General features: G+C 72.6%; 99 protein-coding genes, 7 tRNA genes and 1 pseudogene (1 of these 107 cut by a window edge). 55 read left to right on the top strand and 52 right to left on the bottom strand.

From position 1 onward, the window contains the following. Positions 1–1200, bottom strand: the 5' portion of a protein-coding gene (locus BN3788_RS01055; protein ID WP_066581953.1) for a bifunctional folylpolyglutamate synthase/dihydrofolate synthase. Its footprint begins 183 nt before the window's first position; 1200 of the gene's 1383 nt are visible here — the first part of the coding sequence; the start codon lies at positions 1198–1200; the stop codon falls past the left edge of the window. Continuing rightward, on the bottom strand, positions 1197–4433 hold the full coding sequence (gene ileS, locus BN3788_RS01050) for an isoleucine--tRNA ligase (RefSeq protein WP_066581950.1): 3237 nt from the start codon (positions 4431–4433) through the stop codon (positions 1197–1199). The genes BN3788_RS01055 and ileS overlap by 4 nt, the downstream gene beginning before the upstream one ends. A gap of 326 nt (positions 4434–4759) precedes the next feature. On the opposite strand from ileS, the gene BN3788_RS01045 reads away from it, so the two are divergent. Next, a complete protein-coding gene (locus tag BN3788_RS01045) occupies positions 4760–5398 on the top strand; it encodes a hypothetical protein (protein WP_066581948.1) in 639 nt (212 codons plus the stop codon). Here the strand turns inward: BN3788_RS01045 and BN3788_RS01040 are convergent. Both BN3788_RS01040 and BN3788_RS01035 read right to left on the bottom strand, forming a co-directional pair. Next, positions 5337–7226 carry a glycoside hydrolase family 9 protein gene (locus BN3788_RS01040; RefSeq protein WP_199824721.1) on the bottom strand — a complete coding sequence of 630 codons (1890 nt, stop codon included), beginning with the start codon at positions 7224–7226 and terminating at the stop codon, positions 5337–5339. The two genes, BN3788_RS01045 and BN3788_RS01040, sit on opposite strands and share 62 nt — an antisense overlap. Next, positions 7172–7687 (bottom strand): phosphoribosyltransferase, encoded by a 516-nt coding sequence (locus BN3788_RS01035; protein ID WP_066581944.1) that lies wholly within the window; start codon positions 7685–7687, stop codon positions 7172–7174. The genes BN3788_RS01040 and BN3788_RS01035 overlap by 55 nt, the downstream gene beginning before the upstream one ends. 106 nt (positions 7688–7793) lie before the next feature. Between BN3788_RS01035 and BN3788_RS01030 the strand changes: the two genes are divergently transcribed. Further along, a complete protein-coding gene (locus BN3788_RS01030) occupies positions 7794–8489 on the top strand; it encodes an HAD hydrolase-like protein (protein ID WP_066581941.1) in 696 nt (231 codons plus the stop codon). Positions 8490–8526: 37 nt separating this feature from the next. Here the strand turns inward: BN3788_RS01030 and BN3788_RS01025 are convergent, their stop codons facing one another. The 11 genes from BN3788_RS01025 to BN3788_RS00975 form a co-directional block, all read right to left on the bottom strand. Beyond that, a complete protein-coding gene (locus BN3788_RS01025; protein ID WP_066581939.1) occupies positions 8527–10314 on the bottom strand; it encodes an ABC transporter ATP-binding protein in 1788 nt (595 codons plus the stop codon). After that, entirely contained in the window at positions 10311–12158 is a 1848-nt protein-coding gene (locus tag BN3788_RS01020) for an ABC transporter ATP-binding protein (RefSeq protein WP_066581937.1), read from the bottom strand. The genes BN3788_RS01025 and BN3788_RS01020 overlap by 4 nt, the downstream gene beginning before the upstream one ends. Before the next feature lie 63 nt (positions 12159–12221). Continuing rightward, positions 12222–12983, bottom strand: coding sequence for an SDR family oxidoreductase (locus tag BN3788_RS01015; protein WP_066581935.1), 762 nt, complete (start codon positions 12981–12983; stop codon positions 12222–12224). Positions 12984–13058: 75 nt separating this feature from the next. Then, a complete protein-coding gene (locus BN3788_RS01010) occupies positions 13059–14450 on the bottom strand; it encodes an aspartate aminotransferase family protein (protein WP_082812469.1) in 1392 nt (463 codons plus the stop codon). 106 nt (positions 14451–14556) lie between these two features. Next, positions 14557–15705, bottom strand: a complete 1149-nt coding sequence (locus BN3788_RS01005; RefSeq protein WP_066581934.1) for an ABC transporter substrate-binding protein — start codon at positions 15703–15705, stop codon at positions 14557–14559. Positions 15706–15810: 105 nt separating this feature from the next. Then, positions 15811–16578, bottom strand: coding sequence for an ABC transporter permease (locus tag BN3788_RS01000; protein ID WP_066581932.1), 768 nt, complete (start codon positions 16576–16578; stop codon positions 15811–15813). Beyond that, complete coding sequence (locus BN3788_RS00995) at positions 16575–17381, bottom strand: ABC transporter ATP-binding protein (protein ID WP_066581931.1); 807 nt, start codon at positions 17379–17381, stop codon at positions 16575–16577. The genes BN3788_RS01000 and BN3788_RS00995 overlap by 4 nt, the downstream gene beginning before the upstream one ends. After that, on the bottom strand, positions 17378–18346 hold the full coding sequence (locus BN3788_RS00990) for an ABC transporter permease (protein WP_082812468.1): 969 nt from the start codon (positions 18344–18346) through the stop codon (positions 17378–17380). The genes BN3788_RS00995 and BN3788_RS00990 overlap by 4 nt, the downstream gene beginning before the upstream one ends. Continuing rightward, on the bottom strand, positions 18343–19374 hold the full coding sequence (locus tag BN3788_RS00985; RefSeq protein WP_066581926.1) for a TIGR03842 family LLM class F420-dependent oxidoreductase: 1032 nt from the start codon (positions 19372–19374) through the stop codon (positions 18343–18345). Before BN3788_RS00985 ends, BN3788_RS00990 begins: the two co-directional genes overlap by 4 nt. Positions 19375–19428: 54 nt before the next feature. Further along, positions 19429–20844, bottom strand: coding sequence for a dihydropyrimidinase (gene hydA, locus BN3788_RS00980; protein ID WP_066581925.1), 1416 nt, complete (start codon positions 20842–20844; stop codon positions 19429–19431). A gap of 31 nt (positions 20845–20875) precedes the next feature. Beyond that, positions 20876–21724, bottom strand: a complete 849-nt coding sequence (locus BN3788_RS00975; RefSeq protein ID WP_066581923.1) for a nitrilase-related carbon-nitrogen hydrolase — start codon at positions 21722–21724, stop codon at positions 20876–20878. A 355-nt stretch (positions 21725–22079) separates the two neighbouring features. Between BN3788_RS00975 and BN3788_RS00970 the strand changes: the two genes are divergently transcribed. From BN3788_RS00970 to BN3788_RS00955, 4 genes are all read left to right on the top strand, one after another. Beyond that, entirely contained in the window at positions 22080–23108 is a 1029-nt protein-coding gene (locus BN3788_RS00970; protein ID WP_066581920.1) for a putative F420-0 ABC transporter substrate-binding protein, read from the top strand. Between the two features lie 5 nt (positions 23109–23113). After that, on the top strand, positions 23114–24274 hold the full coding sequence (locus tag BN3788_RS00965; RefSeq protein ID WP_082812467.1) for a putative F420-0 ABC transporter permease subunit: 1161 nt from the start codon (positions 23114–23116) through the stop codon (positions 24272–24274). After that, positions 24271–25044 (top strand): putative F420-0 ABC transporter ATP-binding protein, encoded by a 774-nt coding sequence (locus tag BN3788_RS00960; RefSeq protein WP_066581916.1) that lies wholly within the window; start codon positions 24271–24273, stop codon positions 25042–25044. Before BN3788_RS00965 ends, BN3788_RS00960 begins: the two co-directional genes overlap by 4 nt. Before the next feature lie 101 nt (positions 25045–25145). Then, positions 25146–25577 (top strand): hypothetical protein, encoded by a 432-nt coding sequence (locus tag BN3788_RS00955; protein ID WP_147525026.1) that lies wholly within the window; start codon positions 25146–25148, stop codon positions 25575–25577. A gap of 32 nt (positions 25578–25609) precedes the next feature. Here the strand turns inward: BN3788_RS00955 and BN3788_RS00950 are convergent, their stop codons facing one another. After that, positions 25610–26392 (bottom strand): coenzyme F420-0:L-glutamate ligase, encoded by a 783-nt coding sequence (locus BN3788_RS00950; RefSeq protein ID WP_066581912.1) that lies wholly within the window; start codon positions 26390–26392, stop codon positions 25610–25612. Then, positions 26389–27390 carry a TIGR03557 family F420-dependent LLM class oxidoreductase gene (locus BN3788_RS00945; RefSeq protein WP_066582193.1) on the bottom strand — a complete coding sequence of 334 codons (1002 nt, stop codon included), beginning with the start codon at positions 27388–27390 and terminating at the stop codon, positions 26389–26391. The genes BN3788_RS00950 and BN3788_RS00945 overlap by 4 nt, the downstream gene beginning before the upstream one ends. 277 nt (positions 27391–27667) lie before the next feature. Here BN3788_RS00945 and BN3788_RS00940 point away from each other — a divergent pair, with 277 nt between their 5' ends. The 7 genes from BN3788_RS00940 (at position 27668) to BN3788_RS00910 (ending at position 36361) form a co-directional block, all read left to right on the top strand. Then, positions 27668–28324 carry a DUF3105 domain-containing protein gene (locus tag BN3788_RS00940; RefSeq protein WP_066581910.1) on the top strand — a complete coding sequence of 219 codons (657 nt, stop codon included), beginning with the start codon at positions 27668–27670 and terminating at the stop codon, positions 28322–28324. Further along, positions 28321–29064 carry a DUF305 domain-containing protein gene (locus tag BN3788_RS00935; protein WP_066581908.1) on the top strand — a complete coding sequence of 248 codons (744 nt, stop codon included), beginning with the start codon at positions 28321–28323 and terminating at the stop codon, positions 29062–29064. Before BN3788_RS00940 ends, BN3788_RS00935 begins: the two co-directional genes overlap by 4 nt. 62 nt (positions 29065–29126) lie before the next feature. Then, positions 29127–31829 (top strand): valine--tRNA ligase, encoded by a 2703-nt coding sequence (valS, locus tag BN3788_RS00930; RefSeq protein WP_066581906.1) that lies wholly within the window; start codon positions 29127–29129, stop codon positions 31827–31829. Positions 31830–32003: 174 nt separating this feature from the next. Beyond that, positions 32004–32798 carry an ABC transporter substrate-binding protein gene (locus tag BN3788_RS00925; protein ID WP_082812466.1) on the top strand — a complete coding sequence of 265 codons (795 nt, stop codon included), beginning with the start codon at positions 32004–32006 and terminating at the stop codon, positions 32796–32798. A 1-nt stretch (position 32799) separates the two neighbouring features. Next, positions 32800–33636: an amino acid ABC transporter permease gene (locus BN3788_RS00920; RefSeq protein WP_187138345.1), complete on the top strand. Its 837-nt coding sequence runs from the start codon at positions 32800–32802 to the stop codon at positions 33634–33636. Beyond that, the gene (locus BN3788_RS00915; RefSeq protein ID WP_082812465.1) at positions 33633–34454 is read left to right on the top strand and encodes an amino acid ABC transporter ATP-binding protein; all 822 of its coding nucleotides are present in this window, start codon (positions 33633–33635) and stop codon (positions 34452–34454) included. Before BN3788_RS00920 ends, BN3788_RS00915 begins: the two co-directional genes overlap by 4 nt. Positions 34455–34507: 53 nt before the next feature. Further along, positions 34508–36361 (top strand): AMP-dependent synthetase/ligase, encoded by a 1854-nt coding sequence (locus tag BN3788_RS00910; RefSeq protein WP_066581901.1) that lies wholly within the window; start codon positions 34508–34510, stop codon positions 36359–36361. Between the two features lie 71 nt (positions 36362–36432). On the opposite strand, the gene BN3788_RS00905 is transcribed toward BN3788_RS00910, so the two are convergent. The 7 genes from BN3788_RS00905 to BN3788_RS00875 form a co-directional block, all read right to left on the bottom strand. Continuing rightward, positions 36433–37629, bottom strand: a complete 1197-nt coding sequence (locus BN3788_RS00905; RefSeq protein ID WP_066581900.1) for a baeRF2 domain-containing protein — start codon at positions 37627–37629, stop codon at positions 36433–36435. A 112-nt stretch (positions 37630–37741) separates the two neighbouring features. Further along, positions 37742–38059: a chorismate mutase gene (locus BN3788_RS00900; protein ID WP_066581894.1), complete on the bottom strand. Its 318-nt coding sequence runs from the start codon at positions 38057–38059 to the stop codon at positions 37742–37744. A gap of 46 nt (positions 38060–38105) precedes the next feature. Next, on the bottom strand, positions 38106–39392 hold the full coding sequence (gene clpX / locus BN3788_RS00895) for an ATP-dependent Clp protease ATP-binding subunit ClpX (protein WP_066581893.1): 1287 nt from the start codon (positions 39390–39392) through the stop codon (positions 38106–38108). Between the two features lie 191 nt (positions 39393–39583). After that, positions 39584–40285 (bottom strand): ATP-dependent Clp protease proteolytic subunit, encoded by a 702-nt coding sequence (locus BN3788_RS00890; protein ID WP_066581890.1) that lies wholly within the window; start codon positions 40283–40285, stop codon positions 39584–39586. 43 nt (positions 40286–40328) lie between these two features. Then, complete coding sequence (locus tag BN3788_RS00885) at positions 40329–40952, bottom strand: ATP-dependent Clp protease proteolytic subunit (RefSeq protein ID WP_066581887.1); 624 nt, start codon at positions 40950–40952, stop codon at positions 40329–40331. A gap of 202 nt (positions 40953–41154) precedes the next feature. Next, positions 41155–42555 carry a trigger factor gene (gene tig, locus BN3788_RS00880; protein WP_066581885.1) on the bottom strand — a complete coding sequence of 467 codons (1401 nt, stop codon included), beginning with the start codon at positions 42553–42555 and terminating at the stop codon, positions 41155–41157. A 233-nt stretch (positions 42556–42788) separates the two neighbouring features. Next, positions 42789–42865, bottom strand: a tRNA-Pro gene (locus tag BN3788_RS00875). Between the two features lie 124 nt (positions 42866–42989). Between BN3788_RS00875 and BN3788_RS00870 the strand changes: the two genes are divergently transcribed. From BN3788_RS00870 to BN3788_RS00770, 21 genes are all read left to right on the top strand, one after another. Beyond that, positions 42990–43063, top strand: a tRNA-Gly gene (locus tag BN3788_RS00870). 71 nt (positions 43064–43134) lie between these two features. Beyond that, positions 43135–43827: a TetR/AcrR family transcriptional regulator gene (locus BN3788_RS00865; RefSeq protein WP_234346412.1), complete on the top strand. Its 693-nt coding sequence runs from the start codon at positions 43135–43137 to the stop codon at positions 43825–43827. Positions 43828–43836: 9 nt separating this feature from the next. Further along, a complete protein-coding gene (locus BN3788_RS00860; protein ID WP_066581883.1) occupies positions 43837–46350 on the top strand; it encodes an MMPL family transporter in 2514 nt (837 codons plus the stop codon). Between the two features lie 148 nt (positions 46351–46498). After that, positions 46499–47743: an amidohydrolase gene (locus tag BN3788_RS00855; protein ID WP_108723747.1), complete on the top strand. Its 1245-nt coding sequence runs from the start codon at positions 46499–46501 to the stop codon at positions 47741–47743. A gap of 103 nt (positions 47744–47846) precedes the next feature. Then, entirely contained in the window at positions 47847–49067 is a 1221-nt protein-coding gene (fdhA, locus tag BN3788_RS00850) for a formaldehyde dehydrogenase, glutathione-independent (protein ID WP_066581880.1), read from the top strand. 282 nt (positions 49068–49349) lie between these two features. Further along, the gene (locus BN3788_RS19170) at positions 49350–49880 is read left to right on the top strand and encodes a hypothetical protein (RefSeq protein WP_147525025.1); all 531 of its coding nucleotides are present in this window, start codon (positions 49350–49352) and stop codon (positions 49878–49880) included. A 1407-nt stretch (positions 49881–51287) separates the two neighbouring features. Next, complete coding sequence (locus tag BN3788_RS18430; RefSeq protein WP_082812464.1) at positions 51288–52052, top strand: RHS repeat-associated core domain-containing protein; 765 nt, start codon at positions 51288–51290, stop codon at positions 52050–52052. A gap of 1525 nt (positions 52053–53577) precedes the next feature. Beyond that, the gene (locus BN3788_RS00835) at positions 53578–54210 is read left to right on the top strand and encodes an SGNH/GDSL hydrolase family protein (protein WP_066581874.1); all 633 of its coding nucleotides are present in this window, start codon (positions 53578–53580) and stop codon (positions 54208–54210) included. Positions 54211–54496: 286 nt separating this feature from the next. Continuing rightward, on the top strand, positions 54497–54916 hold the full coding sequence (locus tag BN3788_RS00830) for a hypothetical protein (RefSeq protein WP_147525024.1): 420 nt from the start codon (positions 54497–54499) through the stop codon (positions 54914–54916). 286 nt (positions 54917–55202) lie between these two features. After that, complete coding sequence (locus BN3788_RS18865) at positions 55203–55376, top strand: hypothetical protein (protein WP_234346410.1); 174 nt, start codon at positions 55203–55205, stop codon at positions 55374–55376. Positions 55377–55729: 353 nt separating this feature from the next. Continuing rightward, positions 55730–56665: a cysteine synthase A gene (cysK, locus tag BN3788_RS00820; protein WP_066581869.1), complete on the top strand. Its 936-nt coding sequence runs from the start codon at positions 55730–55732 to the stop codon at positions 56663–56665. A gap of 13 nt (positions 56666–56678) precedes the next feature. Continuing rightward, positions 56679–57257 carry a serine O-acetyltransferase EpsC gene (gene epsC, locus BN3788_RS00815; RefSeq protein WP_066582189.1) on the top strand — a complete coding sequence of 193 codons (579 nt, stop codon included), beginning with the start codon at positions 56679–56681 and terminating at the stop codon, positions 57255–57257. A gap of 58 nt (positions 57258–57315) precedes the next feature. Further along, on the top strand, positions 57316–57669 hold the full coding sequence (locus BN3788_RS00810; RefSeq protein ID WP_066581867.1) for a GntR family transcriptional regulator: 354 nt from the start codon (positions 57316–57318) through the stop codon (positions 57667–57669). Then, positions 57666–58676, top strand: a complete 1011-nt coding sequence (locus BN3788_RS00805; protein WP_147525023.1) for a DUF1648 domain-containing protein — start codon at positions 57666–57668, stop codon at positions 58674–58676. Before BN3788_RS00810 ends, BN3788_RS00805 begins: the two co-directional genes overlap by 4 nt. Before the next feature lie 79 nt (positions 58677–58755). After that, positions 58756–59784: an LLM class F420-dependent oxidoreductase gene (locus tag BN3788_RS00800; RefSeq protein ID WP_066581863.1), complete on the top strand. Its 1029-nt coding sequence runs from the start codon at positions 58756–58758 to the stop codon at positions 59782–59784. A gap of 424 nt (positions 59785–60208) precedes the next feature. Next, positions 60209–61036: an ABC transporter ATP-binding protein gene (locus BN3788_RS00795; protein ID WP_066581862.1), complete on the top strand. Its 828-nt coding sequence runs from the start codon at positions 60209–60211 to the stop codon at positions 61034–61036. Positions 61037–61084: 48 nt separating this feature from the next. Further along, a complete protein-coding gene (locus BN3788_RS00790) occupies positions 61085–62137 on the top strand; it encodes an aliphatic sulfonate ABC transporter substrate-binding protein (RefSeq protein WP_066581857.1) in 1053 nt (350 codons plus the stop codon). Positions 62138–62236: 99 nt separating this feature from the next. Then, a complete protein-coding gene (locus tag BN3788_RS00785) occupies positions 62237–63157 on the top strand; it encodes an ABC transporter permease (protein ID WP_082812463.1) in 921 nt (306 codons plus the stop codon). After that, positions 63154–65238 (top strand): acetate--CoA ligase, encoded by a 2085-nt coding sequence (acs, locus tag BN3788_RS00780; RefSeq protein ID WP_234346409.1) that lies wholly within the window; start codon positions 63154–63156, stop codon positions 65236–65238. Before BN3788_RS00785 ends, acs begins: the two co-directional genes overlap by 4 nt. Positions 65239–65260: 22 nt before the next feature. Further along, positions 65261–66643, top strand: coding sequence for an O-acetylhomoserine aminocarboxypropyltransferase/cysteine synthase family protein (locus BN3788_RS00775; RefSeq protein ID WP_066581854.1), 1383 nt, complete (start codon positions 65261–65263; stop codon positions 66641–66643). Continuing rightward, entirely contained in the window at positions 66640–67128 is a 489-nt protein-coding gene (locus BN3788_RS00770; protein WP_066581851.1) for a CoA-binding protein, read from the top strand. Before BN3788_RS00775 ends, BN3788_RS00770 begins: the two co-directional genes overlap by 4 nt. Before the next feature lie 12 nt (positions 67129–67140). Here the strand turns inward: BN3788_RS00770 and BN3788_RS00765 are convergent, their stop codons facing one another. Continuing rightward, positions 67141–67476 carry an MGMT family protein gene (locus tag BN3788_RS00765; RefSeq protein ID WP_066581849.1) on the bottom strand — a complete coding sequence of 112 codons (336 nt, stop codon included), beginning with the start codon at positions 67474–67476 and terminating at the stop codon, positions 67141–67143. Between the two features lie 63 nt (positions 67477–67539). After that, positions 67540–68637 carry a PP2C family protein-serine/threonine phosphatase gene (locus tag BN3788_RS00760; RefSeq protein WP_066581848.1) on the bottom strand — a complete coding sequence of 366 codons (1098 nt, stop codon included), beginning with the start codon at positions 68635–68637 and terminating at the stop codon, positions 67540–67542. Positions 68638–68728: 91 nt separating this feature from the next. On the opposite strand from BN3788_RS00760, the gene BN3788_RS00755 reads away from it, so the two are divergent. Beyond that, positions 68729–70003 (top strand): GNAT family N-acetyltransferase, encoded by a 1275-nt coding sequence (locus BN3788_RS00755; protein ID WP_066581846.1) that lies wholly within the window; start codon positions 68729–68731, stop codon positions 70001–70003. 106 nt (positions 70004–70109) lie between these two features. On the opposite strand, the gene BN3788_RS00750 is transcribed toward BN3788_RS00755, so the two are convergent. Continuing rightward, positions 70110–70568 (bottom strand): ribose-5-phosphate isomerase, encoded by a 459-nt coding sequence (locus tag BN3788_RS00750; RefSeq protein ID WP_066581844.1) that lies wholly within the window; start codon positions 70566–70568, stop codon positions 70110–70112. A gap of 42 nt (positions 70569–70610) precedes the next feature. Between BN3788_RS00750 and BN3788_RS00745 the strand changes: the two genes are divergently transcribed. Continuing rightward, positions 70611–72602, top strand: a complete 1992-nt coding sequence (locus tag BN3788_RS00745) for a M13 family metallopeptidase (protein WP_066581842.1) — start codon at positions 70611–70613, stop codon at positions 72600–72602. A 72-nt stretch (positions 72603–72674) separates the two neighbouring features. Here BN3788_RS00745 and BN3788_RS00740 read toward each other — a convergent pair whose 3' ends face one another. The 3 genes from BN3788_RS00740 to BN3788_RS00730 form a co-directional block, all read right to left on the bottom strand. Then, positions 72675–73205, bottom strand: coding sequence for a hypothetical protein (locus tag BN3788_RS00740; RefSeq protein ID WP_066581837.1), 531 nt, complete (start codon positions 73203–73205; stop codon positions 72675–72677). 113 nt (positions 73206–73318) lie between these two features. Beyond that, on the bottom strand, positions 73319–73990 hold the full coding sequence (locus BN3788_RS00735; protein WP_452094362.1) for a mycothiol-dependent nitroreductase Rv2466c family protein: 672 nt from the start codon (positions 73988–73990) through the stop codon (positions 73319–73321). A 78-nt stretch (positions 73991–74068) separates the two neighbouring features. Next, positions 74069–74938 carry an AraC family transcriptional regulator gene (locus BN3788_RS00730; RefSeq protein ID WP_066581825.1) on the bottom strand — a complete coding sequence of 290 codons (870 nt, stop codon included), beginning with the start codon at positions 74936–74938 and terminating at the stop codon, positions 74069–74071. Positions 74939–75303: 365 nt separating this feature from the next. Here BN3788_RS00730 and BN3788_RS19165 point away from each other — a divergent pair, with 365 nt between their 5' ends. Next, the gene (locus BN3788_RS19165; protein WP_066581824.1) at positions 75304–76998 is read left to right on the top strand and encodes a hypothetical protein; all 1695 of its coding nucleotides are present in this window, start codon (positions 75304–75306) and stop codon (positions 76996–76998) included. An 18-nt stretch (positions 76999–77016) separates the two neighbouring features. Here BN3788_RS19165 and BN3788_RS00720 read toward each other — a convergent pair whose 3' ends face one another. The 6 genes from BN3788_RS00720 to BN3788_RS00695 are packed head-to-tail and all read right to left on the bottom strand — an operon-like array spanning position 77017 to position 82271. Beyond that, positions 77017–77838, bottom strand: a complete 822-nt coding sequence (locus BN3788_RS00720; RefSeq protein WP_147525022.1) for a hypothetical protein — start codon at positions 77836–77838, stop codon at positions 77017–77019. After that, complete coding sequence (locus tag BN3788_RS00715) at positions 77835–78872, bottom strand: vWA domain-containing protein (protein WP_066581821.1); 1038 nt, start codon at positions 78870–78872, stop codon at positions 77835–77837. The genes BN3788_RS00720 and BN3788_RS00715 overlap by 4 nt, the downstream gene beginning before the upstream one ends. Continuing rightward, the gene (locus BN3788_RS00710; protein ID WP_159066839.1) at positions 78869–79915 is read right to left on the bottom strand and encodes a VWA domain-containing protein; all 1047 of its coding nucleotides are present in this window, start codon (positions 79913–79915) and stop codon (positions 78869–78871) included. The genes BN3788_RS00715 and BN3788_RS00710 overlap by 4 nt, the downstream gene beginning before the upstream one ends. After that, positions 79912–80379, bottom strand: coding sequence for a hypothetical protein (locus BN3788_RS00705; protein ID WP_066581818.1), 468 nt, complete (start codon positions 80377–80379; stop codon positions 79912–79914). Before BN3788_RS00705 ends, BN3788_RS00710 begins: the two co-directional genes overlap by 4 nt. Continuing rightward, positions 80369–81250 (bottom strand): DUF58 domain-containing protein, encoded by an 882-nt coding sequence (locus BN3788_RS00700; protein ID WP_066581813.1) that lies wholly within the window; start codon positions 81248–81250, stop codon positions 80369–80371. The genes BN3788_RS00705 and BN3788_RS00700 overlap by 11 nt, the downstream gene beginning before the upstream one ends. Positions 81251–81257: 7 nt before the next feature. Next, positions 81258–82271, bottom strand: coding sequence for an AAA family ATPase (locus BN3788_RS00695; RefSeq protein WP_066581810.1), 1014 nt, complete (start codon positions 82269–82271; stop codon positions 81258–81260). A gap of 170 nt (positions 82272–82441) precedes the next feature. Between BN3788_RS00695 and pepN the strand changes: the two genes are divergently transcribed. Further along, positions 82442–85063, top strand: coding sequence for an aminopeptidase N (gene pepN / locus BN3788_RS00690; protein ID WP_066581802.1), 2622 nt, complete (start codon positions 82442–82444; stop codon positions 85061–85063). A gap of 70 nt (positions 85064–85133) precedes the next feature. On the opposite strand, the gene malQ is transcribed toward pepN, so the two are convergent. After that, positions 85134–87290 (bottom strand): 4-alpha-glucanotransferase, encoded by a 2157-nt coding sequence (malQ, locus tag BN3788_RS00685; protein WP_066581799.1) that lies wholly within the window; start codon positions 87288–87290, stop codon positions 85134–85136. Between the two features lie 180 nt (positions 87291–87470). Here malQ and BN3788_RS00680 point away from each other — a divergent pair, with 180 nt between their 5' ends. Both BN3788_RS00680 and BN3788_RS00675 read left to right on the top strand, forming a co-directional pair. Then, complete coding sequence (locus BN3788_RS00680) at positions 87471–89738, top strand: prolyl oligopeptidase family serine peptidase (RefSeq protein ID WP_066581797.1); 2268 nt, start codon at positions 87471–87473, stop codon at positions 89736–89738. Further along, the gene (locus tag BN3788_RS00675) at positions 89735–90856 is read left to right on the top strand and encodes a mechanosensitive ion channel family protein (protein WP_066581796.1); all 1122 of its coding nucleotides are present in this window, start codon (positions 89735–89737) and stop codon (positions 90854–90856) included. Before BN3788_RS00680 ends, BN3788_RS00675 begins: the two co-directional genes overlap by 4 nt. Here BN3788_RS00675 and BN3788_RS00670 read toward each other — a convergent pair. Continuing rightward, positions 90853–91083, bottom strand: coding sequence for a glucose PTS transporter subunit EIIB (locus BN3788_RS00670; protein ID WP_066581794.1), 231 nt, complete (start codon positions 91081–91083; stop codon positions 90853–90855). The two genes, BN3788_RS00675 and BN3788_RS00670, sit on opposite strands and share 4 nt — an antisense overlap. A gap of 125 nt (positions 91084–91208) precedes the next feature. Here BN3788_RS00670 and ptsP point away from each other — a divergent pair, with 125 nt between their 5' ends. The 4 genes from ptsP to BN3788_RS00650 all read left to right on the top strand — a co-directional run bounded on the left by ptsP (position 91209) and on the right by BN3788_RS00650 (position 95939). Beyond that, entirely contained in the window at positions 91209–92900 is a 1692-nt protein-coding gene (gene ptsP / locus BN3788_RS00665; protein ID WP_066581792.1) for a phosphoenolpyruvate--protein phosphotransferase, read from the top strand. Positions 92901–92968: 68 nt separating this feature from the next. After that, positions 92969–93382 carry a globin gene (locus BN3788_RS00660; protein ID WP_234346408.1) on the top strand — a complete coding sequence of 138 codons (414 nt, stop codon included), beginning with the start codon at positions 92969–92971 and terminating at the stop codon, positions 93380–93382. A 75-nt stretch (positions 93383–93457) separates the two neighbouring features. Beyond that, positions 93458–94297, top strand: a complete 840-nt coding sequence (locus BN3788_RS00655; RefSeq protein ID WP_066581789.1) for an acyl-CoA thioesterase — start codon at positions 93458–93460, stop codon at positions 94295–94297. Positions 94298–94355: 58 nt separating this feature from the next. Further along, positions 94356–95939: an SDR family oxidoreductase gene (locus BN3788_RS00650; protein ID WP_082812461.1), complete on the top strand. Its 1584-nt coding sequence runs from the start codon at positions 94356–94358 to the stop codon at positions 95937–95939. A 2-nt stretch (positions 95940–95941) separates the two neighbouring features. Here BN3788_RS00650 and BN3788_RS00645 read toward each other — a convergent pair whose 3' ends face one another. From BN3788_RS00645 to BN3788_RS00625, 5 genes are all read right to left on the bottom strand, one after another. Then, positions 95942–96430 (bottom strand): acyl-CoA thioesterase, encoded by a 489-nt coding sequence (locus BN3788_RS00645; protein ID WP_066581787.1) that lies wholly within the window; start codon positions 96428–96430, stop codon positions 95942–95944. A 7-nt stretch (positions 96431–96437) separates the two neighbouring features. Then, complete coding sequence (ettA, locus tag BN3788_RS00640; protein WP_066581785.1) at positions 96438–98120, bottom strand: energy-dependent translational throttle protein EttA; 1683 nt, start codon at positions 98118–98120, stop codon at positions 96438–96440. Positions 98121–98231: 111 nt separating this feature from the next. Beyond that, positions 98232–98753 carry a single-stranded DNA-binding protein gene (locus BN3788_RS00635; protein ID WP_066581782.1) on the bottom strand — a complete coding sequence of 174 codons (522 nt, stop codon included), beginning with the start codon at positions 98751–98753 and terminating at the stop codon, positions 98232–98234. 132 nt (positions 98754–98885) lie between these two features. Beyond that, on the bottom strand, positions 98886–100400 hold the full coding sequence (locus tag BN3788_RS00630; RefSeq protein ID WP_066581779.1) for a GTPase: 1515 nt from the start codon (positions 100398–100400) through the stop codon (positions 98886–98888). Continuing rightward, a complete protein-coding gene (locus BN3788_RS00625) occupies positions 100397–102085 on the bottom strand; it encodes a GTPase (protein ID WP_066581777.1) in 1689 nt (562 codons plus the stop codon). The genes BN3788_RS00630 and BN3788_RS00625 overlap by 4 nt, the downstream gene beginning before the upstream one ends. Positions 102086–102199: 114 nt before the next feature. Between BN3788_RS00625 and BN3788_RS00620 the strand changes: the two genes are divergently transcribed. Next, positions 102200–102272: transfer RNA gene (locus BN3788_RS00620), tRNA-Arg, on the top strand. A gap of 9 nt (positions 102273–102281) precedes the next feature. On the opposite strand, the gene BN3788_RS00615 is transcribed toward BN3788_RS00620, so the two are convergent. Then, on the bottom strand, positions 102282–103043 hold the full coding sequence (locus BN3788_RS00615; protein ID WP_066581775.1) for a phosphatase PAP2 family protein: 762 nt from the start codon (positions 103041–103043) through the stop codon (positions 102282–102284). Between the two features lie 197 nt (positions 103044–103240). On the opposite strand from BN3788_RS00615, the gene BN3788_RS00610 reads away from it, so the two are divergent. The 5 genes from BN3788_RS00610 to BN3788_RS00590 all read left to right on the top strand — a co-directional run bounded on the left by BN3788_RS00610 (position 103241) and on the right by BN3788_RS00590 (position 105397). Next, positions 103241–103441: a hypothetical protein gene (locus BN3788_RS00610; protein WP_066581774.1), complete on the top strand. Its 201-nt coding sequence runs from the start codon at positions 103241–103243 to the stop codon at positions 103439–103441. 123 nt (positions 103442–103564) lie between these two features. Then, entirely contained in the window at positions 103565–103852 is a 288-nt protein-coding gene (locus tag BN3788_RS19160; RefSeq protein WP_066581769.1) for a hypothetical protein, read from the top strand. Between the two features lie 25 nt (positions 103853–103877). Next, complete coding sequence (orn, locus tag BN3788_RS00600; protein ID WP_261797895.1) at positions 103878–104528, top strand: oligoribonuclease; 651 nt, start codon at positions 103878–103880, stop codon at positions 104526–104528. Positions 104529–104620: 92 nt separating this feature from the next. Further along, a tRNA-His gene (locus BN3788_RS00595) sits at positions 104621–104696 on the top strand. 113 nt (positions 104697–104809) lie between these two features. Next, a complete protein-coding gene (locus tag BN3788_RS00590) occupies positions 104810–105397 on the top strand; it encodes a CueP family metal-binding protein (RefSeq protein WP_066581767.1) in 588 nt (195 codons plus the stop codon). Positions 105398–105425: 28 nt separating this feature from the next. Here the strand turns inward: BN3788_RS00590 and BN3788_RS00585 are convergent, their stop codons facing one another. Both BN3788_RS00585 and BN3788_RS00580 read right to left on the bottom strand, forming a co-directional pair. Continuing rightward, positions 105426–106343: an ATP-grasp domain-containing protein gene (locus tag BN3788_RS00585; RefSeq protein ID WP_066581765.1), complete on the bottom strand. Its 918-nt coding sequence runs from the start codon at positions 106341–106343 to the stop codon at positions 105426–105428. A gap of 37 nt (positions 106344–106380) precedes the next feature. After that, positions 106381–107376: an ABC transporter ATP-binding protein gene (locus BN3788_RS00580; RefSeq protein ID WP_066581763.1), complete on the bottom strand. Its 996-nt coding sequence runs from the start codon at positions 107374–107376 to the stop codon at positions 106381–106383. Between the two features lie 68 nt (positions 107377–107444). On the opposite strand from BN3788_RS00580, the gene BN3788_RS00575 reads away from it, so the two are divergent. From BN3788_RS00575 to BN3788_RS00565, 3 genes are all read left to right on the top strand, one after another. Further along, on the top strand, positions 107445–108128 hold the full coding sequence (locus BN3788_RS00575) for an ABC transporter permease (RefSeq protein ID WP_066581761.1): 684 nt from the start codon (positions 107445–107447) through the stop codon (positions 108126–108128). A 10-nt stretch (positions 108129–108138) separates the two neighbouring features. Continuing rightward, positions 108139–108843, top strand: a complete 705-nt coding sequence (locus BN3788_RS00570; RefSeq protein ID WP_066581758.1) for an ABC transporter permease — start codon at positions 108139–108141, stop codon at positions 108841–108843. A gap of 101 nt (positions 108844–108944) precedes the next feature. Next, positions 108945–109940, top strand: coding sequence for a glycine betaine ABC transporter substrate-binding protein (locus BN3788_RS00565; RefSeq protein WP_066581756.1), 996 nt, complete (start codon positions 108945–108947; stop codon positions 109938–109940). A 36-nt stretch (positions 109941–109976) separates the two neighbouring features. Here the strand turns inward: BN3788_RS00565 and BN3788_RS00560 are convergent, their stop codons facing one another. The 5 genes from BN3788_RS00560 to BN3788_RS00540 form a co-directional block, all read right to left on the bottom strand. Continuing rightward, positions 109977–111470 carry a dihydrolipoyl dehydrogenase family protein gene (locus BN3788_RS00560; protein WP_066581755.1) on the bottom strand — a complete coding sequence of 498 codons (1494 nt, stop codon included), beginning with the start codon at positions 111468–111470 and terminating at the stop codon, positions 109977–109979. A gap of 150 nt (positions 111471–111620) precedes the next feature. Continuing rightward, positions 111621–111693, bottom strand: a tRNA-Lys gene (locus BN3788_RS00555). 156 nt (positions 111694–111849) lie between these two features. Continuing rightward, positions 111850–111925, bottom strand: a tRNA-Lys gene (locus BN3788_RS00550). An 80-nt stretch (positions 111926–112005) separates the two neighbouring features. Next, positions 112006–112269: a hypothetical protein gene (locus BN3788_RS00545; protein WP_066581754.1), complete on the bottom strand. Its 264-nt coding sequence runs from the start codon at positions 112267–112269 to the stop codon at positions 112006–112008. A 123-nt stretch (positions 112270–112392) separates the two neighbouring features. Then, complete coding sequence (locus tag BN3788_RS00540; protein ID WP_066581751.1) at positions 112393–112689, bottom strand: GroES family chaperonin; 297 nt, start codon at positions 112687–112689, stop codon at positions 112393–112395. 157 nt (positions 112690–112846) lie between these two features. Between BN3788_RS00540 and bcp the strand changes: the two genes are divergently transcribed. Then, positions 112847–113314 (top strand): thioredoxin-dependent thiol peroxidase, encoded by a 468-nt coding sequence (gene bcp / locus BN3788_RS00535; RefSeq protein ID WP_066581749.1) that lies wholly within the window; start codon positions 112847–112849, stop codon positions 113312–113314. 58 nt (positions 113315–113372) lie between these two features. After that, positions 113373–113458: transfer RNA gene (locus BN3788_RS00530), tRNA-Leu, on the top strand. Positions 113459–113485: 27 nt separating this feature from the next. On the opposite strand, the pseudogene BN3788_RS00525 reads toward BN3788_RS00530, so the two are convergent. Next, positions 113486–114838, bottom strand: a pseudogene (locus tag BN3788_RS00525) (hypothetical protein); the annotation flags it as partial.

Here is a 114838-nt window from a genome sequence, read left to right as displayed (position 1 = left end):
GTCCGCCACGTCGAGGGCCCGATCAGTGGACGCCCGGGTGACCACGACCTCGGCGAGCAGCGGCTCGAGCGCGGCGAGGATGTTCTCGGGGTCCTTGTCGGCCATGACGCCCACCACGCCCACCAGGCTGGTGAAGTCGAACGCCTCCTCGACCGCGCCCGCGAGGGCCTCGGCGCCGGCGGGGTTGTGCGCCCCGTCGACCAGGATCGTCGGGCTCGTGCGCACCACCTCGAGGCGCCCGGGCGAGGTCACCGATCCGAACGCGGCCTCGACCACGCTCGCGTCCAGCGCGGCCCCGCCCGTGACCAGGGCCTCGACCGCGACGAGAGCCAGCAACGCGTTATGCGCCTGGTACGCGCCGTACACCGGCAGGAAGACCTCGGTGTAGACGCCGCCCAGCCCGCGCAGGGAGAGCACCTGCCCGCCCACGGCGACCTGCCGGTCCACGACGTCGATGTCGACGCCGTCGCGGATCACGCGGGCGCCGTGCTCCGCCGCCGCCGCGAGCACGACTCCCTCGACGTCCTCATGCTGCGGGGCCAGGACCACCGTGGCGCCGTCCTTGATGATCCCGGACTTCTCGCCGGCGATCTCCACGAGGGTGCTGCCGAGGTAGCGCTCGTGGTCGATGGCCACCGGCGTCAGGATCGCGACATCGCCGTCGACGACGTTCGTGGCGTCCCAGCGCCCGCCGAGCCCGACCTCGATCACCGCGACGTCCACCGGGGTGTCCGCGAACGCGGCGAACGCCATCACGGTGAACACCTCGAAGAAGCTCAGCCGGGGCTGGCCCTCGGCGAGCGACGCCGTGTCGACCATCTGCACGTACGGCGCGACGTCCTGCCACACCTCGACGAAACGCTCGTCGGAGATCGGCTCGCCGTCGATCGCGATGCGCTCGGTGACCCGAGTCAGGTGCGGGCTGGTGAACCGGCCCGTGCGCAGCCCGAGCTCGCGCAGCAGCGACTCGACCATGCGCGCCGTGGACGTCTTGCCGTTGGTGCCGGTGACGTGCACCGTGCGGAACGAGCGCTGCGGCTCGCCCAACAGGTCGCACACCGCGCGCACCCGGTCGAGCGTCGGGTCGATGTCGTGCTCCGGCGCCCGCTCGAGGATCGCGGCGTACACCTCGTCGGCCGCCGTGCGCGCCGCGTCCTGGGTCTCCCGGCGCCGGTGCTCGGCGCCGCCCGGGGCGCTCATGCCCGCTCCACGCGGACGGCGAGCTGCCCGTCGGGGGCCAGCTCGATCGCCAGCTCGGCGGCCAGCGTCTCCGTCGCGACGAACTCCTGATGCGTACGCACGCCATCCACCTCGTCCTCCGGGACCACCAGCGTGAGCCGGATCCGGTCCGTCACCTGCAGGCCGGCGGCCTTGCGGGCATCCTGCACGGCGCGCACCACGTCACGCGCGTACCCCTCGGCCCTCAGCTCCTCGTCGAGGGCCAGGTCGAGCACCACGAACCCGCCGCCCGGCAGCACCGCGGCCGCCAGGTCGCCGTCGCCCGCCTCGACGACAGTTGTCGTCTCGTACTCGCCCTCCTGCAGCGGCACGTCCCCGCCCGGCGTGTGCACCACCACGGCGCCCGAGGCGTCGGTGGACCAGTCGCCGGCCTTCGCCGCGCGGATCGCGTCCTGCACCCCGCGGCCGAGGCGCGGGCCGGCGGCGCGCGCGTTGACGGCCACCTGCGTGCGGACGCCGACGGCGCCGGCCGCGGCGGCCTCGAGGGACTGCAGCTCGCCGCCCTTGACGTTGAGCTCGGCCGCGATCAGGTCGGTGAAGTCCCCCACCTGGGCCGGCTCGGGCAGCACGACGCGCAGCGAGCGCAGCGGCTGGCGGACCCGCAGGTTGTGCGCCTTGCGCGGCCCGGGGGTCGCCGAGACGATCTCGCGGCCCCGGTCGACCGCCGCCACGAGCGCGTCGTCGGCCGCCAGCGCGAGGTCGTCCGCGGAGCCGGCGCCCAGGCGCGGCCAGTCGGTGAGGTGCGCGCTGCGCCCGCCGGTGAGCCCGCGCCACACCTCCTCGCTGAGCAGCGGCGCGAGGGGCGCCATGACACGGGTCAGCGTCTCCAGGGCGGTCCACAGCGTGTTGAACGCCGCGGCGTCCTCCTGCCAGAACCTGTCACGCGAGGTCCGCACGTACCAGTTGGTCAGCACGTCGAGGTGCTCGCGCACGGTCTCGCAGGCGCCCGGCACGTCGAACGCGTCGAGCTGGGCGCTGACGCGCTCCACGAGCGTGCGCGTGCGGGCCAGCAGGTATCGGTCCATCGTCGCCAGCGAGCCGTCGGCGTAGTCCGCCGCCGTGACGCGGCGCGCGGTGAGCCCGGCGCCCTCGTTCGCGGCGCCGGCGTACAGCGTGAAGAAGTACCAGGTGCTCCACAGCGGCAGCATCACCTGGCGGACGTTCTCCCGGATGCCCTCCTCGGTGACGACCAGGTTGCCGCCGCGCAGGATGGGGCTGGCCATGAGGAACCAGCGCATCGCGTCCGAGCCGTCACGGTCGAAGACCTCGGCCACGTCCGGGTAGTTGCGCAGCGACTTGCTCATCTTGCGGCCGTCCGAGCCCAGCACGATGCCGTGCGAGACGGACGTGTGGAACGCGGGCCTGTCGAACAGCGCGGTCGCGAGCACGTGCAGCGTGTAGAACCAGCCGCGGGTCTGGCCGATGTACTCGGTGATGAAGTCGCCCGGGTAGTGGTGCTCGAACCAGTCGGCGTTCTCGAACGGGTAGTGCACCTGCGCGAACGGCATCGAGCCCGAGTCGAACCACACGTCGAGCACGTCGGGGATGCGGCGCATCGTGGAGCGGCCCGTGGGGTCGTCCGGGTTGGGGCGCGTCAGCTCGTCGATGAACGGCCGGTGCAGGTCGGTGACCTCGACGCCGAAGTCCGCCTCGAGCTCGGCGAGGGAGCCGTAGACGTCGATGCGGGGGTAGGCCGGGTCGTCGCTCACCCACACGGGGATGGGCGTGCCCCAGTAGCGGTTGCGGGAGATCGACCAGTCGCGGGCGCCCGCGAGCCACTTGCCGAACTGCCCGTCCTTGATGTGATCCGGCACCCAGGTGATCTTCTCGTTGAGCTCGACCATGCGGTCCCGGAACTCCGTGACCCGCACGAACCAGCTCGACACGGCCTTGTAGATCAACGGGTTGCGGCACCGCCAGCAGTGCGGGTACGAGTGCTGGTACGTCTCGTGGCGCACGACCGCCGGGCGCAGCTCGCCGGGGACGGCCGCGAGGGCGCCCTCGCCGGACTTGAGGTCGGCGATGACGTGCGGGTTGGCGTCGAAGACCTGCTGCCCGGCGTAGTCGGGCACCGCCGAGGTGAAGCGGCCCTTGGCGTCCACGGGCACGACGGGGACGATGCCCGCGGCGTCGCACACCGCCATGTCGTCCTCGCCGAACGCGGGCGCCAGGTGCACCAGGCCGGTGCCGTCCTCGGTGGTGACGAAGTCGGCGAGCAGCACGCGGTGCGCGTTCAGCTCCCCGGCGAAGTACGGGAAAGGCGGCGCGTAGGAGCGCCCGGCCAGCTCGGCTCCGGCCATGCGCGCCACGACGTTCGGCTCCTCGCCGAGCTCACGGGCGTAGGCGGCGAGGCGCGAGGCGGCCAGCACCACACGCTCCCCCGCGAGCGGGCCCTCGGCGGGCTCGACCACGACGTACTCGATCTCGGGCCCGACGGCGATGGCCAGGTTGCTGGGCAGGGTCCAGGGGGTCGTCGTCCAGATCAGCGCGAGCTCGCCGGACTCCAAGCGCACGCCAACCGTGAGCGCGGGGTCCTGGCGCGACTGGTACACGTCGTCGTCCATGCGCAGCTCGTGGTTGGACAGCGGCGTCTCGTCGCGCCAGCAGTACGGCAGGACGCGGTAGCCCTCGTAGGCCAGGCCCTTGTCGTAGAGCTGCTTGAACGCCCAAATGACCGACTCCATGTAGGTCAGGTCGAGCGTCTTGTAGTCGTTGTCGAAGTCCACCCAGCGCGCCTGGCGGGTGACGTACTCCTGCCACTCGCGGGTGTACTTCAGCACCGAGGTGCGGCACGCGTCGTTGAACTGCGCGATGCCCATCTCCTCGATCTGGGACTTGTCGGTGATGCCGAGGATGCGCTCGGCCTCGAGCTCGGCCGGCAGGCCGTGCGTGTCCCAGCCGAAGCGGCGCTCGACGCGGCGCCCGCGCTGCGTCTGGTAGCGCCCGACGACGTCCTTGGCGTAGCCCGTGAGCAGGTGGCCGTAGTGCGGCAGGCCGTTGGCGAACGGGGGGCCGTCGTAGAAGACGAACTCGTTGGCCCCGTGCTCCCCTGCCGGACGCTGCTCGATCGACGCGCGGAAGGTGTCGTCGGCGGCCCAGTAGGCCAGCACGTCCTTCTCAAGCGCGGGCAGGTCGGGGGACGCGGGGATCCCCGGGCCGTCGCCGTCGGTCGGTCGGTGCAGGGGGTACGCCATGTCGGTGCGGGCTCCTGGTCGTCGTCGTGGTCGCTGCGAGGACGACAGGCCGCCCCTGAGAGCTGCGGCCCACCGCGGTACCACCCCGCTTGCCGGCCGACGTGCGCGCACGTGGCCGACCACTCGATGTCCAGGCGATGACGGGCCCACCCGTCCGGGTCTACTGGGCGGCGCCCGCGAGGGCGCCAGCCGTTCTTCCGGAGGCTCACCGGTGATAGCCGGGTCGTAGCCGTTGGCGTCAGTCTAGACACTGCGCCGCGCTGGCCGGGCGCCACCCTTTCGGGGGATCCCGGGTGCGGGGCCTCAGGCATCGCTAATGTCGCCTGGTGGCCATCGTCGACCTCCTCGGCTGGGCCGGGTCCGCACTCCTCGTGTACTCGGTGCTCCAGTCCCGCATGCTGCGCCTGCGGGTGCTGAACCTCGCCGCGTCGCTGGCCCTGGTGGTGTTCAACGCCCTGATCGGGGTGTGGCCCATGGTGGCCATGAACATCGCGTTGTGCCTGATCAACGCCTGGTTCATCGTGACGCTGCTCCGCGCTCGACGCACGGGCCGCGCGTTCGCGTGGGCGCCGGTGCGCCCGGAGGACCCGGTGCTCGCGCACTTCCTCGCGCGACACGGCGCCGACATCGCCCGGTTCTGCCCTGCCGTGCTGCCCGGCCCCCCGGGCGCGTTGCACGCGCTGGTGCTGCACGACGACGTCACCGCGGGGCTGGTCGTCGCCGTGCCCGCTGGGCCGGACGGGTGGCGTCTGAGTGTCGACTACGTGACCCCCGAGTACCGCGACTACACCGCCGGCGACTTCCTCTACTCCCCCGACGGGCCGTTCGCGGCTGCCGGCGCCCGCCGGGTCGTGGCCGGCCCGGAGCTCGACGGGCTGCAGCCGTACCTGGGCCGTGCGGGGTTCACCCGTGGGTCGGACGGCGCGTGGGAGCGGCTGCTGGAGCCGGCTGCCGCCGAGGTGTGAGCACCCCCGACAGCAGCGCGGACACCTGGGCCAGCGGCGCGTTCCAGTTGATGGTCAGCTCGTTGACCCCGTACGCGCCGATGTCGTCGACGTAGCACTGCTGGGCGGGGAGACCGGCCACGAGGGCGGCGGAGACCGGGTCGGGGGTCGCGGAGTTCGGGCCGCCGCTCAGCGAGCCGGGCGGCGGGCACGGCAGCGACGGGTCCGCCTGATGCGCGTACCAGCGGCTGTGCTGGTGGTGGGCCGAGCGCGCGCCGTGCCCCGTCACGTAGGAGATGCCGAGGGCGTTGCGGCCCAGCACGTAGTCCATGCCCTGGGCCAGCCCGTCGCGGTGCCGGGCCTCGCCGGTCAGCGCCCAGGCGGCGCCTAGCACCGTGAGCTGGTTGAGCAGCAACCCGTTCGAGCCCCAGTCGTACCGGCCGTCCGGCGGCGCGTAGGGGTGCCCGAACGGCTGCGCGGCCTGCACGGCGAGGATCGCGTCGGCGGCGTCCACCACCGACGCCCGCACGGCGTCCGCGTCGGCCTGCGGCAGCCAGCTCGGCACGAGGGCCAGGTGCAGCCGGGCGAGGCCGCCCACGCGCTGCCAGTCGATGTCGGCGAACACGTCCACCGGCCCGCCCACGTGGCAGCCGTTGGCGCGCAGCGCGTCGAGCTGCTGCTCGTCGCCGGTTGCCAGGTACAGCTCGACAGCCGCCCAGTACCACTCGTCCTCGAGGTCGGTGTCGTCATACGGGCCGCTGCCGCCGTTGGCCAGCACGTTCGTGTTCGGCGCCAGCAGGTCCGGGTGGCGTAGCGCCGCGGCGTGCGCTGAGCGGGCCGCGGCGAGCAGCCGCGTGGCGAACTCCGGGTCCTCGGCGGCGAAGACGCGCGCGCCCTGGGCGGCGGCCGCCGCGAGGTTGAGGGCCGCGGCCGTCGAGGGGCGGTGCAGGTGGCGGGGCTGCGGGTCCTCATGCGGGAGGGTGGGGATCGGCGTCCACCGCTCGTCCGCGACCTTGTGATGGGCCAGGCCCGCGTACCGCTGCCCTGCGGGAACCTGCATGCGCAGCAGCCACTCGAGCTCCCAGCGCGCCTCGTCCCGCAGCGCGCGCTCCAGGCCGGGTGGCAGCTCGACGGCCGCGCCCACCCACTCGCAGGCGCCCATGAGCTGCGCTGCGGCGATGCCGCCGTTGACCACGTACTTGCCCTGGTCCCCCGCGTCGTACCACCCGCCGCTCACGTCGAGCACGTGATCGTCGGTCCACCCGTCGTACAGGTCGACGCCGTCGGCCGTCACCGCGTGGCCCGCCGGGAGGCACGGCACGCGCGTGTCGCCGCCATACGGCGAGCCGGCGACGTGCCCGGCCGGGCGCGCGTACTGCTCGCCGACGACCTCGGGGCCGATCTCCACCCCGCTGCGCTGCAGGTGGAAGAACCGCACGGCGTCGCGGGCCAGGCCCACGTACAGGTCGCCGCGGATGGCGAACGGGTCGCTCGTGGCGCCGTCCGCGCGGATCGTGAGGCCGTCCGCCTCGACGTCCACCGGGCCCATGTCGATTGTGTGGACGTCCAACCCCGCCGACGCGTCGTGGCCGCGCGGGGACGTCATGCCCCGCGCGAGCACCGCGCCATCACGCTCGAGGGTCCACGGCAGCGGCTCCCGGGCGTCGGTGACGAGGGTGGCGTGCGCCGGGACGCCCGGCAGGCAGCCGAGCTGGTTGACCCGTATCCGAGGTCCGCGCCCGTCCGCGCCCGTCAGCGTCGCCCCCGCCGTGTCGCCCGGGGACGGGGCGGCCATCAACCGGCCCGCCGGGTGACGGGCTCCTGCGCCGACCACGGGAACGTGATCCATCGGTCCGTCCGCCGCCACACGAAGTCGGGGTCGACCACCGAATGCGACTTCGCGTACAGCACGGCCGTGCGGACCTCGTCGCAGTGCTGCGACACGAGGCGCTGCACCAACGCGAGCGTCTCCCCGGTGTCCGCCACGTCGTCGACCACCAGCGCCCGCAGGCCGTGCATCGCGGCGGTGTCCAGCAGGGGCGGCAGCACCGTCGGCTCGAGCAGGCGCTCGTCGACGCCGGTGTAGAACTCGACGTTGAGCGCGCCGCACACCTTGGTGCCCAGCGCGTACGAGATCGCCCCCGCCGGGAGCAGCCCGCCACGGGCCACCGCCACCACCACGTCGACGTCGAAGCCCGAGTCGACGACCTGCTGCGCGAGCTCGCGGCTCGCCTCGCCGAAGAGGTCCCAGGTCAGCACCTCACGATCCTCGGGGAGAGCCTGACCAGGTGCCGCTTCGGTGATCGCCATTCCCGCAGGGTAGACGGGCTGCCTTGGCGCGCCGCCATGCCGAAGGTCCCGACGCACGGGCTCGGCCCGTGGCATTGGGCTGCGCCGCTCGGGAGACAATCACTAGGTGACTGACGTTCCCTCGCCCCTGGTACTGCTGGACCTCGACGGCACGCTGACCGACTCCGCCCCCGGCATCGTCTCCTCCGTCGCGCACGCCTACCGCGCCCTCGGGCTGCCGGTCCCGGACCCCGCGACGCTGCGGTCGTTCGTCGGCCCGCCCATCACCGTGTCGTTCCTCGCGCACGGCATCGCGCCGGACCGGCTCACCGAGGCCGTGGCCGCGTACCGCGCCGCGTTCACCGCCGAGGGGATGTTCGACAACTCGCTCTACCCCGGGATCCTGGAGGCCATCGCGCGGCTCCGGGCCGCTGGCTGCACGCTCGCCGTGGCCACCTCGAAGCCCGAGGTGTACGCCCGGCCCATTTGCGAGCGGTTCGGCATCACCCCGCTCGTCGACGGCGTCTACGGGGCGCCGCTGGACGACGTGCCCTCCACCAAGGCGACGGTCATCGCCCACGCGCTCGCCGAGCTCGGCCCCGATCGTGTGCCCGGCCCGGCACGGACGGTGATGGTCGGCGACCGCGAGCATGACGTCCTGGGCGCCGCCGAGCACGGCATCGACTGCCTGGGCGTGACGTGGGGCTACGCGCAGCCCGGGGAGCTCCTGGGCGCGGGGGCCGTGGACCTGGTGGACGACGTCGCCTCGCTGGCGCAGGCGGTGCTCGCGCGGGTGCACGCGTCGGAGACCCGCCCCGTCTGAGCCTCCGCAGTCCGGCTGCGTCCCCGCCGGTCCAGGCTCAGCGCAGCGAGCGCCGCCACTCGGCGTGCAGCTCCGCGAACCGGCCGCCCGCGGCGATCAGGGCGGAAGGGCTGCCGTCCTCCACGACGCGGCCGCCGTCCACCACGAGCACCCGGTCCGCGCCCATCACCGTGGACAGCCGGTGCGCGATGACCACCGAGGTGCGCCCGGCCAGCAGGGTGCCGAGCCCACGCTGCACGAGCTGCTCGCCGGGCACGTCCAGCGAGCTCGTCGCCTCGTCCAGCACGAGCAGCGCCGGGTCGGCGAGGAACGCGCGGGCGAAGGACACGAGCTGGCGCTGCCCGGCCGACAGGCGCACGCCCCGCTTGTCCACCTCGGTGTCGTAGCCCTGCGGCATCTGCTCGACGAGCGGGTGCAGCCCCACGGACTGGGCCGCCGCCTCGATCTCGGCGCGCGTCGCGTCCGGCCGCCCCAGGGCGATGTTCGCGGCGATCGATCCGGAGAACAGGTACGCCTCCTGGGTCACCATGACCAGCGCGCGGCGCAGGTCCTGGGGGGCGATGTCGCGCACGTCCACGTCGTCGATCAGCACCGCGCCCGAGCGCACGTCGTAGAACCGCGCGAGCAGTTTGGCCACCGTCGACTTGCCGGCGCCCGTCTCCCCCACGAGCGCCACGCTCTGGCCCGCTGGCACGTGCAGGTCCAGGCGCGGCAGCACGCTGGGCCCGTCCCCGTAGCCGAACTCCACGCCGGCGAGCCGCACGTCGCCGCGCGGGCTCGGCAGCCGGATCGGGCGGGCGGGCTCCGGGACGCTCGGCTCCTCGGCGAGCAGCTCGGCGAGCTTCTCCAGCGCGGCGGTGGCCGACTGGAACGAGTTGTAGAACATCCCGATCTGGGTCAGCGGCGAGAAGAACCGCTTGGCGTACAGCACCGCGGCGGCGAGCACCCCCACCTCGAGCCCGCCGTCGAGCACCCGCAGGCCGCCGACCAGCAGCACTGCGGCGACGGTGACGTTGCCGATGAGCGTGAGGCCCGAGTCGAAGAGCCCGTTGAGCCGGATGCCCTCGGCGCTGGCGCCGCGGTACTCCTCGGACAGCCGCCCGTACTCGGCGGCCACCGGGCGCTCGCGCCGGAACGCCTGCACCGCGCGGATCCCGGTCATCGTCTCCACGAAGCGCACGATGAGCCGGGCGGCGGCGGTGCGCTGCTTGCGGTACTGCGCCTGCGAGCGGGCCTGGAACCAGCGGGTGAGCAGCACGCCGGGGACCACGGCGATGAGCAGCACCACGCCGCTGGGCCAGTCGAGCAGGAGCAGCGACGCGGCGGTCAGCACCATCGCGAGCGCGCTCGAGGCGAGGGTGGTGATCCCGCCGTCGAGCAGCTCGCGCACCGCGTCCAGGTCGGAGGTCTGGCGGGAGATGATCCGCCCGGACGTATAGCGCTCGTGGAACTCCAGGCTCAGCAGCTGGGTGTGCCGGAACACGCGGCGGCGCAGGTCCAGCAGGATCGCCTGGCTCACCCGCGCCGCCGCGCGCACCACCGCGGCGGTGAGGGCGCCTCCGAGCACGGCTGCCACGAGGTAGCCGCCGGCGGCGAGCAGCAGCGGCACGGGGTCGCCGTCGCGCATCGCGGGCAGCCCACGGTCGATGGCCACGGCCACGAGCGCGGGGCCCGCCACCGGGGCGACCTGGGCGGCGACGACCAGCGCGACCGTGCCCCAGGCCGGGCCCGCCACGGGACGCAGCAGCGAGCGGAGCAGCCGCAGCGACAGGCGCCGGACGTGGGCGTGATCGACGTCGGCGCCCTCCAGCAGCGCGGCGCTCATCGCTCGGCCCCCGGCCGCGAGCGCCCCGCGCCCCCGACGGGCTCGTCCAGGTCGAGCAGCCCGCTCAGCGAGTCCTGCGGTGGGACCTCGCGGGGATCCGGCCCCAGCGCCGTGAGCACGTACCGGTAGTGCGCATGCCGCGCCAAGAGGTCGGAGTGCCTGCCGACACCGGTGATGCGGCCGTCCTCGAGCACCGCGACCCGGTCCGCGAGCGCCACGGTGGACGGCCGGTGGGCGACGACCAGCGTGGTGGTGCCGGTGAGGGTCGCGCGCAGGCGGGCCGTGACGGCGGCCTCGGTGGCCACGTCGAGCGCGGAGAGCGGGTCGTCGAGCACCAGCACCCGGGGGCGCGCGGCGATGGCGCGGGCCAGGGCGATCCGCTGCCGCTGCCCGCCGGACAGGCTCAACCCCTCCTCGCCGATCACGGTGTCCAGCCCGTGCGGCAGCGCGTCCACGAAGCCCGCGGAGGCCACGTCGAGCGACTCGCGGACGAGGGCCTCGGCGGCCTCCGGGCTGATCGCGTCGTCGTCCACGCCGAGCAGCACGTTCTCGCGCACCGACGCGGAGAAGAGGATCGGGTCCTCGAAGGCGACGGCCACCGCGCGGCGCAGTTCGGCGCGCTCCACGTCGCGCACGTCCACGCCGTCGAGGAGCACGGCGCCGCCGGTGACGTCGTACAACCGCGGCACGAGCTGGGCGAGGGCGGACTTGCCGCTGCCGGTGAGGCCCACCAGCGCCAGCGTCTCCCCCGGCTCGACCTCGAGGTCCACTCCGTCCAGCACGTCGCGGGACTGCGGCGGCGCCCCCGGGTGCCGGAACCGCACGTCGGCGAGCACCACGCGGCTGCCCCGGGCGGCGGGCTCCGGCAGGGCGCGCGGGGCGGCGGGGTCGCCCACGGCGTTCGGGGTGTCGACGACCTCGATGTACCGGTCCAGGGCGGCGCGCGCGTCGAGCGTCATCGCCAGCAGCTGGCCGAGCCGCTCGACGGGTCCGTTGACCACTGCCGCCGTCGCGAAGAACGCGCCGAGCGCGCCGACGCTCCCCGCGTCCTCGGCGGCCAGCCACACGCCGAGCCCGAGCGACACCGCCAGCACGGCCTCCGGCAGCGCGCCCAGCGCGAAGCTCACCCGGGACAGGGTGCGGGCCTTGTGGATCTCGGTGGACCGCAGATCCTCGGCCTGCCGAGCGAAGTCCTCCAGGGCGTCGCCGCCCCGGCCGAAGGCCTTGAGCACGCGGATGCCGTGCACCGACTCCTCGACGGTGGTGGCCAGGTCCCCGGCCTGGTCGCGGGCCTGCCGGGCGACGGCCTTGTAGTCCTCGCGGAAGCGGAACCCGAGCCACACGACCGGCGCCGCGCCGACCAGGTACACCAGCCCGAGCTGCCAGGCGGTCGCGAGCATCAGCCCGACGCCCACCACCGCCGTCGTCGCGCTGACCACGAGCATGACCAGCCCGAACGCGAGCCACCGCCGCACCATGCCCAGGTCGGACATGGCGCGTGAGAGGAGCTGCCCGCCGGGCCAGCGGTCGTGGAAGGCCACCGGCAGCTCCAGCAGCCGCCCGAACAAGTCGGTGCGCATCTCCCGCTCGACGGTGGTGCCCGGCGTGAGGATGAACGCGCGGCGGCACCACACCAGCAGGGCCTCCAGCACGCCGAGCGCGAGCACCAGCCCCGCGGCCTGCACGACGGCGCCCGGGGAGCCCTCCGTCAGCAGCGGGCCGTTCACGACCTCGCGCAGCACCTGCGGCACGGCCAACGCCAGCAGGCTCGCGCCGAGCGACGCGACGCCGCCCGCGGCGATCCGCGGCAACGCCGGCCGCGCCCACCGGAGCAGGCGGGCCATCGCCCGCGTCGTGGAGAGCCGTTCGATGGGCACTCTGGGCAGCCTACGGACGCAGGGCCGCCCTCACACCCCGGTGCGGGCGGTCTTCGTGTTGCTCGCCTGCGCGCGCGGGCGCACCACCAGCAGGTCGATGTTCACATGCGGCGGGCGGCTGAGCGCCCACGCGATCGTGTCCGCGACGTCGGCGGCGACCAGCGGCTGATAGCCCTCGTACACGGCGGCGGCCCGCTCCGCGTCGCCGTCGAAGCGCACCAGCGAGAAGTCGGTGGCCACAGCGCCGGGGGCGATCTCGATGACCCGCAGCGGCTCCCCCGCGAGCTCCCAGCGCAGCGTCGTGGCGAGCATCCGCTCGGCGTGCTTGGCGCCGGTGTAGCCCGCGCCACCCTCATAGGGACCGTGCGCGGCGGTGGACGTCAGCACCAGCACGTCGCCCTCGCCGCTCGCGCGCAGAGCGGGCAGCAGGGCCTGCGTGACGCGCAGCGTGCCGAGCACGTTGAGCTCGTACATGCGGCGCCACTGGTCGATGTCGGCGCGCTCCACGGGGTCCAGGCCGAAGGCGCCCCCCGCGTTGTTCACCAGCGCGTCGAGCCCCCCGGTGGCCTGGACGTGCGCGGCCAGCCGGGCGACGTCCTCGTCGACGGTGACATCCGCGACGAACGCCTGGGCGCCGGTCTCCTCGGCGAGCTCGTCGAGCAGCTCGGCGCGGCGGGCAGTGGCCAGCACGTCCCAGCCGTCGGCGCGCAGACGGCGCACCGTGGCGGCGCCGATGCCGGAGGACGCCCCCGTGACGACGACGCGGCGCGGACGGGACAGGGCGGTGCTCATGCGATCTCCTCAGCGGATGGGTCGTGCGAGACGGCGGCGGGCGGCCGTCGGCTCGAGCCTACGGAGCCAGACGTGTCAGCCGCGCGCGACGTGGGCGCCAGGCCCGGCCTCGGCGAGCGCCTCCGCGAGCAGGGCCAGCCCCTCGGCAGCCTCGTCGGCGGTCACGACACACGGCGGGACGACGTGCACCCGGTTCTCGGCGAGGAACGGCAGCAGGCCGCGGGCCAGGCAGCCCGCCTTGACCCGGGCCATCACGTCCGCGCCCACGGGCTCGCGGGTCGCGCGGTCGGCCACGAGCTCGACGGCCCAGAACACGCCGAGCCCGCGGACCTCGCCCACCAATGGGCTGCGCTCGGCGAGCTCGGCCAGCCCGGGGCCCAGCACATCCCGCCCGATCGCGGCGGCGTGCTCCACGGTCTTCTCGTCCTCCATCGCCTCGATCGTGGCCACGATCGCGGCCATCGCCAGCGGGTGGCCCGAGTAGGTGAGGCCGCCGGGGAACACGCGATCGTCGAAGGTCGCGGCGATCGGAGCGGAGATCATCACCCCGCCGGCGGGCACGTACCCGGAGTTGACGCCCTTCGCGAAGGCCACCAGGTCCGGGCGGACGTCAAAGTGGTCCAGGGCCAGCCAGGCGCCGCTGCGCCCGAACCCGGCCATCACCTCGTCGAGGATCAGCAGCACGCCATAGCGGTCGGCGATCTCGCGTGCCCCGGCGAGGTAGCCGGGCGGCGGCACCAGCACCCCGGCGGTGCCGGGGATCGTCTCCAGCAGGATCGCGGCGACGGTCTCGGGCCCCTCGGCCTGGATCACGCGCTCCAGGTGGCGCAGCGCCCGCTCGCACTCCTGCGCGGGGCTGGTCGCCCAGAACTCCGTGCGGTACAGGTACGGCCCGAAGACGTGCACGTGGCCGCGCGCGTACTCGTTGGGCACCCGGCGCCAGTCCCCCGTGGCGGCCACCGCCGCGCCGGTGTTGCCGTGGTACGAGCGGTACGTCGAGACCACCTTGTCGCGGCCCGTGTGCAGGCGGGCCATGCGGATGGCGTTCTCGATCGCGTCGGCGCCGCCGTTGGTGAAGAAGACGCTGGAGAACCCGGCCGGGGCGTGCTCCAGCACCTTCTGCGCGGCGCGGCCCCGCACGAGGCTCGCCGTGGACGGCGCGACGGTGGCGAGCGTGGCCGCCTGCTCCTGGATCGCGGCCACCACCCGGGGGTGCTGGTGCCCGATGTTCGTGTTGACGAGCTGGGAGGAGAAGTCGAGGTAGCGCCGCCCGGCGTGGTCCCACACATGCGAGCCCGAGCCGCCCGCGACGACGAACGGGCTCAGGCGGGCCTGAGCCGACCAGGAGTGGAAGACGTGCGCGCGGTCGAGGCGCAGTGCTGTCGCGTCAGCCGTCTCGGCCGGCGCGTCGCCGGCAAGGCCGTCCACGTCCTCGACGGCGTGGGCCGCGGGCAGGTCGCTGCTCATGGTGCCTCCTCGATGCTCAGGGCAAGAGTGCCCGACCGCGCGCCCGCCCGGGGGGCGAACCGGCCGGTGCGGCGCCGGGATCGAGCCCGGGCCGCACCGGGGGTGCTCAGCTCCCGCCCTCGGCGAGCGTCACATCGAGGGGGGTGAAGCCCGTCCCCACCACGTCGACGCCCTCCGCCTCGAGCTCGGCGAGGGCCTTCGTCACGTACTCCGTGGTGAAGGCCGACGCCGGCGGCGCGGCGGAGATGATCGACGCGCCCGTCTCGTTGCGCGTCTGGAGGGCCAACTCGACGGTCCGCTCCCACGCGGACTCGTCCAGCAGGCCGATGCCCCCGCTGGTGCTCGGCCAGATGAGCTTGTTGACCTCGTTGGTCATCCAGAGCTGGTGGCTCGTGCCAAGCGTCGACCCTGCCGCGGTGACCGCGTCGGCGGCCTCCTGGGCGTGGTCCCGCGCGTAGGCCCAGCCCTTGAGCGAGGCCTTGAGGAACTTGACGGTGGTGTCCTGGTAGTCGGAGTCCGACTCCAGCCGCTCGGCGTCCGCCCAGATGGCGTCCTGCAGCATGGCCGTGCCCTCGTCGTTCCAGTCGATGACCGTGAAGTCCTCGGGCGTATACAGCTCGCCGGTGTCCGGGTCCACCGTCTCCAGGAGCTGGGCGTACTCGTTGTAGGTCATGGCCTGCGCGGCGTCGATGTCACCGTTGAGCAGGCCCAGCATGTCGAAGGCCTGGGTGACGAGCTGGAAGTCGGCGACCCCCGACTTGTTCAGCCCCGCGAACAGCTCCCACTCGTTCCCGTACCCCCAGGACCCGACGGTCTTCCCGGACAGGTCGCCCACGGAGTCGATCCCCGAGTCGGCGAACGCCACCTGGAGGGTCGCGGAGCGCTCGAAGACTTGCGCGACATGCGTGATCCCGGCGCCCTGCTCGATCGAGCCGAGGACCTTGGGCACCCAGGCGATCGCATAGTCGACCTCTCCCTGCGCCAGGGCGTCCTGGGGCACGATGTCACCGCCGGACGGGAGGATCTCCACGTCCAGGCCCTCGTCCGCGTAGTAGCCCTGCTCCTGCGCCGCGTAGTAGCCCGCGAACTGCGCCTGTGTGAGCCACTGCAACTGGAGCCGCACCGGCGTGAGCCCCTCCGCCGCCGCTGCCGGCTCGCCAGCCCCGTCCTCTGAGCTGCTCGCGCAGGCCGCCAGCAGCAGGCCCGCTGCCAAGCCGGCCGCCACCGCCGCCCCCCAACGCCTCGTGGTCCTCATGTCATCTCCCTCGTCGGTGAAGCTGGGACTGCGGCGCGCAGCGGGTGCCGCGAGCCTCGACCGGCCTGGCGACGCCGGCAGGCGGACGTGCGGGGCCGGGCGCGCTCATCCGGGGCGCCGGCGCAGGACGGCACGCTCCGCGAGGGAGGTGGCCGTGAAGAACAGCAGCCCGACGGCGATCGCGCCCAGCACGTACGCCCAGGCCTGCGCGTAGTCGGAGCCGGCGGCGGCCGTCGTGATGAACGAGCCGACACCCGAGCGCGGCCCGCCGAAGTACTCGGCCACCACCGCGGAGATGACGGCGAGCGACGACGCGAGGCGCAGGCCGGTGAAGACGAACGGCAGCGCGGTGGGGAGGGTCACCACGCGGGCCGCCTGCCGAGGTGTGGCGGCCAGCGCGCGCAGCAGGTCCCGATGCACCGGCAGCACCTGCCGCAGGCCGCGCAGGGTGTGGAGGTACACCGGCACGAAGACCGCGAGCGCCGCGACGACCACCCGGGCGTGCTCCGATCCGGCGCCGTGCATCGAGTACAGCACCGGGGCGAGCGCCACGACGGGCACTGCCGACAGCGCCGTGACCAGCGGGGCCGCGAGCGCGTCGACGAGCCGCAGCGCGGCCGCCACGAGGGCCAGCAGCACCCCCAGGATCCCCCCGGAGAGCAGCCCGAGCGCCGCATTGCGGCCCGTGACGGCCGCGGCCGACAGGATCGGCTCACGGAACTCGACGAGCTCGGAGGCGATGGCCGCCGGGCCCGGCAGCACGAATGGCGGGATCTCCGCGACGACGACGGCTCCCTGCCACGCGGCGATGAGGCCCACGAGCAGGACGGCCGGGGGCAGCACCTGGCGCACGGCCCCCGCCACGGCGCTCATCCGAGGCCCTCGGCCTGCGCCACGCTCACGCCGTCGAGCAGCGCCGCGCGCACCGCGGCGATCTCGTCGAAGAACGTGGCGTCGGTGCGCAGCTCGTCGAGGTCGTCTGCGGCGCCCGCGCGGTCCAGGGTGACCGGCACGACCTCGCGGATCCGGCCCGGGCGCGGCGACATCACCACCACCCGGTCGGACAGGAACACCGCCTCGGGGATCGAGTGCGTGACGAACACGACGGCGGCGCGGGTCTCGGCGCAGATCCGCAGCAGCTGCGTCTGCAGGTGCTCGCGGGTCATCTCGTCGAGCGCCCCGAATGGCTCGTCCATGAGCAGCAGGCTCGGCTCCTCGGCGAGGGCCCGGGCGATCGCGACGCGCTGCTGCATCCCGCCGGAGAGCTGGTCGGGGAAGTGCTCTGCGAAGTCGGCGAGCCCCACCAGCGCGAGCAGGTGGGACGCCCGCTCGCGGCGCCCCGCGCGGCCCATCCCGGCCAGCGCGAGCGGCAGCTCGACGTTCGCGCGGACCGTCCGCCAGGGCAGCAGTCCGGCCTGCTGGAACGCGATCCCGTACTCATGCGCCAGTCGGGCCTCGCGGGCGGGGCGGCCGAACACCCGCACGGTTCCGACCGTGGGCTCGTCGAGGTCTGCGATGAGCCGCAGCAGGGTGGACTTGCCGCAGCCCGACGGGCCGATGAGGGACACGAACTGCCCGGCCTCGACGGTGAGCGAGACGTCGTCGAGCGCGACGACCTGCGCGCGGCCCGTGCCGTACACCCGCGAGACGCCGTCGACGCTCACCGCGGCGGTCATCGTGCCGCCTCGAGGCGCCGGAACCGGCGCAGCGAGGTCCCGAGCAGCGCGACCAGCCCTGCGGCGGCCAGGCCGAGGGCCACCGCCCCGAAGATCGGCGCCCACGGCTTGGCCGGGTCGCTCGCGGAGAACGCGGCGAACTCGACGATCATCCGGCCCAGGCCCCCGGGCAGCCCCGTGGCGACCTCGGCGACGACGGCGCCGACAACGGCGTTCGCGGCGGCCAGCCGCAGCGCGGGGAGCAGGTACGGCACTGACGCGGGCAGGCGCAGGCGCAGCAGGGTGGGCCACCAGCCCGCCCCGTAGGCGCGCATCAGGTCGGCGTGGATCGTGGTGGGCGACTGCAGCCCGCGCAGCATCCCGACGGCCACCGGGAAGAACGCGAGGTAGGAGGCGATCACCGCCACGGACATCCACGGCGCCCACTGCACCGGGCCCACCTCGAGCCGCGCCCCCCAGGAGCGCACCAGCGGGGCGAGCGCGACGAGCGGGACGGTCTGCGAGAGCACGACCAGTGGGAGCACCGCCGACTCGACAATCCGCACCCGCTGCATGGCCAGCGCGAGCAGCATCCCGACGACGAGGCCGAGCAGCCAGCCCACGGCGGCGACGCCGAGGCTCGCCGCGCCCGCGCGCAGCACCGCGGACCACAGCGGGGGCGCCCCGGCCCCGCCCGAGACGGGCTCGAACAGCCGCGCGGCCATGTCCCAGGTGTGCGGCATCGCCAAGTCGGACGTGCGCGGCAACAGCCGCGTCTGGCCCACCATCAGGCCGTCTGCCGGGCCGAGCAGCTTGTACGCCTCCCAGGCGGACCCGACAGCGAGCACCGACGCCACCGCGGCCAGCGGCGCCGAGCGCATGAGGCTGGCGGCCGCCGCACGGGGGCGCGCGCTCCCCGAGCGGGGCGCCGTCGGCGGTGGCGCGGTGGCGGGGGCAGGCGCCGCGGTGGCAGACGTCGCGCTCATGCGCTCGCCACCACTGTCGGCGCGAGCGCCGGGATGACCCGCTCCCCGTACACCCGCATCGTCTCCTCCTTGTTGTCGTGCTGGAGGTAGGCGGCGAACTGGGTGACGCCGAGGTCGCGCAGCTCCTCGAGCCGTGCCACGTGCTCGCGCGGGCTGCCGAGCAGGCAGAACCGCTCGACGATCTCGTCGGGCACGAAGGCCGCATGCGAGTTCCCGGCGCGGCCGTGCTCGTTGTAGTCGTAGCCCTGGCGGTCGCGGACGTAGTCGGTGAGGGCCGCCGGCACGGCGGAGTCCGCCCCATAGCGGGACACGATGTCGGCCACGTGGTTGCCGACCATCCCCCCGAACCAGCGGCACTGCTCGCGCATGTGGGCCCGCGCCGCCGGGGCGTCTCCGTCGCCGACATACGCGGGGGCGGCCACGCAGAACGACAGCGCGTCGGGGTCCCGGCCCACGGCCTCGGCGGCGTCGCGCACCGCGCCGATCATCCACGCCGCGATGTCCGGGTCGGCGAGCTGCAGGATGAACCCGTCGCCGACCTCTCCCGCGACCCGCAGCGCCTGCGGCCCGTAGGCCGCGACCCACACCTCGAGGGACGAGCCCTTGGACCACGGGAAGCGCAGCGTGCGGTCGTTGACCTCGACGGGGCGGTCGTTGGCGAGCTCGCGGATCACATGGATCGACTCGCGCAGCGTCGCCAGGCTCACCGGCCGCCCGTTGAGCGTGCGGACCGCCGAGTCCCCGCGACCGATGCCGCAGACCGTGCGGTTGCCGTACATCTCGTTGAGCGTCGCGAAGAGGGAGGCGAGCACCGTCCAGTCCCGGGTCGCCGGGTTGGTCACCATCGGGCCGACAGTGACCTTGCGGGTGGCCGCGAGGATGGCGGAGTAGATGACGAACGGCTCCTCCCACAGCAGGTGCGAGTCGAACGTCCACACGTGGTCGAAGCCGTGGCTCTCGGCCTGCCGCGCGAGGTCGACGGTGCGCGAGGCCGGCGGGGTGGTCTGCAGGACGACGCCGAAGTCCATGGGGCTCCTTGGGGCAGCGGATCAGCGGGGTGGGGCGGGCTCCGGGCCCAGGTCTCAGAGCAGGTACTGCGACAGCCCGCGTCGGAGGTACCTGCCGTGGCCCGGGCGCCCGTGGTACTCGCCGCCCTCGACGAGCACCCGGCCGCGCGACATGACCAGGTCGATGGCGCCGTCGACCTCGAAGCCCTCCCACGCGGAGTGGTCCATGCTCATGTGGTGCGTGGCCGCGGAGATCGTGGTGCGGCCCGCCGGGTCGTAGACCACGATGTCCGCGTCGGCCCCCGGGGCGATGACGCCCTTGGACCCGTACAGGCCGAACATCCGCGCGGGGGTGGTGGACGTGAGCTCCACCCAGCGCTCCAGGCTGATCTGCCCGGTGACGACGCCCTGGTACAGCAGGTCCATGCGGTGCTCCACCGAGCCGATGCCGTTGGGGATCGCCCGGAAGTCGCCGAGGCCCAGGTCCTTCTGCCCCGTCATGCAGAACGGGCAGTGGTCGGTGGAGACCATCTGCAGGTCGTTGGTGCGCAGCGCCTGCCACATGTGGTCCTGATGCCCCTCGGCCCGCGAGCGCAGCGGCGTCGAGCAGACCCATTTCGCGCCCTCGAACCCCGGCGCGCCGAGCTGCTCCTCGAGGGAGAGGTACAGGTACTGCGGGCAGGTCTCCCCGAACACGTTCTGCCCGTTGTCCCGCGCCCACGCGAGCTGGGCGACCGCCTGCTTGGCGCTGACATGCACCACGTACAGGGGCGCCCGGGTGAGGTCGGCGAGCATGACGGCCCGATGGGTGGCCTCCTCCTCGAGCTGCCAGGCGCGCGCCACCCCGTGGTAGTACGGGCCGGTCTTGCCCGCCTCGACGAGCTGGGCGGCCAGCACGTCGATCGCCGGGCCGTTCTCCGCGTGCATCATCGTCAGCAGCCCGAGGTCCGCGGCCTTCTGCATGGCCCGGACGATCTGCGCGTCGTCGGAGTAGAAGACCCCGGGGTAGGCCATGAACAGCTTGTAGCTGGTGATGCCCTCGTCGACGAGCCCCTCCATCGCCTTGAGCGAGTCGTCGTCCACACCGCCGATGATCTGGTGGAACGCGTAGTCGATCGCGCACTTCCCGGCTGCCTTGGCGTGCCACGCGGCGAGCCCGTCCTGCACCCGCTCCCCGGCGCGCTGCACCGCGAAGTCGATGATCGTGGTGGTCCCGCCCCACGCTGCCGCGCGGGTCCCCGTCTCGAAGGTGTCCGACGCGGCAGTGCCGCCGAACGGCAGCTCCATGTGGGTGTGCGCGTCGACGCCCCCGGGGATCACGTACGTGCCGGTCGCGTCGATCACCTGGTCCACGTGGGCGGGCAGGTCGAAGCCGAGCAGGGTGGAGCCGGGCTGCAGGACGGCGGCCACGGTCTCCCCGTCGACCAGGACGTCGGCCAGCCCACGCCCGGTCGCGCTGACGACAGTGCCGCCGGTGATGAGTGTCTTCATCGTGTGCTCCCCGCACTGGGTCGGATCGCGGTCACGGCGCGACGAGGGAGCCGTAGGCGTCGGGGCGGCGGTCGCGGAAGAACTGCCAGCGCTCGCGCACCTCGCGGAGCTGGTCGAGGTCGAGGTCGCGCACCAGGAGCTGGTCCTCGGTGGCGGAGCCGCGCTCCCCCACGAGGTTCCCGTCCGGGCCCACCGCATACGAGCTGCCGTAGAACGCGACGGCCTCGTCGCCGTACTCGTTGTCCTCCAGCCCCACCCGGTTGTTCGCGACGATGAAGTAGCCGTTGGCGACGGCGGCCGCGGGCTGCTCGATCTCCCACAGCCGGTTCGAGATGCCGGGCGCCGTGGCGTTGGGGTTGAAGACGATCTCGGCGCCCGCCAGCGCCAGGGCCCGCCAGCCCTCGGGGAAGTGGCGGTCGTAGCAGATGTTGACGCCGATCACCCCGACGGCCGTCTCGAAGACGGGGTATCCGAGGTTGCCGGGCCGGAAGTAGAACTTCTCCCAGAACTTGGGCAGGTGCGGGATGTGGTGCTTGCGGTACTTGCCGAGGTAGGAGCCGTCCGCGTCGATCACGGCGGCGGTGTTGTAGAGCACCCCGGGCTGCTCCTCCTCGTACACCGGCAGCACGATCACGATGCCCAGCTCGGCCGCGAGCGCCGCGAACCTCTGGGTGGTGGGGCCGGGCACCGACTCGGCGTAGTCGTAGTACGCGGCGTCCTGCGTGATGCCGAAGTACGGCCCACTGAACAGCTCCTGGAACGCGATGACCTGGGCGCCCTGCGAGGCGGCCTCCCGGGCCCACGCCTCGTGGAGCGCGATCATCGACTCCTTGTCGCCGGTCCACGACGCCTGGGTGAAGGCGACTCGCACGACTGCCATGGGTCCTCCGTCTCGGGGCCGGGGCGCAGGCGCCCGATGCGCTGCTCCCGTCCTCCCGCCCTGGGATGCGACTGTCCGCCTTGCAGGTTTCTGCGGCGTTTCCACGGGTTTCCGGCCGGCTCCTGGGGATGACCGGGAGGTAAATATCTCGGCACGGGCCACCTGCGCGGCCGTGGGTGGCGGCCGCCCGGCGCCGAGGAGGCCGCAATGCCCGCACTACAGTGGCTCCCGGACCCCGGACGGGCATTCGTCCGGCGTGGCCGCCCTGATGTGGGCGGCGAGTCCAGCGGCGCGACGTGCGCCCTCCCCCGCCCGGCCGACCGCGCCGGGAGCCACGTCGCACCTGGAGCCGTCGATGAGCCTGCCGACCGTCCACCGCCTGAGCCGGCTCGCCGGCCTGCCCGCCGCCGCCCTGGCCCTCGGGCTCGCGGCCTGTGCCGCACCCGTCGCCGAGGCTCCTGAGGCGGACGCGCCAGCCCCCACCACCTCGACCACCGCGGGGTTCAGCCCGTTGACCGTCGACAACTGCGGCGTCGAGGTCGCCTTCGACGCGCCGCCCGAGCGCGTCGTGACGATCAAGTCGACGGCCACCGAGACGATGCTCGCGCTCGGGCTCGAGGACCGCCTGGTCGGCACGGCGTTCAGCGACGGCCCCGTGCCCGATGACCTCGCGGCCGCCTACGCGTCCGTCCCCGTGCTCTCCGAGAAGGTTCCCGGCCAGGAGGCGCTGCTCACCAGCGAGCCCGACCTGGTCTACGCCGGCTGGGAGTCCAACTTCTCCGCCGAGGGCGCCGGGGAGCGCGAGGCGCTCGCCACGCTCGACATCGCCAGCTACGTGTCGCCCGCTGCCTGCCAGGGCGACGGCTACCAGCCCGACCCGCTGACCTTTGACGGGGTCTTCGACGGCATCCGGGAGGTCGCCGCGATCTTCGGCGTGCCCGAGCGCGCGGAGGAGCTCATCGCCGAGCAGCAGGCCACGCTCGACGGGGTCGACGCGCCGGCGGCGCCGACCACCGCCCTGTGGTTCAGCTCCGGCTCGGACACCCCCTACGTCGGGGCGGGCATCGGCGCGCCGCAGATGATCATGGAGGCCGCCGGGCTGACGAACATCTTCGCCGACGTGCACGAGTCCTGGACGTCGGTGGGCTGGGAGCAGGTCGTGGCCGCCGACCCCGACGTCATCGTGCTGGTCGACTCCGCCTGGGGCTCCACGGAGAAGAAGATCGGCGTGCTCGAGGCCAACCCCGCCACGAGCCAGCTCACCGCGGTGCGCGAGAAGCGCTACCTGGTGGTGCCGTTCCCCGCCTCCGAGGCCGGGGTCCGCAACGCCGACGCCGTGGCCGACCTCGTGGCCCAGCTCGCCGCGCTCCCGGCGGTGGGCTGACGCCCATGACCCGCCCGACCGACGTGCCGCCGCCGACCGCGCAGCCACCGCTCAGCGCGGCGGCACGGTCGAGCGCGCGGCTCGGCGGCACGGCGGTGGAGCCGGAGCCGACGCCGAGCGGCACGGTGGGCGCGGCGGGCGGCGCGCGGACCGGCGGCCTGCGGCTAGCAGGCCTCGTCCTGGCGCTGGCGGCCGTGCTCGTCGTCACCATCCTGGTCAGCGTGACCATCGGACCGGCGGACATCGCCGTCGCGGATGTGCTGCGCAGCATCGGCCACCACCTCGGGCTGGCCGCCGAGGCGCCCGCCCGGCTGACGGACGCGATCGTCTGGGAGCTGCGGCTGCCGCGCGTGCTGACCGCCGCGGCCGTGGGCGCCGGGCTGGCCGTCGCGGGCGCCGTGATGCAGAGCCTGACCCGGAACCCGCTGGCGGACCCGTACCTGCTGGGCCTCTCGTCGGGGGCCTCCCTGGGGGCCGTCGCGGTGCTGCTGCTGGGCGCCTCGATCGCCCTGCCCCCGGCGGCGTTCCTGGGCGCACTGGCTGCGCTGGTCGCCACGATGACGTTGGCCGGCTCGCTGGGCGCGCTCACCCCCACGCGGACGGTCCTGGCCGGGCTGGCCGTGTCCCAGCTCTGCGCGGCGGCGACCAGCTTCGTCATCTTCTGGTCGGCGACGGGTGACTCGTACCGGGAGATCCTGGGCTGGCTGCTCGGCTCGCTGGCCGGGTCGACATGGGCGTCGGTGGCGATCGCTGGCACCGCGGTGCTCGTGCTCGGCTCTGCCCTGGTGGGCGCCGGGCGCACCCTCGACGCGTTCGCGTTCGGCGACACCGCCGCCGCCGCGCTGGGCGTGCACGTGCCGCGCACCCGCTGGATGCTGCTCACCCTGGTGGCGCTGCTCACCGGCGCGCTGGTGTCCGTGAGCGGCTCGATCGGCTTCCTGGGCCTGGTGCTGCCGCATGCGGTGCGCTTCGTGGTGGGCGCCCGGCACCGGCTGCTGCTGCCGGTCGCCGCGCTGGTGGGCGCCAGCTTCCTGGTGTGGGCGGACACGGCGGCGCGCACCGTCTTCGAGCCGCGCGAGCTGCCCGTCGGGATCCTCACCGCGTTCCTCGGGGCGCCGGTGTTCGCCTGGCTGCTGTTCCGCAGCCGCGCGGAGTCGGCCTCATGAGCCTGGACGCGCAAGGCCTGGGGTGGTCGGTCGCCGGCCGCCTGATCATCGACGACGTCGCGGTGCGGGTGGGGCCGGGCACGCTCACCGGGCTGCTGGGCCCGAACGGCTCCGGGAAGTCCACGCTGCTGCGGCTCGTGGCGGGCATCACGTCCCCCGACGCCGGGCGTGTGCTGCTCGACGGCACGGACCTGCGCGGCATCGGCCGCCGCGAGCGCGCGCAGCGTGTCGCCCTCGTGGAGCAGGAGTCGAGCACGGACCTGCCGCTCACCGTGCACGACGCGGTGTTGCTCGGCAGGACCCCGCACCGGTCCCGGTGGGCGGGCGACTCCGAGCAGGACCTGGCGATCGCGGCGGAGGCGCTCGCGTCCGTGGGCGCCTCGGACCTGGCCGGGCGCCGGCTCGACACGCTGTCCGGCGGGGAGCGCCAGCGCGTGCACCTGGCCCGGGCACTCGCCCAGCAGCCGCGCCTGCTGCTGCTCGACGAGCCCACGAACCACCTCGATGTGAACGCGCAGCTCGTCACACTGGGCCTGGTGCGCACCCTCGCGGACGCCGGCACGGGGGTGCTCGCGGCTCTGCACGACCTCAACCTGGCCGCCGCGTACTGCGACGAGGTGGTGCTGCTGTCCGCGGGCCGGGTGGTCGCCGCCGGACCGCCCGAGCAGGTGCTGGTGCCCGACGTGGTGGACCCGGTGTACGGGGTGAGCACCACGGTGCTGCGCCATCCGGGCACCGGCCGGCCCATCCTGGCCTTCGACCCCGCCTGAGCCCTCGCGCGCCGATCGGGCGAATGGGCGCGAACTGCGCACCTGGGACTCGGCCCGGCCTCTAGGGTCGGGGCTCCGCGCCGGCGACGGAAGGCCCCCGCATGTCCGCCCCCATGTCCTTTCTCCTCGCCGCCGTCGCCAGCCTCGCGGTGGCCGTGGTGCTCCTCACCGTCGGGCTGCGCCAGGTGGGCGCGGCCCGCCGCGTGGACCGGGTGCGGCTGCCCGCCCGGCTGCTGCACCGCCCGTGGTGGGGCTCCAGCGTCGTCGTCGTGGAGTACCCGGCGCCTGACGGCTCTCCCCTGGTCGCGCGGATGAAGATGTTCTTCGTCTACGCCCCCGGGGTCTCGTATGAGTTCGACGGCACGGTCTGGGCGAACCGCGACGACCCCACGGATGTCACTCCCCGGCAGACGGGACGCGTGACGGCGGGCGCCGTCGTGGCGATCGTCGGCGCGACGTTCCTGCTCGTCGCGTTCGGCACCGGGCTCGCCTCCGCGATCATCGCGGCTAGCGAGTCGATCACCGCGGCATAGCCGCTGCGTAGGGCAGCGGCATAGCCGCTGCCCTACGGCGCGTCGCCGGCAGTGGCGTCCTTCCAGCCGTCCGCGTACGCCTCCGCGCTGCCGCGCGCGAACATGTCCTCGGGACCGGTGCGCACCAGGCTGCGCGCCCCCGGGCCGTCGTCCTGGGTGACGTGGCGGCCGAGCCCGCGCACGAGCGCCACCGGCCGCCCGTCCGCCTTGCCCTTGACGAGCTCGGCGGCCGCCGCGATCTCGTCGGCCACGGCGGCCTGGCTAACCTGCAGCGTGCGCCCATGGGTGTCGAGGGTCCCGCGCAGGTCCTCCAGCACCGCGACCCCCGCGGCGCCGATCGCCAGGTCGGTCTGCCCGAGCCGCCACGGGCGCCCGGCGGTGTCGCTGAGGATCACGCCGATCCGCACGCCATAGCGCCGCTGCAGCCCTCCGCGCAGGGCCCTGGCCGAGGCGTCCGGGTCGAGCGGCAGCAGCAGGACGGTGCCCTCGGCGGTGTTGCTCGAGTCGACGCCGGCGGCGGCCATCACCAGGCCGAGCCGGTTCTCGACGATCCGGGTCACTCCGCCGGGGTGCTCGCGGGTGGCGACCACGCGGACCGTCTCGTCGGTGATCGCCTGCTCGCGGTCGGCGGCGGCCACGACGCGCCCCTCAGCCTTCGAGACGATCTTGCTGGTCACCACGAGCACGTCGCCGTCCATCGGCTGCTGCTCGGGCGACCCCGCATCGAGCGCGGCGCCGATCAGCGCCACCAGGTCGTCGCCCGGCGACACCTCGGGGATGCCCGCCAGCGCCCAGACGCGCATCCCCTCGCTCATCGGCTCAGGGCCGGCAGCACGTCGCGGCCGAAGACGTCGATCCACTCGCGCTGGTTGCGGCCGACGTTATGCAGGTAGACGCGGTCGAAGCCAAGGTCGACGTACTTCTGGATCGCGGCGCGGTGGACGTCCGGGTCCGCGGAGATGACCATCCGGCCCTCGAAGTCCTCGGGGCGCACCAGCTTGGCCATCTGCTCGAAGTCGAAGGGCGAGCGGATGTCGGCCTTGGGGAACTTCATGCCGCCGTTGGGCCACTCGGTCATCGCGTTGGCCATCGCCTGCTCGTCGGTCTCGGCCCACGACAGGTGCACCTGCAGCACCTTGGGCATCGTCTCCGGGTCGCGGCCCGACTCGCGGGCGCCCTCGGCGAACTTGGCGAACAGCCCGGAGATCTTCTCCAGCGGCGCCCCGACGGTGATGAGGCCGTCGGCGTGCCGTCCGGCGCGCTTGGCCGTGACCGGCCCGGCGGTCGCCACGAGGATCTCCGGCGCGACGTCGGGCATGGTCCACAGCCGCGTGGACTCGTGCTTGTAGAACGTGCCCGAGTGCTTGGTGTCCTTGCCCGCGAGCGACGCCGCGAACAGCTTCTTGATGATGTCGATAGCCTCGAACATCCGGTTGATCCGCTCGGGGGCCTCGGGCCAGTACTGGGCGGTGACGTGCTCGTTGAGGGCCTCGCCGGATCCGAGCCCGAGCCAGTGCCGCCCGGGGTACATCGCGGCCAGCGTCGCCGAGGCCTGCGCGACCATCGCGGGGTGCCACCGGAATGTCGGGGCCGTGACCCCGGGGCCGATGTCGCCGGAGGTGCGCTCGCCCAGCGCCGTCAGCACGTTCCACACGAAGGCGGCCTCGCCCTGCGCGGGCAGCCAGGGCTGGTAGTGGTCGGCGGCCATGACCCCGGAGAACCCGCGCGACTCCGCGTAGGCCGAGAGCTCGACCACCTCGGTCGGGTGGAACTGCTCCAGCGCCGCCGCGTACCCGACCGTCAACCCGCTCACGTGCCGCACCTCTCGTCGTCCTGTCCGGGCCTCGCCGTGCCCATGGCGCGGCGACCGCCGGGCTCCTCGGCAGACTAACCCCGCCGCACGCTGAGGCGTAGCGGGTCGACGGCGCCCTGGCGAGGGTCTTCCCGCAAGGGCTCGCCCGATAGTAGAACTTTCACGTACTCTCGGGCGTTGACGTACCGTCCGCGCCCGCCGCGGCTCCTGGGCGCCCGCACGGCCGGCCAGACGACACCGCTCGCGGCACCCCGTGAGCCCGACGAGGGACGACGCGATGAGCGCTAGCAAGAGCACGGGCAAGGCCGCAGCAGCGGAGCGGCAGGCGGCGCTGGCCGCTGTCAAGGCGAGTCAGAAGAAGCAGGAGCGGCGCCGCACGGTGCTGATCTCCTCGATCGCCGGAGTGCTCGTGGTCGGCCTCGTCGGCGCCACGGGCTTCGTGCTGGTGAACGAGAACCGCAAGAACGCGGCCGTCGAGGCGAAGGCCGCCGAGCCCGTCGACGGCGTCGCGGACGTCCGCGACGGCCTCACGTCGAACCACGTCACCACGGTGGTGGACTACGCGCAGGACCCGCCGGCCGGCGGCGACCACGCGGCGGCCTGGCTGAACTGCGGCGTGTACGCCGACCCGGTGCCCAACGAGAACGCGGTGCACTCCCTGGAGCACGGCGCCGTGTGGCTCACCTACGACCCGGCGCTCCCCGCGGACCAGGTGGCCGCCCTGGAGCAGATCGCCTCCGAGAACGCCTACGTCATCGTCAGCCCGTACGAGGGCCTCTCCGCGCCCGTCGTCGCCTCCTCCTGGGGTTACCAGCTCGAGCTCGACGGCGCCGACGACGAGCGCCTGCCGGTCTTCGTGCGCAAGTACCTGCTCAACCCCGAGCTGCCCGAGGTCGGCGCGCTGTGCTCGAGCGGAGTCGGCACTCCGGCATGAGCACCGCCCAGCAGGCCGCGGACCCGCTCCAGGAGGAGCCTGTCGCCCAGCACCGGTCGGCGCTGGCCTCAGCGCTGCGCCCCCTGGGGCCGGCCACGCTGGCCGTCATCGCCGTGCTGGTCACCCTCGCGCTCGTGGCGGGCGCACTGATCGGGTCCGCTCTGGTGCGCCAGCCGGCGCTGACGGCCGCGGGCGACTCGTCGGTGGACGCGGGGTTCGCGCGTGACATGTCCGCCCACCACGCCCAGGCCGTGCAGCTCGCGGTGCTGGTGCGCGATCGGAGCACTGACGACGAGTTGCGGGCCGTCGCCTTGGACATCCTCACGAGCCAGCAGCAGCAGATCGGGCAGATGTACGCCTGGCTGCAGATGTGGGGCCTGCCGCAGGCCGGCGCGGACGCGCCCATGGCGTGGATGGCCGCCGACCACGCGCACGGCGGCTCCGCGGCGGCGGCGCCCGGCGACGACGCGCCCACCGGCCATGCCGCGATGCCCGGCTGGGTCACAGCCGCGGACCTGGCCCGCCTGGAGGCGGCAGACGGGGTGGACGCGGAGCGGCTGTTCCTGCAGTTGATGATCCCGCACCACGTCGGCGGCGTGGAGATGGCCCAGGCGGCCGTCGAGCGCGCCGGGCAGGCGGAAGTGCGGCGCCTGGCCGCGGGCATCGTGGCGGCGCAGACCAAGGAGTTGACGGTGCTGCAGGACCTGCTCGACGCGCGCGGCGGCCCGCTGCCTGGGTGACGCCCGGCCCGGCGCCGGACCTGTGCACCGACGGGCGCCGGGATCTGGGAAGATAGTCCACCATGAGCGACCTGAGTGCCGACCAGTCCCCCGACGCGACCACCGCCCCGCGCACCACGGCCCACCAGGTACCGGACAAGGTCTCGCTCGACGGGCTCGAGCAGCGCTGGGACACCGCCTGGAACGAGCAGGGCACGTACTCCTTCGACCGCACGAAGCCGCGCGAGGCTGTGTACTCGATCGACACGCCGCCGCCCACGGTCTCCGGCTCGCTGCACGTGGGCCACGTGTTCTCCTACACGCACACCGACGTCGTGGCGCGCTACCAGCGCATGCGCGGGCGCGAGGTGTTCTACCCGATGGGCTGGGACGACAACGGCCTGCCCACCGAGCGCCGCGTCCAGAACTACTTCGGGGTGCGCTGCGACCCGTCGCTGCCCTACGACCCCGAGTTCACGCCGCCGCAGGTGGGCGGCGAGGGCACGAGCGGCCGCGCCGCCGAGCAGCTGCCCATCTCCCGCAGGAACTTCGTCGAGCTCTGCGAGCGGCTCACCGTCGAGGACGAGCGCCAGTTCGAGGCGCTGTGGCGCTATCTGGGACTGTCGGTCGACTGGTCGCACCACTACCAGACGATCTCGGCCGAGGCCCGCGCGGTGGCCCAGCAGGCGTTCCTGCGCAACCTGTCGCGAGGCGAGGCGTACCAGGCCGAGGCGCCGGGGCTGTGGGACGTGACGTTCCAGACCGCCGTGGCGCAGGCCGAGCTCGAGGCCCGCGACTACCCGGGCGCCTTCCACAAGGTCGCGTTCCACCGCGTGAACGAGGACGGCTCCACCGGTGAGCCGGTCCACATCGAGACCACGCGTCCGGAACTGCTGCCCGCCGTCGTCGCGCTCATCGCGCACCCTGACGACGAGCGCTTCCAGCACCTGTTCGGCACGATGGTCCGCTCGCCGCTGTTCGGCGTGGACGTCCCGGTGCTGGCCCACGCGGGCGCCGAGCCGGACAAGGGCGCCGGCATCGCGATGTGCTGCACCTTCGGCGATCTGACCGACGTGATCTGGTGGCGTGAGCTGCAGCTGCCCACCCGCTCGGTGATCGGCCGCGACGGCCGCCTGCTGCGCGAGGTCCCGGCCTGGCTGGTGGACGGAGCCTCGGCCGCCGCCCCGGCGCTGTGGTCAGAGCTCGCGGGCAAGACGACGTTCTCGGCGCGCGCCCTGATCGTCGACGCGCTGCGCGAGAGCGGCGACCTGGACGGCGAGCCGGTGGCGACCCAGCGCAAGGCGAACTTCTTCGAGAAGGGCGACAAGCCCCTCGAGATCGTCACGTCGCGCCAGTGGTACCTGCGCAACGGCGGCCGCGACGTCGCGCTGCGCGAGGAGCTGCTCAAGCGGGGCGAGGAGCTGGACTTCCACCCCGAGTTCATGAGCGTGCGGTACGAGAACTGGGTCGGCGGCCTGAACGGCGACTGGCTGATCTCCCGCCAGCGCTTCTTCGGCGTGCCGTTCCCGGTCTGGTACCCGCTCGACGCGGACGGCCAGCCCGTCTACGACCAGCCGCTGGTCCCGAGCGAGGACGCCCTGCCCGTCGACCCGGCCAGCGACGTGCCTGGCGGCTACACCGAGGAGCAGCGCGGCGTGCCCGGCGGCTTCATCGGCGACCCGGACGTCATGGACACGTGGGCCACGAGCTCGCTGACCCCGCAGATCGCGGGCGGCTGGCGCACCGACCCTGACCTGTTCGCCCGGGTGTTCCCGATGGACCTGCGCCCACAGGGGCAGGACATCATCCGCACCTGGCTGTTCTCCACGGTGGTCCGCTCGCACCTGGAGCACGGCTCGCTGCCGTGGTCGGACGCCGCGATCAGCGGCTGGATCCTCGACCCGGACCGCAAGAAGATGAGCAAGTCCAAGGGCAACGTCGTCACGCCGATGGGGCTGCTCGAGGAGCACGGCTCGGACGCGGTGCGGTACTGGGCGGCCTCCGCGCGCCTGGGCACGGACGCGGCCTTCGAGGTCGGCCAGATGAAGATCGGCCGCCGCCTGGCCATCAAGGTGCTGAACGCGAGCAAGTTCGTGCTGTCCTTCGGCTCCCCGGAGCAGCGCGACCGCCTGCTGGACCCGGCGCTGGTGACCGTGCCGCTGGACCGGGCGGCGCTCGCCGGCCTGGCCGAGGTCGTGGACCGCGCCACCGCGGCCCTCGACGCCTATGACCACACGCGCGCCCTGGAGCTCGCCGAGACGTACTTCTGGACGTTCTGCGACGACTACCTGGAGCTCGTCAAGGACCGCGCCTACGCGGGCGGGGCCTCCGACGACGAGGTCTCCGCGGAGACGGCCTCGGCCCGCGCGGCGCTCGGCATCGCGCTGGACACGCTGCTGCGGCTGTTCGCGCCGGTGCTGCCGTTCGCGACCGAGGAGGTCTGGTCGTGGTGGCGCGAGGGCTCGGTGCACCGTGCGCCGTGGCCGTCGTCCGAGCCACTGCGCGCCGCGGCAGGCGACGCGGACCCGACGATCGTGGGCGCCGCCGGGGCTGCGCTGGCGGCGCTGCGCAAGGTCAAGTCGGAGGCGAAGGCCTCGATGCGCACGGAGATCGCCCAGGTCACGCTCGTGGTGCCGCCCGCCCTGACCGCCGGGGTGCAGGTCGCCCTGGACGACGTCCGGGCTGCCGGGCGGGTCGTCGGCGAGCTCGACCTCGTGGCCGAGGACGGCGAGACCGTCGTCGCGCGTGACGCCGAGCTCCTGCCGGCCCCGCCGAAGAACCGCTGACGCACGCTCCCTGAACGCTCCGCGAGCCGGCCACCACAGCCGGCGCGCGGAGCGTTCGTGCTGGCTGGAGATCGCAGGCGCGCGGGACCGAGGTCCTGCGCGCCGCCGACTTTGGATATATACGGTTCCTGCTGCATACTCATGCAGGAACTGCACCGCCGTGAGAGGACCCCCATGAACACCGCTGCCCGCCTGGCCCCCCTGGGCCTCGCCGCCCTGCTCGCGCTCACCGCCTGCGGGTCGGGTGAGCAGGCCACCTCCGCCAGCGGCGTGCCCCTCGTCTCCGAGGGCCAGCTCACCGTCTGCGTGAACCCCCCGTTCGAGCCGTTCGCGTACACCGACTCCTCCGGCGAGGTCGTCGGACTCGACATGGACATCGTCAACGAGGTCGCGAAGGACCTGGACGTCGAGCTCGTCACGAAGGTCTCCGCGTTCGAGACGATGCAGTCCGGCACCGACCTCGACACGGGCAGCTGCGACCTGGTGACGTCGGGTATGACGATCACCCCCGAGCGCGAGGCCAAGCTCGACTTCTCCAAGCCGTACTTCGACGCCGACCAGGGCCTCCTCGTGGCCGCCGGCTCCGGCATCACCGGCGTCGACGGGCTCGCGGGCAAGACGGTCGCCGTCCAGCAGGCCACCACCGGCGAGACCTGGGCCGAGGAGAACGGCCTGACCGTCGTGCAGTTCGAGGAGCTCGGCCTGCAGATCAAGGCGCTCGAGACCGGCCAGGTCGACGCCGTCGTCAACGACATCGCCGTGCTCGGCCCGTACGCCTCCGGCGACCTCGAGGTCGCCGCCACATTCCCCACGGGCGAGCAGTACGGCATCGGCGTCAAGACGGGCAGCACCGAGCTCCTCGCGGCCGTCAACGCCACGCTCGACCGGATCCGCGAGGACGGCACGTACGACGCGCTGTACACCGCGCGCATCGGCACCGCCCCCAGCACCGCCTCCTCGGAGGGCTGACATGACGACGACGCAGCAACTCGCGCGACCGGGCTCCCGCCAGCGCACGATGAGCCCGCGCCGCCGAGCGCGCCTCTCGCGGGCGATCCAGTACGCCGTGCTGCTCGTCGTCCTCGGGGCCGTGGTGGTCGCCGCCGACTGGGACCGCGTCGGCGAGACGATGTTCAACCCGACGGTCGCCCGGGAGATGCTCCCCAGCCTCGGGCAGGCGATGGGCAACACGATCGTCTACACGATCGCGGCGTTCGCCGTGGGCCTGTCGCTGGGCACCGTGCTCGCGCTGATGCGGTTGTCGAGCGTGCGGGTGTACCGGTGGATCGCCACGCTGTACATCGAGTTCTTCCGCGGCATCCCGGCACTGCTCGTGGTGCTCACGGTGGGCTTCGCCGTCCCGATCGCGTTCGACGTGCGGATCAGCTCGCTGACCGCGAAGGTCGCGATCGGGCTCGGCATGGTCTCGGCCGCGTACATCGCCGAGACCTTGCGCGCCGGGATCCAGGCGGTCCCGAAGGGCCAGATCGAGGCCGCCCGGTCGCTCGGCATGTCGCAGGCCCGCACGATGGCTGTCGTCGTCATCCCGCAGGCCTTCCGCATCGTGCTGCCCCCGATGACCAACGAGGTCATCCTGCTCACCAAGGACACCTCGCTCGTCTTCCTGCTCGGCATGACCGCCGCGCAGTACGACCTGACGAAGATCGGCCGCGAGGCGCTCACCAGCGCCACCGGCGGGCTCACCGGGCTGTTCGTGGTCGGCGCGTGCTACCTGTGCCTGACCATCCCGCTCGGGCTGCTGGCCCGCTGGCTCGAGAACCGCTCCGGAAAGGGCCGCCGCGCATGACCTCCGCCTCTGCCTCCCCCACCGCTCCCCCGGCGGGCTCCTCGCCCGCGCCCGCGCCCATCGTGACCGTCTCCGGGCTGCGCAAGTCCTTCGGCGAGCGCGAGGTGCTGCGCGGCATCGACCTGGAGGTCCGCGCTGGCGAGGTCGTCTGCATCGTGGGGCCGTCCGGCTCGGGGAAGTCGACGCTGCTGCGCTGCGTGAACCTGCTGGAGCAGCCCACCGACGGCCGGATCGAGGTGCTGGGCGCCGAGGTCACCGACCCCGACGTGGACCTCGACCTGGTCCGCACCCACGTCGGCATGGTGTTCCAGCAGTTCAACCTGTTCACCCACCGCACCGTCCTGGACAACTGCACCATCGCCCAGCGGGGGGTGCTCAAGCGCTCCCGCGCCGAGGCCGAGCGCATCGCCCTGGCGAACCTCGAGCGGGTGGGCCTGGCCGACCGCGCCCACGCCCTCCCCGCACAGCTCTCCGGCGGCCAGCAGCAGCGCGTGGCGATCGCCCGTGCGCTGTCCATGGACCCCCAGCTCATGCTGTTCGACGAGCCGACGTCCGCACTGGACCCCGAGCTGGTCGGCGACGTGCTGGGCGTCATGCGCGACCTCGCCGAGGCAGGCATGACCATGCTCGTGGTCACCCATGAGATGGCGTTCGCCCGCGAGGTCGGCGACCGGGTGGTCTTCATGGACGACGGCGTGATCGTCGAGTCCGGCCCCGCCGACCAGGTCATCAGCGCGCCACGCGAGGAGCGCACCCGCGCCTTCCTGCAGCGTGTGCTCGATCCCACGCACCAGCGCACGGCCTCTGGCGCCAACTGACCCAGCGACGGCACTAAGGTCGTCGGGTCAGATTTCACAGCCCTGGAGCAGCCATGCCCGAGTTCCACACCCCGTCACCGGTCGACGTCGACCCCGCGTGGAGCATCAGCTCGCTGCTCGCCCGACGGGCCGCCCAGGATCCCCACGGCACCCTGATCGAGCGCTCGACCGGGCTCGGCGGCACCTGGACGCCCGTCACCGCCGCGGCGTTCGCCGCTGAGGTCACCGCCGTCGCCAAGGGCCTCGTCGCCCGCGGCGTCCAGGTCGGCGACAAGGTCGCGATCATGTCGCGCACCCGGTACGAGTGGAGCCTGGTCGACTTCGCGGTGTGGGCTGCTGGCGGCGTCGTCGTCCCGGTGTACGAGACGTCCTCGGCGGAGCAGGTCGGCTGGATCTTCTCCGACGCGGCAGTCCGCCTCGCGGTGGTCGAGACCGCCGCGCACGCGGCCGTCGCGCAGCAGGGCGTCGGCGGCCTCAGCGGTGTGCTGGTCATCGACGAGGGCGGCATCGGCGCGCTGATACGCGAGGGCGCGGACGTCTCCGACGAGGAGGTCGCGCGACGCACCGAGCTCGCCACCGGCGCCGACCTCGCCACGATCATCTACACCTCAGGGACCACGGGCCGCCCCAAGGGCGTCGAGCTGACCCACGGGAACTTCGTGTCGCTGGTGCTCGGGGCCATCGGCTCCCTCGGGCAGATCTGCTCGGTCCCCGGCGCCCGCACCCTGCTGTTCATGCCGCTGGCGCACGTCTTCGCGCGGTTCATCTCGGTGCTGTGCGTCGCCAGCGGCGCCGTGATCGGGCACACCCCCGACACCCGCAACCTCATCGCCGACCTGGCGGCCTTCCGGCCGTCCTTCGTGCTGGCCGTGCCGCGCGTCTTCGAGAAGGTCTACAACTCCGCCGAGCAGAAGGCCGGCTCGGGCACACGGCTCAAGCTCTTCCGGTGGGCGGCCAAGGTCGCGATCACCTCCTCACGCGCGATGGACGAGCCCGGCGGCGCGAGCATCGCCCTGCGGGTCCAGCAGGCGCTGGCCGGCGCCCTCGTGCACCGCAAGCTCCGCACCGTCCTCGGCGGCAACCTGCAGTACGCCATCTCGGGCGGGGCCCCGCTCGGCGAGCGGCTCGGCCACTTCTACCGGGGCATCGGCGTCCTGGTGCTCGAGGGCTACGGCCTCACCGAGACCACCGCCCCCACGACCGTGAACCACCCGTCGCTGCTCAAGGTCGGCACCGTCGGCCCGCCGTTCGCCGGCACGTGGGTCCGCACCGACGACGACGGCCAGATCCTCGTCAAGGGGCCGCACGTGTTCCGCGGCTACCACAACAACCCCGAGGCGACCGCTGAGGCGCTGGTCGACGGCTGGTTCCGCACCGGCGACATCGGCTCGCTCGACGCCGACGGCCACCTGCGGATCACAGGCCGGTCCAAGGAGATCATCGTGACGGCGGGCGGCAAGAACGTGGCGCCCGCCGTGCTCGAGGACCGGCTGCGGGGGCACCCCGTCGTCAGCCAGGTGGTCGTCGTCGGCGACGGCAAGCCGTTCATCGGCGCCCTGGTGACGCTCGACGCCGACATGCTCTCCGGCTGGCTCGCGTCCCACGGCCTGCCCGGCATGGACGTCGCGGCCGCCGCCGAGCACCCCCAGGTCATCGCCGCGATCAACCGCGCTGCCGAGCGGGCCAACGAGGCCGTCTCCCGCGCCGAGTCGATCCGCAAGGTCCGCATCCTCACGATCGACTTCACCGAGGCGAACGGCTACCTCACGCCCTCGCTCAAGGTGAAGCGGGGCGTGGTCCTCCGCGACTTCGCCGCGGACATCGAGGGCCTGTACGTCGACGACCGCACGCCCGCAGAGACGCAGCAGCAGAAGCGTCCGCTGGGCCTCAAGCCCGGATCCCGCTGAGCACTGAGCAAGCACTGAGGCCGCCGTGCCCCGCTGATCCGCGGGGCACGGCGGCCTCTGAGCACCGCCGCTCAGCCGACGCTGCGCAGCCGGGTGGTGTCCGCGGACTGGCTCGGCACCGACGTGCTGGGCGTGGAGTCGTCCGACCACCGCAGCACCGCGCCCACACCGTCCATGAGCTCCACCGCGCCGTCGTCGGCGAAGGTCAGGCCGGCGTCCTGCGCCACCGCGGCGCGCACCAGCGCGACGTCCGCGGGCACCAGCCCGGCGTCGCCACCCGCCCCCATCGACTCGAGCTCCTCGCGTGTCACGGCGATCTCCAGCGGGTCCTTGTCGATCCACAGCCGCGCGTCGCGCAGGACCGAGCCGGGCTGCAGCGCATCCGCCGCGAAGAGCAGCTCCTGCACCTGCCCGCGCCGCAGGACGTCCACGACATCGGCCAGCGCGGTCACCGCCCCCTCGCCCCGCCCGTGCCCGATGCGGTACTGCTCGAGGATGTGCTCCTTGCGCCGGGCCCGGTGCAGCCGCAACGAGTCCTCGAGGTTCGCCCGGAACGCCTCCTCGTTCACGCCGTCAGCGCGCGAGCCGCCGGGCACCACCACGAGCCGTTCGCGCACATGGTGGCCGACAGCGTCCCGCACCAGGCCCACCGCGCGGATGTCGCCCGTGAGGAGCACCAGCTCCGGTGAGCGCTCACTGACCTGGCGGTCCAGCTCGGTGGCGATCGACTGGGCGTTGCGCTCCCAGGAGTCCTCCGCGCGGGTCTCCATGCGCCGCTGTGACGCGCCGCCCTCCCGGACCTTGTGCAGCACGTCGTGGTCGCCCTCGATCGCCTCGGGCTCCGTCACCTTCAGCCCGGACCAGTCCGACCAGCTCAGGTCGGCCCCCTGTCGGTCGACCTCGACCAGCAAGAACCGGGTCGACTCGTCGGCCGCCTGTGCGGCGGGCAACAGCACCGGGACGGGACCCAATGTCGCTTGCGACTGCGCGGGTGGCGCGCCCAGGATCCGGTCGACCACCACGCCCTCGCTGTCGGCGATGATCACGCGTCCGTGGGCGCCCTGGACGCCCGTCGGCTGCGCCACCAGCTCGCCGATGTCCTCCATCACCGAGATGGGCGCCCCCTGCTGCTCCAGATCGCGACGCAGGGCCCGCCACCTGTCCAGGGAGTCCGTGCCACCGGCGGTGTTCGCGGCTGTCGAGTCGAGGTACACCGTGGTGAACGGCGCCGGGCGTCCGAGCAGGGGCTTGAGCCATTGCAGATCCATAGAAGCAGCGCCTCCGGGGGTCGAGGATGTACCCGGCCGCGGCCTCCGTGGCCGGGTGCTGACCTCTCCACCCTCTGCCAGATATCGCCTGCCCGCCACCCGCCAGTGCGGTTCAGACCTCGCTGGTTGGCCCGTTCGCGATCTCCTCGTGGTGCCGGATGACCTCCTCGACGATGAACGCGAGGAACTTCTCGGCGAACACCGGGTCGAGGTCGGCCTCATGCGCGAGGTCCCGCAGCCGGGCCACCTGGCGCGCCTCACGGGCCGGGTCCGACGGCGGGAGGCCGCGCGCGGCCTTCAGGACGCCGACTTGCTGCGTCGCCTTGAACCGCTCGGCGAGGAGGTACACCAGCGCGGCGTCGATGTTGTCGATGCTGCCGCGGAGCCGGAGCAGCTCGGGGGGCAGCTCGTGGGGGGTCGAGTCGTTCACACGTCGATCCTAGGCGTGGGCGGCAGGCCCACCTGGGACCTGTCCGTCAGGCCGACTTCTCGCGCGGCGTCCGCTTGGTGCTCGGCGCCTCACGCGGGACGAGCGTCGGGTTGACGTTCTCGAGCACGACCTCGCGCGTGATGACGACGCGCTCGACGTCGTCGCGGCTCGGCACCTCGAACATCACCTGCTGCAGGACCTCTTCCATGATGGCCCGCAGCCCACGCGCCCCGGTGCCGCGCAGCAGCGCCTGGTCGGCGATGGCCGTCACCGCGTCATCGCTGAACTCGAGCTCGACGCCGTCGATCTCGAACATCCGCTGGTACTGCTTGACCAGCGCGTTGCGCGGCTCGGTGAGGATCCGCACCAGCGCGTCGCGGTCCAGCGGGGAGACGGTGGTGATGACGGGCACGCGGCCGATGAACTCGGGGATCAGCCCGAACTTCAGCAGGTCCTCCGGCATGACCTCGTCGTAGACGTCGATGTCGTCGGCGGAGTGCAGCGGCGCCCCGAAGCCGATCCCCCGGCGTCCGGCACGTGACGTGATGATCTCATCGAGACCCGCGAAGGCCCCGGCCACGATGAACAGCACGTTCGTCGTGTCGATCTGGATGAACTCCTGGTGCGGGTGCTTGCGCCCGCCCTGCGGCGGCACCGACGCGGTGGTGCCCTCGAGGATCTTCAGCAGCGCCTGCTGCACGCCCTCGCCGGAGACGTCGCGAGTGATCGACGGGTTCTCGCTCTTGCGGGCGATCTTGTCGACCTCGTCGATGTAGATGATGCCCGTCTCGGCCCGCTTGACGTCGTAGTCGGCGGCCTGGATGAGCTTGAGCAGGATGTTCTCGACGTCCTCGCCCACGTAGCCCGCCTCGGTCAGCGCCGTGGCGTCCGCGATGGCGAACGGGACGTTCAGCATCTTCGCGAGAGTCTGCGCGAGATACGTCTTGCCGCAGCCCGTGGGGCCGATCAGCAGGATGTTCGACTTCGCGAGCTCGATCGCGTCCTCACCTGCGGAGCCCGGGGCGCGGCTCTGCTCGCCCGCCTGGATCCGCTTGTAGTGGTTGTACACCGCGACCGCGAGGGACCGCTTCGCGGGCTCCTGCCCGACGATGTACTCCTCGAGGAAGGCGAAGATCTCCTTCGGCTTCGGCAGGTCCACCATGCCCACCTCAGTGGACTCGGCGAGCTCTTCCTCGATGATCTCGTTGCACAGGTCGATGCACTCGTCGCAGATGTAGACCCCTGGGCCCGCGATCAGCTTCTTGACCTGCTTCTGGGACTTGCCGCAGAACGAGCACTTGAGGAGATCGGCCCCGTCCCCGATGCGAGCCACGTCCGTCCCCTTCTCTCGTGTCGCCTCCGCCCGGCGGGCGGTGCGGTCATCCGCGGCCCCGCGCCCGAGTTGGACGCTTGACCGTGCTCCCACCATTGCACACCACCGACGCCGCGATGTCAGCCCGCCGGGCCGCAGCGCCCCCGACATGTCCCGGCCGGGCCCCGCGCGGGGGCCCGGCCGGGATCAGGTCAGGACGGCTCGACAGTGGTGGCGACGGCGCCCTTGCGGGACGCCAGCACCTGGTCGATCAGGCCGTACTCGAGCGCCTGCGCCGCCGTGAGGATCTTGTCGCGCTCGATGTCCTGGCGGATCTGCTCCACCGGACGGCTCGTGTGGTGCGCGAGCGTCTCCTCGAGCCACTCGCGCATCCGGATCAGCTCGTTGGCGTGGATCTCGATGTCGGACGCCTGCGCGTAGCCACCGTTCTCCATCGCCGGCTGGTGGATCAGCACGCGGGCGTTCGGCAGCGCGAGGCGCTTGCCGGGCGTCCCCGCCGCGAGCAGCACGGCGGCGGCCGAGGCGGCCTGCCCCAGGCAGACCGTCATGATGTGCGGCTTGACGTACTGCATCGTGTCGTAGATCGCCGTCAGCGCGGTGAACGAGCCACCGGGCGAGTTGATGTACAGCGTGATGTCACGGTCCGGGTCGCTGCTCTCCAGCACCAGGAGCTGGGCCATCACGTCGTCAGCGGACGCGTCGTCCACCTGCACGCCGAGGAAGACGATGCGGTCCTCGAAGAGCTTGGTGTAGGGGTCCTGGCGCTTGAAGCCGTAGGCCGTGCGCTCCTCGAACTGGGGCAGCACGTAGCGGCTGCTCGGGGCCGCGGGCGCCGCGCCTCCGAAGCCGCTCAAACGCCCGGCGCGGGCCATGAACTGGGACTCGATGCTCACTGGGGTTCTCCTCGTGTCTCGCGGTGGTCGGTCGGCAGCCCGGTCAGGAGCTCTCCGTGCCGCCACCGCCCGTGACGGCGCCGGCTGTGGTGACGACGTGGTCGATGAAGCCGTACTCGAGCGCCTCGGTCGCGGTGAACCACCGGTCACGATCGGAGTCGGAGTTGATCTGCTCGGGCGTCTTGCCCGTCTGCTCGGCGGTGAGCTCCGCGAGCGTCTTCTTCATGTGCATGATCAGCTGCGCGTTGATGCGCACGTCCGTGGCCGTGCCGCTGATGCCGCCGGACGGCTGGTGCATCATCACGCGGGCGTGCGGCGTGGCGTAACGCTTGCCCTTGGCGCCCGACGAGAGCAGGAACTGCCCCATCGAGGCGGCCATGCCCATCGCGATGGTCGCGACGTCCGGGCCGATGTACTGCATGGTGTCGTAGATCGCCATGCCCGCGGTGATGGAGCCGCCGGGCGAGTTGATGTACAGCCAGATGTCCTTCTCAGGGTCCTCGGCTGCCAGCAGCATCATCTGGGCGCAGATGGCGTTCGCGTTCTCGTCGCGGACCTCCGTGCCGAGCCAGATGATGCGTTCACGCAGCAGCCGGTTGTAGATGCTGTCGTTGAGGCCGAGCCCCGCAGAGTCGGCCCGGGCGATCCCCGGCGTGTGGTCGTTCACGAAGGCTCCCTCGTCAGACTGTGTCGGCCGGACCCCGGATCACCCGGGTCCTGGCCCCTGCACGTGCTGCGACCCTAACGCGGCGCACCTGCCCCGAACGTCCCGCCGAGGCGTCTTTTCGCTGACGGCGCACACCGTCGCCCGGGCGCGGCGAAGGCCCCGCACCACGGGGGTGCGGGGCCTTCGCCGATTCAGCTGTGGATCAGGCCTTGGGCTCGTCCGTCGCCTCGGCCTCGTCGTCGAAGACGATGCCCTCGTCGTCGTCCGACACCGTCGCGGCGGCGGCCTCGACAGCGGCGTCGGCGGCGTCAGCCGCGGCGTCCTCCTCGTCCGATCCGATGAACTCGGACAGGTCGACCTCGGCGCCCGAGGCGTCCTTGACCGCCACCTGGCGCAGCGCGACCGCGAGCGCCTTGGAGCGCGCGACCTCACCGACCATCGCGGGGATCTGGCCCTGCTGGTCGACGGTCTGGACGAACGTGTTCGGGTCCATGCCGTACTGGCGCGAGGCGCTCACCAGGTAGTCGAGCAGCTCGCTCTGGCTGACCTTGATCTCGAGCTTCTCGGCCAGGGTGTCCAGCAGGATCTGGTTGCGCAGCGCGGTGGCGGCCTGCTCGGCGACCTCCGTGCGGTGCTCCTCGTCCTCCAGGCGGCCCTCGGACTCCAGGTGACGGGTGACCTCGGCCTCGATGACGCCGGCCGGGACCGGGACCTCGACGGCCGCGAGGAGCTGCTCGAGCAGCAGGTCACGGGCCTGCACGGCCTGGTTCGAGGCCTTGATGCGGGCGGCCTGCTCGCGCAGGTCCTCCTTGAGCTCGTCCAGCGTGTCGAACTCGCTCGCGAGCTGGGCGAAGTCGTCGTCGGCGTCGGGCAGCTCGCGCTGCTTGACCGTCGTGGCCGTGACGGTGACCTGCGCCGTCTCGCCCGCGCGCTCGCCACCGGCGAGCGCCGTCTCGAACGTCGTGGTCTCGCCAGCCGAGAGACCCGTCAGCGCCTCGTCGAGGCCCTCGAGCATGTTGCCCGAGCCGATCTGGTAGCTGATGCCGCTGACCGAGTCGACCTGCTCGTCGTTGATCTTCGCCTCGAGGTCCAGCACGACGAAGTCGCCCTCGGCCGCGGGGGTGTCGACGCCCACGAGGGTGCCGAAGCGCTCGCGCAGCGCGTCCAGGCGGCCCGTGACGTCCTCGTCGGTGACCTCGACGTCGTCGACGGACAGCGTGATGCCGTCCAGCTCGGGGACGGTGATCTCGGGGCGGACCTCGACCTCGGCCGTGAAGTGCAGCTCGCCCTCGGCGTCAGTGAGCTCGGGGACCTTCGTCACCTCGACCTCGGGCTGGCCCATCGGGCGCAGCTTGTTGTCCCGGACCGCCTCGGCGTAGAAGCCGGAGAGGCCCTCGTTGATGGCGTGCTCAAGCACGGCGCCACGACCCACGCGCTGGTCGATGATCCGCGGCGGGATCTTGCCCTTGCGGAAGCCCGGCACGTTCACCTGCTCGGCGATGTGCTTGTAGGCGTGGTCGATGCTCGGCTTGAGCTCGTCGTACGACACCTCGACGGTCAGCTTGACCTTGGTGGCGTCCAGGCTCTCGACGGCGCTCTTCACTTCAGTGGTCTCCAACTGCTCGGGGTGGTGCGCCGGAGTCTCCGGCCTGGTCGCGGGCGCGGGCCTCAAGGCGGTCAACGCGACTCGCAGGGCACGCGGCGGCGCGTGCGGGCAAGGAATCTGGACGCGCGCACCGGCCCATCGATCGTACGGCACCGCGCCGCCGTGCGGCCACGCGCTGCGACGACGCAGGTCACGCAGACGCCCCGGAGGAGGAGCCCATGGCGAGGAACTGGTCGGGATGGCGGGATTCGAACCCACGACCTTCCGCTCCCAAAGCGGACGCGCTACCAACCTGCGCCACATCCCGTGCGCCGCAGAGTCTAGTGCGCAGCGCCTGCTCAGCGCTGCGCCACGCGTCCCGGGCAACGTGCCTGCACGACCACCCTGTCGGAGCCGCTAACCTAGACCCGCAGTCCGGCCCAGCCGGCCGCGCGGGTGTAGCTCAATGGTAGAGCCCCAGTCTTCCAAACTGGCTACGCGAGTTCGATTCTCGTCACCCGCTCCACCCACCTCCATCCGACCGCAGCGCGGCGCAACAAATTGCACTCAGTGCATCGACGTGCATAACCTCGCGGCGTGACCCTCCCCGACGGCGACCGCCGTGTGGCGCTCAAGACGCGCCACCGCCAGGCGATCGTCGATGCGGCAGCGGCCCTCATGGACGAGCGGCACGGGACGGCGTTCACTGTCGACGAGCTCGCGCAGCGGGCTGGAGTGTCCCGCCGGACGGTGTTCAACCACTTCGCCTCCCTCGACGACGTCGTGGCCGAGGTGTGCGGCGACGTGCTCAGCTCGGTCGTCGACAGCCTCGTGGCAGCCCGCCCGAGCACCGGCTCCCCCCAGCCCGCCACCTCCATGGTCGACGAGATCGTCGAGGGCTTCCGCTCAGCAGACCTGGTCGGGCCCATGTCGTACCTGACCCGGGTGCTCGGCGACTGCGACCCGAAATCCGCACAGGGCAAGGGCCTGATGGCCCTGCGGGCGTTCACCGAGCTCAACGAGCGGATCAGGGCCGAGCAGCTGCGCCGCCGTCCCGACACCGACCCATTGGCGCTCGACCTCCTCGTCGGTGCGCTCACCAGCGGGGTCGGCGTCCTGCACCACCACTGGGCCGCGGCCACCGGGGCCGTCGACAGCCCTGAGTCGCGGCGGATCTGGTCCGAGCTGCTGGAACAGCTCATCGAGACCGTGCGCGCCGGCCACGGCGCTGGCGCACCACCCACGACCACGCCTGAATCCGGCGACGCACCGTCGCCGACCCTCTCCTGAAGGAACCTCATGGCTGAATTCCTGTACCGCGTCGGCGGCGCCTCAGCGCGGCACGCACGTCGAGTGATCGCGATCTGGTGCGCGATCCTCGTGCTCGCCGGCGTCGCGTTCGCGTTGTTCGGCGGCACGCTGGCCACCACGTTCTCCATTCCCCACACGCCGACCACCCAGGTCACGGACCGGCTCCAAGCCGAGATGCCCGGGGCGTCCGGCGGCACCGGCACGGTCGTCGTCCAGACCGAGGACGGCTCGGCGTTCACGGACGCCCAGCGGGCCGGCATCGGCGAGCTCATCACCGAGGCCGCGGACATCGACGGCGTGGTGACGGTCGTCGACCCGTTCGCCACCGAGGCGCAGCGCAGCGGCCAGGCGCAGCAGATCGCGGACGGCCAGGCCCAGATCGCGGGCGGGCGCGCGCAGATCGACGAGGCCAGGGGCACGATCGCCGCTGGCCAGGCGCAGCTCGACGCGGCACGCGAGCAGGCCGAGGCGGCAGGCGCGGGACCCGAGGCGCTGGCCGGCCTCGACGCGCAGCAGGCGATGATCGACCAGGGCCTGGCGGACCTCGAGGCCCAGAGCGCCGAGCTGGAGGCGCAGGGCGCCCAGCTCGAGGCGGGCGCGGCGCTGCTGGACATGGCGACCGAGATTCGCACCGTCTCCGAGGACGGCAGCGCCGCGGTGGTGACCGTCATGCTCGCCGAGACGCAGATGGACGTCCCGAAGGAGACCAAGGACGCCCTGATCGCGACCTTCACCGACGAGACCGTCGAGGGCGTCCAGGTGGACCTCTCCTCAGACCTCACGCAGGGCGCCCCGAAGATCCTCGGGGTGGGCGAGATCGCTGGCCTCCTGGTCGCGGCCGTCGTCCTGGTGGTCATGCTGGGCACGTTCCTCGGCGCGGGCCTGCCGCTGCTCACCGCGGTGATCGGGGTCGGGATCGGCGCCCTCGGTGCGATGTCGCTCTCGGGCGTCGTCGAGATGGCCTCCGTCACCCCGATCCTGGGGGTCATGCTCGGCCTGGCCGTCGGCATCGACTACGCGCTGTTCATCGTCAACCGGCACCGCCGCCAGCTCAAGGACGGCGATGCCCTCGACGAGTCCATCGCCCTCGCGAACGGGACCTCGGGCAACGCTGTCGTGTTCGCCGGCGCCACGGTGCTCATCGCGCTGCTCGCCCTGAACATCACCGGCATCCCCTTCCTCGGGCTGATGGGCACGGTGGGGGCCATGTGCGTCGCGATCGCCGTGCTCGTCGCGGTGACCCTGACGCCAGCGCTGCTGAAGCTGGCCGGGATGCGCATCCTCAGCCGCAAGGAGCGCGAGCGGCTCGCGGGCGCCGGGACGTCCGCGCCGGCCGCCGCGGCGACCCACCGCACCGCTCCCCCGCGCCCCATGTCCACCGGGCGCGCGATCGGCTCCGTCGTCGCGTGCATCGCAGGGCTGCTGCTCATCGCGATCCCCGCGCTCAGCCTGCGGATGAACCTGCCCGACGGCTCGTCGGAGGCACATGACTCGACCCAGTACCGGGCGTACACCGCGATCTCCGAGAAGTTCGGCGAGGGCCAGAACGGGACGCTGCTGGTGGTCGCCGACCTGCCCGGAACACCGACCGAGCAGGAGGCCGTCGCGGCGCAGCTCGAGATCGCCGAGGCGCTGTTCGCCTACGACGACGTCGCAGCGGTGGCGCCGATCGGCTCGTCGGAGGACCGGACTGTCGCGGCCTTCCAGGTCGTCCCGGTCGAGGGCCCGACGAGCGAGTCCACGGCGACGCTCGTGCACACGCTGCGTGACGCGTCCCCGCTCGACGGGACGTATGAGATCGGCGTGGCGGGATCGGCGAGCGGCAACATCGACATCTCCGACAAGCTGGCCGACGCGCTGCCGATCTACCTCGCCGTCGTGGTCGGGCTCTCGCTGATCATCTTGATCCTCGTGTTCAGGTCGATCTTCGTGCCGGTGATCGCCACCCTCGGTTTCATCCTGTCCTACTTCGCCGCGCTCGGCGGGGTCGTCGCGATCTACCAGTGGGGCTGGCTATCCAACCTGTTCGGCGTCGAGTCCCCCGGCCCGATCCTGAACTTCCTGCCCACGATCCTGGTCGGCATCCTCTTCGGCCTGGCCATGGACTACATGCTGTTCATCGGATCGGGCATGCGCGAGGCCTACGCCCACGGCGCTCCCGCCCGCCTCGCCGTGGTGCAGGGCGTCCGGGCCGGACGGGCTGTGGTCACCGCCGCCGCGGTCATCATGATCGCGGTGTTCGGCGGCTTCGTGTTCTCGGAGAGCGCCATGATCCGCCCCATCGGGTTCGCGCTCGCGTTCGGCGTGCTGGTCGACGCGTTCATCGTCCGCATGACGCTGGTGCCGGCGCTCATGCACCTCGCAGGGGACAAGGCCTGGTGGCTGCCCGCATGGCTCGACCGGGTCATGCCGGACGTCGACGTCGAGGGCGCGTCACTCGAGCGCCGACACCCGCACCACGAGGTCCTCGTCACGGAGAGCGCCATCGGCGCCCGCGACTGACCGTTCGCAGCGCCGGACCGCACCGTGCCGCCTTCCTCGTCGGGGAGGGCGGCACGGTGCGTGGTGGGCGCAGAGGCCGTCCTTGCCCCGGCTCGCCGCCCGGGGTTCACGTGCCTAGCCTGAGAGCACCGTGGACAGGGGGCTTGCCGTGGCCGCAGACGAGGGCGTCGCGATCGATCCAGCACTGGTGGACCTGTACAAGGACCTCCACCGCCATCCAGAACTCGGGTTCCAAGAGCATCGGACTGCGGGGATCGTCGCGGACCGACTCGGCGGCCTGGGCTTCGAGGTCACCACTGGCGTCGGCCAGACGGGCGTGGTCGGCGTGCTGAGGAACGGCCCGGGGCCGGTCGCGCTGCTGCGGGCCGACATGGACGCCCTGCCGGTCAAGGAGGACACCGGGCTCGACTATGCGAGCACGGTGACGGCCACCGACCAGGACGGCAAGACCGTGCCCGTCGACCACGCGTGCGGCCACGACCTGCACACCACATGCCTGCTGGGCGCCGCCGAGGTGCTGGCCCACGACACCGCGAGCTGGTCCGGCACGCTGCTGCTCGTGTTCCAGCCCGCCGAGGAGCTGGGCGCCGGCGCCCAGGCGATGGTCGACGACGGGCTCTACGAGAAGTTCCCGAAGCCCGATGTGGTGCTCGGCCAGCATGTGGCGCCGTTCCCCGCCGGCAAGATCGCCGCGCACCCCGGCCCGGCATACGCGGGCTCGGACTCGCTGCGGGTGCGCCTGGTCGGCAAGGGCGCGCACGGCTCGATGCCGCAGGCGTCGATCGACCCCATCGTCATGGCCGCCGCCACGGTGCTCCGCCTGCAGACGGTCATCTCGCGGGAGATCCCGAGCACGGCGACAGCGGTGCTCACCGTCGGCTCGGTGCACGCCGGCGACGCGGCGAACGTCATCCCGGGCGAGGCCGAGCTGCAACTGAACATCCGGAGCTACGACACCGATGTCAGGCAGCACATCCTCGACAGCGTCGACCGCATCGTGCGGGGCGAGGCCGCGACGGCGGGGGCACCGCAGGAGCCGACGATCACCGAGATCGAGCGGTTCCCCGTGGTGGTGAACGACCCCGTGGCGCTGAAGAAGACCCTCGACGCGTTCGCGGCATGGCTGGGCGCGGACAAGGTCATGGACCCCGGCGCCGGGGCCGGCAGCGAGGACGTCGGCATCTTCGCGACGGCCGCAGGCGCGCCCCTGTCCTACTGGCTGCTGGGCGGCACCGACCCCTCGCTGTTCACCACCGGGGACATGAGCGACCCGGCGCTGCGAACCGTGCCCTCCAACCATTCCCCGCATTACGCGCCCGTCATCGAGCCGACGCTGACGATCGGCGTGAGCGCGCTCGTCCTCGCGGCACGGACCTGGCTGCCACCCGCGTGAGCGCCGTCGCTCCCCCGGCGAGCCCGTCCGGATTCTGAGATCTAGTCTGAATCGGACACGGAGCCGCCCGTGGGGGGCGACTCGCCGAGCGAGGAGGAGCACCGTGCCGAGCAACAGAGCAGTTGCCTACAAGGGGCCGGGTGTCGTCGAGGTCATCGACACCGACTACCCCGATTTCGAGCTGCACGACGGGCCAGGGGTGAACCCGGCCAACATCGGGAGGAAGGTCGAGCACGGCGCGATCCTCAAGACCGTCGCGACCAACATCTGCGGATCCGACCAGCACATGGTGCGCGGGCGCACCACCGCGCCGCCGGACCTGGTGCTGGGCCATGAGATCACCGGCGAGGTGGTCGAGGTGGGCTCGGACGTCGAGTTCATCAAGGTCGGCGACCTGGTGTCGGTGCCGTTCAACATCTCGTGCGGGCGATGTCGCAACTGCAAGGAGCGCAAGACCGGCGTCTGCCTGAACGTGAACCCGGACCGACCGGGCAGCGCGTACGGGTACGTCGACATGGGCGGCTGGGTCGGCGGGCAGGCCGAGTACGTGCTGGTGCCCTACGCGGATTGGAACCTGCTGAGGTTCCCGGACAAGGACCAGGCGATGGAGAAGATCCTCGACCTGGCGATGCTGTCGGACATCTTCCCCACCGGCTTCCACGGGGCGGTGACGGCAGGCGTCGGTGTCGGGTCGACCGTCTACGTCGCAGGCGCCGGGCCCGTCGGGCTCGCCGCGGCGACGAGCGCCCTGCTGCTGGGCGCCGCGGCGGTGATCGTCGGCGACATGAACGCCGACCGGCTCGCCCAGGCCCGCAGCTTCGGCTGCGAGACGGTGGACCTCACCCAAGGGGACCCCGCCGACCAGATCGAGCAGATCCTCGGCGTCCCCGAGGTCGACTGCGCCGTCGACGCCGTCGGCTTCGAGGCGAAGGGGCACGGGTCCGACTCGGGCCACGAGGCCCCGGCGACGGTCCTCAACTCGCTGATGGACATCACCGCCGCCGGCGGCGCGCTCGGCATCCCCGGGCTCTACGTCACCGGCGACCCGGGCGGCATCGACGAGGCCGCGCAGAAGGGCTCCCTGTCACTGAGCCTCGGCACCGGGTGGGCCAAGTCGCTGTCCTTCACCACCGGGCAGTGCCCCGTCATGAAGTACAACCGGGGCCTGATGATGGCGATCCTCGGCGACCGCGTGCACATCGCGGACAACGTCAACGCGGTCCCGATCTCGCTCGACGAGGCGCCGACGGGGTACGCGGAGTTCGACGCCGGGGCTGCCCGCAAGTACGTGCTCAACCCGAACGGGTACCTCGCCGCAGCGTGAGCAACGTGGTGCGGAGGGGTTGTCGATGCCGAGCGCCCCTCCGCACGCTCCACGTGACGCGCCGCAGGGCGCGTACGGGTGCGCTGCGGGCTCCCGCGAGCCCGACAAACCCGACCCCACGAGTATTCTCGAACCGCCCACAGCCGAACGAGTCGGCTGCTAGTTTCCGTCTCACCGTGAACGACGCAAAGCTGCGCCGACCTCGGGGCCGGGGGCTCGACGAACCTGCTGGCGAGTTCGGATGCGCGCGGCGACGTCGCGCGGGCTCGCAGGGGGAATCGCGTGGGCGCACTGGTCGGTGGTTTCGGCATTCCTGAATCGTGGCGACGGGTGGTTCCTGCTGCGGCAATCCCCGTTTCCTTAGCGCTCCTCTTCACGCTCGTCACCATCCCACCAGCGCAAGCCACGCCTGTTGCCACACCCGAGGTCGATGAGTCACAAACCCCGGAGGCGCCCGCTGTCGCTGACGAGCCCCTCACCGCGGCCGACGCGGTGAGCGCGGCAGCGATTGCCAGGCTCACTAACGAGCCCGTGGAAATCCTCGCCGAGCGCACCGAGTTCGGCTCCGTGCTAGCACTGCCCAACGGCTCCCTGGCTGCGGGGCAGGGTTCAGGTCCGGTGTGGGTTCGACAGGGCGGTGACGGAACCGCCGTCGAGGACTGGGCTGCCGTCGACCTGACCTTGGAGTTCAGCGAGGACGGATTGGTGCGGCCCGTTGCGCAGAGCGCCGACCTGGTGCTGTCCGGAGGCAGCGCGACCGATGGAACCTCCCCTAGTAGCGACACCGCCACTAAACCGGTGGGGCCTAAATAAGGCCCCGGATCCTAATCAGGTCGTCGCAGGTGGAAATTTCTCAGTGACCCCTCCGACCGTCGGCCGTCACGCGCTCCAGGTGCAGGCAGTCGACCGGGCCGGCAACGTCTCAGGAATCGTCAAGTACGCATTCAACGTAGGTGTCGGGGGGACTCCTAACCCCTGAGGACGGAGCCCGCGTCGTCAATCGAGCACGGCTCTCAGTCACTGCCAGACCTCAGTTCACGCACGCGCGATTCGAGTGGCGGCGCGGACCAGACTCCGGCACATTCTCAGTAGTGCCATCTGCCGAGTTGACGACGTCACAGGGGACCTCCTGGACCCAGGCCGCACCTTCGGCCTGGGGCATCATTCCTTTGACTTCCGCTGGATACACAGTGTGGAACGTAGGCGAGGGCGCCGCAGGAGGAGTAGGCCCCGTCCAGGTACGCGCTGTCGTTGCGCTCGATTCTGCCGGCAATGGCGCGCAGGCCACAGGGTGGGTCACCCTGACGGTCGATCCAAACGCAACCGGCGCGGCCACCGCAGATGTCGGGCCAGGCAACGTGAACCTGCTCACCGGCGACCACAACCTGGCTGTCACCGACCCGGAGGAGTTCGGACTCGCGGTCGTCCGCAGCGCGTCATCTCGCAACACGGACTCCGGGTACCAGCTTCAGATCGACAAATTGTCACAGGAGCAACGTGAGGCCACTGCGATCAAAGAACTGAACGGTTCGGCCGTGGTCACCGTCGACACCACCCGGTTCCACACCGGCACAACCTCATACAAGATCGCACCAAATGGCCAGGCAGACTCCTATACAGGATTCGGGAACGATGCGGGCGCGCTCCGACTCGGAATGCTCCCTGGGAGGGCCTATCGCATATCCGCCTGGATATATGTCCCGGCAGCGACTGGGCTGCAGCCGGAGAACCCTCGGGGCCTGAGCCTCGCAGTGTTCACCCGAATCGGCTCGGGCGCCTACAGCGAACCGATAAGCACGGGGGCAATTACCCAACGCCCGACTCTGACCAACGCGTGGCAGCAGATTAGCGTCGACGTGACGATCCCGTCCGGAGCGACAGAGGCCTTTGTGCGAATGTACAACGGATTCTCGTCAGCAAGCAAACCGGTGTACTTCGACGACCTATCGGTCCGCGAACTGTGGTCTCCTTTCGGAAAAGAATGGTCGACGGGCAACGATTCAGGAAGACTCCACCCTCCCGTCCGATGTCACCCGATACGTTGCCGGCGTCGAAGGCGACCTCGCAATCACAACCACCCTCACAGGTGGCCGCACGCTCAATCTCGTCGATCTTCACGGGGACGTCACAGCCACCCTTCCGATCGCAGACGGGGCCACCAATGCGACATGGCAGGAGCTGTCCTTCACATCGTTCGACGAATTCGGCGTACCGCAACAGATGTCCGGAGCAGGGTCCACCACCGGGCCGCCCGCACGGTATGGATGGCTCGGAGCAGCACAACGCTCAGCCGAGGCCCTCGGTGGCGTGATCCTCATGGGCGTACGCCTCTACTCCGCACCCCTCGGCCGGTTCCTCTCCGTCGACCCCGTCGCGGGCGGCTCGGCCTCCGCCTACGACTACTGCAACGCCGACCCCGTCAACTGCACCGACCTCGCCGGGACGTTCTCTTGGAAGGGCGCACTCAAGACGCTCGCCGTCGTGGGCGAAGTCGCCTCAATGATCCCCGGACCCATCGGGGCCGCGGCAGCGGGGGTGTCCGCCGTCGCATACGCAGCAGTAGGTGACAAGAAGAAGGCACTGATGATGGCGGCCACCGTCGCCTTGGCTCTTGTCGGCGCCGGAGCTGTAGTCGCAGTGGGTGCCAAGATTGCCGGGCGCGTGGCTCGAGGCGGTCAACTAGCCCGGAACCAAGCGGCAACCACTCGCGTCCTGCGGACGGCGACCATCAAACGGTTCAAAAGTGGCGCAGGTTTCACGAGATCCTCCGACAGGCTCGCACGATCGGCGGCGGTGGGCAAGGCGTGTCCAACCTGCGGTAAAGTGATGACACAAGCCCGTAGCGTCCCGAGGGGCGGTCGCAAAGATATGCAACAGGTCGAGCTTGACCACATAGTTCCGCGCTCGAAAGACGGCAATAATTCCCCTTGGAATAGACAGGCCAAGTGCGCGCGATGCAACAACATCAAGGGAAACAGAATATGAGAACGAGACGCCGGCGCCCTCGTGGAGAAGACACTGTCACGACCAGCAGGGAAGTGCTCGATGGCGCCCCAGTCACCGTGGTAGTCGCTTGGGACTCCGGTTGGATGCTCATCTCCGCGAGCGAGGAATCTACTTCTGAGCCTATCGCCGTCCATTTTCATACCCTCTCAGATGCTGACCCAAGCCTGCACTCGCTCTCCCTTCGTGAAGGTCAATACGCGGTGCGGGGAACAGATCTGTCAAATTGGGTAATCCACGGCCCTCTCTCGTTCGATGAGATTGATACCGCGCTCGAGAGCGGCGAGGTCGTCGACGAGGTAATCGCGCTATCAAGAACGTCCGATTGAGCATGTCACGAGCACTTTGACCGCGACCGAAGCATCGCCAAACTCCGACCGGCTGCAAATCGATGCCGGACTACCCGGGCAGGGAGCGATGGTGCATACCATCCGAGTCACAAGGACGCGCTGATGATTCTCCTTCGTTCCGATCCCAGGCCAGAAAGACCCTCCTGAACATTTTCGTTCAGGAGGCCAAGAATTAAATAGTCCCGACACGATCTGACCCGACGAGAGGATGGAACTTTCGACTTTTATAGATCCTCAATTTCTCCAGTTGTTTGGGAGGTGGTCCCCGAGATAGAGGGGCGCGGAATCGTCTTGACATCGATCGAGGAGCCGGACCAGTGGGAGACTCCTCGATTCACTCTCTCCTTCGCCCAGCGGTGGGTGCACGAAGCCCAGGCGAGATCGCAGGCTTTTTGATCGGACGTGCGACCCAGCCGACGTGATCGTCTCGCCCGGTGGAACCAGCATCCCTCGGATACCCGGCTCGCGTCACATCGTCATAGTGCAGACCCAACAGATGTCGTGGGGCCTAGGCTCGCTGCAGCGGCGCTCGACGTTCGAGTCGAAGAAGTGGGTCAACGACGCCTGGGCATCGGACATCACCAAGGTCTCCCACCACAGCTCCGACTCGGACGAACCCTCATGGATCCAGGACGAAGATTGCGAAAGAGCACTTGCAGCGGCCTCACTGGTGCTCAGCGCCCTGGCACCTGCGACAGTGGGTGACATCGGATGGCGGCTGGTGGGCCAACGGGCCCCAATGGCACCTGAGCTACAGGGCCTACTAAATGACATGATTGGCACTATCGACGCAATCACCAGCATTCGAGAATGGAGACACCATTGGTCGGGGCAGCATCTTCTCCCATTTGCCACGATGGAGTTGGAGTGGATGCTCCGCGTTGCTCGAAGCCTCGGTTAGCCTCCGCCCGGCCGTGGAACCAATGGAGGCAGTCTTCGGCGATTCGCTGAACAGCGCTCGATTCTCGATATCACGTCGCGCTCGAAACAAGCACGTGCGTCGAGGCAGCCTGGAGCATGCGCGCTGTTTCGAGAGGGTCCCTTACCCAGGGCATGTCGACAAGGCCATCGCCCGCGGGTCAGACTCATGCCGCCGGACATCGACCCGAGTACTGGGCACTAGTCCGCGAGCTGCCCTCCGTGATGAAGTTGCTGTCATGACATTTCTGAACTCGGGCGACCGCGTGCTGCTGACCGGCGACTCGATCACCGACTGGGGCCGTGACCGCTCCGACGCGTCGAGCCTGGGCACGGGGTACGCGATGGTGGTGGCGTCGCTCGCCGGGGCCCGTCGCCCGGATCTGGGGCTCACGTTCCTCAACCGGGGCGTCGGCGGAGACACCTCCACGATGCTGCGCGACAGGTGGCAGCGGGACGGGCTCGATCTGGAGCCCACTGTCGTGTCGATCCTCATCGGCATCAACGACACCTGGCGGCGATTCGAGGGCGGCGGCGCGCCCACATCTACCGACGAGTACGAGGACGCGCTCCGGTCGATCCTCGACTCGACGCGGGAGGCCCTGGGCGCGCGGATCGTGCTCATCGAGCCGTTCCTCACGCCGGTGAAGCCCGAGCAGCACGCCTGGCGCTCCGATCTGGACCCGCGCATCGCGGTGGTGCGACGCATGGCGGCCGAGTACCGGGCGACGCTCGTGCCGGCGGACGGGCTGTTCGCGGCGGCCGCGGTGCGCACCTCGCCCGAGCAGTGGTGCTTCGACGGCGTGCACCCGACGGCGGCCGGGCACGGGCTGCTCGCGCAGGCGTGGCTCGACGCGGTGGGCGTTCGCTGACCAGGGCGCCGTTCCGCTCGGCTGGTGAACAACCCGCTATCGATGAGCGCACAGGACGCCGCAGCGCAGGACAGCATGATTATCGGCCAGGTGATCGCGGCGTCAGTCCAGCTTTTGCGCTGCTGCCTGCGACTTGACGCCTGGACGCTCATGGGGCCGCACCGGGCCATACCACCGTCCCGACCTCGAAACCCTCACCGACGAGGCCGGTACGCCTGTACGTTTTGACAATGCGATTCCAGGGCGACCACGCCGCCGTGGGAGCATCCGGGCGAAGGCTTCGAAGATGCTGGCCAGCCCCTCAGCGCGCGACCATCGATGCGCGCGTTCGAAGAAGGGAGCCACGATGAGATATGTAAATCTCTCACCCATTGACCACGAGCACACGATAGAAATCGACACTCCGCTCGGTCGCATTGATCTGCACAACGACGCGGACCTCACGCAGTTCACATTCACCAACGCCAAACTCAGGCTTGAGTTCACACAGGCAGCCTGCCCCGAGCGCTTTGCTTTAGTGTTCTCAGTGTCGCGCATACTTGAAATGCAAGCGGAGGCCGACCCCACATTGGAAGAATTCCGACTCCTCATGAACGTCTGGATCCGGGACCTGGACGCCGAGGTCCCGCTGATCGAGATCGACTTTGGGTTCCTTGCGATCTGGCTCGAATGCTCGGAGATCGAGTTTGTGGCGCTCCCTTCATAGGACCGGACACATCAGCGTCCACGCCTATGGGAGCGACCATGCGAAGGTCACTCGACACCGAGGTCAACGCCATTCGTGGACGCGGAGGAAAGTCTGATGGATTACGAGGAAATTCCGAGAGGGGTAAACGCCTACACGTCGGCGATGTTCCGTAGGGCAGGACGGTGGAGGAAATCGTCCCCCTCGTCATTGGGGTACGGCGATTCAAGAGGTGGGGCCAAGATCGAGGGTGGACTTCGCAGCGTGCTCTCGCTCAGGGAACTGGCGGTCGGGCGGCGCGCGGATCGTGCTCGTCGAACCCTTCCTCACGCCGGTCAGGCCCGAGCAGCATGCCTGGAGCCCCGACCTGGACCCGCGCATCGCGGTGGTGCGACACCTCGCTGCCGAGCACGGAGTGACGCTCGCGCCAGCAGACGGGCTGCTCGCGCAGGCCTGGCTCGACGCGGTGGGCGTGCGCTGACCAGGGCGCCGTTCCGCTCTGGGTGGACGACCTTTGCGCACGTCAACGCGACGGGATAGCGTCATAGGCATCTGCGACCGCCAACCTGGAAGAGGGTGAGCACGATGCGCACGCGCACGCACGCCACCTCCTCCTGTCCGGCCGTCAGCGACGCGACGCAGTGTTCTCACACGCGGTGCTGTCCCACGCACTGCTGTCGATAGAGCGCTGGCCGCTCCGCCTCTGACGGCGGAGGCCCGACGCCGGGCATCTGTCCCCGCGCCAGCGCTCGCCCCACCTCGCACCATCGCCGCGCGCGATCGCGTCCGGCGCTCCCCTGGCCGCCCCGGCGGTCCCGTTCAGACGAGGACGACATGGCCCGCATCTACGACGACGCGACGAAGCTCATCGGCAACACCCCGCTCGTGCGCATCAACCGGCTGACCGAGGGGCTCGGCGCGACGGTCGTCGCGAAGCTCGAGTTCTACAACCCGGCCAACTCCGTGAAGGACCGCCTGGGCGTCGCGATCGTCGACGCCGCCGAGGCGTCGGGCGAGCTGCCCCCGGGCGGCACCATCGTGGAGGCCACGAGCGGCAACACCGGCATCGCGCTGGCGATGGTCGGCGCGGCGCGCGGCTACGACGTGGTGCTGACCATGCCGGAGACGATGTCGAAGGAGCGCCGCGCCCTGCTGCGCGCGTTCGGCGCCGAGCTGGTGCTGACCCCCGGCTCGGAGGGCATGAAGGGCGCCGTCAACAAGGCCGAGGAGATCGCGAAGGAGCGTCCGGGCTCGGTGCTCGCGCGCCAGTTCGCGAACGAGGCCAACCCGGAGATCCACCGCCGCACCACCGCCGAGGAGATCTGGGCGGACACGGACGGCGAGGTCGACATCGTCGTCGCCGGCATTGGCACGGGCGGCACCATCACGGGTGTCGGCCAGGTGCTCAAGGAGCGCAAGCCGAGCGTGCAGATCGTCGGCGTGGAGCCGGCCGAGTCGGCCATCCTCAACGGCGGCGCCCCCGGCCCGCACAAGATCCAGGGCATCGGGGCGAACTTCATCCCCGAGGTGCTGGACCAGAAGATCTACGACGAGATCATCGACGTGAACGCGGAGACGGCCGTCGAGGTCGCGCGCCGCGCCGCGAAGGAGGAGGGGCTGCTCGTCGGCATCTCGTCCGGCGCCGCGCTCGACGCCGCGATCCAGCTCGCGGGCCGCCCGGAGAACGCGGGCAAGCTCATCGTGGTGATCATCCCGTCCTTCGGCGAGCGCTACCTGACGTCGATCCTCTACGCGGACCTGCTGGACTGACGTGCCCTTCTCCATGCTGAGCAGGTTCGTGCGCGTGCTGCGCGACGACCTCGAGGCAGCGCGCCGCCGTGACCCGGCGGCGCGCTCGAACCTCGAGGTCTCGCTCGGCTACCCCGGCGTCCATGCCGTGTGGGCGTACCGGGTGTTCCACAGGATGTGGCGCGAGCCTGGCCTGCGGCTGCCCGCGCGTCTACTGTCGCAGGCGACGCGGGCCGCCACCGGCATCGAGATCCACCCCGGGGCGCAGATCGGCCACCGGCTGTTCATCGACCACGGCATGGGCGTGGTCATCGGCGAGACCTCCGTGGTGGGCGACGACGTGGTGCTGTTCCACGGCGCGACGCTGGGCGGCAAGGCCATGCGCAAGGGCAAGCGACACCCGACCCTCGGCGACGGCGTGGTGGTCGGCGCGGGGGCCAAGATCTTGGGGCCGGTGTGGATCGGCGACGGCGCGCAGATCGGCGCGAACGCCGTGGTGCTCGACGACGTGCCCCCGGGCGCGGTCGCCGTCGGCGTCCCGGCGCAGGTGCGCACACGGCCGGTGGCCTCGCCCTCCGCGCATGAGGTCGACGCTCCCGCGATCTACATCTGAGCGGCGCGTCTAGGCGCGCCACTTGTTCTAGTTGTGCGCTAACAACTAGAGTGCACTCATGCTCTTCCGCGTCGACCCGTCGTCCCCGGAACCTCTCTTCGCCCAGATCGGCGACCAGGTCCGGGCTGGCATCGTGCGCGGCGAGCTCACCCCGGGCATGCGCCTGCCCTCTGCGCGCGACCTCGCCGCCTCGCTCGACATCAACCTGCACACGGTGCTCCGCGCCTACCAGGACCTGCGCGACGAGGGCGCGATCGAGCTGCGGCGCGGCCGCGGCGCCGTCGTCAGCGCCCACCCGGCGCAGGACTACCGGCCCCTGCACGAGGCCATCGAGACCGTCGTGAGGATCTCCCGCGAGCTCAGCCTCTCCCCCGAGACCACCACAGCACTGCTCCGAGAGGCCCTGCGATGAGCGCCCCCCACGCCCCCAACATGCCCACCGCCGAGGCGGGCGCGCGGCCTCCCGTGCCGCACAAGGCCCTGACCTCTGCCGTCGCGCTACTGGTCCCCGCGCTCGTGCTCGCGGCCACCGCCATCGTCGCGATGTCCTGGGCGACCGAGCTGCCCGATCCGGTGGCCTCCCACTTCGGGAGCGACGGGCCCGATGGCTTCAGCTCGCTGGCATCCTTCGTCTGGACGGGCGTGGGGATCGGCGCGTCCCTGGCGGTGCTCGGATGGTTCATCGCCGCCGTGCTCGGCCGCGCGGCCGCGGCACGCCGCACAGGGGTCGGCACCGCCGTCGGCGGCGCCCTCTTCCTCGCGATCTCGGTGTTGGGGACGCTCGACGCGCAACGCGGGCTCGCCGACGCCGCCCAGACGGGCGACATCAACGGGGTCGTGCTGCTCTGCCTCGTCGTCGGCGCAGTCGGCGGCGCACTGGCCGCCCTGCTCATCCCAGGCGACCGGCCCCAGCCCACCACGGACCCGGTGCCCTCGACAGCCGCACGGGTGCCGCTGGCGCCCCAGGAGCGCGCGACGTGGGTCCAACGGGTCACCGGCCGCTCGATGATCGCCGTCGCGGGGACGCTGGTAGTCGTGGCGGTGATCACCGCGAGGGTCGCAGACAGCCCTGTGGCGTTGGCGCCGCTCGCCGTGGTGCTGATCGTCCTGCTGGCGCATGTGCAGTTCACCGTGACGGTGGACAGCCGCGGGCTGCGGGTGCGCTCACTGCTGGGCTTCCCCCGGCTGACCGTCCCGGCGGACGAGGTGCTGCACGCCGAGGAGGTGTCAGTGTCACTGCTGCGGGAGTTCGGCGGCTGGGGCTACCGGGTCGGCGCGAGCGGCCGGGTCGGCATCGTGGTGCGCCAGGGCGCGGCGCTGCAGGTGACGCGCACCGGCGGGCGGGTCTACGTGGTCACCGTCGACGACGCTGCCACGGGCGCCGCCCTGCTGAACACCCTCACCGCGCGCACGCGCTGACATCGGCTGGCCGTCTAGCGGACAGACGGCCGCCCACCGTGCAGGATGGGGTCTCTCGACGACGAGATGAGGCTTGGCGATGCGACTCGGCTATCACACCGGCTACTGGTCCGCGGGCCCCCCGCCCGGCGCGCAGGAGGCGGTGATCGCCGCTGACCGGCTCGGGCTGGACTCGGTGTGGACGGCTGAGGCCTACGGCTCGGACGCGTTCACGCCGCTCGCCTGGTGGGGTTCGCACACGTCGCAGATCCGTCTGGGCACGGCGATCGCGCAGCTCTCCGCCCGCACCCCGACCGCCGCCGCGATGGCCGCCCTCACGCTCGACCACCTCTCCGGCGGGCGGTTCGCCCTCGGCCTCGGGGCGTCCGGCCCGCAGGTGGTGGAGGGCTGGTACGGCCAGCCGTATCCGCGCCCACTGGCCCGCACGCGCGAGTACGTCGCCATCGTGCGCGACGTCCTGGCCCGCGAGGCGCCCGTCACGCATGACGGCGACTTCTACCAGCTCCCCTATGTGGGCGGCGCCGGGCTGGGCAAGGCGCTGCGCTCCACGGTGCACCCATTGCGCGCCGACCTGCCGATCCTGCTGGCCGCGGAGGGCCCCAAGAACATCGCCCTCGCCGCGGAGATCTGTGACGGCTGGCTGCCGATGTTCTACTCCCCGCGGATGGACGCCACGTACCGCGAGCTGCTCGCGGACGGCTTCGCCAAACGACCCGCCGGGGCCAGCGCCGTCGAGGCCTTCGAGGTGACGGCCACCGTCCCCGTGGTGCTCGGCGAGAACGTGGAGAAGGCGGCCGACACCGTGCGGCCGTTCATCGCGCTGTACGCGGGCGGCATGGGGGCGAAGGGCGCCAACTTCCACCGCGACGTGCTGGACCGCCTCGGGTACGGCGAGGCCTGCGACGAGATCCAGGCGCACTACCTGGAGGGCCGGCGCGCGGAGGCCGCGGCGGCGGTGCCGCTCGAGCTGGTGCAGGACATCGCGCTCGTGGGGCCGCCGGAGGCGATCCGCGCGCAGCTGCCCGCATGGAAGGACACCGCGATCACGACGATGCTCGTGCAGACCGACCCGAGGATGCTGCCGGCGATCGCCGACCTGCTCGCCTGAGTCCCTCGGCCGCCGCGGGCGCCTGCTGTGCGGTGCGCCCGCGGCGGAGCCATGCCCGGGCGCCCGACTGTCGAGACGACTCGTTGCCTCACCACCCTCTGACCGCTACTCTCATCCCGTTCCCACCAGGTGAACACCGCGTCTCAGAGTATGGACGCACCTCACGAGCGGAGAGGCAGGCCGGCCGATGTCGCACCCGATGCCCGTCTCCCGCCACCGCCAGAGCCGCTGTCGGCCCCGCCGCTGCTGTTGTTGTCCGCAGCCGCACCGCCCCCGCGTCTGACGCCTCGACGCGCACCACGACCCCGGTCCCCCGCCGGGCTCGCGTGGGCCGGTGCACGACCTCGCCCGCAGCTGTGCGCGGCACCCGGCCCCGGTGAACCCGCCTGAGCCGACAGTGCCCGCCTGACCCCCCAGGACGGCCATGGCCATCACGACCACCAGCACGCGCTCGGCGCTCGACGTCGCCCTGAGCGGGGTGCGCCGCACCTTCACCACACCGACGGGCCCCCGCACCGTCCTCTCCGGCGTCGACCTGCGGCTGCGCGCCGGGGAGATCGTCGCGATCCTCGGGCCCTCGGGCTGCGGCAAGTCGACGCTCCTGCGCCAGGTGTCCGGCCTGGACACGCCCGACGCCGGCCAGATCCTCATCGACGGCGCCCCGGTCACCGGCATCGACCGGCGCACCGCCGTCGCCTTCCAGGAGCCGCGGCTGCTCCCTTGGCAGACCCTCAGCCAGAACGTCGCGCTCGGGCTCCCCCGCGGGACGCCGAAGCCAGAGGGCCGCCAGCGCGTGGCCGAGCTGCTCGAGCTGGTCGGCCTGACCGCGTCGGCCGGGCTGCGACCGCGCCAGGTGTCCGGCGGGATGGCGCAGCGCGCGTCGCTGGCCCGGGCCCTTGCCCGCAACCCCGGCGTGCTGCTGCTCGACGAGCCCTTCGGCGCCCTCGACGCGCTGACCCGCCTGAAGATGCAGGACCTGCTGCTCGACGTGCACGCCGCCGAGCCCACCACCGTGCTGCTGGTGACGCATGACGTGGAGGAGGCGCTCTACCTCGCCGACCGCGTGATCCTGCTGACCACCCTCGCCGCCGAGCACGCCGCGGACAGCTCGATCCAGTCCGTCATCGACGTCCCGGGCGCACGCCCCCGCGACCGCGCCGACGCGGCCCTCGCCGCGCTGCGCGCGAGCCTGCTCGAGGGACTCGGCGTCGACACCCACCACCGGCCCCAGCCGGACCCTGATCAGCCGTAAGGTCGTCGGCAGCGTCAGAGGTGTAGAAGAGGCAGCCCGGGAGAGACCATGCAGATCCGTACCGCCCTGTCGCTGACAGCGACGACGCTCGCCGCCGCCCTGCTGCTCAGCGGGTGCGTGAGCGGAGAGGGTGGCGTCACCGACAAGGCCCCCGAGCCCGACGCCACCGAGGTCGCCGCCGAGGGCTGGAGCGCCGACACGCTCACGCTCGACTTCGCGACGTACAACCCGCTGAGCCTGGTCATCAAGGACCAGGGCTGGCTCGAGGCCACGCTCGGCGACGACGTCACGGTCAACTGGGTGCAGTCGGCAGGCTCGAACAAGGCCAACGAGGCGCTCCGCGCGGGCGCCATCGACGTGGGCTCCACGGCCGGATCGGCCGCGCTGCTCGCCCGCTCGAACGGCTCGCCGATCGTCGCCATCGACATCTACTCCCAGCCGGAGTGGGCCGCGATCGTCGTCCCGCAGGGCTCGGACATCACGTCGGTGGCCGATCTCAAGGGCAAGTCCGTGGCCGCCACCAAGGGCACCGACCCGTACTTCTTCCTGCTGCAGGCGCTCGAGGAGGCCGGCGTCGGCCTCGACGAGGTCGAGGTGCAGAACCTGCAGCACGCCGACGGCAAGGCCGCGCTCGAGTCCGGCGCCGTCGCCGCGTGGTCGGGGCTCGACCCGCTGATGGCGGCCAGCGAGGCCACCGCCGGCTCGAAGCTCGTCTACCGGAACATCGACTTCAACACCTACGGGTTCCTCAACGCCACGGAGACCTTCCTGGAGAAGAGCCCCGACCTGGCCCAGCTCGTGGTGGACGCCTATGAGAAGGCGCGCGCCTGGGCCCAGGAGAACCCCGATGAGGTCGTCGCGATCCTCGCCGAGGTCGCGGGCATCGACCCGGCCGTCGCGAAGACGGTCATCACCGAGCGCACCAACCTCGCGGTCGACCCGGCCCCCGGCGAGGCGCAGCGCAAGGTGCTCGAGATCGTCGGCCCGATCTTCGTCGAGTCCGGCGACGTCGCCAGCCAGCAGCTCATCGATGACGCCCTGGCGAAGCTGCTCGACGACACGTACGTGAAGAAGGCCGACCCCGCGAACGTCACGGGCTGACGCACCACAGCCCCTGGCCCGGCCCGCGCGGCCGGGCCAGGGGCGCCACCGTCGCCTCCCCCGCGGCGGAACCGCACCACGCACACCTCAGGAGCACTCATGTCCGTCCCCGTCGGGATCCCCGGCGTCGGCCCGGTCACGGACGACACCGGCCGGACGCTGCCCGCCGTGCGCGCGTTCAACCCGTTCGACACCGCGGGCCGTGAGCCCTCCGGCCCGCGCCGGTCGGATGACGCGCCGTCGGGCGGGCGGCGCCGTGTCCTCACCAGCCGCCGTGCGGTGCGGGCCGGGGCGGGCCTGGTGCTCCCCCTGCTCCTGCTGGCGCTGTGGCAGTGGACCACCACCAGCGGCCGGGTGGCCGCGCACCTGCTCCCGTCGCCTGAGTCGGTCTGGCTCGCCGCGATCGACCTGGCCGAGCGCGGGCTGCTCGGCCAGTACGTGGCGATCTCGACGCAGCGCGTGCTCATCGGCTTCATCGTCGGCTCGCTCCTCGGGCTCGCGGTGGGCGCGCTGGTCGGGCTGTCCCGGGTCAGCGACGTGCTGCTGGCCCCGACGCTTGGCGCGGTGCGCGCGATCCCGTCGCTCGCCTGGGTGCCGCTGCTGCTGCTGTGGGTCGGCATCAACGAGGACTCCAAGCTCATCCTCATCGCGATCGGCTCGTTCTTCCCCGTCTACACCACCGTCGCGGGCGCGCTGCGGCATGTGGACCCGCACCTCGTCGAAGCCGGCCGCGCGTACGGGCTCACCGGCGCGCGCCTGCTCGCCCGCGTCCAGCTCCCCGCCGTGGTGCCCACCGTCATCTCCGGGCTGCGCCTCGCCCTCGCGCAGTCGTGGCTGTTCCTGGTGGCCGCGGAGCTGCTGAACTCCTCGATGGGCCTCGGGTTCCTGCTGCTCGACTCCAGCCAGAACGGCCGCGTCGACCGGACGATCCTCGCGATCGTGCTGCTTGCCGTCATCGGCAAGCTCACCGACTCGCTGATCGGTGTCGCCGAGAAGTCGCTGCTGCGGAGGTGGGCGTGAGCACCGACGTGGGCAACCCGACGATCTCCGCGCTGCAGATCGAGGACCGCACGTTCCCGGCGCCCGCCGAGTTCGCCGCGCAGGCCAACATCGGCCCGGCCGAGCACGCCCGGCTCCTGGCGGCGGCCGCCGCCGACCCGATCGCCTTCTGGGAGGACGCCGCACGCCGGCTCCAGTGGGACACCCCCTGGCACACCGCGCACACCTGGTCCCCCGCGGTTCCCGTCCCCGGCGGCGAGCTCGACGAGCTGACCGTGCCGCAGGCGCAGTGGTTCGTGGGCGGGCGGCTCAACGCGGCCGTGAACTGCGTGGACCGACACGTCGACGCGGGGCGCGGCGACAAGGTCGCGCTGCACGTCGAGGGCGAGCGCGGCGACCGCCGCTCCATCACCTACGCCCAGCTCCAGCGCGAGGTCGCGCAGGCCGCGCACGCGCTCACCGCGCTCGGCGTCGGCAAGGGCGACCGGGTAGTCGTCTACCTTCCGGTGATCGCCGAGACGGTGGTCGTCACCCTGGCCATCGCCCGGATAGGCGCGGTGCACTCACTGGTCTTCGGCGGGTTCTCCGCGGAGGCCGTGCGGTTCCGGGTGCAGGACACCGGCGCCAAGGTGCTGGTCACCAGCGACGGGCAGTTCCGGCGCGGCCAGGCCGTCGAGGTGAAGTCCGCCGCCGATGCCGCGGTCGAGGGCATCGACCACGTCGAGCACGTGCTCGTGGTGCGGCGCACCGGCCAGGACGTCGCGTGGACGCCGGGCCGGGACGTATGGTGGCACGACGCCATCGCCGACGTGCCCGACGTGCACGAGGCCGAGTCCTTCGACTCCGAGACCCCGCTGTTCATCATCTACACCTCGGGCACCACCGGGAAGCCGAAGGGCCTGGTGCACACCACCGGCGGCTACCTCACGCACGCCGCCTGGGCGCACTGGGCCCACTTCGACGCCAAGCCCGACGACGTGCACTGGTGCACCGCCGACCTGGCCTGGGTCACCGCGCACACCTACGAGATCTACGGCCCGCTGGCCAACGGGCTCACGCAGGTCATCTACGAGGGCACGCCCGACACCCCGCACCGCGAGCGTCACCTCGAGGTCATCGAGCGCTACGGCGTCACGACGTACTACACGGCCCCCACGCTGCTGCGCACGCTGATGACGTGGTTCCCGGACGGCCTGCCGGGCACGTACGACCTGTCGAGCATCCGTCTGCTCGGCACCGTCGGCGAGGCCATCAACCCCGAGGCGTGGGTGTGGTTCCACGAGCAGGTCGGCGGTGGCCGCGCGCCGATCGTCGACACCTGGTGGCAGTCCGAGACGGGCGCGGCGATGATCGCGCCGCTGCCCGGCTCGACGACCCTCAAGCCGGGCTCGGCGACGCGCCCGCTGCCGGGGATCTCCGCGAAGGTGGTGGACGACCGGGGCGAGCCGGTGCCGTTCGGCTCGGGCGGCTACCTGGTCGTGGACCGCCCATGGCCCGGCATGGCCCGCACGGTCTGGGGCGACGAGCAGCGCTACCTCGACGCGTACTGGCGCCGTTTCGCAGGCCGGGGCGTCGACGGCCAGGGGTACTTCCTGGCGGGTGACGGCGCGTCGTGGGACGCGGATGGCGACATCTGGCTGCTCGGCCGCATCGACGACGTGGTCAACGTCTCCGGCCACCGGCTGTCCACCATCGAGATCGAGTCGGCGCTGGTGGCGCACGCGTCGGTGGGCGAGGCCGGGGTGGCCGGGGTGCGGGACGCGGTGACCGGCCAGGCCGTCGCGGCCTTCGTCATCCCGACGCAGGCTCCCGCGCGCCATGCGGACGGCACGCTGGACACGGCCGCCTGGCACGCCGCCACGGCCGCGCTGCGCGAGGACCTGCGCGCCCACGTCGGGCGGGCCATCGGGCCGGTGACCAAGCCCCGCGACGTGCTGCTCGTCCCCGACCTGCCCAAGACCCGATCGGGCAAGATCATGCGCCGCCTGCTGGCCCAGCTCCTCGACGAGGACCCGCTCGGCGACGTGACGTCGCTGCAGAACCCCTGGGCCGTGGACGACATCGCCGAGCTGCTCGCGAGCCGGCCCACCACACTTGAGTGAGATCGACCAAGGAGGCAAGTCAATGACCGACCGACGCTGGGGATTCCGCACGCGGGCCCTGCACGCAGGGGGGATCCCCGACGCCGCCACCGGCGCACGCGCCGTCCCCATCTACCAGACGACCTCATTCGTCTTCCAGGACACGGACGACGCCGCGAACCTGTTCGCGCTGCAGAAGTACGGGAACATCTACTCCCGCATCGGCAACCCCACGGTCGCGGCCCTGGAGGAGCGGATCGCGTCGCTCGAGGGCGGCATCGGCGCGGTGGCCACTGCCTCGGGCATGGCGGCGGAGTTCATCACGTTCGCCGCGCTCGTGGGCGCCGGCGACCACGTGGTCGCGTCCGCGCAGCTCTACGGCGGCACTGTCACCCAGCTCGACGTGACCCTGCGCCGGTTCGGCGTGGAGACCACCTTCGTCGCGGGCACCGACCCGGCGGACTACGCCGCGGCCATCCGGCCGGAGACCAAGGTCGTCTACACCGAGGTCGTCGCGAACCCGTCCGGGGAGGTCGCCGACCTCGAGGGCCTCGCCGAGGTGGCCCACGCCGCGGGCGTCCCGCTGGTGGTGGACGCCACGCTGTCGACGCCGTACCTCATCCGGCCCATCGAGCACGGCGCGGACATCGTCATCCACTCCGCCACCAAGTTCCTGGGCGGCCACGGCACCACGCTGGGCGGCGTCGTCGTCGAGTCGGGCCGGTTCAACTGGGGCAACGGCAAGTTCCCGCAGATGACCGAGCCCGTCCCGTCCTACGGCGGGGTGAGCTGGTGGGAGAACTTCGGCGAGTACGGGTTCCTCACCAAGCTGCGCAGCGAGCAGCTCCGCGACATCGGCCCGGCGCTGTCGGCGCAGTCGGCGTTCCAGCTGCTGCAGGGCGTGGAGACCCTCCCCCAGCGGCTCGACGCCCACCTGGCGAACGCGCGCGCTGTGGCCGAGTGGCTCGAGGCAGACGACCGTGTCGCCTCCGTCGCATGGGCCGGGCTGCCCAGCCACCCGCACTATGAGCGGGCCCTGCGGTACCTGCCCGCTGGGCCGGGCGCGGTGTTCGCGTTCCGTCTGGCGGCCACGTCCGATCGCACCGGGCGCGACGTGGGCCGCAGGTTCATCGAGTCGCTGCAGCTCGCCAGCCACCTCGCGAACGTGGGCGACTCTCGCACGTTGGTGATCCACCCGGCGTCCACCACCCACCAGCAGCTCAGCCCCGAGCAGCTGCTCACCGCGGGCGTCCCCGAGGACCTGGTGCGGATCAGCGTGGGACTGGAGGACGTCGAGGACATCCTCTGGGACCTGGACCAGGCCCTGGCGGCCGCGATCGAGCCGGTCGCCGAGCCCGCGCCCGTGTCCGCGTCTGAGTCCACGCCCGAGTCCGCATCCGGGGATGTCGTGGAGGTGGCCCGATGACCGCCGCCCGCACCTGGACCGGCCCCAGCGCCCCCGAGCGGCTCTCGCTGCTGCGCGCGACGCGCTCGGTGGCCATCGTCGGAGCCTCGAACAACCCGTCCCGCGCGAGCTACTTCGTGGCGACGTACCTGCTCTCGAGCTCGCCGTACGAGGTGTACTTCGTCAACCCCCGCGCCACCGAGATCCTCGGCCGGCCGGTGTACCCGTCGCTCGCGGCACTGCCCGTCGTCCCGGACCTGGTGGACGTGTTCCGCCGCCACGACGACCTGCCCACGGTCCTCGAGGAGACTGTCGCGGTGGGCGCCAAGGCGCTGTGGCTGCAGCTCGGGTCCTGGCATGAGGAGGTCGCCCGCGACGGCGAGGAGGCCGGGCTGCGGGTCGTGATGGACCGCTGCCTGAAGATCGAGCACGCGCGGTTCCACGGCGGGCTGCACCTGGCCGGATTCGACACCGGTGTGATCAGCTCACGGCGCTCGCTCGGCTGAGCCCGGCGCGATCTACGCGCTCGGCGGGTCGCCGGGGACCCAGACGGCCCGCCGCAGCGCGACGCGCTCGCCATCGGCGGTGAGCGGCGTCCCCTCGTGCGCGTACCGGGGCAGGGCGCGCCCCGGCGAGTGCGGGCGGCCGCTCGCGTTGACCACCCGCCACCACGGCACGTCCCCACCGGCGCGGGCCAGCACCGTGCCGACTTGGCGGGGGCCGCCGCGCGGCGTGCCACCCTCCGAGACGAAGAGCTCGGACACGGCCTCAGCCACCGTGCCGTATGTCATGACCCTGCCCGGGGGGATGAGCTCGACCAGGTCGAGCACCGCCTCGGTGTACTCCTCGTCCATGCGGACCTCCCTCGCGGGCCGGGTCGGGGCAGTAGGAATGCCGCCGCCGATGCGTCGAGCAGGCTAGCTCGGGTCGCGGTGCACCAGCACGAGGGCCCGGTCGTCGCCCTCGCCGGTGCGCACCCCGTCGAGCACCGCCTCGGCTCCGCCGCGCCTCGTCGCGACGAGCCGCTCGGCGGCCCCCATCAGCCGGTCGATCCCCATCGACACGTCATGCCCTGGCGCCTCGATGAGGCCGTCGGTGTACAGCATGAGCGAGTCACCGGGCGCCAGCCTCCCGGCCACGGGCTCGCAACGGAGCTGACGCACGATGCCGAGCGCCGGCGCACCGATGCTGTTGACGATCTCGAGCCGGCCCGAGCCCGCATGGAGCTGGACGGCTGGCGGGTGCCCGGCGGAGGCGACCCAGAACTCGCCGGTGCGCAGGTCGACGGTGAGGTGGATCGCCGTGGCGAACCCCTCGTCCCAGTCCTGCGCCAGCAGGTAGTCGTTGGCGGCGGGCAGGAACTCCTCGGGCGGCATGGCGCCCAGCAGGCCGCCGAAGGCCCCGGACAGCAGCAGCGACCGCACCCCCGCGGCCTGGCCCTTGCCGGACACGTCCACCACAGCGATCTCGAGCAGCGTCTCGTCTTTGGCGGTGCTGGCCACGATGAAGTCGCCGGAGAACGCCTCGGCGTTGGCGGCCCGCAGCGCGCTGTCCACCCGCCAGGAGTGCGGCAGCCGTGGGATGCGCCCATGCGCGGCGAGCCGGTCGCGCAGGTCGACGAGCATCAACCCGCCCGGCGCGCCCTGCAGGCCCAGGCGCTCACGCTGGAAGGCGAAGGCCAGCAGCGCCACCACGGAGATGCCCTGCACGAGCATCTCGCCGGGGCTGAACGACCCGTTCCGGCCGATCGCCATGGCCAGGGTCTCGACGACGATCACGGCGCACAGCACCACCATGCCGCGCAGCCGCAGCAGGAACGCCCCGAGGAGCTGCACCAAGATGAGCACCGACACCGGCGCCCAGTCCCACGGCGCGACGATCGCGGCAGACGCCACCACCGTCAGCAGCACGAGCCCCCACGTCAGCGCCTTCTGCGACATCGGCAGGCCGCGGCGGAGCCACCCGGCGGGCGACGGCACGCGCGCGCGCAACTCCTCGACCCAGCGACTGCCCACCCGGGGAGAATAGTCGCCCTGCCTACGCCGACGTTGCGCTGACCAGGGAAAACTGGTGGCTCGCCGACGTGAGGCGCGACACTATGGCGTCATGACCCCTGTGCTTCCCGACGGCTACCGCCTGATCCGTGTCCCCCTGAGCCGCAGCGAGGAGTTCCGCGAGGTCGACCATCTCGCGTTCGGCTACGAGCCCGATCCGGAGACCGTCGCGCAGGTGCCCGACTACTTGGAGTGGGACCGCACCTCTGCCGTCGAGGCGCCCGACGGCAGCCTGGCGGCCGTCCACGCGTCCTACGACTTCACGCTGCCGGTGCCCGGCGCCGAGCCCGTCGAGTGCGCGGGCCTGACGTGGGTCGGCACCCGCCCGGACCAGCGGCGCCAGGGCCTGCTCTCGGCGATGATCGCGGACCACTTCGCGCACTGCCAGGAGCGCGGCGAGCCCGTGTCGGCGCTGTACGCGGCGGAGTCCGCCATCTACGGGCGCTTCGGCTACGGCTCCGCGGCCGACGACCTTCGAGTGACGATCCCGCGCGGTATCGCGCTGCGTGACGTGCCCGGCTCGTCCGACCTGGCGCTCCGCTTCGCGAAGCTCGACGCCGCGGCGCATGGCGGGCTCGTCGAGCAGGTCCATGCCGCGGCCGGCGTGGGGCGACCGGGCTGGATCGGCCGGAGCACCGACGCGCTGCGGGCCAGCGCGCTGGCCGACCCGCCGGCTTGGCGGCAGGGCGGTGAGCCGCTGAGGATCGCGAGCGTGCACGGCCCCGACGGGGAGCCCCGCGCGTATGCGCTGCTGCGCCGCAAGGAGGAATGGGTCGACAACGTCGCCAAGACGAAGGTGCTGGTGCGGGAGTCGGCGGCCGTCGACGCGGCCGCGGCGCATCGGCTGTGGTCGTTCCTCCTCGACATGGACCTCACCGCGTCGGTGCAGAGCGGCCCACTTCCCGTCGACGACCGCATCAGGGAGATCCTCGTCGACCCGCGCCTCGCCACCGCGAAGATCACCGACAACGTGTGGGTGCGGCTGGTCGACGTCCCCGCCGCGCTCACCGCGCGCCGCTACTCCGGGCCGCTCGACGTGGTGCTGGAGGTCACCGACGCGCGGCTGCCCGCGAACGCCGGGCGTTGGCGGCTGGCCACCGGCCCCGTCGGGGCGGACGGCGCGTATGACGTGCAGGTGACGCGCACCGAGGACGACGCCGATGTGGCGCTGGACGTCCGGGAGCTCGGCGCGGCCTACCTCGGCGGGCGCTCGCTGGCGGCGGCCGGCCATGCCGGGCTCGTCGAGGAGCGCCGGGCGGGGAGCCTGCACGCGACCAGCACCGCGTTCGCATGGCCGCTGGCGCCGGTGTGCTCCTGGATGTTCTAGCCGCAGCGTTCTAGCCACAGCGTTCTAGCCGCAGCGCGCCACGGGGCGCCCCGGGTGGTCGACCGACCCCTGGGGCGCCCCGTGGCGTGTCCGGACCTGGGACGCGTCAGCCGCGGCTGTGCGCCTCCACGTAGGCGGAGATCATCTCGATGCGCCGCGAGTGGCGGACGTCGCCGCTGAACGGCTCGGCGATGAAGGCGTCGACGATGGCCAGCGCCTCGTCGATGGTGTGCTGCCGCGCGCCGAGGGCCACCACGTTCGCGTCGTTGTGCGCGCGGGCCAGCTGGGCGATCTCCGGCTTCCACGCGAGCGCGGCACGGATGCCCGGCACCTTGTTGGCGGCGATCTGCTCGCCGTTGCCCGACCCGCCCAGCACGATGCCCAGGCTCTCCGGCTCGGCGGCGACGGCCTCGCCCGCCGCGAAGCAGAACGGCGGGTAGGCGTCCAGCGCGTCGTACTCGAAGGCGCCGTGGTCCACGACGTCGTGTCCTGCGGACTGGAGGTGGTCGACGAGGGCGGCCTTGAGCTCGTAGCCGGCGTGGTCTGTGGCAACGTGAATGCGCATATGAACATCCTGCCTCAGTTCGAGGTGTTCTAGCCTGCACCTATGACCCACAGCGGAATCGACCTCACCGCCCTCGACCCTGCGGCCCGGCCGCAGGACGACCTCTTCGGACACGTCAACGGGCGGTGGCTCGCCTCACACCAGATCCCCGCCGACCGGGCCTCGGACGGCGCGTTCCGCGCGTTGCACGACAGCGCCGAGGAGCAGGTGCGGGACATCATCACCGATGCCGCGCAGCAGGCCGCCGACGGGGCGCAGGCGCCCGAGGACATCCAGGCCAAGATCGGCGCGCTGTACGCCAGCTTCATGGACGAGGACGCGGTGGAGGCCGCCGGCACGCAGCCGCTGCGCCCCGACCTCGAGCTCATCGAGCAGGCCGGCGACCAGGCCGCGCTCACCGAGGCGCTCGGCGTGCTGCAGCGCACCGGCGCCGCGGGCGCCGTCGGGTTCTGGGTCGACAACGACGCCAAGGACCCGACGCGCTACATCGTGTACCTCGCCCAGTCCGGCCTGGGGCTGCCCGACGAGTCGTACTACCGCGACGCGCAGTACGCGACGGTGCTGGCCGCCTACCGCCCGCATGTGGCGCGCATGCTGCTGCTCGGCGGCGTCGCGGCAGACCAGGACCAGGCGGACGAGCTCGCCGGGCGTGTGGTGTCCCTCGAGGCGCGGCTCGCGCAGGGGCACTGGGACGTGGTCAAGGACCGTGACGCGGAGCTGACGTACAACCCGATGACGCTCGCCCAGCTCGCCGAGCAGGCGCCCGGCTTCGACTGGGCCGCGTGGGCCCGGGCGCTCGGCGCCCCCGAGGGCTCCCTTGACGACCTGGTCATGCAGGAGCCGTCGTACGCGCAGGCCTTCGCGACGCTCTGGTCGGAGCTGCCGATCGAGGACTGGAAGGCGTGGATGGCTTACCACGCGGTCAGCTCGCGGGCGCCGTACCTCACGCGCGAGATCGTGCAGGCGAACTTCGACTTCTACGGCCGCACCCTCACCGGCGCCCAGGAGCTCCGGGACCGGTGGAAGCGCGGGGTCAGTCTGGTGCAGGGCGTGCTCGGCGAGGCCGTCGGCGAGGTGTACGTCGAGCGGCACTTCCCGCCGTCGCACAAGGAGCGGATGAACGAGCTCGTCGCGAACCTCGTCGAGGCGTACCGCGAGTCCATCAGCGCGCTCGACTGGATGAGCGAGGAGACGCGCGCCAAGGCGCTGGCCAAGCTCGACTCCTTCACCCCGAAGATCGGCTACCCGGTGAAGTGGCGCGACTACTCGGCGCTGGAGGTGCGGCCCGACGACCTGGTCGGCAACGTGCGCCGCGCGTCGGCGTTCGAGCAGGACCGCGAGCTGAACAAGATCGGCAAGCCGATCGACCGCGACGAGTGGTTCATGACCCCGCAGACGGTCAACGCCTACTACAACCCCGGGATGAACGAGATCGTCTTCCCCGCGGCGATCCTGCAGCCCCCGTTCTTCGACGCGGAGGCGGACGACGCCGTCAACTACGGCGGCATCGGCGCCGTGATCGGCCACGAGATCGGCCACGGCTTCGACGACCAGGGCTCGAAGTACGACGGCGACGGCCGGCTCGAGGACTGGTGGACCGAGGAGGACCGCGCGGAGTTCGACAAGCGCACCAAGGCGTTGGTCGACCAGTACTCGGCGTACTCCCCCAGGCAGCTCGACGGGTCGCACCACGTGAACGGCGAGCTGACCATCGGCGAGAACATCGGCGACCTGGGCGGCCTGTCGATCGCGCTGAAGGCCTACCGCATCGCGCTGGGCCGCCCGCTCGACGAGGCGCCCGTGATCGACGGGCTCACGGGCGTGCAGCGGGTCATGCTCAGCTTCGCGCAGACCTGGCAGGGCAAGTACCGCGACGAGGAGCTCATCCGCCGCCTCGCGACGGACCCGCACTCCCCCGACGAGTTCCGCACCAACGGCGTGGTGCGCAACGTGGACGAGTTCTACGAGGCGTTCGACGTCCAGCCCGAGGACGCGCTGTACCTGGCGCCCGAGGAGCGCGTGCGGATCTGGTGACCACGCGCACGAGATGAGAAGAGGGCCCCGCCGCGCGGCTGGGGCCCTCTTCTCATCTCGTGCCGCCTGCGGTCAGGGGACCTTGACGAAGGCCGACCGGGCCAGGCGGAAGCCCTCGCCGGACGCGCCGACGCACGTCACACCGTCGGTGGCGCTCGTGCACGTGTACGCGCCGACCGTCTCCACGCTGCCGTACTCCAACTCGGCGCCGGCGTTCGCCGCGGACCTGTCGGGCGACTCGGCGCACGGCTCGCTGACCCCGGTCGCGTCCACCACGAAGACCTGCTCCTGCGCGTCAGAGCACTCCGCCGTCGGGGCGAAGCCCGCGCTGGCGATCGAGCAGGTCACGCCGTCGACAGTCATGTCGCAGGCGATGTTGCCGCTGGGCAGCGTGAACGACACCGGCTCCGCCTCGACGGCGTCCGCGTTGGGCTCCGGCGCCACCTGGCCCACGGAGGTCGCCGACTCGTTGGCCTGCGGCTTCTCGTCATCGGAGCCCCCGAGGCCGACCACCAGCAAGACGAGGAACGTCGCCACGAGGATCACGTCGATGCCGAGGAAGACCTTCATCCCCGTGCTCAACCTCATGCCGGTGTCGGCCATCCGATGCACACCCCTCAACTCCTGCGGCGCCATTCGGCGCCTGCGCGGCGAACAGCATCACACAGCGGCGGGGGCGCGACCAGCCGTTCCGCGCGCCTCTGGGCCGCCGGGCGTCAGTCGAAGCGTGGGCCCTCGGTGCGGCTGCGCTTGAGCTCGTAGAACCCGGGCACGCTTGTGATCAGCGCGAACCCGTCGAACAGCCGCCCGGCGTCCTCGCCGCGCGGGATGGGCGTCAGGACGGGGCCGAAGAACGCCGTGCCGTTGAACGCCACCACCGGGGTGCCGACCTCGTCGCCGACCAGGGCGATGGCCCGCGAGTGGGACGCACGCAGCTGGGCGTCCCACTCGTCAGAGTGGGCGGCGTCGGCGAGCTCCGGCGGGAGCCCGGCCTCGGCCAGCGACTCCGCGATGATCGCGGCGGTGTCAGTGCGTCCGCCGGGGTGCCGACGTGTGCCCATCGCGTCGTACAGCGCCTTGATGTGCTTCTCGCCGTGCAGGTGGGCGGCGGCTGTGATGACCCGCACCGGGCCCCAGGCGCCGTCCAGCATCCGCCGGTACTCCTCGGGCAGGTCACGGCCCTCGTTGAGCACCGCGAGGCTCATCACGTGCCAGTGGACGTCCACGTCCCGGACCTTCTCGACCTCCTCGACCCAGCGGGAGGTCATCCACGCCCACGGGCACGCCGGGTCGAACCACATGTCGATACGCCCGCGGCTCTGTCCCGGGGCGGTGCGGGAAGAGTCGGTCGGGATGGCCGATGGTGGCGTCTGCGGCAGCTCAGGCACAGGTGTCTCCTCGTCGTCGTGGGTCACTGGCCCCAACCTTTGCCGACCGGCGCGCATTCCGCTGGGCCCTGATCGGCCTCAACTGCCCTCCACCGGCAGCCAGAGCTCGACGGTGGCGGTGCTGAAGTCGTCGGCGCGGTCGATCACCGCGACCACCTCGGGACCGGGGCGCAGCCGCCACGGGTTCGACGGGAACCACTCGGTCGCGGTCGCGGCCCACACGTCCTGCAGCGCATCCGGGTAGGGGCCCGCCGCGCGGAAGACTGCCCACGAGCCAGCCGCCACGGGGATGACATCAAGGTCGTCGGGAACCTGTGCCCCGTCCCTGACCGCCACGCCGTGCAGGTACGTCAGCTCCGTGCCCTCCCGGCGGTCCGGGTCGATGTCGGCGCTCACGGCGAGCAGCCCGTGCGGCTCGGCGTCGCCCACGGCCTTCAGCCGCACATGCTCCTGCGGGGCCAGAGACGCGACGTGCTGCTGGATGGCGGGGTTCGCGCCGCGGTGCACGAGCGGGACGCGTGTGGCGTGCCCTACGAGACGGAAGGCGGGGCGGGAGACGATGCGGACGTCCATCGGACATGCTCCTTCGACGGTGAGGCGGAACCTGAGGCATGGCTGGGCGCGGAAGGGGCCACCGTCACGCCGGGCCCGGCCTGGGCTGAGGCCGTGCACGGACTCGAACGCCCGGCCGAAAGCCTCTGCCGAGCCGTAGCCGTAACGCACGGCGATGCCCAGCAGGTCTCCAGACCCGGTGACGACCTCGGCCGCGGCAACAGTCATCCGCCTGCGGCGCACGTACTCCGACAGCGGCATCCCGGCCAGTGCGGAGAACATGCGACGCAGATGGTGCTCGGTCGTGCCGAGCTTGGCGGCGAGACGCACGACGTCGAGGTCCTCGGTGAGGCTCTCCTCCACGAGGTCCACGAGCCGGTTGAGCCAGGCGATCACGGTGCTCCCTTCCGCTGACGACTCTGGCGTCCCACACGCGGCAGAACCCGATCATCGCGGTCCGTTGCGATCAGGGCGACGTCCGCGGGCTACGACGACCACCTGGTCGAGGTGGAGGCCATCGCGATCCGTCCGCGGCCCATCACGACCTGACCTCGACAGGGGTGGCGGCGACGGCCGTTTGGGGCCGGGTGACCGGTGCAGAGTCGCCAACCCCTCACTTCCCCAGGTAGTCGGTCGATCGCAGGGGCATGGTCCTCCTCCCCGCTGTACGGCCCGTGGAGAGGCCAGTCGGAGCCTCGCGTCGAGCCACACGCCTCAGGAGGACAGCCGACCGCCCCCCTGGCCAGTGGTCCCGGAAGCGGGTGAGCCGCCTGGTGCGGCGTGCGCTGCTCGGATCGGCCGCGGCCCTCGTCCTGACCCTCGTGTGGGTGGGCGTCCGGGGCGCCCTGGCGGTCAGTGCCGTCATGGACGCCGCGCCGGCGATCGCAGACGTGGCCACCACCCTCTCCGACGGACCCACACCCCAGGTGCTGGAGAGCGTCGATGACGTGCGCGCGGCCGTCGACCGAGCGCGCGCGCACGTGGGCGACCCGGTGTGGACCGCCGCGCAGCACCTGCCCGTCATCGGCGAACGCCTGGAGTCGATCCGAGCGGCCGTCACGGCGGCCGACATCTTGTCCGACGACGCGCTCGGGCCGGTCGTCGCCCTGTCTCAGTTCGTGTCCTTCGGACCGTTCGACGAGGACGGCGAGGGCTTCACCAGCCTGGTCGAGGCTGGAGAGCTCGACGACGACCTGACACACATCGCCGACGCCGTCCTGCGCGCGCATGCGGAGCTGGACGGGATCAGCACAGACTTGTTCGTCCCGATCGCCTCCGACCCGTTCGCCGAGGCGGTCGCCCACATGGAGGACGCCGCCGATGTCGCGTCCGTCCTGAGCCCAGCCGTGCAGGCGATGCTCGTCCTCAACGGATACGGCCGGGACACGGCGACCCTCGTGGTGTTCCTCGACGACAGGTCGGCACGCCCGCTCGGCGGGACTGTCGAGCGGATCATGGAGGTCCACGCCACGAACGGCCGGGTCACCAGCGTCGAGGCGGTCGACGCCACGGCCGTCATGGCCGCGGCGAACGCGTCCGAGGCGATGACGACAGCCGCGGCAGGAGCTCAGGCGCCGCTGCTCACCGATCGCCCATCGGACGTCGCACAGCTCGCGACGACTGCCGACGCGGCCGCGGCGCTGCGCGCCGGCGTCGCGGCCGCACTCGGGCGGGACGCCGGGGCGGTGGTCTTCCTGACGAGCACCGGTGTCGACGCGCTGGCACAAGCCCAGCCGCAGGCCGTCGCCGAGGAGCCCGACGCCCCGGCAGCCCCCGGGCTGACGGCCGCACTGACCGCCGCGGCGCCCGAGGCTCGCGCCGAGCTGATCGACGCCGCGGCGGCGTCCTCCGTGGTGGACGTCCTGGGCCTCACCGCGCGGGCGGACCTGCTGGCGCTCGCGGTGCGCGACGCCGTCGTCGGCGGTGGCCTGCGGCTCTGGTTCGCCGCCTCCGACGTGCAGGCGCCGCTGGCAGCGAGCAGAGGCGGGGGTGGGCTGCCCGCCACGACCTCGCAAGGCACACCGGTGACCGTCACGGCAGACTCGGGCGGCAGCCCGTCGACGCCCACCGTCGGGACAGTGAGCCAGGCGTCCGGGACGTGCGGCGCGCCGTGGTCGAAGCGCCCTGAGTCCGAGGTCCGGGTCGAGCTCGTGCCATCGGCCCCGGGCACGGACCCGGCGCCGGCCGTGGCGCCACGCATCCTCGTCGGGATGCCGCGGGACGCCCGCGTGAGCGGGATCACCGACGCGCGGGGCTCGACGCTGGCCTCGCGCGTGCTGGACCTCGATAGTCAGCGCGTGCTGCTGGTCGAGACTGCCCAGCCGGGCGCCGGGCCCGCGGGTGTCACAGAGCTCCGCGTCCGCGTGGCTGGGCGCGCCGGGCAGGCGCCCCGCCTCGATGTCGTCGTGCGCGGCGGTGCGCCGGCGCCGGACCAAGGGACGTTCAGCTGCTCCTGACGCGGTGACGACCGCCCGTCACCACGGCCGGCTCACCGTGGGGCCGCCGGCGCCGGCGGCCCCCGCGCCGCCACCCTTCGCGCGGGCCTCCTGCTGCTTGGCCTGGGCCTCGACCTGCCGCTCCTCGAACTCCGCCTCGCGCTCGGAGTCCGCCGGTGGGGCGGGATCCGGCGACTCGGCCTCGCCTTCGTCACCCTGTCCCTGGGCGGCCTGGTCCTGCTCGGCGGCCTGAGCCTTCTGGTCGGCACGTGCGGCGGCGTCGCCCAGGTCGTCAGCGGCAGTCCGCGCCGGCTCGCCCTGGTCCTGGTCCTGGTCCTGCGCCGATTCGCCTCCCGCGTCGCCTCGCGCCTCGGCGACGCTGGGCAGCTCGGCGCACCCCGGCGGGGCCGCGGCGGCGACCTTCTGCGCGTCGCGGTACAGGCGCGCGGCTCGCGCGGGCTCGTCCTGTGCTGCGTCGCCGGACGCCTCGAGCACCACAGCGAGGTTGAGCCGCACCTCGCACTGCGCGTCCGGTGGCGCGGCCGCGAGCGCCGTCCGCAGGAGCGCGGCGGCCTCGTCGAGGTCGGCCGGGGTCTGCGCGCGCGCGGCCGCCACCGTGCCCGCGTCGAATGACGCGGTGAATGGGCGCACCACGTTCACGAACCCGAGCGTGTCCGCCGCGCGCGCGGCGACGTCGAGGTTGCCGACGACGAACGCGTCGGCGGCGATCTGCGCCGCACCCGACATGGCGAGGAGCTTGACCCCGCCGAGCGCCCCGAGGACGACGAGGGGCGCGGTCCAGCGCATGAGCTGGCGGCGGCGCACGCGGTCCCGCGGGGACGGCGACGGTGTGGTGGTCATCGCGGCCTCCGAGGCAGCCCGGACCGGCCGAGGGCGACCACGGTCCCGAAGAGCTCGCCGAGCAACAGCACGGTGAGGACGATCGCGCCGATCCAGGTGTGCTCGCTGCTGCCGGCGGGGACGGCGCCGACGAGCCCGGCGGGGAGGTCGGCGGCGTTCGCGACGACGGTGCGCACCGTCGGAGCGGGGATCGTCGGTGTGGGTGAGTCGTCGCGGTGCGCATACGGCAGCCCCAGCTGCCCGGCGAGCCGCGTGAGCGCGGCCTCGTCGGCACGGCTCAGCGCGGGCTGCCCGGTGGCCGGGTCGAGGACGAGCTCGCCCCCCGCGGAGCGGTCCGAGACCTGCCGCGCCGGGATCGTCGCGCCCGCCGCCGTGCCGTAGCCCAGCACGAGCCCGCCTTGCACCAACGGCGCCACGGGACCGAAGGACACGGGATCGTCGTCTGCCGTCTGCTCGCCGTCGCCCAGGTAGACCACGACTGTGGCCCGGTCAGGGTAGGCGTCGGCGACATTGGCCAGGGTCCGCGAGAGCAGTGTCGCTGCCACCGTGACGCTCGAGCCTGTGGACGCGTCGGCGACCTCCGGGCGCAGCAGCGCTGCTGCGCGGGCCACGGCGCCGGTGTCGGTGGTCAGCGGGACCACCGTGCGCGCTTCCCGATCGAAGGTCAGGAGCGAGGCGCGCGCGCCGGTCGCGCCGATCTCGTCCACCATCGCCACGATGTCGGTCCTGGCCTGGTCGAGCCGGGACACCGCGGCCGGCCCGTCCAACGCGGCCATGCTCGCCGTGGTGTCGACGACGAAGTACAGGTCCGCGTTCGACATCGCGACCTCGACAGGGGGCGCCGGGACGGTCGGCCGCAGGCACATGGCCGACAGGACGAGGACGATGAGCGCCCGGGGAAGCCAGCGGAGCCTGCCCGCGACCCCCGAGGCACGCCAGGCCTCACGCAGGCACATGAGCACGCCGAGGGCCGCCAGCACGGCGATGAGGACCACGGGGATCAGCGGCTGCAGCGTGAGGCCGTCGGCAGTCATGGCAGCACCACCCGCCACGCGATCCCGAGGCAGACCATCAGGGCCAGCAGCGCGGACAGCGCCCGGCCGGGGACGTCGAACGCGGACATGACCGGCGCGCCCTGGACGGTAGCGGAGTCGAGGCTCTCGACGATCGCCGTGATCTTGGGGATGGCGTCGGCGCCGCTCGCCGCGGGATAGGTGGCGCCACCGGTCGCCTCGGCGGCGGCGGCGAGCTCCTGTGCCGGCCGGGTGTCACTGGTCGGGTTCGCGTCGAGCGCCACGACCACCGCGCCCAGGCTGCGCGCGCGCTCCGCCGACTCCGCCACTGTGTAGAGCTGCTCGGAGCGTGCGGACTGCTGGTTGTCCGTGGCGAGGATGACGATGCGCGAGCGCTCCGACTGTGCGGGGCCGGGCTGCGCGCCTGCGTCGCGCAGTTCGGCGAGCGCGGCGTCGGCGCTGAACTGCTGCGCACAACCCATGAGGCCGTCACCCACCAGTGACGCCCCGATCGAGGTCGCCACCGTGCCCGCCGTGATGTCCACCGCGCCAGAGCCCCGCGGGGAGTCCGGGTCCAAGCTCACCTCGGCCTCCGCCAGCCGCGTCCGGACCAGGTCATAGTCGTCGGTGAGTGGGAAGACCACCAGGGGCACGCTGTTGAACAGGACGAGGCTGATGCGCTCGCCATCCAAGCCTGAGACGAGCTGCCGGAACGTCCGCACGATCGCCAGGTTGGACGCGGTCATCGAGCCAGAGACGTCGAGGCACAGGACGATGTCGCGGTTGTCCAGGTGCGACTGGCGGGTCTGGACGATCATCGGGCGCGCCGCCACATAGCCGCCGAGCCCGATCGCCGCGACCAGCAGCACACTGGTCGCGGCCAGGCCCCAGCGTCGCCGCCGGACCGCCGAGGCATAGCTCGGCAGGTCGCGCAGCCGCTCCACATGCGCCACCCGTGCGGTCGTCGCCTGCCCGCGAGGCCGCCTGGACGCCACCAGGGTGGCGAGCACGATGACGACGCCGGCGGCCACGAGAGCGCCGGCCAGCAGGATCGGATGGCTCAACTCCGGTTCCATCCGAGCACCACCTCTCGGGCGACCCGGGCGGCGCCGGGGACATCGCTCTCGCCGCTCGCGCCGAACGCCCCGGCGCTGAGCCGGGTGACGGCTGTGCGCAGCGACGCGTCGACGTCCGTGGCCTCGAGCTGGGTGAGGGTCATCGACGAGTAGAGGACACCCGACCACTCAGCGGCGAACTCGCGGACGATCTGCGAGAGCTCACTCGCCGCCCCCGGGGCGTCGAGGACCCCGTCCCGGTGCGCCGCCTCGACCTGGTCGATCCGCTGGACCGCGGCGCGACGCGCCAGTGTCGACCGGCGTCCGAGACTCGGCATGCGCAGGCGCAGGGGGCGGCCGTAGAGGCGCACCCCGATGGGCACGAGCACTGCCAGGACGATCAGCGCGGCGCCGACGACGGCCCAGCCCCCCGGATAGGTCGCGGGCGGGTACAGCTGCTGGTCATCGAGCATAGGGACGCCTCTGCAGCATCGTGAGCAGCTCGCGCAGGACCGTCGACTCGGACTCGACGTGGCAGCGCGAGACATGCGCGTCGTCGAGCACATCGGCGAGCCGGACGCGCAGCGCGGCCGCATGCTCGTCGTGCTCGTCAGCGAGCCGCCGCACCCGTTCCAGGTGGCCGGGGACGCGCCAGCGGCCCGCCGCGTCGACCACCGCCTGCTGGGCCAGCACACGCGCCGGATTCGCGTCGGCGATGCCGACCCAGAGCGTGTCGTTCGCGCGGGCGAGCCTGCGGACGGCCACCTCCAGGCGGTCGTCCATCTCGACGTCGTCCGTCACCACCAGCACGATCGCGTCACGGCGCATCCGGGGCAGCGCATGCTCGACCAGGCCGGCGAGGTCTGGGCCTGCCGTCGCCGACATCATGGCGTCGTGCGCCTCGGTCAGCAGGGCGTCGAGCTTGCGCTCGCCCTCGCGCGCGGGTCGGGCGTGGAAGCCGGCGCGGTCCCCGTGGACCAGGCCCACCCGGTCACCGTGCCGCAGCGCCAGGAAGCCGATCATCCCCGCCGCCAACACAGCGAGGTCGGCCTTGTTCTCGCCCGCGGGCGTGACGGCGTTCATCGTCGTGCCCGTGTCCGCGAGGATCACCACATTGCGCTGCAGCGTCGTGAGGTAGCGCCGGACAAGGGGGTCACCCTTGCGCGCCGTGGCCTTCCAGTCGATGTCACGGACGTTGTCGCCGGGCTGGTACTCGCGCAGGTCCTCGAACTCGAATCCGCGGCCGCGCGTCCGTGAGGCGTACTCGCCGTCGACGGCGTGGACGATGCGGCGACGGCTCCGGACGAACAGCTTGGACTTGACGCGGACGAGGTGGGACGCCACGTCGCGCCTAGGGCGTCTGGACGGCGGAGACGATCGCGTCGATGAGGTCCTCGACGCGCACACCATCGGCGTCCGCGTCGAAGTGCAGCAGCACGCGGTGACGCAGGACGAGGTGCCGCAGCGCGGCGACGTCCTCGGGGAGCACATGATCGCGGCCGTGGATCACGGCGAGCGCGCGGGCCGCAGCGACGAACGACAGGCCGCCACGCGGGCTCGCGCCGCACTCGATGTACCGCGCGCGCTCTGGTCCGATGTACGCGGCGGCGTCGCGGGTCGCCGCGACGATGGTCAGGGCGTAGCGCAGCACCGCGTCGCTGACGTGCACGCGACGGGTCACGTCCTGGAGCCACTGGACCGCGGCGCGGTCGATCAGCGGCTCCGCGGTCGCGGGGTCGGCCAGGGTCCCATCGGCGAACTGACGAAGCACGTCGAGCTCGTCGACCGCCTCGGGGTAGTCGATGACCTCCTTGAGCAGGAACCGGTCCAGCTGGGCCTCGGGGAGCGGATAGGTCCCCTCCTGCTCGATCGGGTTCTGGGTGGCGATGACCATGAACGGCGTCGGCAGGGCGTGAGTGACGCCGCCGATGGTGACGCGACGCTCTTGCATCGCCTCGAGCATCGCGCTCTGCGTCTTGGCGCTCGACCGGTTGATCTCGTCCAGCAGCACGACGTTCGCATGCACGGGCCCGAGCTGGGTGCGGAAGTCCGCTGTCCTCGCGTCGTAGATCTGGGTGCCGGTGATGTCGCTGGGCAGCAGGTCAGGCGTGCACTGGATCCGGGCGAACGAGGCGTCGAGCAGCGTGGCGAGCGTGTGGGCGGCTGTGGTCTTGGCCAATCCGGGAAGGCTCTCCAGGAGGATGTGCCCCCCGGCGAGGAGGCTCACGATCAGGCTGCGCCGCAGGCCTTCCTGCCCGATGACAGAACGGGCGTAGCCCGCCTCGAGGCCGTCAAGGATCGATCTGGCCTGGGCGATCTCACTGGCCTGGAGGGCCGCATCAGGGGTCGTGCGGGTGTCGCTCACGAATGAAGTCCCTTACCTGTCGCCGGTTCGATCCCCCTATCGGCCGACGCACAGGACTCTTGAGCGAACGCTCCCACGGCGCCGCCCGCGGGAGGGGCCGTCGGCGGGGACGTCGTGAAATGATCGGCTCGGCCACGAGCCCGACCCACCCCCGTCGAAGGAGACCCCGCGTGCCCGCTGAGAACCTGACCCGCGACGAGGCACGCGCCCGCGCGGCCGTCGTGTCCGTCGAGTCGTATGACGTCGACCTCGACCTCACGACCGGACCCGACACCTTCGCCTCACGCACCGCGATCCGGTTCACCGCGACGCCGGGCGCCAGCACGTTCGTCGACCTGATCGCGCCCCGGGTGCGCGAGGTCGTGCTGAACGGCCAGAGCCTGGACCCGGCGGAGGTCTTCGCCGAGTCCCGGATCCAGCTCGACGGCCTCGCCGACCAGAACGAGCTGGTGGTCGTCGCGGACGCCGCGTACATGAACACCGGCGAGGGGCTGCACCGCTTCGTCGACCCGGTGGACGACGAGGTCTACCTGTACTCGCAGTTCGAGGTCGCGGACTCCCGGCGGGTGTTCGCCGTCTTCGAGCAGCCCGACCTCAAGGCCGCGTTCACCTTCCGGGTGACGGCGCCCGCGCACTGGGTCGTGGTGTCGAACTCCCCCGCCGTGGGCGAGCCCGTGCCGGTCGAGGGCGGGCGGAACCTCAACGGCGGCCGCGACCAGGGCACGGCGACGTGGGCCTTCGAGACGACGCCACGGATCTCCAGCTACATCACCGCTGTCGTCGCCGGCCCCTACTACTCCGAGCACGGCGAGCTGACCAGCAGCGACGGCCGCGTCATCCCGCTCGGCGTCTACTGCCGCTCCTCGCTCGCGCCGCACCTGGACACCGAGAACATCCTCGACATCACGCGGGCGGGCTTCGCGTTCTACGAGCAGGCCTTCGACGTGCCGTACCCGTTCGCGAAGTACGACCAGCTCTTCGTGCCCGAGTTCAACGCGGGCGCCATGGAGAACGCCGGGGCCGTCACGTTCCTGGAGAACTACGTCTTCCGCTCCAAGGTGCCTGAGGCGACTGTCGAGCGCCGCGCGGTGACGATCCTGCACGAGCTCGCGCACATGTGGTTCGGCGACCTCGTGACCATGCGCTGGTGGGACGACCTGTGGCTCAACGAGTCCTTCGCCGAGTTCGCGTCCACCCTGGCCGCCGCCGAGGCGACCCGGTGGACGAGCTCGTGGACGACGTTCTCCTCGCTGGAGAAGAACTGGGCCTACCGCCAGGACCAGCTCCCCTCGACCCACCCGATCGTCGCCGACATGCGGGACCTGGCCGACGTCGAGGTGAACTTCGACGGCATCACCTACGCCAAGGGCGCGAGCGTGCTCAAGCAGCTCGTCGCCTGGGTGGGCCGCGAGGAGTTCTTCGCCGGCGTGCGCGCCTACTTCGCGAAGCACTCGTGGGGCAACACCGAGCTCAGCGACCTGCTCACCGAGCTGGAGGCCACCAGCGGCCGCGACCTGAGCGCCTGGTCCACGCTGTGGCTCGAGCAGTCCGGCGTGACGCTGCTGCGGCCCGAGATCACCACCGAGACGGCGCCTGACGGCACGGAGACGATCACCTCCTTCGCCGTGCTCCAGGAGGTCCCGGCCGAGCACCCGGTGCAGCGCCCGCACCGCCTGGGCATTGGCGGCTACGACGTCGTGACCGACGCCGACGGGTCCACCCGTCTCGTGCGGACCCAGCATGTCGTGCTCGACGTCGACGGCCCGCGCACCGAGGTGCCCGCGCTCGTCGGCGTCCGGCGCCCCGACCTGGTGCTGGTCAACGACGACGACCTCGCGTACGCCAAGGTCCGGCTCGACGACCAGTCCTTCGCCACGGCCGTCGCCCACCTGAGCGGCTTCACGGACTCGCTGCCCCGCACGCTCGTGTGGACGGCGGCATGGGACGCGACCCGCGACGGCGAGACCCCGGCCCGCGACTTCGTGGACCTGGTGCTGCGCAACATCGCGCACGAGTCCGACTCGTCGGTGGTGCAGGTGCTGCTGCGCCAGCTCAGCACCGCCGTCGACCTGTACGTCGCGCCGGAGCACCGCGAGGCCACCGACGTGGCCGTCGGGGACCAGCTGCTCGAGCTCGCCGAGGCGGCGCCTGCCGGCTCCGACACCCAGCTCCAGCTGGTCAAGGCCTTCGCCGGCCGCGCCAACACCACCGCGCAGCTCGACGCGGTGTCCGCGCTGCTGGACGGGTCGCGGAGCCTGGAGGGCCTGAGCATCGACACCGACCTGCGCTGGGAGCTGCTCACGTCGCTCGTCGCGGGCGGCCGTGCGGGCGGCGCCCAGATCGACGCGCAGCTCGCCGCCGACGCCACGGCCACCGGGCAGCGGGCCGCCGCCGCCGCGCGCGCCGCCATCCCCACCCCCGAGTCCAAGGCCGCCGCCTGGGCTGCCGTGGTCGAGGGCGACGAGCTGCCGAACGCCGTGCAGACCGCGACCATCAGCGGATTCGGGCGCGTGCACAACCTCGGGCTGCTGCTCCCCTACGTCAAGCCGTACTTCGCGGCGATCGAGGGCGTCTGGGAGTCGCGCACCAGCGAGATGGCGCAGAACGTGGTCGTCGGGCTCTACCCCACCGACCTGGCCGGGGACCCGCGCGTCGACGTGCTGGCCACCACCGACGCCTGGCTGGAGGAGCACCTGGACGCCCCGGCGGCACTGCGCCGGCTGGTGGTCGAGGCGCGGGACGGCGTGCGCCGGGCGGTCGTCGCCCAGGAGGCGGACCGCAGCCGGGCGTGATCGACGCCCCAGAGTGAGGGCTGAGCCCGGCGCCATGCGAGACGGCGCCGGGCTCAGTCGTTGGTGAGGCTCAGTCGTTGCCGGGCTGCGGGTGCAGGCTGAGGTCGAGCGCCGCGACGAGGGAGCGCAGCCGGGCGTGGTGGAACAGGTCCTCGACGAGCACGAGCTGCCCGGCGCCGTCGGCCAGCGGCACCTTCCAGTTCGGGTACTCGCGGTCCGTGCCCGGCTGGTTCTGCGTCCTGCGCTCCCCCACCGCGTCGGCCAGGGACACCCCGAGGAGCACCGCCGGCGTCTGGGCGGTGAGCCGGTGCAGCGCCTCGACCACCTCGCGCTCCGAGGGGTCGGCGCCCACGAGCCCGCGGTCGCGCATCGTCGCGAGCATCGCCTCGCGCTCGGCGCGCGCGGCCTGCCGGACCACGGAGACAGGCTCGTCGAGCAGCCCGAGCCGGTCGCGCAGCAGGACGTGCTCGTCGGCGAGGTACCCGGCCGTCGGGGGCAGGTCGTGCGTGGTGACAGTGGCGAGCGCCAGGCGCCGGTAGAGCTCGGGCGCCAGCGGCTTCCCATCGTGGTCCTTCTCGAACCACAGGATCGAGGTGCCGAGGATGCCCCGCTCGGTCAGGTAGTCGCGCACCCACGGCTCGAAGACCCCGAGGTCCTCGCCGATCACCACCGCCCCGGCGCGATGCGCCTCGAGCGCGAGGATGCCGATCAGCGCCTCGTGGTCGTAGCGGACGTACGCGCCCTGCGAGGGCTCGGCGCCGGTGGGGATCCACCACAGCCGGAACAGCCCGATGATGTGGTCGACGCGGATGGCGCCCGCATGCCGCAGCACGGAGCGGAGCATGTCGCGGTAGGGCTTGTAGGCGGCGCGGGCCAGCGCGTCGGGCAGCCAGGGCGGCTGCGACCAGTTCTGCCCGCGCTGGTTGTACATGTCCGGGGGCGCCCCGACGGTCGCCCCGTGTGCGAGCACGTCCGCGAGCGCCCATGCGTCGGCGCCCTCGGGGTGCACCCCGACGGCCAGGTCGTGCATGATCCCGACCGTCATGCCGCCGTCGAGCGCGGCACGGTGCGCGGCGCCGAGCTGCTGGTCGGCGACCCACTGGAGCCACGTGTAGAAGTCGATGCGGTCGCGCAGCTCCACGCGGGCCCGGGCCACCAGCTCGGAGGAGGCGTCCCGTGCGGCGGCCGGCCAGTCACGGCCCGCGTAGCGCTCGGCGAGCGCGCACCACAGGCCGAAGTCCTCGAGGCCGGCGCCCTCGAGCTCGAGGAACCCGTCGAGCTCGGCCTGCCGGGCGGCTGAGCGCGGGGCCGCGAAGACGACCTCGAGCGCGGCCCGCTTGGCGTTCCACGCGGTGTCGCGGTCGATGGGGCCTGGGTCGGCGTTGAGGGCGATCGCGGGCTCCGCGGACCACTCGACCAGCGCGCGGTCGGCGGCGGACAGGTACGCCGTCTCGCGCACGTCCTCGACGCGGATGTAGAGGGGGTTGACGAACCTGCGGCTGGTGGGCAGGTAGGGCGAGGGCGTCATCGGCTCGACGGGCTCGGCGGCGTGCAGGGGGTTGACCAGCAGGAAGTCCGCGCCGCAGGTGCGCGCGGAGAGCCAGGCGATCTCGGCGAGGTCCGCGAGGTCGCCGACCCCCCAGGAGGCGCGCGAGCGCACCGAGTAGAGCTGCGTCATGAATCCCCAGGCCCGACCCTCGCGCAACGGCTCGGGCAGCTCGAGCCGCTCCGGGGTGACGACCACGGCGCACCGCGCGTCGGCGCTCGGGCCGCTCGCATGCAGCTCATGCCAGCCCAGCGGAAGGTCGGTGGGCAGCGTGAACGTGGCACGCCCGACGAGCCGCCCGTCGACGGTGCGGGGGTCGATGACGACGTCGGCCTGGGTGACCTCGCGCCGTCCGCCCCCGGACTCGGGGTCGAGCTCGATCCAGGCCTCCACAGGGTCGCCGTGCTTGACGTGCACCGGCACGTGCGCGTGGCGGCCCTGTCGGAGCACGATCGCGGGTGGCAGGGTGCGACGCCAGGGCATGTCCTCGACGTGGGCGATCGCGAGCTCGATCCGCTCCGGCGAGGACGCGTCGACGCCCATGGCGCCGAGCACGTCGACGAGCGTCGCGGCCGAGACCTTGTGGAGCGTCCCGTCGTGCCCCCAGTAGTCGGGGACGATGCCGTGGGCCGCGCCGAGGCGCAGCAGCGACTCGTTGGGGGCCTCGGTCTCGTCGCTCACGCGTCGATCCTGCCAGAGCATCGTGATTCCGCGCGTGAGCAGGGCGGGAACACCTCCGCGTGATCATGGGCGAAAGTGCCCCCGGCGGCCCGCAGGCGCCCCGCCACCGGCTGCGGACCACTCCGCAACGCGTCCGCCGAAGCGCCGGCGCCCTCAGCGCCGAGTCGTAGGCTCCGGTCCATGAAGCCCGAGCACGCGACCCCCGCCGCCCCGAGCCTGACCTACCCGCCAGCCCGCCGCGAGGACCGCGTCGACGACCTGCACGGGCGCCGCGTCGCGGACCCGTACCGCTGGCTCGAGGACGCAGCCTCCGACGAGGCCGCCGCGTGGTCCGCCGCACAGGACGACCTGTACGCCGCCTACCGCGAGCGCCTGGTCGCGCGCGCCGAGGGCTCGGAGGCGTGGTCCTCCGACGCGCTCACCGCCCGCCTGCAGGAGCTGCTGGGCGCCGGTTTCGTGGGCACGCCGGCGTGGCGCGGCGAGCGGCGCTTCTTCATGCGCCGTGAGGGCGCCCAGGAGCACGCCGTCGTCGTGGTGGCGGAGCCCGACCCCCAGGCGCCCGGCCAGGAGCGCGAGCGCGTGCTCATCGACCCGGTCGCCCTCGACCCGGCGGGGACCACGACGCTCGACGCGTGGCAGCCCAGCAAGGAGGGCGACCTCGTCGCCTACCAGGTCTCGTCGGGCGGCACCGAGGAGAGCGTGCTGCACATCCTCGACGTCGCGACGGGCGAGATCGTGGACGGCCCCATCGACCGCGCGCGCTACTCCCCCGTCGCGTGGGTCCCGGGCGGCGAGCACCTGTTCTACGTGCGGCGACTGCCGCCCGAGCAGCTCCCCGAGGACGAGCGCCAGTACCACCGCCGGGTGTGGCTGCACCGGGTGGGGACCGACGCCAGCGAGGACGTCGAGGTCTTCGGCGCCGGGCTGGACATGACCAACTACTACGGCGTCACGCTCACCCGCGACGGGCGCTGGCTGATCATCTCGGCGTCCGCGGGCACCGCGCCGCGCACCGACGTGTGGATCGCCGATCTCGCCGCGGACGGCCGCGACCCGCGCAGCCCCGAGGCCCTGGCGTCCCCGCGCCTGGTCGACGTGGCGGTCGGCCTGGACGCGGACACCCACGCCTGGGTGGGCCGTGACGGCAGGCTGTACCTGCACACCGACCTCGACGCGCCGCGCGGGCGCCTCGCGGTGGCCGACCCCAGCGACCCGGGCGTGCCGCATTGGCGCACCCTGGTCGCCGAGGACCCGATCGCGGTGCTCGAGGGCGTCGCGTTCGTCGACGCGGGCGACGCCGCCGGTCCGGAGGGGACCCGTCCTGAGAAGCTGCTGGTCGGCCGCCGCCGGCACACAGTCAGCGAGATCACCGTGCACGACCCGCACACCGGCGAGCAGCTCGACGGCCCGGCGGGCCACATCGCGCTCCCCGGCATGGGATCTGTGAACGGCCTGGTCACCCGCCCGGAGGGCGGCCGGGAGGTGTGGTTCTCGTACACCGACCACACCACCGTCTCCACCGTCCACCTGCTCGACACGGCCACCGGCGCGCTGACCGTGTGGGCGGCGCCCCCGGGAGCCCTCGCGGACGTCCCCGAGGTGCGGGTCCAGCAGCTCGAGGCCACCAGCAAGGACGGCACTATCATCCGCGCGATGGTGGTCGCCCGCGCCGACGCGCTCGATGACGACGGCCGGCCCCTGGCCGAGAGCCCGACGATCCTCTACGGCTACGGCGGGGTCCAGATCTCCCTCGACCCCGCGTACTCCGCCTCGACGCTCGCCTGGGTGGAGGCCGGCGGCGTCTACGTCGTGGCCCAGCTCCGCGGCGGCGGCGAGGAGGGCGAGGAGTGGCACCGCGGTGGCCGCCGGGGCGCGAAGCAGAACGTGTTCGACGACTTCCACGCGATCGCCGAGCAGCTCGTCGCGGACGGCTGGACCACACCCCAGCAGCTCGCGTGCTGGGGCGGGTCCAACGGCGGCCTGCTGGTGGGCGCCGCGCTCACCCAGCGCCCGGACCTGTTCGCGGCGGTGGTGTGCTCCGCGCCCCTGCTCGACATGGTGCGCTACCAGCTCCACGGGCTCGGTGTCTCCTGGACCGACGAGTACGGCGACGCCGACGTGCCGCATGAGCTGGACTGGCTGCTCGGGTACTCGCCGTACCACCGCGTCGTGGACGGCACGGAGTACCCCGCCACGCTGTTCACCGTCTTCGACGGCGACTCCCGCGTCGACCCGCTGCACGCCCGCAAGCTCGCGGCGGCGCTCCAGGCCGCGACCAGCGGCGACCCCGACCAGCGCCCCGTGCTGGTGCGGCGGGAGACCGGTGTGGGCCACGGCGGCCGCGCCCTGTCGCGCACCGTGGCGCTCACGGTCGAGCAGCTCCAATTCGTCGCCGACCGCACCGGCCTGACGGCGTCCGCGGGGGTCGGGGACCGGGTGGTCGCATGACGTCGGCGCACCTGGCTGCCCTGCAGCGGTCCCACCTGCTCGCGACGCCCTCCGCCGATCCGAGCGCGTCCCCCCTGTCGGAGGCGGGAGATCAGATCGGCGAGGGCCTGAACGACTTCGCCACCTGGCTCCTGGGCGCCCCGCTGCGCATCGCCATCATCCTGGTCGTCGGGGCCCTCACGCTGATGCTGCTCCGGCGGTTCATCCGGTCGGTGACGGAGCACCTCGCCGAGGGCAAGCCGTTCTACCAGCGCGGTGTGCTGCGCCCCCTCGGCGAGAGCGAGATGGGCGCCGTGCTCGCCCGGGCGAACCCGCTCGCCAAGGCCCGCCGCGCCCAGCGCTCCCGCACCATCGGATCCGTGCTGCACTCGGCGGCCACCATCGTCGTGGGATCGCTCATGCTGCTGCTGGTCCTCGGCCAGATGGGCGTCAACCTCGGCCCGTTCCTCGCCTCGATCGGCGTCGTCGGCGTCGCGCTCGGCATCGGCGCGCAGAGCGTCGTGAAGGACTTCCTCGCCGGGATCTTCATCCTGCTCGAGGACCAGTACGGCGTCGGCGACGTCGTCGACCTGGGGCCCGCCACCGGCACCATCGAGGCGGTGGCGCTGCGGGTGACCAAACTGCGCGACGCGGACGGCACCCTCTGGTACGTGCCCAACGGGACGCTCACCCGGGTGGGCAACCACACGCAGGAGTGGTCACGCGCGGTCGTCGAGGTGAAGGTCGACTACTTCGCCGACATCGACCAGGTCCGCGCCCTGCTCGAGGAGGCGGCGGCGAAGGTCGCGGCCGACCCTGTGGTGGGGACCTACCTGCGCGACCAGGCGGTCGTGACCGGCCTGGAGGACCTGAGCGCCGAGGCCGTGACCCTGCAGGTCTCCGTCAAGACGAGCCCCGCGATGCAGTGGGAGGTCGCGCGCCACCTGCGCCGTGAGGTGCGCCAACTGCTCGATGACGAGGGGATCCCGCTGGGCGGCCAGCGCGACCTCCTCGCCCGACACCAGGAGGAGTCGGCGAGCATGTCGCCGACTCCTCCTGATGGCCACGTCCCGCCGGGCGCCTCTGATCAGACGCCCGATGCGGACCTGCCGGGGGCCACGAGGCCCAGACGGCCTTAGCGCAGGCCGTCGAGCTCCGCCGCCAGGTTGTCGGCCTCCGGGCCGACGATCACCTGGATGACGCGGCCCGATCGGACCACGCCGAACGCTCCGGACGCCTTGAGCGCCGCCTCGTCGACATGCTGCGGGTCAGTGACCTCGACGCGCAGCCGCGTGATGCAGGGCTCAAGGTCGACCACGTTGGCCCCGCCGCCGAGTGCCGCGAGGATCTGCTCTGCCTTGCTCATCGAACTCCTTCTCGGTCGCCGCGGGGGCGCAGGCGCACCATCAACCAGGGTAGACCGAGTGGCGCCGAGTGGCGCAGACGCTCTCTCCAGGTGAAAACTCGGCTCTGAACGAGGAGGTAGTCGCAGTGAGCGCAGCAGGTCCCGTCGTGGTGCATGGCATCGCCGTGAGCCCGGGGCGCACGGTGGGCCCGTGCGTCCTGCTCCCCGAGCCGGTGGGCGAGCCCCCGTCCGGGCGCCGGCTCGCGCCAGGAGAGGACCCGGCCGCCGCCGCGGCCCGGATCGCCGTGGCGGCGAGGCAGGCGCAGGCCCCGCTCGAGGCCGCCGCCGCCCGCGCGCAGGGCGGGAGCCGGGGGGTGCTGCGCGCCACCGCCACGATCGCCGCCGACCCCACGCTCGTGGCCGACGCCGAGCACCGGGTGCTCAACGACCACCTGGTGCCCGAGCGGGCTGTGTGGGAGGCCGCCGGCGCGGTGTCCGCGCAGTTCGAGGAGCTGGGCGGCTACTTCGCCGAGCGCACCCGCGACATCGCGGACGTGCGGGACCGGCTCGTCGCCGAGCTCACGGGCCGCCCAGCCCCGGGGGTCCCCGAGCACGCGGCGCCGTTCGTCCTCGTCGCCACCGACCTCGCCCCGGCGCTGACCGCCACACTCGATCCCACCCGGGTGGTCGGCATCGTCACCGGCGCTGGCGGGCCCACCTCGCACACGGCGATCCTCGCCCGTGCCCTGGGCATCCCCGCCGTCGTGGCCGCCCGCGGCATCACCGACCACGTCGCCGACGGCGACCTCGTGCTGGTCGACGGCGGCCATGGCACGGCGACCGTCCACCCCGACGAGGCGCAGGTCGCCGCCACGCTCGCCGCCGCCGCGCACACCCGCACCTTCGACGGCGCGGGCCGCACCGCCGACGGTCGCCGCGTCGAGCTGCTCGCCAACGTGGGCGACCCCCGCGACGCCGCCGCCGCGGCAGAGGCCGGCGCCGAGGGCGTCGGGCTGCTGCGCACCGAGTTCGGCTTCCTCGACCGCGCCGAGGCGCCCACGGTGGCCGAGCAGGTCGCCGCCTACCGCCAGGTGCTCGCGGCGTTCCCCGGCCGCAAGGTCGTGATCCGCACGCTCGACGCCGGCGCGGACAAGCCGATGCCCTTCCTCACGAACGACGCCGAGGCCAACCCGGCACTCGGCGTCCGCGGGCTGCGCACCGCCCAGGAGCACCCCGAGGTGCTGGAGGACCAGCTCACCGCCATCGCCGAGGCCGCCGCGGCGGAGAGCGCGCACGTGTGGGTGATGGCCCCGATGGTGGCCACCGTCGACGAGGCCGAGTCGTTCGTGGCGCGCTGCCAGCGTCACGGGCTCGACGTCGCCGGGGTCATGGTCGAGGTGCCCAGCGCCGCACTGCTCTCCGGGCAGATCCTCGCGAGCGCGAAGTTCGCCAGCATCGGCACCAACGACCTCACGCAGTACACGATGGCCGCCGACCGGCTGCTCGGGGCGGTCGCCGAGCTCTCCGACCCCTGGCAGCCCGCCGTGCTGCAGCTCGTGGCCTCGACCTGTGCGGGCGGCGCCCAGCAGGATCGGCCCGTCGGCGTCTGCGGGGAGGCCGCCGCGTCACCCGCCCTGGCCGCAGTGCTCGTCGGGATGGGCGTCAGCTCGCTGTCGATGACGCCGCGCGCGCTCGCCGACGTGGCCGCCGTGCTGCAGACAGTCACGCACGACGAGTGCCGGCGCCTCGCCCAGCTCGCCCTCAGCGCCCCGACGGCGGCGGCGGCCCGTGAACGGGTGCGCGCCGAGCTGCCCGTGCTCGACGAGCTCGCCCTCTGACCACATCTGTGGCCCACACCACCGTGCGGGCTGGGGGCCCGGGCGCGGGGCGATGCGAGACTGTGCGGGTGACCTCCAGCGTGCCCGACTCCGCTGCCCACCGCGCTGACTCGTTCTACGACGTCGTCGGTGGCCACGACACCTTCGACCGGCTCGTCCGGGAGTTCTACCGCGGTGTCGCGCAGGACCCCGTCCTGACGGAGATGTACCCGGAGGAGGACCTGGGCCCGGCCGCCGACAGGCTCAGGCTGTTCCTCGAGCAGTACTGGGGCGGTCCCAGCACGTACTCCGAGACGCGTGGCCACCCCCGGCTGCGCATGCGGCACGCCCCGTACAAGGTGAACCCCGACGCCCGCGACAGGTGGCTGCGGCATATGCGCGTCGCCGTCGACTCGCTCGGCCTGGCGCCACTGCACCACGCCCAGCTCTGGGACTACCTGGAGCGGGCGGCGCACTCCATGTTGAACACGTTCGATGAGTAAGCCGACCGGCCACCGCGACCCTCCCCCACCGCCCCCGCCCAGGGCGCCGACGGCCACGACGCCGTCCGCCACGTCCTGGAGATCCTCGACGTCACGGCCTCCCCTGGCGATCCGGACCTCTTCCACGGCGCGAGCGTGCCGCATCCCAACGGGCGGGTGTTCGGCGGCCAGGTCCTCGCCCAGTCGCTCCTCGCGGCGGGCCGCACCGTGGCCGACGGCCGGCTCCCCCACTCGATGCACGGGTACTTCCTGCGCGCGGGCGCCGTGGACCAGGGCATCGACTTCAGCGTCGAGCGTCTGCGGGACGGCCGGTCCTTCACGGCGCGGCGCACCCACGCGGTGCAGGGCGGCTCCCCGATCCTGTCGATGATCGCCTCCTTCCAGGAGGCCCAAGACGGCTTCTCCTACGCCGACCCGATGCCCGAGGCGCCCGACCCGGAGAGCCTCGTCTCCGCGGGCCAGGCGCTCCGCGAGGTCAACCACCCGCTCGCCGAGTTCTGGGCCAGCGAGACGCCGTTCGACGTGCGGCACGTCGAGCAGTCCATCTACCTGCGCCCCGACCTGTCCGGCCGCGGCGACCAGCTCGTGTGGATGCGCGCCCGGGGGCCCGTGCCCGACGACCAGCTCCTGCACCGGGCGCTGCTCGCCTACGGCTGCGACCAGGTCATGCTCGAGCCCGTGCTGCGCCGCGCCGGGGAGAGCTGGGCCTCACGCGGGCTCTCCATCGCGAGCCTGGACCACGCCATGTGGTGGCACCGCGACGTGCACGTCGACGAGTGGCTGCTCTACGCCCAGTCCAGCCCGAGCGGCCAGGGCGGCCGGGGCCTGGGCGCGGCCCGGGTCTACGCGCAAGACGGCGCGCTCGTCGCGTCGATCGCCCAGGAGGGCATGGTCCGCGTCCCCGGCGACCACTGAGCCGCCGCTGACCGCATGGCCGAGGTGCGCGGTCGGCCCGGGAGGCTGAGACTGCCGTATGCCCGAGACCGCGCCCGCTGACCTCCCGCCGGCCCCGGTCGCGGACACGCTGCCCGGCCTGGTCCCGGGTGTCGGCCCCGACGGGCGCCCGCGGCCGGACGCCCCGCTGGCCGCCGTCACCGGCGTCACCGGGTACGTGGGCGGCCGGCTCGTGCCCGAGCTGCTCGCCGCCGGGTACCGGGTGCGCGCCCTCGCCCGGCACCCGGAGCGGCTGCGCGGGCGCCCCTGGTTCGACGATGTGGAGGTCGTGACCGCCGACGCGTCCGACCCGGACCAGCTCCGCGCGGCGCTGCGGGATGTGGACGTCGCCTACTACCTGATCCACTCGCTGGGCACGGGCCGCAGGTTCGAGCAGCGCGACCGGCACACCGCGCTGGTCTTCGCGCAGTCCGCCCGCGAGGCCGCCGTGCGGCGCATCGTCTACCTGGGGGGCCTCTACCCGGAGGGCCAGGAGCTGTCGCCGCACCTCGCCTCCCGCACCGAGGTCGGCGAGATCCTGCTCGCCTCAGGGGTCCCCACCACGGTGCTGCGCGCCGCCGTCATCCTCGGGTCCGGCTCGGCGTCCTTCGAGATGATGCGCTACCTCACCGAGCGGCTGCCGGCCATGACGGTGCCGCGCTGGGTCGACAACCGCATCCAGCCCATCGCGATCCGCGATGTGCTCCGCTACCTGGTGGGCTCCGCCGCGATGCCGCCCGAGGTGAGCCGCGGCTTCGACATCGGCGGGCCCGACGTGCTGACGTACCGCGAGATGATGCAGCGCTACGCGGCGGTCGCCGGGCTGCCGCGCCGGGTGATCGTGGGCGTCGGGGTGCTCACGCCCCGGCTCTCCAGCCTCTGGGTCTCCCTCGTCACCCCGGTGCCGAGCGGCCTGGCGCGCCCGCTGGTCGAGTCGCTCGTGCATGAGGTGGTCTGCGACGAGCACGACATCGCCCGCTGGGTCCCCGACCCCCCCTCCGGCCTGATCGGCTTCGACCGGGCTGTGCGCCTGGCGCTGCAACGCGTCCAGGCGGCCGACGTCGTGACGCGGTGGACGTCGGCCTCCGTCCCAGGGGCGCCGAGCGACCCGCTGCCCAGCGACCCGGACTGGGCGGGTGGCTCCCTGTACGTGGACGAGCGCGAGGTGGAGGTGGACGCCTCCCCCGCGGCGCTGTGGCGCGTGATCGAGGCGGTGGGGGGCGAGCGGGGCTGGTACTCATGGTCGCTGGCCTGGCGACTGCGCGGACTCGCCGACCGGCTGATCGGCGGGCCCGGGTTACGCCGGGGACGGCGGGATCCACGCCGGCTGCGGGTCGACGACGCCGTCGACTTCTGGCGGGTGGAGGAGGTGGTCCCCGGCGAGCTGCTGAGGCTGCGCGCCGAGATGCGGCTGCCCGGCCTCGCCTGGCTCGAGCTGAGGGTGGAGCCCGCAGGACCCGGCCCTGACGAGCCGCCGACGGTGTTCGCCCAGCGGGCGCTGTTCCACCCGCACGGGCTCGCCGGCCAGGTCTACTGGTGGGCGGTGTACCCGTTCCACGGCATCGTCTTCGGCGGCATGCAGCACAACATCGCCCGCGCGGCCGAGACCGCAGAGGGCGCTTGAGCTCAGCGTCGGCGGCGCAGCTCTAGCGGCGCCTCGACGAAGGGCTCCCACGCGGCGCGCTCCGCCGGGCCGATCCGTCGCGGCGCCCCGGTGGCGGAGTCGACGAGCACGAGCGTGGTGATCGCCCGCGCGTAGGTCTCCCCCTCGACGCCCGACGGGGAGTCGCGCACCTCGTAGCAGATGTCCAGGCTCGCGCCGCCCAGGTGCCCGATCCACATGACGACGACCACGGGGTGCCGCCGGTAGGCCAGTGGCCGCAGGTACTCGACCTGCTGGCCGGCGACGAGCGTGGACGTCTGCGCGCCGGGGCCGGCGTCGATCACCGCCGTCGGCCATCCCGCCACGGCCGAGTCGTCGGCCGCGGCGGGATGCCGCCAGAACACCTCGATGCGGGCCTCCTCCAGGAGGGTCAGCATCGCGACGTTGTTCACATGCCCGTACGCGTCCAGATCTGACCAGCGCAGCGAGACCGGGACGTCAAGACGGGTCATCAGCAGGTCAGTCGCGCGTGAGCTTGCGGTACGTGACGCGGTGCGGGCGCGCCGCGTCGGCGCCGAGTCGCTCGACCTTGTTCTCCTCGTAGGAGGCGAAGTTCCCCTCGAACCAGTACCAGTTCGACGGGTTCTCCTCGGTGCCCTCGTAGGCCAGGATGTGCGTGACCACCCGGTCGAGGAACCACCGGTCGTGGGAGACCACGACGGCGCAGCCGGGGAACTCGAGCAGCGCGTTCTCCAGCGAGCCGAGGGTCTCGACGTCGAGGTCGTTGGTGGGCTCGTCGAGGAGCAGCAGGTTGCCGCCCTCCTTGAGCGTGAGCGCCAGGTTCAGGCGGTTGCGCTCACCACCCGAGAGCACGCCCGCGGGCTTCTGCTGGTCCGGCCCCTTGAACCCGAACGCCGCGACGTACGCGCGCGACGGCATCTCGACGTTGCCGACCTTGATGTAGTCCAGACCGCCCGAGACGACCTCGAAGAGCGTCTTCTTGGGGTCGATGCCCCCGCGGGACTGGTCCACGTAGGAGACCTTGACCGTCTCGCCGATCTTGAGCTCGCCGCCATCGAGCGGCTCCAGCCCGACGATCGTCTTGAACAGGGTCGTCTTGCCGACGCCGTTCGGGCCGATGACGCCCACGATGCCGTTACGCGGCAGCGTGAAGCTGAGCCCGTCGATGAGCGTGCGGCCGTCGAAGCCCTTGTTCAGGTCCTTGGCCTCGAGGACGATGTTGCCCAGGCGCGGGCCCGGCGGGATCTGGATCTCCTCGAAGTCGAGCTTGCGGGTGCGGTCCGCCTCGGCGGCCATCTCCTCGTAGCGCGCGAGGCGCGACTTGGACTTGGTCTGGCGGCCCTTGGCGTTCGAGCGCACCCACGCGAGCTCTTCCTGCAGGCGCTTCGCGAGCTTCTGGTCCTTCTTGCCCTGGATCTCCAGGCGCGCCTGCTTCTTCTCGAGGTACGTCGAGTAGTTGCCCTCGTAGGGGTACAGGCGGCCGCGGTCGACCTCGCAGATCCACTCGGCGACGTGGTCGAGGAAGTACCGGTCGTGGGTGACGGCGAGGATGGCGCCGGGGTACTGCGAGAGGTGCTGCTCGAGCCAGACCACGCTCTCCGCGTCAAGGTGGTTGGTGGGCTCGTCGAGGAGCAGCAGGTCGGGCTTCTCCAGGAGCAGCTTGCACAGCGCCACGCGGCGGCGCTCACCGCCGGAGAGCACCGACACGTCGGCGTCGGCCGGCGGGCAGCGCAGCGCGTCCATCGCCTGCTCGAGCTGGGCGTCGAGGTCCCACGCGTCGGCCGCGTCGATCTCCTCCTGCAGCTGTCCCATCTCGGCGAGCAGCTTGTCGAAGTCCGCGTCGGGCTCCGCCATCAGCGCGGAGATCTCGTTGAAGCGGTCGAGCTTGCCCTTGATCTCGGCGACGCCCTCCTCGACGTTGCCGAGGACCGTCTTCTCCTCGTTGAGCGACGGCTCCTGCATGAGGATCCCGACGGTGTACCCCGGGCTCAGCCGCGCCTCGCCATTCGACGGCTGCTCGAGCCCCGCCATGATCTTGAGGATCGTCGACTTGCCCGCGCCGTTCGGACCGACGACGCCGATCTTCGCGCCGGGCAGGAAGTTCAGGGTGACGTCGTCAAGGATGACCTTGTCACCGTGCGCCTTGCGCGCCTTGTACATGGTGTAGATGAACTCAGCCACTGGCTCTTCGTCCGCCTCGGTGCTCGGGGTGTGCGCCTGGTCCAACGGGCCGCGTGCTCCGCGGCTCGGCGGCGGACCAGGCCGGTGATGTCCGCCGCCCAGCCTAGGCGATCACCCGGCGGACGCGAGCGCCCCGGCGTCGACATCCTGCGGATCGGGCTCCGCGAGCAGTGCCAGCGCCGCCCGCCGGCCCCGCTCCTCCGACTCGTCGCCGGGCTCGCCCTCGGCCGGCTCGGCCGCCTCGGAGCCCGCGGCGCCGTCCGGGTGCACGGTGCGGGCGAACCGCGCCGTCCCGTAGGACAGGTCGGGGCCGATGGCGATCGCGTCCAGCACGAGGGTGGTGCGGGTGCCCTCGGGTGCGGCCCACTCGTCGGTGGAGAGCCGTCCGTGCACCACGACCGGGTCGCCCTTGCGCAGCGACTCGGCGACGTTGCGGGCCGCGGCGCGCCAGCATTTGACGGTGAACCACTCGGTGCGGCCGTCGGTCCACACGCCCCGCTCGCGGTCGAAGACGCGTCGGGTGCTGGCCATGCGGAACGACGTGAACGGCGTGGCCCCACCGACGCCGGGATAGTGCTTGGGCTCGGCGCCCAGCCAGCCGACCAGCGTCAGGGCGAGCTCGTTGGTGCTCATGCGTCCTCCTCGTCGTGGCCGGCGGGAGGCCGGCGCGTGAGGAGAGCGTCGCGAGAGGAGCCCAGGGGCCGCCGCGCGCGCGGCCACCGCTGGGGACTGTGCTCCCCCGCTCGAGGCTGGGGGTGGCGGGCGTCAGCCTCCCGCGGCCTCGCGCACCAGCTCGCGGACCCGGCGGTGCTCAGCGAGGACCACGGCGGCTGGCCCGGCCAGCCCTGCCACGGCGACCCGCTCCAGCGCCGCCCTGCCCTCGTGCAGCACACGCTCCGAGCGACGGTTCGCCAGCATCCGCCGGGTCGTCACCGTCCCGACCGCCAGCAGCACCGCGACCGCGCCGGTCACGACGGCGGGGGGCAGCGCCCACCCATTCGCTTCCCCGCCGCCCAGGCCCACCAGGTTCACGCCCGCCGCGATCGAGCCGGCGAGCACCGCCACCACGCCGAGCACGACGGAGAGCCCCAGCGCCCAGGTGGCGACCCGCGACCGGCGCGCGACCACCGTCACGGAGGCCAGCGCGTCATCGGCGTCCTCCCGCAGGCGCTCGGTGGAGGCCACCGCCTCCCGCAGGGCGACCTGCCACCGGCCCGGCACCGCACGGGCGACATGCTCCCACCAGGCCGAGCGGGCGAGCTCGACCGTGTCCGCCTGCACCGCGCCGAAGGTTGGGACGTGCGCGGCGCCGCCACGCACCACAGCGCCCACGGCATCGGCGATCGCGGGCAGCCCGGCCGCCTCGGCGAGGACGTCCACGACACCCGAGACGTCGAGCTGCTCGGCGCCGGGCTCCCGCTCGGCCACCTGCCCGGCGAGGAGGGTCGCGGCGTCGCTGACCTCCGCGCCGGCCCGCTCGGCGGCCACGCTCTTGCGGCTCACGACGGCGGCCAGCCGGTCGCGCAGCTCCGGCACGCCCTCACCCGTGCGAGCAGACGCCGCGCGCACCGGGACACCGCGCAGCCCGTCCTCGACGACGAGGCGCGAGACGTCGGCGAGGAGCTCGTCGCGCATCTCCTCGGGCACGGTGTCGACCTGGTTGAGCACCACGGCCATCGCGCCCTCATGGCCCACGAGGTGGCGCAGGTAGCCGGAGTGCAGCGCGTCGTCGGCGTACTTCTGCGGGTCCACCACCCACACCAGCAGATCGGCCATGGGGAGCAGGCGGTCCACGACCTCGCGGTGCGCGGGCTCGATGGAGTCGTGGTCGGGCAGGTCCAGCAGCACGAGGCCGCGCAACGGCGCCTCGGTCTCCCCGTCGAGCAGGCTCTCCCGCTCGATCCGGCGGTCGACAGCCACCCCGAGCCAGTCGAGCAGCGCCTCGCCGCCCGTGCCCCACACGCAGGCGGTGACCTTCGAGGTGGTGGGCCGCTTGACGCCCACATCCGCGAAATCGAGCCCGCAGACGGCGTTGAACAGCGACGACTTGCCCGAGCCGGTGCCGCCGAGCAGCGCGACGATCGTGTGGTCGACCCCGAGCTCGATCCGCTCGCGCACCCGATCGACGACGACCTCGACGCGTTCGGCCACCGCCGGGTCGAGTCGGTCGCCACCGATCTCGCGCGCCTCGTCGAGGCTGCTCACGCGGTGGGACAGCGCGCGGGTCTGCTCCCCGTGCAGGTCGCTGTGCTGCGGCACGATGGCCTCCGTCCCGCTCATGTCAGGCCCTTGAGGACGGCGAGCCGCAGGCGCAGCAGCGACGACGCGTCGGCGGCCAGGTCGGGATCGGCCAGGCCCTGGGCGGCGGACCAGCCCTCCTGCGCCACCTGCGCGGCGGCGCGGTCGGCGAGGTCGTCGCGCAACGTGTCGCAAGCCCGCGAGCCCGGCTCGCCCAGCAGGTCGACCAGCAGCGCGCGCGCAGGCTCCACGCCTGCCGCGCCCGCGAGCGCGACGGCGGCCAGGCCATCCTCGCCGAGCGCGCGCACGGCGCGCTGGGCACGCCGCGCGGCGCGGGCGTCGCTGCGGGCCGCACTGGCAGGAGTGACCGCCGTGGCGAGCGCGACCCGGATCGCGTCGGCGCTGCCCGCGGCCCACTGCGCGGCCGACAGCTCCGCAGACGCGGCACGCGCCTCGACACGCCCCTCGGCGGGCCAGGCGGCCTCGATCGTGGGGCCGCCCGCTGGCGCCCCGGCGTGGGGGAGGTGCGTGCGGATGATCCGCTCGGCTTGGGCTCCGGCAGCGGCCAGGTTCGCCGCCGCCGATCGGGTCAGGTCACGGGTCAGCGGGACGAGGGCCTCGCTGCGCGCCCGACCGGTGCGGCGCGAGCCGCTGACCCGGCCAGAGGGCCGCACCAGCCTCTCGAGCGGGGCGCCGCCGACCGTGACCTCGGTCCACCGCGCCCGCGCGGCGCCGTCCGCCACGGCCCCGCCGTGCACCGACGCGCGCGCCCGCTCCTCGGGCCCTTGCACGGCCATGTCCAGCTCCACGGCGAGAGCCTCCGCCGCGTCGGCCTGCGCCTGCACCGCGTCCGCCAACTCGTCGACCCAGGGGCGCAGCGCCGCGAGCGAGCCGCGCAGCGTCCGGGCGATGACCGTGCGCGCACGGTCCGGCCCGGCGAGCATCGTGAGCCAGCGCATGATCGGGGCGACGACGGGCGCCGACAGCGGCCCCTCATGCGGGCCCACATCCGGCACCACGAACAGCGGGGCGCCCTCCAGGCCGTGGCGGCGCAGCCGGTCCAGCAGGTCGCCGCGCACAGTCGGCAGCGACGCGGGCGAGACGCGGTTGAGCACCATCGCGATCGAGGCTCCGCGCGCCACGGCGCCCTCGAGCACCTGCCACGGGAGGGCGTCGCCGTAGCGGGCCGCCGTCGTCACGAAGAGCCACAGGTCGGCGGCTTCCAGGAGCTGGTGCGCGGAGTCGCGGTTGGACTCGAGCACCGAGTCCAGGTCCGGGGCGTCGAGCAGCGCGATGCCGCGCGGCACCTGCTCGTTGGCGACGACCTCGACGGTCTCGAGCACCGGGTGGCGCGAGAGCAGGTCGGCGTCGGCGGGGTGATGGGCCAGCACCGGGCGCCGCGTCGTGGGGCGCAGCACCCCCGCGGCGGTCACCTCGTCGCCGAGCAGCGAGTTCACCAGCGTCGACTTGCCGGCGCCGGTCGAGCCGGCCACCACCACGATCGCGGGGGCGGACAGCTCCTCCAGGCGCGGCACCAGGTGCTCGCCGAGCTGGTCCACGAGCCGGCGGCGTGAGGCGCGCGCCGCGTCGACGCCGGGGATCTCCAGCGGGAAGCCCGTGCGCTCGACATCCCGGCGCAAGTCTCGGACAGCGTCCAGCAGCGACGGCGCAGCGAGTGGACGAGGCAGCACCGCCTCGGCGATCTCAGTTCCCGCTGGTGCTGTCACAGGCCATATCCTCACCCGCGGACCTGTGCAGTCCAAACGCACGCGCCGCCTGCGCGTGGCCGGATGGCTCACACCCGAGAGGTCCCGCCAGCGCCCCACTAGGCTGGTGGGCCTGCCCCCATAGCTCAATGGATAGAGCAACGGCCTTCTAATCCGTAGGTTGCAGGTTCGAGTCCTGCTGGGGGCGCCCACGCCGTCAACCCGGCCCCGGCACCCCTCGCTCCGACGTGGCGGGCTGACCCGGTGGAGCCCCCGCCTGCGGGTGATGCCACAGGTGGACGCGGTCCACGATCGTCACGGCGCCGAGGATCGCCACCGCGAGCGCCATCGCCGCCAGCACGTCGGTGAGGAAGTGGTAACCGAGGTAGAGGCGGCTCAACGCCACCAGCACGACGCCGACGAAGGTCCCCACCGCCCAGCCGACCACCCGGCCCCTGCTGTGGCGCCGGCTCGTCGTGAGGTAGGCGGCGACGAGCAGCAGCGTCGCCGCGCCGATGGTGTGCCCCGACGGGAACGACGCCGTCGACTCGGATCCGGGGAGGTGCATCGTCTCCTCCGGCGGCCGGGGGCGGTTCACCAGGCCCTTGACCGCCAGCGAGATCAGGGTCGAGCCGATCATCGCGCCGACCAGCAGCAGCGGACGCCACCACTCGCGCCGGACGATCGCCCAGGCGCCGCAGGCGACCGCCACCAGGATCGGCAGCACCATCGGCCCGGAGACGAACGTGATCGCCTCCAGCACGCGGGTGGCGACCGGGCCGCGCCGGTCGACGAGCCACTCGAGGACGGGCAGGTCGGCGGCCGACAGGTCGTCGCGCTCCTGGACCGCGTCCAGCAGGCCGAAGAAGACGGCGAGCCCGAAGCCGATCAGGACGATGCCGGGGCCCGTGACGCGGGCCACCGGATGGGCGCGCAGCCAGGCGCTCCCCCGGGCGCGCCACTCGGAGCCGGATGACATTGCGCAGACGCTACCGGCGAGCCGCCGTGCTGGCCTGCGGAGGAGCACGGCGCCGCGCGGATCCGACCGGAGCCCGGTGTCCCGGATGCCGGAAAAAGAAGGTGACCCGCATGACGCCGGATGGTTGGCTCGACTCACCGCGGTGACCTCCACGGGCCCGGCCAGGCCCGATCCCAGCCCGACCTCTGGAGAGCGCCATGCACCCGTCCCTGACCACCGACCTCGTCCTCCTCGAGCACCGCCAGCGGCTCGCCGAGGCCCGCCTCGAGCGCGAGCACCGCACCCGCCTATCTGGTGAGGAGCATGAGTCCCATCCACCTGAACGGGCACGCCTGGCGCCGTTCCGACTGGCACTGCCCACGGCCGCGCCGCTGATGATCTGCGCCGGGCTGCGCTGAGCCCACTCCGGGCGGGCCCGGTAGGTCGCACAGGATGCGGGCCGCCCTCGTGGCGGCCCGCATCCGCGCGTCTGACGCCGGCCATCCGCCCGCGTCGTCATCGGGACGTGGAACCATGCGCCCATGGACATCCGGGGCTCGCGACGCGGACGGCGGCTCGTGCCCGTGCTGCGCGCCCTGGCCGAGCGCCTGGCGCTGGCGGCAGCCGCGGGGGTGGCCACCTCGCTGGTGCTCCTCTGGGGCGGCCTGGCGTGGCCCACCGCGCGCCTGGCCGGAGCGGCGGCCGCCGTCGTGGTGATGGTGGCGTCGTGGGCGTCCTCGACAGTCCCGCCACCGAGCCCGCCACCGCGTCCGCCGCGCCTCACAGGCAGCCCTGAGCGAACCCGGCCGGGTGAACAGCGCCAGTCCTGACAGTGCGGGACCGTAGGCTGACGTCGTGACTTTGACGACGAACGGCAACACCAGCGCGGACCGGATCGTGTGGATCGACTGCGAGATGACGGGACTCGACCTCGCGGCCGACGCCCTGGTCGAGATCGCGGTGGTGGTGACCGACTCCGAGCTCAACGTCCTGGGCGAGGGCATCGACGTGGTCATCGCGCCGCCCACCGAGGCCCTGACGCAGATGAACGACTTCGTGCGCAACATGCACACGACCTCGGGGCTGCTCGAGGACCTGCCCGGTGGCGTCTCCTTGGGCGACGCCGAGGAGCGCGTGCTGGAGTACCTGCGCGAGTGGATCCCCGAGCCCGGCAAGGCGCCGCTCGCCGGCAACTCCGTCGGCACCGACAAGGCGTTCCTCGACCGGGACATGCCCGCGCTCATGGCGCACCTGCACTACCGCGTGATCGACGTCTCCTCCATCAAGGAGCTGGCCCGGCGCTGGTACCCGCGCGTGTACTTCGCCTCCCCCGAGAAGAACGGCGGCCACCGCGCGCTCGCCGACATCCTGGAGAGCATCGACGAGCTGCGCTACTACCGCGCGGCGCTGCTGGTCGCCCAGCCGGGCCCCGACTCGGCGACCGCGAAGGCGATCGCCGCGGAGGTCGTCGCCTCGGGCGCGGCGCGCGCGCTGGAGCAGAAGTAGCGCCTCCCGACCCCGCGTGAGGGGTGTGCGTACGAGCACCCTCTCGGACCCGGTATGCTTCTACTCGCCCCGTCCGCGGGGTGCACGGCATGGTGGGTATAGCTCAGCTGGTAGAGCACCTGGTTGTGGTCCAGGGGGTCGCGGGTTCAAGTCCCGTTACTCACCCCATGTGGAATGAGGCCCGAGCCGTTGGCTCGGGCCTCATTCTGTTTGCGGGCGCCCACAGCACCGTGGGCGCGTCTTCGGCCCACACCCGGGCGCCACGCGAAGGAGCGACGACCATGCGCACCACGGCCAGGCCACTGTCCCTCCTCGCGGCGGCGCTCGGATCGCTCCTGCTGGTCGCCGCCTGCGCGCCAGCTGACGCGCCCCCGATCACGGATGCCCCCTCCGCCGCGTGGCTCAGCGATCACGGCCTCGACGGGATGAGCGGCCTCGAGGTCGTCGACCACCTCGAGGCCATGCCCGTCGCGGAGCGGCCCACGGACCTCATCGCCTCGATCAAGCCCGACTCCGTCGAGCTCTCCGACCTCGACGGCAACACGACGTCGCTCGACTTGCCCGAGGACGAGTTCTACGTCTCGGTCGCGCCTTACCTCACGCAGACCCACGAGTGCTTCTTCCACAGCCTCACGACGTGCCTCGGGGAGCTGCGCGACCAGGACGTCTCCGTCCATGTCGTGGACGGCAGCGGAGCCGTCCTGATCGAGGAGGAGGCCCGCACCGCCGACAACGGCTTCGTCGGCCTGTGGCTCCCGCGGGGTGTCGACGCCACGCTCACCATCGAGCACGACGGTCGCGCCGTCGCCACCCCCGTCTCGACGGGCGACGACGACCCGACCTGCGTCACCACCGCGCGACTCATGTGAGCCGCGCGGCCTCGCGGGCCGGCTCGGCTCAGAGCCGGGCGACCAGCGCGTCCGCGAAGCGGTCGACGGCCTCGGGCGCCAGCTCGAAGAAGAACGAGGGCTCGATCACCTCGACCTCGAGCACGACGGGGTTGCCCTCGTCGTCGGGGATGAGGTCCACCCGCGTGTACAGCAGCGGGCCGTCGATGCCGGGCACCAGGTCCGGAAGTGCCGCGACGACGCGCTGCGCGACCTCCAGCTCGGCGGGGCTCGCCTCACGGGCTGTCATGACCTCCTCGTGGTAGAGGACGGCGTTGTCCGTGCTCCGGAACGGGCCGTCGAGCAGCGCTGCCTTGCGCAGCGAGTGGCTGAACTTCCCGTCGAAGAACACCAGCGCCGACTCCCCCGCGCTGTCCACCTGGCGCAGGTACCGCTGGATCATGACGTGGCGGCCCGCGCCCAACAGGTCCCTGGCGTGCGCGATGGCCAGCATCCGCGAGGGGGTCTCCCCCGCGGCGTAGCGGCCGGTGTCGCGTGAGCCCGCGCTGATCGTCGGCTTGATGACGAAGTCGCCGAAGGCGGGGAACCGGGAGTGGATGCGCCGGGAGTTGAAGTTGCTCTCCGGGTCGAGCCAGATGGTCGGGACGATCGGCAGGCCCGCGTCCTGCATCTGGCGCTGGTAGGCCTTGTCCACGTTCCAGGCCACGACCGATGCCGGGTTGAACAGCCGGGACACGGCCTCGACGCGGCGCGTCCAGTCGAGGAACTCCGCGGGACGGTCGGTGTAGTCCCACGTCGAGCGGATCACCACGGCGTCGTACACCGACCAGTCGACGTCGGGCGCGTCCCACACCACGACGTCGGCAGTGACGCCGCGTGCTGCGAGCGCGGGGATGAGAGGAGCGTCGTCCACCTCGAGGTCGGGCAATGACGAGCAGGTGGCCAGGGCGATACGGGCGGAAGTCACTCGGGCAGAGTACCGACCAGCGGAACAGGTGTGCGGATCAGGCCTGCGCGGCAGCCGTGACCCGCTGCAGGGCGGTGACCACGGTGTCCGCGTCCGCCATCCCCACGAGCGCGCCATCCTGGCGCACCAGCACGCGTCCGTCGGGCGCCTGGGCGATGGCGGCGAACACGTCGTCGAGCGCGGCGCCCAGCTCGAGGGACGCGCCGTGGGCGGAGTCCGCCGCCTCCGCGTCGACCGCGCGCGCGCCCGGGGCCAGGTCCGCGCGCTCGAGCCGGCCGAGGGCGAGCAGGCGCACCGCGGCGCCGGAGCCCACCAGGTCCGCCACCGCGGGGCTGGCCGGCGCGGAGAGCACGCTCACCGGCGGGGCGGGCTGTTCGAGCCCCCCCCCGCGGCTGAGCACCGCCCCCCGGTCCGCGAGCCGCACCGCCTCGTCCACGTCATGTGTGACGAGCACCACAGTGGTGCCCAGCTCGCGGTGGATGCGCCGGAACTCGGCCTGCAGCCGACGGCGGCCGACGGGGTCGACGGCGCCGAAGGGCTCGTCCATGAGCAGCACCGGCGGGTCCACCGCGAGCGCCCGCGCGACCCCCACCCGTTGCCGCGCGCCGCCCGAGAGCTCATGCGGGTACCGGCGCCCGTAGCGGTCCGGGTCCAGGCCCACGAGCTCGAGCAGCTCCCCGACCCTGGCCCGGGTGCGCGCGCGGTCCCAGCCGAGGAGCTGGGGCACGGTGGAGACGTTCTGCGTGACGGTGCGGTGCGGGAACAGCCCGACGTGCTGGATGACGTAGCCGATGCGCCGGCGCAGCGCGACGGTGTCGACCTGCGTGATGTCCTCGCCGTTGATGAGGATGCGCCCCGAGGTCAGCTCGACGAGCCGGTTGGCCATCCGCAAGGTCGTGGACTTCCCGCAGCCCGACGGGCCCACCAGGGCGAGCAGCTCGTGCTCGCGCACCTCGAAGGAGAGGTCGTCGACGGCGACGGTTCCGTCCGGGTACTCCTTGCGCACGTGGTCGAAGACGATCGCGGGAGCCATCTGCCGGACGCTACCCGTTCATCCGCGCGGCGTCGCGTGCGTGGGCGTCGGCGGGTACGTTCGCTGACGTGCAGCCCCACACGTCGACGGACCCTCCGGCGAACCCCTGGTTCTCCTGGGACTACGTCCAGCGGAACTGGGGCGACCTGACGAGCGCGCTCGAGCAGCACTCCAGCCTGACGCTGCAAGCGGTGGCGATCGCCCTCGTGATCGCGCTGCCGCTGGCCGCCGCGGCGCATCTGCGCCCACGCCTGGCCGGGCCGCTGGTGGGCACGACGGGCGTGCTCTACACGATCCCGTCGCTGGCGCTGTTCGGCCTGCTCGCGCCCTACACCGGCATCGGGCGCACCACCGTGCTCATCGGATTGGTGACCTACGCCCTGCTGGTGCTGGTGCGCAACATCCTGGTCGGCCTGCAAGGGGTCGACGAGGATGTGCGGGACGCGGCGCGCGGGCTCGGGTACGGGCGCGCGCGCATGCTGCTCACCGTGGAGCTGCCGAACGCCCTGCCATCGATCGTCGCGGGAGTGCGGCTCGCGACGGTGACCACTGTGGCGCTCGTCACCGTCGGCGTCGTGGTCGGGTACGGAGGCCTCGGGCAGCTCATGTTCCGGGGCTTCCGCAGCCGATACCACGCCGAGATCATGACCGCGACGATCCTGTGCCTGCTGCTCGCGCTGGCCTTCGACCTCGCGCTGTTCCTGATCGGCAAGGCGCTGACCCCGTGGGCACGCGCCACGAGGAACGCGTGAGGGGCGCGCCATGGACGTGATCGAGGAAGCCTTCAGGTGGCTCAACGACCCGCTCAACTGGACCGGGCCGCAGGGCGTGCTCGCGCTCACCCGCGAGCACGTGACGATCTCGGCGCTGGCCGTGCTGCTGGCGATGGTCGTGGCGCTGCCGGTGGGCGTGTGGCTGGGCCACCGTCGCCGGGGCGGCGCCCTGACGGTGGTGCTCGCGAACACTTCGCGCGCGCTGCCGACGTTCGCGCTGCTGACGATCTTCGCCTCCACCGGGCTATTCGGCGCCCCGGCGACGACCCTCGCGGTGGCGATCTTCGCGGTGCCGCCCATCCTCACCAACGCGTATGTGGGGATGCGGGACGTCGACGCCGACGTGCGGGACGCCGCGCGGGGCGTCGGCATGTCGGGCCAGCGCTCGCTGTTCTCGGTGGAGCTGCCGCTGGCGCTCCCGCTCATCGGGGCCGGCCTGCGGACCGCGTCGGTGCAGGTGGTGGCCACCGTGCCGTTGGCGGCGCTGGTCGGGGGGCAGAGCCTGGGCACCATCATCGTCTCGGGCCTGGCGGTGCAGCGGTACGGGCAGGTGGTGGCCGGCGCGGTGCTCGTCGCCGCGCTGTGCCTGCTGGTCGAGGCGGGGCTGGCCTGGGCGCAGCACGCGCTCACGCCGACGCCGATGCGCCCGCCACGGCGCCGGGCCCGCGCCGTCCCCGCGTCCGACCTCCCCTAGCAGCCGCCTGGGCTGCGGGTTCCCGCCTGCTCCGGTTGCCATCGGCGTGGTGGGACTGTCGAATGGCTCACGACGTCACCCGCCGACCAGGGAGCTCTCTCATGCGCACAACCCGGACCTCCGTGGCCCTCGCAGCAGCGGGGGTCCTCCTGCTCGCAGCCTGCGGGTCGCCCGGCTCCGGCGGGGGCGAGAGCGCCGCGACCTCAGGCTCCTCCGACCTGGCGACCTGTGATCCCGTCGCCGGCGACCAGCTCGTGGTGCTGGAGGACGACCAGGGGCTGCAGAACGCGGACAACGTCATCCCCGCGGTGAACGCGCAGGCCGCCGCCGCCGACCCCGCCCTCATCCCGCTGCTGGACTCGGTGTCCGAGTCGCTCGACACCGACAAGCTCATCGCGCTCAACAAGGCAGTGGACATCGACCGCGAGACGGCCAGCGAGGCCGCGAAGGCCTACGTCGCGGATGAGGGGCTCGCCGCCGACGACTCCAGCGTGGGCGCCGGCAAGCAGGTGACCATCGGGGCCGCGAACTTCTCGGAGAGCTCGACGCTCGCCGAGCTGTACGCCGAGGTGCTCCGCTCCGCCGGGTACACCGTCCAGGTGCAGACCATCGGCAACCGCGAGACGTACCTGCCCGCGCTGCAGTCCGGGGAGATCACGCTCACGCCCGAGTACGCCGCGACGCTCGCCGAATTCCTCAACACGAAGGTCAACGGCCCGGACGCCGCGCCGGTCGCGAGCGCCGACCCGACGGCCACGGTGGAGGCGCTGACCACCCTGGGCGACGACTCAGGGATCACGTTCGGGGCGGTGTCCGACGCGCAGGACCAGAACGCGTTCGCCGTCACGCAGGAGTTCGCCGACGAGCACGACGTGTCCACGCTCAGCGAGCTCGCCGACACCTGCGGCGGGCTGATCCTGGCCGGCCCGCCCGAGTGCCCGGAGCGCCCGTTCTGCCAGCCGGGCCTGGAGGAGGTGTACGGGCTCGACATCGCCGAGTTCCAGTCCTACGACTTCGGCCTGATCGGCGACGCCGTCCGCCAGGGCAAGGCGTCCATCGGCCTGGTGCTGTCGAGCGACGGCTCGCTGGCGAGCTGACCGGCCCCGCCGGCGAACTGCTGGAGGCCGCCGGGCTCACAGCCCGGCGGCCTCCAGCAGCCGCAGCCACACCTCGCTGACCGTCGGGTAGGCCGGCACCGCGTGCCACAACCGGTCGAGCGGCGCCTCGGCCACCACTGCGATCGTCGCCGCGTGCAGCAGCTCCGCGGCATCCGGCCCCGTGAATGTGGCGCCGACCACCACGCCGCGCGCGTCGTCCAGGACGAACTGCGCGGTGCCCCGGTATCCGTCCGCCGCCACGCTGGCGCCCGAGACAGAGCCGATGGCGTGGCGCAGGACGCGGACCGTCAGCCCTGCGTCCCGGGCCGCCTGCTCGGTCAGCCCGACAGTAGACACCTCGGGCCGGGTGAACGCGGCCTGTGGCACCGCCGCATGATCGGCCGTGGCCCGGTAGCGGGTCCACGGGCCGGCAGCGCGCTCCGCCTCCGCGGCTCCCGCGACGGCCTCTGGGGAGCCCGCTGCCTGCGAGAACCGGGCGGCCACGACATCGCCGGCCACCCGTGCGTCGTACTTCCCCTGATGAGTGGTGGCGGTGCGGCCCGTGACGTCGCCCGCGGCGAACAGCCAACCGCCCTCGGCGCCGACGACCTCCATCGCGTCGTCGACCGTGAGCGCGGCCCCCGGCTCGAGCCCGAGCACGTCGAGGCCGAGGTCGGACGTGCGCGGGCGCCGCCCAGTGGCGACCAGCACCTGGTGGGCCACGGGGGTCCCGCCGGTGGACAGGTCCAGGGAGGTGCGGCCATCCTCACGCGCTGCCCTGGTCGCCTCCACCCCGAACCGGACGTCGACGCCGAGCTCCACGAGCGACTCCTCGACCTCCTGCGCCGCGAACGGCTCCAGGCGGTCCAGCAACCGGTCGCCCCGCACGAGCACCGTGACGGCGGCGCCGAGGTCGGTGTACGCGACCGCCAGCTCGCAGGCGACGACGCCGCCGCCGATGATGGCCAGCGAGCCGGGCACGACCTCCGCGGACGTGGCCTCGCGGCTGGTCCACGGCTCGGACTCGACGAGGCCCGGCACGGGCGGGATCAATGGGTCGCTGCCGGTGGCGACCACGACGGCCCGGCGCGCGCGCAGCACGGTCCCCACGGGCTCGGCCTCGGGCGACGCCGGATCGGGCACGAGCACCAGCTCGCGCGGGCCGGTGAAGCGCACGCGCCCGCGCACCAGCGCGATGCCGGCCTTCTCCAGCCACCTCACCTGGCCCGCGTCATCCCAGTCGGACGTGAACTTGTCGCGGCGGGCCAGGACGGCGGCGACGTCGAGACCGCCCGTGACGGCCTCCGAGGCGCCCGGCACCGCCCGGGCGGCGGCCAGCACCGCGCCGGGGCGCAGCAGCGCCTTGGAGGGCATGCAGGCCCAGTAGGAGCACTCCCCGCCCACCAGCTCGTCCTCGACGATCGCGACGCTCAGGCCTGCGCGCCCAGCCCGCTCCGCGGCGTTCTCCCCCACCGCACCGGCTCCCACGACGACGACGTCGTACTCGAGCACCTGCTGCCCCGCGTTCATCTGAGCTCCTGTCCCCTTCGGCATCTCCACCATCGTGGTGCCAGGTGGCCGATCTGGCAGCCGGAGAGGCCAGCGCCGGGGGGCGCCGCATGCGCCGACGACAAAGCCCCCTCGCCTGCGTGTCCGCAGATGAGGGGGCTTTCCGGGTAGTGCGCCATCAGGGACTCGAACCCCGAACCCGCTGATTAAGAGTCAGCTGCTCTGCCAATTGAGCTAATGGCGCGCGAGGCCAAACATTACCATCGGCTGACCGGGCCCTGCGAACCAGCCGAACGTGACGCACATGACAGGGCGGGCCTGCCCGCGCATGGTGGCGCGTGCGGGGAACCTCCCACGACGAAGGCCCCTGACCGCGTCTCCGCTGTCCGGGGCCAACCTCTGGTGCGCCATCAGGGACTCGAACCCCGAACCCGCTGATTAAGAGTCAGCTGCTCTGCCAATTGAGCTAATGGCGCGCGGGGCGAAACGTTACCACCGGCTCGGCTCGACGTGCGAACCGGCTGCTGGAGGCCACTTCCGGCCTCGGGCGGGTGGCTCAGGCGGAGCCGGTGCTGGGGTCGACCCACCACTCGTCGGCGGGCAGGCCCTCCGACTCGAGGATCGCCTGCGAGACCGGGCCGTCCACTGCCGCGAGGTCGGCGAGCAGCGCGAGGGGCACGTGCTCGGCCAGGAGGTCCATCACCGCGGCGGGCGCGCCGGCGGCGGGCGCCGCGGGGTCGACAGGGCTCGGGGCCCCCAGGACATCGGAGAGCGCCTCGCCGGGAGCCGCGCCCATGGCGCGCTCGCTGTGCTCCGTCATGAGGCCTCCTGGTCACGTGGATGTCGAGGCACATCGGACCATCGGGGGGGCCGCTGTGCAACCCCTGGACGACGGCTGACCGAACGTTGGACGGGCCGTGACGCGGCGCCGTCCCCACATGGCCTAGAGGTAGAGCCCGGTTCCCGCCGCGCCGGGGCGGGGCTGGGCGACGGCGTGCACGTCCTTCTCCCGGAGCAGCAGGTAGGTCGTGGCCTCGAGCTCGACCTCCGCGCGCTCGTCCGGGTCGAACAGGACGCGGTCCCCCACCTCCACCTGGCGCACCTGCTGGCCGGCGGCGACGACCCGCCCCCAGGTGAGGCGCTTGCCGACCATCGCGGTGGCGGGGATCACGATCCCGCCGTTCGAACGGCGCTCCGCGGCGTCGACGTCGAGCTCGACGAGCAGCCGGTCGTTGAGCATCCGGATGGGCAGCGTGGACGGCCGGGCGCCGGGGGCCGTGGGACGGGAATCACTCACAGTCCAGACGCTACCCCGACGTAGGCTGGCGACCAGCCCTTCGCCCCCTCGTCGGCCTGCGCGCCCACGCCGACCGACGCGCCCACACCCCTGGAGACCCATGCCCCGCCTCACCGTCGGAGACCTCGCGCCCGACTTCACCCTGCCCACCGCCGACGGCGGCTCCGTGACGCTCTCCGACCTGCGCGGCCAGCATGTGGTCGTGTACTTCTACCCGGCGGCGATGACCCCGGGCTGCACCAAGCAGGCCTGCGACTTCCGCGACTCGCTCGCGTCGTTGCAGGGCGCCGGGTACGCCGTCGTGGGCGTCTCCCCCGACCCGGTGGACAAGCTCGCGAAGTTCGCCGAGCAGGACGCGTTGACGTTCCCGCTGGCCTCCGACCCCGAGCGCTCGGTGCTCGAGGCGTGGGGCGCCTACGGCGAGAAGTCGCTCTACGGCAAGACCGTGACCGGCGTGATCCGCTCGACGGTGGTCGTGGACCCCGAGGGCCGCGTCGAGCTCGCGCAGTACAACGTCAAGGCCACCGGGCACGTGGCGAAGCTGCGCCGGGACCTCGGGATCGCCTGACGTCGGCTGTCGCCGCACCGCGCGCCGAGCAGGCGCGCGGTGTGGCATAGTCGCCGGCGCGGGAGTGGTGAAACGGTAGCCACGCCAGGTTTAGGTCCTGGTGCCTGAGAGGGCGTGCGGGTTCGAGTCCCGTCTCCCGCACCATCGCGCGCGGCACCGGCCCACCAGGGCTCAGCGCAGCGGCATCCGAACGAGCGCGCCGCCTCCCGCGAGCGAGCTGGGCTCCAGGCCCAGGCCGTTCCACACCGCGATCCGCACGGCTCCCCCGTCCAGCGGGCCCAGGGTGCCGGCCGCCTCCTCCAGGCCCACCGCATGCCGTTCGACGGCGCCCTCCTCGGTGGCCGCGTAGCGGAACGTCTCGACCCTGTCCCACGTGCCGTCGCCCGTGAGGTCGTACGACACCGACACACGGGTGCCGTTGCCGACGAGGACGCGGGACCCGGCCGACAAGTCGAACTCGGTGCTCGTGCTCAGGTACGTCCCCTGCAGGTCGCGGGCCACGAAGACCAGCGCGCCGGCTGGCTCCTCGCCCTGCGCGGCGCCAGCGCCGTCCTCCGTCAGCGCCAGGCGCTGGGTGGCGGCCCGATCGGCGGCAGTGGTCACCGCGGAGAGCGCGAGCGACGAGTGGACGATCACCTGGGCCGGCTCATCCCCCGCCGTCGAGGGCGACGCGCCCTGCGTGGTCCCGCCGCGTGTCGAAGGCAAGGCGCCCGACTGCGCCGGGGCGGCGCCGAGCACCGTGCCGTCCCCGTCATCGGCGCCCTCGGCATCCTCTGAGGGGTCGGAGGCCTCGGCGGAGCCCCTGCCGGCGTACGACCATGGGCCACTCGGCCGGACGGCCGTCGAGCCTGAGGCGCGGGGTCCGCTCGATGGGACGCGGGAGGCGGTCTGCGGGCTGCCGGCCCGGGGAGACGCCACCTGTCCCGGAGCCACGGGGCTCCCGCCAGACAAGCCCGCCACTGGCGCCTGGCCCGGCGACGGGGCGGCCGTCGGGCCACCCGAGGCCGCCGCCGACGCGAAGGGCAGCCGCAACACCGAGCCGGGGCCCAGCACCAGGGTGCTCGACGTCGAGCCGATCGAGTTCCACACCGCGACCCGCACGGAGCCGCCGGCCAGGTCGCCCAGCGCGCCCGTGGCCGTCTCGAGGCCGACAGCCTGCGTGTACGACTCCGGGCCCGGCACGGGGTCGGTGGCGAAGTACCGGTACGTCTCGACGCGGTCCCACGTGCCGTCGCCGGTGAGGTCGTAGGACACCGACGCGCGCGTCCCGTTGCCCACGGACAGCCCGGCGTCCACCGCCAGCTCGAACGCGGTGGAGCCGCCGGTGGCCGTGCCCGTGAGGCCGGTGGCGGTGAAGGCCACCGCGCCAGGCGGCGCCGACACTCCGTCGACCCCCTGGGCGGCGGGCAGCGTCACCTGGCCGCCGGGGCCCGCCGCGCTGGCCAGCCCCCCGCCCTGCTGCGGGTAGAGCGTGAGCGACCCGGCGGGGCCGGTGGTCGGGGTGGGAGTCGGTGTGGGGCTGAG

It is taken from the genome of Cellulomonas timonensis (assembly GCF_900046455.1).
Taxonomy (GTDB): domain Bacteria; phylum Actinomycetota; class Actinomycetes; order Actinomycetales; family Cellulomonadaceae; genus Cellulomonas_A; species Cellulomonas_A timonensis.
This window is presented reverse-complemented; position numbering and strand designations above follow the sequence as displayed.

Bases quoted from the DNA above. Each gene is read 5' to 3' on its own strand.
- ileS (WP_066581950.1), bottom strand. From the start codon at position 4,433: ATGGCGTACCCCCTGCACCGACCGACCGACGGCGACGGCCCGGGGATC.
- BN3788_RS01040 (WP_199824721.1), bottom strand. From the start codon at position 7,226: ATGGATCACGTTCCCGTGGTCGGCGCAGGAGCCCGTCACCCGGCGGGC.
- BN3788_RS01035 (WP_066581944.1), bottom strand. From the start codon at position 7,687: ATGGCGATCACCGAAGCGGCACCTGGTCAGGCTCTCCCCGAGGATCGT.
- BN3788_RS01025 (WP_066581939.1), bottom strand. From the start codon at position 10,314: ATGAGCGCCGCGCTGCTGGAGGGCGCCGACGTCGATCACGCCCACGTC.
- BN3788_RS01020 (WP_066581937.1), bottom strand. From the start codon at position 12,158: ATGGCCCGCCTGCTCCGGTGGGCGCGGCCGGCGTTGCCGCGGATCGCC.
- BN3788_RS01015 (WP_066581935.1), bottom strand. From the start codon at position 12,983: ATGAGCACCGCCCTGTCCCGTCCGCGCCGCGTCGTCGTCACGGGGGCG.
- BN3788_RS01010 (WP_082812469.1), bottom strand. From the start codon at position 14,450: ATGAGCAGCGACCTGCCCGCGGCCCACGCCGTCGAGGACGTGGACGGC.
- BN3788_RS01005 (WP_066581934.1), bottom strand. From the start codon at position 15,705: ATGAGGACCACGAGGCGTTGGGGGGCGGCGGTGGCGGCCGGCTTGGCA.
- BN3788_RS01000 (WP_066581932.1), bottom strand. From the start codon at position 16,578: ATGAGCGCCGTGGCGGGGGCCGTGCGCCAGGTGCTGCCCCCGGCCGTC.
- BN3788_RS00995 (WP_066581931.1), bottom strand. From the start codon at position 17,381: ATGACCGCCGCGGTGAGCGTCGACGGCGTCTCGCGGGTGTACGGCACG.
- BN3788_RS00990 (WP_082812468.1), bottom strand. From the start codon at position 18,346: ATGAGCGCGACGTCTGCCACCGCGGCGCCTGCCCCCGCCACCGCGCCA.
- BN3788_RS00985 (WP_066581926.1), bottom strand. From the start codon at position 19,374: ATGGACTTCGGCGTCGTCCTGCAGACCACCCCGCCGGCCTCGCGCACC.
- hydA (WP_066581925.1), bottom strand. From the start codon at position 20,844: ATGAAGACACTCATCACCGGCGGCACTGTCGTCAGCGCGACCGGGCGT.
- BN3788_RS00975 (WP_066581923.1), bottom strand. From the start codon at position 21,724: ATGGCAGTCGTGCGAGTCGCCTTCACCCAGGCGTCGTGGACCGGCGAC.
- BN3788_RS00970 (WP_066581920.1), top strand. From the start codon at position 22,080: ATGAGCCTGCCGACCGTCCACCGCCTGAGCCGGCTCGCCGGCCTGCCC.
- BN3788_RS00965 (WP_082812467.1), top strand. From the start codon at position 23,114: ATGACCCGCCCGACCGACGTGCCGCCGCCGACCGCGCAGCCACCGCTC.
- BN3788_RS00960 (WP_066581916.1), top strand. From the start codon at position 24,271: ATGAGCCTGGACGCGCAAGGCCTGGGGTGGTCGGTCGCCGGCCGCCTG.
- BN3788_RS00955 (WP_147525026.1), top strand. From the start codon at position 25,146: ATGTCCGCCCCCATGTCCTTTCTCCTCGCCGCCGTCGCCAGCCTCGCG.
- BN3788_RS00950 (WP_066581912.1), bottom strand. From the start codon at position 26,392: ATGAGCGAGGGGATGCGCGTCTGGGCGCTGGCGGGCATCCCCGAGGTG.
- BN3788_RS00940 (WP_066581910.1), top strand. From the start codon at position 27,668: ATGAGCGCTAGCAAGAGCACGGGCAAGGCCGCAGCAGCGGAGCGGCAG.
- BN3788_RS00935 (WP_066581908.1), top strand. From the start codon at position 28,321: ATGAGCACCGCCCAGCAGGCCGCGGACCCGCTCCAGGAGGAGCCTGTC.
- valS (WP_066581906.1), top strand. From the start codon at position 29,127: ATGAGCGACCTGAGTGCCGACCAGTCCCCCGACGCGACCACCGCCCCG.
- BN3788_RS00925 (WP_082812466.1), top strand. From the start codon at position 32,004: ATGAACACCGCTGCCCGCCTGGCCCCCCTGGGCCTCGCCGCCCTGCTC.
- BN3788_RS00920 (WP_187138345.1), top strand. From the start codon at position 32,800: ATGACGACGACGCAGCAACTCGCGCGACCGGGCTCCCGCCAGCGCACG.
- BN3788_RS00915 (WP_082812465.1), top strand. From the start codon at position 33,633: ATGACCTCCGCCTCTGCCTCCCCCACCGCTCCCCCGGCGGGCTCCTCG.
- BN3788_RS00910 (WP_066581901.1), top strand. From the start codon at position 34,508: ATGCCCGAGTTCCACACCCCGTCACCGGTCGACGTCGACCCCGCGTGG.
- BN3788_RS00905 (WP_066581900.1), bottom strand. From the start codon at position 37,629: ATGGATCTGCAATGGCTCAAGCCCCTGCTCGGACGCCCGGCGCCGTTC.
- BN3788_RS00860 (WP_066581883.1), top strand. From the start codon at position 43,837: ATGGCTGAATTCCTGTACCGCGTCGGCGGCGCCTCAGCGCGGCACGCA.
- BN3788_RS18430 (WP_082812464.1), top strand. From the start codon at position 51,288: ATGTCCGGAGCAGGGTCCACCACCGGGCCGCCCGCACGGTATGGATGG.
- BN3788_RS00835 (WP_066581874.1), top strand. From the start codon at position 53,578: ATGACATTTCTGAACTCGGGCGACCGCGTGCTGCTGACCGGCGACTCG.
- BN3788_RS00830 (WP_147525024.1), top strand. From the start codon at position 54,497: ATGCTGGCCAGCCCCTCAGCGCGCGACCATCGATGCGCGCGTTCGAAG.
- cysK (WP_066581869.1), top strand. From the start codon at position 55,730: ATGGCCCGCATCTACGACGACGCGACGAAGCTCATCGGCAACACCCCG.
- epsC (WP_066582189.1), top strand. From the start codon at position 56,679: ATGCTGAGCAGGTTCGTGCGCGTGCTGCGCGACGACCTCGAGGCAGCG.
- BN3788_RS00810 (WP_066581867.1), top strand. From the start codon at position 57,316: ATGCTCTTCCGCGTCGACCCGTCGTCCCCGGAACCTCTCTTCGCCCAG.
- BN3788_RS00805 (WP_147525023.1), top strand. From the start codon at position 57,666: ATGAGCGCCCCCCACGCCCCCAACATGCCCACCGCCGAGGCGGGCGCG.
- BN3788_RS00800 (WP_066581863.1), top strand. From the start codon at position 58,756: ATGCGACTCGGCTATCACACCGGCTACTGGTCCGCGGGCCCCCCGCCC.
- BN3788_RS00795 (WP_066581862.1), top strand. From the start codon at position 60,209: ATGGCCATCACGACCACCAGCACGCGCTCGGCGCTCGACGTCGCCCTG.
- BN3788_RS00790 (WP_066581857.1), top strand. From the start codon at position 61,085: ATGCAGATCCGTACCGCCCTGTCGCTGACAGCGACGACGCTCGCCGCC.
- BN3788_RS00785 (WP_082812463.1), top strand. From the start codon at position 62,237: ATGTCCGTCCCCGTCGGGATCCCCGGCGTCGGCCCGGTCACGGACGAC.
- BN3788_RS00775 (WP_066581854.1), top strand. From the start codon at position 65,261: ATGACCGACCGACGCTGGGGATTCCGCACGCGGGCCCTGCACGCAGGG.
- BN3788_RS00770 (WP_066581851.1), top strand. From the start codon at position 66,640: ATGACCGCCGCCCGCACCTGGACCGGCCCCAGCGCCCCCGAGCGGCTC.
- BN3788_RS00765 (WP_066581849.1), bottom strand. From the start codon at position 67,476: ATGGACGAGGAGTACACCGAGGCGGTGCTCGACCTGGTCGAGCTCATC.
- BN3788_RS00755 (WP_066581846.1), top strand. From the start codon at position 68,729: ATGACCCCTGTGCTTCCCGACGGCTACCGCCTGATCCGTGTCCCCCTG.
- BN3788_RS00750 (WP_066581844.1), bottom strand. From the start codon at position 70,568: ATGCGCATTCACGTTGCCACAGACCACGCCGGCTACGAGCTCAAGGCC.
- BN3788_RS00745 (WP_066581842.1), top strand. From the start codon at position 70,611: ATGACCCACAGCGGAATCGACCTCACCGCCCTCGACCCTGCGGCCCGG.
- BN3788_RS00740 (WP_066581837.1), bottom strand. From the start codon at position 73,205: ATGGCCGACACCGGCATGAGGTTGAGCACGGGGATGAAGGTCTTCCTC.
- BN3788_RS00720 (WP_147525022.1), bottom strand. From the start codon at position 77,838: ATGACCACCACACCGTCGCCGTCCCCGCGGGACCGCGTGCGCCGCCGC.
- BN3788_RS00715 (WP_066581821.1), bottom strand. From the start codon at position 78,872: ATGACTGCCGACGGCCTCACGCTGCAGCCGCTGATCCCCGTGGTCCTC.
- BN3788_RS00705 (WP_066581818.1), bottom strand. From the start codon at position 80,379: ATGCTCGATGACCAGCAGCTGTACCCGCCCGCGACCTATCCGGGGGGC.
- BN3788_RS00680 (WP_066581797.1), top strand. From the start codon at position 87,471: ATGAAGCCCGAGCACGCGACCCCCGCCGCCCCGAGCCTGACCTACCCG.
- BN3788_RS00675 (WP_066581796.1), top strand. From the start codon at position 89,735: ATGACGTCGGCGCACCTGGCTGCCCTGCAGCGGTCCCACCTGCTCGCG.
- BN3788_RS00670 (WP_066581794.1), bottom strand. From the start codon at position 91,083: ATGAGCAAGGCAGAGCAGATCCTCGCGGCACTCGGCGGCGGGGCCAAC.
- BN3788_RS00650 (WP_082812461.1), top strand. From the start codon at position 94,356: ATGCCCGAGACCGCGCCCGCTGACCTCCCGCCGGCCCCGGTCGCGGAC.
- BN3788_RS00645 (WP_066581787.1), bottom strand. From the start codon at position 96,430: ATGACCCGTCTTGACGTCCCGGTCTCGCTGCGCTGGTCAGATCTGGAC.
- BN3788_RS00635 (WP_066581782.1), bottom strand. From the start codon at position 98,753: ATGAGCACCAACGAGCTCGCCCTGACGCTGGTCGGCTGGCTGGGCGCC.
- BN3788_RS00630 (WP_066581779.1), bottom strand. From the start codon at position 100,400: ATGAGCGGGACGGAGGCCATCGTGCCGCAGCACAGCGACCTGCACGGG.
- BN3788_RS00615 (WP_066581775.1), bottom strand. From the start codon at position 103,043: ATGTCATCCGGCTCCGAGTGGCGCGCCCGGGGGAGCGCCTGGCTGCGC.
- BN3788_RS00610 (WP_066581774.1), top strand. From the start codon at position 103,241: ATGCACCCGTCCCTGACCACCGACCTCGTCCTCCTCGAGCACCGCCAG.
- BN3788_RS19160 (WP_066581769.1), top strand. From the start codon at position 103,565: ATGGACATCCGGGGCTCGCGACGCGGACGGCGGCTCGTGCCCGTGCTG.
- BN3788_RS00590 (WP_066581767.1), top strand. From the start codon at position 104,810: ATGCGCACCACGGCCAGGCCACTGTCCCTCCTCGCGGCGGCGCTCGGA.
- BN3788_RS00580 (WP_066581763.1), bottom strand. From the start codon at position 107,376: ATGGCTCCCGCGATCGTCTTCGACCACGTGCGCAAGGAGTACCCGGAC.
- BN3788_RS00570 (WP_066581758.1), top strand. From the start codon at position 108,139: ATGGACGTGATCGAGGAAGCCTTCAGGTGGCTCAACGACCCGCTCAAC.
- BN3788_RS00565 (WP_066581756.1), top strand. From the start codon at position 108,945: ATGCGCACAACCCGGACCTCCGTGGCCCTCGCAGCAGCGGGGGTCCTC.
- BN3788_RS00560 (WP_066581755.1), bottom strand. From the start codon at position 111,470: ATGAACGCGGGGCAGCAGGTGCTCGAGTACGACGTCGTCGTCGTGGGA.
- BN3788_RS00545 (WP_066581754.1), bottom strand. From the start codon at position 112,269: ATGACGGAGCACAGCGAGCGCGCCATGGGCGCGGCTCCCGGCGAGGCG.
- BN3788_RS00540 (WP_066581751.1), bottom strand. From the start codon at position 112,689: ATGCTCAACGACCGGCTGCTCGTCGAGCTCGACGTCGACGCCGCGGAG.
- bcp (WP_066581749.1), top strand. From the start codon at position 112,847: ATGCCCCGCCTCACCGTCGGAGACCTCGCGCCCGACTTCACCCTGCCC.